Here is a 115,343-nt window from a genome sequence, read left to right as displayed (position 1 = left end):
AGCTGAAAACTTCATATTAAATAAGAATAGTTGTGTAAAGAACGGTATCTATTCAAAGCTTATAAAGTGATAGAAAATCTGGAAGAATAAAGATAACTTAATAAGTAGATGGCTCGCTTTTGTTAAAAAAATTTCTTTTTCAGTTTTCATCAATGTTGTAAAAAACTTATTATGAAAGGAACCGTTTTCTTTTGTTGGATAAATATGCCATACATTACTCATTTTTATAATATAGTGAAGAGCTGAAAAATGAGATCATTAAAATGATAGCGTTATCATAGGTGCAATTATTTTTACAGTAACGATAAGCCAGATAGAATAACACCTAAAAAAAATGGTCAATAAAAAATAATTTTTATTAAGTGTAAGAGTTTACAATTTTTTCTTTTTAGGATACTATTTGAGTATAGCAGAAAGGCAGGTGAAATGAAAATATGAAGATAGGATTTGTTGGACTTGGCAAAATGGGTTTGAACATGGCGTTAAATGTAAAGGACAAACAGTGGGACGTTATTGGATTTGATGCAAGCAACAGTGCACGGGAAAAGGCAGAAGCAGAAAACATTCAGACGGTTGATTCAATTGCAGCGTTGCTGGCAGCACTAGATGAACGTAAAGTTGTTTTCTTGAGTACGCCAGCAGGGAAGATTACTAACTCATTAGTGTTAGATTTAACGAAAGCGCTTAATGAAGGCGATGTCATTATTGATAGTGGGAATTCAAACTTCCATGATAGTCTTGCTAACTACAAAGTAGCAAAGGACCAAGGAATTTACTTTATTGATTGTGGAACTTCTGGCGGTATGGAAGGTGCTAGGAACGGCGCTTGCCTGATGGTAGGCGGTGATGAGGAAGCAGTAAAAGCAGTCGAACCTTTCTTCAAGGATCTGGCTTGTGAGGATGGGTATTTATATTCAGGTAAAGCAGGATCGGGTCATTATTTGAAAATGGTTCATAACGGTATTGAATATGCCATGATGCAAGCAATTGGAGAAGGGTTCCATCTATTAGAGGCTTCAGAGTATGACTTTGATTTAGAGAAAGTTGCTAAAGTTTGGAACCATGGTTCGGTAATCGAAGCAAAATTAATGGAATTAGCTGAACAATCATTTGCTAAAGATCCACATTTAGCTGAAATCAAAGGTGAAGTGGATGCCAGCGGTGAAGCCAAATGGACAATCGAAGAGGCGCTGTCCCGAAACATTCCAGTACCAACTATTGCATTATCCTTATTCGTTCGTAATGAAAGTAAAATTCCAGACAGCTTCTCTAACAAAGTTGTCGCATCATTAAGACATGGTTTTGGTGGTCACGCTGTCGTAAAGAGCAATTAAAGGGGCTTAAAAATGTCAAAGTATAAGATAGCAGTTGTTAACTCAAGTAGTTTTGGTCAAGTCTTCCCTGAGCACATTCAACGTTTGGAGAAAATTGGACCGGTTAAGCATTTTACAGTTGATGGTGAAATTCAAGGTCGGGAATTAGCAGAAATACTTCAGGGGTATAACATTATTATTGCCAGTGTCACGCCATTTTTTACTCAAGAATTTTTTGATCATAAGGATGAACTTATTTTAATTACCCGACATGGCATTGGTTATAACAATGTAGATACTCAAGCAGCTAAAAAACACAACACAATTGTCACAATTATTCCAGCTTTAGTCGAAAGAGATGCCGTGGCTGAGAACAATGTTACCAATCTGATGGCTATTTTACGAAAAACCGTAGAGGCCCATCAACGGGTAAAGGCTGATCGTTGGGAAGACCGAGCAGAATTTGTTGGTCGGACCTTATTCAACAAAACAGTCGGCGTAATTGGTGTTGGAAATACTGGAAGCTGTGTCGTAGAAATTTTGCGCAATGGTTTTCGTTGTAATGTATTAGCTTATGACCCTTACAAATCCGAACTGCACATTAAAAGTCACGGTGCTAAGAAAGTGGAGCTGGATGAATTGCTTCAATCATCCGATATCATCTGTCTATGTGCCAATTTAACCGAAGAAAATTATCATATGATTTCCGATAAAGAAATCAGCCAAATGAAGGATCATGTATACATCTCTAACAGTGCCCGAGGTGCCTTAGTAGACGAAAAGGCAATTGTAAACGGTTTAGAATCCGGCAAGATCGCAGGTTTTGCTACCGATGTGCTGGAAGAAGAACCGGGACGCAAGGATCATCCATATCTAGTATTTCCAAATGTGGTAATGACACCACATACGTCGGCTTATACGATGGAATGTTTGGAAGAAATGGGAAAGAAATGTGTGCGCGATGTTGAAGATATTGCCAAAGGTCAGTTGCCGGAACGAGCTGTTCAACCTATCAGTGACTATCTTAAGTAGACAGGGAGAAATGCACGATGTTAGAAGGTATGAAGGTTAAGGTTGGTCCTCAATTTTATCAGTATCAGGTAGGAGCCTTTGAAATGGTCCCTACTTTGTTGGATGAATATGGAGCCAAAAAGGTATTAATCGTACACGGGACGATCTCGTGGGAAAAGGCTCAGCCTAGACTGAATTTTTTGCAGGATGATCGTTATGAATTTACTTATCACCAGTACACAGGTGAGTGCAGTTATTATGGTGCTGATCTGATTGGTGAGATTGTTAAAAAAGAGCAAATTGATTTCGTTATTGGTGTTGGTGGCGGGAAGTTGACTGATTTAGTTGGTTATGCAGCCCATAAATACAATGTGAATTTTGGAGTCATTCCAACTCTGTCTAGTAACTGTGCGCCATGGACACCGCTTTCGGTTATGTACAAAGAAAGTGGTGAATCAGAAGGAAAGAGCGAACATTTCTTGCGTCAGGCTTGTTTTTTCATCACCGATCCTGAGTTGGTGATCGATTCACCAGTCAATTATTTTGTTGCTGGTTTAGCTGACACGTTGGCAAAATGGTATGAGTCAGAAGCAATTTTGGCACAAGATCATTTAAAGAACGAACCATTCTTGCAAATGGCAGGTTACACCGCCAAGTTGTGTGAAGAAGCAATTACTCGAGATTCGGCAAAAGCAATTCAAGACATGAAAAATCAGGAATTATCCGATGAATTTGTTCGTTTGTCAGAAATTATTTTTGCGGTCGCAGGTTTAGTTGGTGGTTTGGGTGATAAGTATGCCCGCAATGCCGCTGCTCACGCGATGCATGATGCTATGAGTAAATACATTCCAGAATGTCATCGTTATTTGCATGGCGAGAAGGTAGCTTACGGCATCTTCTATCAACTAGCAATTGAAGAAAAGTGGGATGTCATCGATCAGCTGATGCCATTTTATCAGGAACTAAATTTACCGATGTCATTGCATCAAATGGGTATTTATCCTGAAGATGAAGCAGTGATTGATCAGTTAGTGGAATTCATTGATTCCAAAGAGAAAGTTCACTTGATTCCTTTGCCGATCACCAAAGAAATGCTAAAAACATCCATTGAAAAGTTAGAAAACTATATTAATTAAAGCGTTAAAAGGAGGACATATGGAAACTTTAAGTGTAATGCAGAGCTTGTTAATTGCTTTATGGGTTGCTGCGGTTATGTCGAGATGGCTAGGAGGCGGGGCAACTTTAACCCTGCGATTCTCGCCATTAATGACTGGATTGTTTGTTGGGGTTGTAATGGGAAATGTACCCCAAGCAATGATCGTAACAGCTTCCTTACAAATGATTTACATGGGGGTATTCTCACCCGGTGGGTCAATGCCGGCAGAACCATCGATTGCTGCAGCAATTGCCGTACCGGTAGCGTTGTTGGGGAACCTACAACCAGAAGCAGCGATTGCTGTAGCCGTACCGGTTGGACTTTTAGGAAGTTATCTGTATCAATTTAGATTCTTTATCAACACATTCTTAGGTAAATATACCGATAAAGCGGTAGATGATCTAAATCCTAGAGCGATTGCTCGTTCTATTATTACCTATCCAACAATTGCATCATTCCTATTGTTTGTACCGTTAGTATTTGTTGCCTTATTCTTAGGTGCACCAGTTATTGCTGATGTCATCACTGCATTAGAAGGTACTGTTGTAATCCACGTATTAGAAGTTGTTGGTGGTGGTTTGGCAGCCATTGGGATTGCTACAACGGTTTATGTTATTGGTCGAAAAGATTACATGGTCTTCTTCTTCCTTGCTTACTTCATGAGTGTTGTCTTCAAATCATTGGAAATAACCATGGTTACTTACGCTGTCTTTGGGGTAATTATTGCGTTAATCTTTGTACAGTCACAAAAAGGCAAAGTTGTACAAGCCTCAGGTGACAGTGGCGGATCAGGAAGTACCGCGACATTTGATGATGACGACGATGACTATGACGATGGATTTTAATCGATAAGGAGGGAATACTATGACAGAGACAACTACTGCAAATAAATTAGCACCAGAAGAAATTACGAAAAAAGACGTTACGAAAGCATATCTTCGCTGGCATTTTGCCAATGAAATTCCGCATTCTTTCGAACGTTATTTGGCACCATCTTTGCTGTATGCCATGATGCCGATTTTACGCAAACTATACAAAGACGATGATAAACTAAAAGCCGCTTACAAACGGCAGCTGCTTTTCTTCAACACACAGCTTAGCTGGGGTGGTGGGGTCATCACAGGTTTGATGTCTTCCATGGAGCAACAGCGGGCTGAAGAAGAATACGAAGAAAAAGAAATTATGATGCAAGATGATCTGATGTACAATACGAAAGCCGGTCTGATGGGTGCCTTGGCAGGGATTGGGGATGCGATTGACTCTGGTACTGTTCAATATATCTTTATTGCGATTGCTATTCCTTGGGCTCAAGAAGGTAGTGCACTAGGTGCCTTGTTCCCATTCGTATGTTTTGCTTTATATCAAGTAATCTTAGGTGTGTTTTTCGCGCAACAAGCCTTCTCAATGGGACGCAATGCTACTGGTTTGATGCAAAGTACCGGGGTTCAGTCAGCGATTGAAACCTTGTCCGTACTTGGTTTATTTATGATGGGAATTCTAGCCGGAAACTATGTAAAAGTTGCTTCAACCCTGAAATTTAGTCTTTCTGGACGAGAGTTCGTCGTGCAGGAAATTTTGGATCAGATTGTTCCAGGAATCTTGCCATTGGCCGTTGTAATGGGCGTTTACTGGTTCTATACCAAGAAAGGCCTGAAGGTAACCCAAGCATTGCTTTGGTTAACCGCCATCTTAATTGTATTAGCAGCTGTAGGAATTTTATAAACTAGAAAAGGAAGTGACCCGTAATGGGAGTTGTAAACTTAGCACGTGTCGATGAGCGTTTGATTCATGGACAGGTAATGATGACATTATCACAAAAGAGCGGAGTAAATTCGATTTTCGTCGTGGATGAAGTCGTTGCCAAAGACAAATTTATGCGAGACTTGTACAAGAGTGCCGGCAGCCGTACCGGACAAAAAACGATTGTAATCACGCCAGAAAAAGCCAAATTTTACTGGGATGAATACAGCTTCAAAGACTATAACTGTATTTTAATTACTAAAACAGTCAGTGTTATCTATGATTTAGTGACACATGGACTACCAATGAAGGAATTAAACATTGGCGGGATTGCCCAAAAAGATCCAGAAAAAGATATTTTAGTAACCAAATCCGTTTATTTGAATAAAGAAGACGCTGTAAAACTAAAAGATCTGAATGAAAATTATGGTGTGGAAGATATTTACTTCCAAGCAACACCATCCGCACCAAAATCATCTTTAAAAGATGTTCTAGGTCAGTTCGGGTTGTAAATTTTCACAGAGTAAACAATGTGAGGCTTCACAAACTAGCTTTGTGCAGCCTTTCTAGTAGGACCAAAACGTGGGGAAGTGAAGCATAATGGAACAAAACATGGAACAAAATGAGAAGTTTAGCGATTGGCTGTTTCGCTATCAGTATGTTTATCGTGTACGGCGGACAACTAAACAAAAACGCCGCTTCATCACTGCTTTAGCAACTGATATTGCCAAAATGCGTGAAGATATTCAAATCATTGAATACAATCGCAATAAAAAATATGTTGCTAATAATGTATACGTGGGCGACATTAAAAAGGCCGATCGAATTATTTGTACCTATTATGATACACCGCCGCAAAGTTTTGGTCCTTATCATTTATTTGATCGTAAGAAACAAAGTAAAGGAACTACTGGTTTTATTCTAGTAAGTGCCTTAATTACTTTGTTGGCTGGACTGATCGCAACATTGGCTTATATGCGGATTGCACCGAATGCTTTTGATCTATCAGCACCCAGCACGATTATCGCTGCGCTTTTCTTTGGCGGATATTTCTTCTTATTAAGTAAGGTAGCGAAAGGCTTATCGAATCGCAATACACTGATTCGTAATACTTCCTCTATCTTGGCTTTGCTGCAACTAATTGATGAAGTGAAGAATAAAAAAGTGGTTTTTGCCTTTCTAGATGAAGGAGCTTATGGAGAAGTTGGACTGGATGTCATGCAGGAATCGACCAAGCCTTCCGCAAAAATCTTCTTTTTAGATTCAGTTGGTGCTCATACAGATCTTCATTTTATTGGTAAAGGGATTTCGTCAGAGAGACTGCAGCAGTTGGACATTCAGCCACATCTAGGGAAAAGTTCGATCAACTATTTATTTGGTGCAACTGTTTCCGAGGATACAGATTATGTGCTGGAAAAAGATGAATTGAAACAAAAAACGTTGAACTTGGCGAATGTAGAAAAAATCATTCAGCTATTTGACTAAGGCATTAAAAACGAGGAGGACAATTCATGTTAGGAATCGTCATTGCAACACATGGTAAATTAAGCGACGGACTCAAAGATTCAGCTGAAGTAATCATTGGCGCAACCAACAATATTGCTACAGTGAATTTGAATCAAGGAGACGACGTACAGGAATTAGGCACCAAAATCAAAACAGCAATTGAAGAAGTGAATCAAGGTGAAGGAGTCATTGTACTGGTGGACTTAGTAAGTGCCAGCCCGTATAACCAGTCAGTATTGACAGTTAACAGCTTAGATGCTGAGCTGCAAGAATCGATCTACATCATTGGCGGCGCTAATCTGCCAATGTTACTAGAAACGATTAACCATCAAATTTTGAGTACACCGGTGGAACAAACGGCCCAAGCAATCATTAATCAAGGTTCAGATAGCCTGAGCATGTGGCATGTATCGCAGGTAGATGTATCGGATGACGAAGACGAGGACGATTTTTAAGAAATGGGGGAAGGTATATAATGAAATGGGGCTTTAGATGGTATGGCGAGAAAGGTGATTCCATTCCATTAAACAACGTGCGACAAATTCCTGGTATGGATGGAATTATCGGCACATTGCTAAACAAACTACCGGGCGATGTCTGGGAAGTAAACGAAATACAAGAGTTGAAGGATTCGATTGAAAAAGAAAACTTAGCATTGCTGGGAATTGAGAGTGTCGCGATTCATGATGCAATCAAAGCTGGGACTGATGAGCGCGATAAATACATCGATAACTATATTCAAACGATCAAAAATTTATCCGCTTGTGATGTTCACATGATCTGTTACAGTTTCAAACCAATTTTTGGCTGGGCTAAAACTACTTTGAATTATGAAAATGAAGATGGCAGCTATTCGTTGGTTTATGATCAGTCAGTGGTAGACAATATGGAGCCTAGCGACATGTATAAACTAATCCATAGTCAGTCTAAAGGTTTCAAATTACCTGGCTGGGAAGAAGAACGCCTGAATAAATTCAAGAGCTTGATGGATACTTATGAAGGTGTCACAAAAGAAAAATTATTTGAAAATTTAGAATATTTCTTGAAAAAGATTATTCCGGTCTGTGAGGAAATGGACGTTAAGATGGCGATTCACCCGGATGATCCGCCTTGGGAAATCTTCGACCTGCCGCGGATTACTAAAAACTTGGATGACTTGAAAAAAATCCTGAACATTGTTGATTCACCTTATAATGGGCTAACATTTTGCACAGGGTCCCTCGGGGCTGACCCAAACAATGATCTTGTTGAAATGGTTCGTGAAATTGGTCACAGAATTAACTTCGTTCACTTCCGTAATGTTGGTTTTATGGGAGAACGTAAATTTAAAGAAACGGCTCATTTAAGTACAGAAGGTTCACTAGATATGTATGCCATCATGAAAGCATTAGTGGATGTTGGCTTTGACGGACCAATTCGACCTGACCACGGACGAACTGTATGGGGCGAAGTAGCAATGCCTGGTTATGGCTTATACGATCGGGCAATGGGTATTTCTTACATGCAAGGTCTTCACGAAGCGATCATCAAAGCAAAAGACGCAGAATAATTATTTTGCAGGAAAGTGAGATGGAATATGTTAGCAAATATGGAGCATGCGCTTTATCAACAAATTGCTGAAACAAAATTATTGCCGCTTTATACAGCGACGGATTTAACGTGCTTGCCACGCTTGGAAGAAGTTCTTGTGAAAAATGAAGTCCGTTTTATTGAAGTGACTTTCCGCAGCGAATTAGCAGCAGATGCGATCAAACAATTGGCAGCTTCGGGTGAATTAATCGTGGGAGCTGGGACTGTTCGAACCTTGGCAGAAGCCGAAATCGCCGTAGAAAATGGGGCAAAATTTATTGTCTCACCAGCGATTGTGCCTGAGGTAATTGACTACTGCATCAAAGGTGATATTCCAGTATTTCCGGGAACAGCAACCCCTGGAGATATTCAACGAGCGTTAGAATACGGGATTAAAGTCGTGAAGTTTTTCCCAGCGGATATCTATGGCGGCTTAAAGGCGATCAAAGCATTAAGTGGACCTTTCTATGACGTGAAGTTCTTGCCAACGGGTGGAATTAATGCCGAGAACTTTATAGAATATTTGGCCGACGAGCATGTGATCGGTGTGGGTGGTTCCTTCATCATCTCAGAGACAATCCTGAAAAAAGATGATGGAAAAAGTGCTGATGAAGCATTAAGTGCCTTGGTCGAAGCAATAAAAAAAGCATAAAATAGCTAGTTAGACGAACTTGGTCATAGGATCAGGTTCGTTTTTATTTGATACAAGTTGTTTTCTTCAATCTATGATTGCAAAATTACAGGAAAAGAGGCAGAATGTTAAGGAGTACGGTGAAGCAAAAGTTGATAGGAGGCGCTCGAATGAGCCAAAATAAACTGAAAATCGTTATCTTTGATATGGATGGCTTATTAGTAAATACAGAAGTTGTTTATCGCGATGGGTGGCAATATGCTACAAAGCAGCATGGCGTTGATTTACCGGAAGATATGTTCCAAGGATGGGTAGGAAAAGGCTATCATGAAACAACTGAAGCTTTAGTCGAGTTAACAAAAGATCGGCAATTAGTTCAAGCTATTCGCAAAACACGCGAAGAATACTTTCGCCAAGAGCTAGCGGAGGGGCGCGTTGTACCTAAGCCTTACGCTAAAGAAGCTCTGCAGGCCGCAAAAGAGAAATACACGGTTGCCTTAGCGACTTCTACCATGAAGGAAAGAGCGCAAAAAGTGATGAAAGCCTTAGAATTCTGGCAATACATCGATTATCCAGTTTTTGGCGATGAGGTTGAAAAGCTAAAGCCCGCCCCAGATTTATATTTGGAAGCTTTAAAAAGAGCGGGCTTTTCAGCAGCAGAAGGTGTAGCTGTTGAAGATTCGATCACTGGGAGTCAAGCCGCTGAAAATGCAGGTTTGCCTGTGCTAATGGTTCCTGATGCTAATTTTGATTTGGACGTAGAAAAAGTTCCAGCTGGTGTGGTTCAACGGGGAGAAGATTTACGAATTGTGCTGGATTATTTGGAAAAGCATTGACAGAAAGAGACAGTAATTATAAGATACTAGGTAATTACTAATCTTATTTTAATAGTGAGCGTTGAGAAGAAGAGTAATGCTAGCAAGAAATGTAGAGAGTCTCTGGTTGGTGAAAAGAGATATTCAAGCTAGCATGAAGATGGTCTTTGAGCATCAGACACTGTGGGAGCAATCTTTAAGTGCTGCGGGTTCGCCCGATATCGCGACAAGCTATCGATAACTCTATCCGTAGCTGTGAGGCTTGTTTTTACAAGTAAAAAAAGGTGGTACCACGATACTTAGTTTGTAATCGTCCTTGGTTTAGCATTTCATATGCAAATCAGGGGCGTTTTTTTTATTTAAAAAAGGGAGTGAAGTAAATGGTTTTGAAAGAAAATTTACCGCAAACAACAGTAGCTGTTTTAGGTGGAGGAGCAGCTGGGAAAGCGGTAGCGGCTGATTGCGTATTAGGTGGGAACAAAGTAAATATTTGTGATTTGCCAGGATTTTTTGCGACAACTTTGGCAACAGTTGAACGGACAGGAATTAACATAACCGGAAAACAAAACAGTAAATACGGTTTTAAACGCTCGGGCAATGCTAAGTTTGAAAAAATTACTGACAGTGTAGCTGAATGTGTCAAAGGCTGTCAGTTGATTATTGTAGCTGTACCTTCGATTGCCCACGATGCATTTTTTGAAGAACTAGTTCCTGTTTTGGAGGAGGGTATGATTATTCATATTATCCCTGACAATTTTGGATCCTTGAAATTACGTAAGAAAATGCGGGAAATGAATTGTACGAAGCAAGTGGTCATTGGTGGCTGGTCCAGTGCTCCTTATGGCGCGCGGGTAGTAAAAGAAGGCGGCGTAATGACTTCAGAAATCGGCTTGATCTACCGAGCGATTACTTTGCGGGGTGCCAGCTTGCCTTCGACGGATCAAGAAGTCTTTTTGGAAAGTACCAATCAATTAGGTTGTTTCGATGCAATTACTGAAGGCGATGGTCCCACTAGTGGAAAAACTGTTCTGGATGTTGGCTTTAGTAATGTGAATCCTGTTTTACATTGCCCAGGAACGATTCTAGGTGTCGGTGTGATGGAAAACTGGGGCCGAGTGTTTGGCGGTAATGATAAATCGACTTACTCGATCTACTCTCATGCTTATTGTGAATCGATTTCTGAAGTCCAATATGCCTTTTACTTGGAGGAGGTTGCTTTAGCTGAGGCCATTGGTGTAGATTTGCAGCGTTTCCCGAAAAAGAACTTCTTATCACGAACCAGCATTTTAGGACCTGAATACATGGGCGATGATTGTATCGTGCCTTTTGATGAGCAATACGAAATGGCGATTGGTACCGGCCCTTTTAGTATTCACGATCGCTACATCACCGAGGATATTCCGGTAGGATGCCATATTTATCATGAGTTAGGCAAGAAATTCGGAGTAGAAACCAAAGTGATCGACAGCATGATTACACTAGCATCAGTGATGACTGGTCGTGATTTCTTAAAAGAAGGACTGACCTTAGAAGATTTAGGAATCGGTCATTTGGAAAAAGCAGAATTATTGGATTATTTAGAAAGCGGTAAGCTATAAGGAGGTCTTGATAATGGATTGGAAAGGTACCTTGAACGGGCTTCAGGATTTACAGGGAATTCATCACGTTCCGGCTATTCCTTTTGCTGGCTATGGGATCGGGATTATTGCTGTGGATTTGAAGTATCCAAAGTTACCAGGAAATGTAGCGAATGCTACAACATTTTCGTTTCCAGTTTTGTATGAAGTAGTGGCATTTGAGATTGAACAGCTTTTTGCCGGAGCCGCTGAGATTGAAGCACAGATTGTTGCGGCGGCCAGGAAATTAGAAAAAGCTGGGGTTCGGGCGATCGTAGGGGCCTGTGGTTATTTCGGACATTTTCAACAAGTGGTGGCTGACTCAGTCGATATTCCAGTTTTTTTGTCTAGTATCAGTCAAGTTCCTTTGATTAAACTGAGCTTGAAAAAATCTCAGAAAATCTTGACACTGGTTGCTAGTGGTGAAGATGTCACATCAGAATTTTTCCAACAGTCAGGGGCTGATTTAGCGGATTGTGTGATTTGTGAGATTGGTTCATTGAAAAGTTTTGCACCGATACGCTGGGGAAAAACTGAACTGGATAATCAGCAGCTAATCAAAGATTTAGTGGGAACTGTTAACGAACAGTTGGCAGCAAATCCTGCGATTGGTGCCGTGCTGCTGGAATGCAGCGACTTGCCGCCTTATGCTTGTGGGATTCAACAAGCAACCGGTTTAGCCGTGTTTGACTTCATTACCCTGATTAATTGGGTTTACACAGCGGTGGTTCAGCGACCTTATTATGGATATTTTTAAGCCAAAGGAGGTTGTGACATAAAACGTCACAACCTCCTTTAGGTCGTTCTTCCTTGAATCAATTTAACCGGTAAGACATAATGCTGTTCTAGTTTTTTATCGGGACTGGTAATCCGCTGAATCAGCAAATCCACTAGTAAATCGGCAAAATCAGAAATTGGCTGAGCAATCGTAGACAGCTGTGGGAAATAATTTTGGACGAATTTGGTACCATCGTAGCCAATCAACTTCAAATCTTCTGGAATCGAAATCTGCATTTCCTGACAAATGTTATAAACCAAAACTGCTGTTAGGTCATCGGTACAAAAGAGGCTGTCCAAGTCCTCGTTTTCCAGAATCCGTTTGATTTCCAAGGTTTTTAACGCCATCGAACTAGCGCGCGAGTCAATTGTGAAGATTCGTGGCTCCAGTTGTTTTTCTTGCAGCAGCTTTTCGTAGCCTTCTAGACGACCATTGGTGGGTGAGCTTGATTTTAAACTACCAGTGAGAATGCCTATTTTCCGGCAGCCTCGTAAATAAAGATTCTCCGCTGCTAAATAGCCGCCGCGATAGTTATCGCTGCCGATAATGGGGATACTTTTTGCTAAATATCGGTCAAAAGAGACAATTGGCAGGCCGATATCTTCGTATTCCTTAATGCCTAAATTGTGGGCACCAGCAATGATACCGTCCACTCGATTGGCAGAAAGCATATTAATATAGGCCCGTTCTTTTTCTTTATTATTGGCACTATTACAGAGAATCGTCTTATAGCCTTGCTCAAATAAGGTAGTTTCAAGTTTATCTACTAATTCACCGAAAAATGGATTGGAAACAGTCGGGAAAATGACGCCGATCAGCTGTGTATTTTTTCCCTGCAGTGAGCGGGCCAAGGAATTGGGTTGGTAGTTCAATTCCTTCATGGCCGCATGAACCTTGTCAATCGTCTTTTGGCTAAGAGAGCCATAGTTATTAATGACTCTTGAGACAGTTGTAGGGGAAACCCCGGCTTTTTCGGCGACATCGGTTAATTTGATTGCCATCGTTTGTGCTCCTTAATCGTTTATCATTTTGCGCAAACGCCAACAGTTGCCTGAATAAGTACCGGAAGCTCCTTCAAGGAATAGACCATTTTCTCCTTCTTGTGGAAATACCCGCGCAGTTACGACTTTTTGACCATCGTTGATAAAGATCTCGCAGACAGAATGATCGACGAAAATCTGTAAATTCAAGGCTTGATGCTTTTCGATAGAAAAACTGCGGGTGGTTCCGTATTCTTGGGCGAAAGGGAGGCCAGCGTTTGAGCGATCTACCTTAATCATACCATTTTTTACATCAAAATCGATCACCAATGAGTGATTCAATTCTTGATCGGCAAATAGATGTAACTTGCCTTGGCTGTCTGCTGAAAGCTCTAGCATGATTTCGTAACTATTGTCTGTCTCATCAAGCAAAGCAGTAGGCTGCTGGGTCAAAGTCCCTGCTAAATCTTGTTGCTCTTGACGCAAATCGGCTTGTTCTGCCACTGGTGTTTGGTACAGTTGACCATTTTTGACGGTTAGTTCTTTGATGATACTTAGACAATGAGCCCAGCTTTCTTGATCACTAGGGTATTCAATTTCTGGCAAGCCCACCCAGCTGACTGCCAAAGCGCGACCATCAGGAGCATTGAAAGCTTGGGTTGCATAAACGTCAAAGCCTTCGTCTAGATTTTGCAACTGACTTGGATTGGTTAATGCTAGTTTCTCTGAGTCAAAGTTATCAGCCGTGATGTAAGAATTAGGGTAGATATTTTGGTAAGGACTGATTTTAGGATCTAAGCCTTGCGGACAAAATAGTAAAACTGGTGTATCGTCAATAAATACTAAGTTAGGACATTCCACCATGAAGCCCATCGACTGATCAGTAAAAGCTAACTCTCCTTTAAATTCCAACGTATCCAGACTTTCTCCAACGTAAGCCAAAACAGTACCTTCCAATTTTTCTCTTTGGGCACCAATTAACACCCAATATTTTTCTTCATAAATAAAAACCTGTGGATCACGAAATTCATGGGTATATCCTGTTGGCGGTGCTGGGATAAAAGGTTTCTCCGCCTTAGTGATTTCACCTTCTTGATTCATATATGCCAGCATTTGATAAGACTGCCGTTGCCATTGTTGGTCACGGACATTTCCCGTATAAGCTAAGACTAATTTATCATCCACCACAATTGCCGAACCCGAGTAAACTCCGTGGCTGTCATAAGACGCATCTGGTAAAAGCGCCAAACCCTCAGGCTGCCAATCCACCAAATTTTCCGAAGTTAACTGATACCAAGATTTGATGCCATGAACGGCGCCCATTGGATAAGCTTGATAGAACAAATGCCATTTCCCATTGTAATAAGAAAAGCCATTAGGATCATTTAGCAGCCCACTTTCTGGCTGAATGTGATAGTTCAATTGCCATTGAGAGTTGCGGACATTTTCGATTAATACTTGTTGATAGTGTTCATCCCACTGATGATAAGGTCGGTAGCGTAACTCATCCGTCCATTCTTTGATTATATCCATAATTGATTTCCCCTTTTAGAAAACGTATTCCTCGTTATAAAGATACTGCATAAAAACCAAAATGTCAAACGTTCGTCATGAATCGAAAGCTATATGTATGAAGTTTTATAGTGATTTTAAGAAAATAGGAAAATAAATTTGATAAACGTTTGACATTATGGGTAAATCTTTGTATGATAAGGATGGAAAAAGCGATTACATGGAGAGGAGCTTAAAAATGAATCACAAAAAAGTAGCAGAAGAAGTCAATAAAGCAGTCGGCGAGGGCAATATTCAGGCGGCCGCTCATTGTGCCACACGGTTACGATTGGTATTGAAAGATCCAAGTAAGGTAGACCATGCAGCCTTAGACAACAACGAGGATGTAAAAGGAACCTTCGAAGCTAACGGGCAGTTCCAAATTATTATTGGACCTGGTGATGTAAACAATGTTTATGCCGAGCTAGTCAAGATAACCAACGTAAAAGAAGCCTCGACCGAAGATTTGAAAGCGGTGGCGGCAGAAGGCAAGAAGCAAAATCCCGTGATGGCCTTCATTAAAGTGTTGTCAGATATTTTTGTTCCGATTGTCCCAGCTTTAGTTGCCGGCGGTTTGTTGATGGCTATCAACAATGTATTAACTTCACCTAATTTGTTTGGTCCGCAATCGGTTGTTGAAATGTTTCCTAACTTTGCCGATGTTGCCAGCATTATCAATCTGTTGTCATCTGCACCATTTGCTTTCTTGCCAATTTTAGTTGGGTTCTCAGCTACCAGAAGGTTTGGGGGAAATGCTTATTTAGGAGCTGCCATTGGAATGGTGATGGTTATGCCTGATTTAGTTAATGGATACGGCGTAGCTAATGCCATCACAGAAGGCACCATGCCTTACTGGAATATCTTTGGTTTGGAAGTTGCTCAAGCAGGTTACCAAGGATCAGTATTACCAGTATTAGTGGTTTCTTGGATTTTAGCGACATTAGAGAAGTTTTTCCACAAGAAAATTCCGGCAGCGTTTGATTATACCTTTACACCAATGTTAGCTATTATTATTACTGGATTTTTGACATTTATCATTGTCGGACCAATCATGCGCACTGTCTCAGACGGCTTAACGGATGGATTAGTTTGGTTGTATGAAACCACTGGAGCTGTCGGACTAGGGGTGTTCGGTCTGTTTTATTCACCAATTGTGATTACTGGGTTGCACCAAAGCTTCCCGGCAATTGAGACGACACTGTTAGCCGATGTTGCCCGAACCGGTGGATCATTTATCTTCCCAGTAGCTTCCATGGCCAATATTGCGCAAGGGGCCGCAACTTTAGCCATCTTTACCTTAACGAATAACAAAAAACAAAAAAGCTTAGCTTCATCTGCAAGTATTTCGGCGCTATTAGGTATTACTGAACCGGCAATTTTTGGGATTAACTTAAAAATGAAATTCCCGTTTGTCTGTGCCATGATCGCTTCCGGCGTTGCCTGTGTATCACTAGGAATCTTCCATGTATTATCAGTGGCAATGGGGCCTGCCAGTGTGATCGGCTTTATCTCGATTGCCCCCGCATCAATCCCTTACTTTATGATTAGTGCTGTAATCAGCTTTGTTTTAGGGTTTGGTTTAACTCTTGCTTATGGCAAAAAGAAAATGGAAGTTCCGGTTACAGAAGCCGAGGATGGACAAGCAGCGGTAGAAATTAATGAAAATCCAGATCAAGTAATTACCGCTAAGGATGAAGTGCTATCTGCAGTAATTTCAGGTAAAGTTGTTCCATTGAGCCAAGTGAATGATCCAGTCTTCTCTACTGAAATGATGGGTAAAGGTGTGGCAATCATCCCAGAGGATAACCAACTCTTTGCACCAGCGGATGGTGTATTGACGGTGATGTACGATTCAAAACATGCGTACGGTATTCAAACAGATGATGGAGCAGAAGTCTTGATTCATGTCGGTATTGATACAGTTAATTTGGCGGGTGAATTCTTTACGACGAATAAAAAGCGCGGTGAACGGGTGAAAAAGGGTGAATTATTAGGTACCTTTGATCGTGAAGCAATTAAGAAAGCTGGTTACGATGATACGGTGATGATCTTAATTACCAACTCAGCTGCTTATAGCGAAGTCAGTGTTTTAGACAAACTGACAGTTGCCGCGGGTGATGATTTAGTTGCCGTGAGTGAAGCCTATGCCTAATCCGTGGTGGCAAGAAGCAGTCATTTACCAAGTATATCCTCGCAGTTTTCAAGACAGCAATCAGGATGGTATTGGTGATTTACAGGGAATTATCCAGAGGCTAGATTATCTAGCCTTTTTGGGTATCGATGCGCTCTGGTTAAGTCCGGTTTATCGTTCACCGAATGATGATAATGGTTACGACATCAGTGATTACGAAGCGATCGGTCCTGAATATGGCACGATGGCTGATATGGATCAATTAATCAACGAAGCGAAAAAGCGCGAAATCAAAATTGTGATGGATCTGGTAGTTAATCATACGTCTGATGAGCATCCGTGGTTTCAAGCAGCTTTACAAGGAAAAGACAATCCTTACCACGATTTCTACGTGTGGCGTAAAGGAATAAATGGTCAGCCGCCGAATGAGTTGCAGTCGAATTTTAGTGGTTCGGCCTGGACTTACGTACCTGAGCTGGGTAAATATTATTTACATCTGCATTCTAAAAAGCAGCCAGATTTAAATTGGGAAAATCCTCGGATGAAACAAGCGATTTGGGATATGATGAATTTCTGGCTAGATAAGGGGATCGGTGGATTTCGTTTAGATGTGATTGATTTGATCGGTAAAGAACCTGATAAAGGTATTACTAAAAATGGTCCGAAGCTGCATCAGTTGTTGCAGAAAATGAACCAGCAAACTTTTGGGAATTATGATGTGGTTACTGTTGGGGAAACTTGGGGAGCAACACCAGAAATTGCTGAATTATATTCTGGAGCAGATCGTAATGAACTGTCGATGGTTTTCCAGTTTGAACCGATTAATTTAGACAAACAAGCGGGTAAAAGAAAATGGGATTTAAAGCCGCTGAATCCTCAAGAGCTTCACGAAGTTTTTTCTAAATGGCAAATTGAACTAGATCAAAAGGGTTGGAATTCCTTATTCTGGAATAATCATGATCTGCCGCGGATTATTTCGCGCTGGGGTGACGACTCACCAGAATTTCGTACTTTAAGTGGTAAGATGCTGGCAATCTATCTGCATTTCATGAAGGGGACGCCATACATCTATCAAGGAGAAGAGATCGGAATGATCAATTATCCGATTAAAGATATTCAAGAGGTCGATGATATTGAAAGCATCCGCATGTACAATCAGCGGCTGGCTGAGGGTTATCCAGTGGAAGAATTAATTGCTTCTATTAATGCAAAAGGCCGAGACAATGCTCGGCATCCGATGCAATGGAATCAAGAGAAAAATGCCGGTTTTTCCGAAGCTGAGCCTTGGCTTCCCGTCCATCCGGCTTCCGCGACAATTAACGTTGAAGCGGCATTAGCCGATAAAGAATCGCTTTTTTATACGTATCAAAAATTGATTCAGCAGCGGAAAAACAGTCCGCTGATCATTCACGGCGAGTACCAGGTGGTGGAAACCAACAACCCTTATGTCCTGGCTTATCAACGTTTCAATAAACAAGAAAAATTATTAGTTGTAGTGAATTTTTCTAAAGAAGAACAAGACTATTCACTGGCTGAAGACTGGTCGGATGGAGAACCACTGATTCAAAACTATTCTGAACAGTCTGAGCGATGGAGAAAGCTGGCTCCTTATGAAGCATTTGCTGTGAAGCGTAATAAATAAGAAAAGGGTCGTGACCGAAGTGTTCAGCTCCGAGAAATAAGCTGCTTCAGTTACACCGATTATGAGGGTTTCATTGGCTGTGACGTTTCATGTCACAGCCTCATCTTTATCCTCAAACCTTTTTCCAATGGAAGAGCAAGGTTGCGAAATCTTCTTTAATTCGTGGGATCGTAATACCGGCATGATTCAATTCCGCACCCGAAATTTTTTGACCAGTGGTTAGGTCTTGATAGATCGCTTGCTCTTCTAAATAGCGAGTTTTCAACTGATGAATGGGAACAGCCGGACGTGCCAAGCCATTAAAGTAAATTACCGCCGCTTCCTCTTCAGTTACAAACAACCACGCAGTCGCAAAGAAATCATTGGCTGGCTGCAGCCGGTAAAAACGACCAAATTGGAAAAGTGAACGGTGCGCTTTATAAAAAGCGATTTGTTCGGCAATATTCGTTTGTTCATCGGCTGGCAAATTGGTTAAATCTAGTTCATAGCCGAGGTTTCCGCTCATGGCAATCAGGCCACGTGTTTGTAACGGCGTAATCCGACCAACCTGATGATTAGGCACGGGCGAAACGTGAGCACCCATCATAACTGGAGGATACAAATAGCTGTAGCCATATTGAATTTGACTGCGGCATAAAGCATCTGAATTATCACTAGTCCAAGTTTGCGGCATGTAGTACATCATGCCTGGATCGAAGCGACCGCCACCGCTAGAGCAGTTTTCAAATAAACAAGCTGGAAACTGACTGGTGATGGTTTCTAAGATCCGATACAGTCCTAACACATAGCGATGGTGAATCTCTTTTTGTTGGGAAGCAGGAAAGGCCAGGCTGCCGACTTCAGTTAAATGTCGGTTCATGTCCCATTTAATATAATCAATTTTCCCAGTTGCTAAATAGCCGCTTAACATGTCAATTAAGTAATCCTGCACATCTCGGCGACTCAAATCTAAAACTAATTGGCGCCGGCCTTCTGTCATAGGATAAGCTGGAACTTGTAAGACCCAGTCAGGATGCGCTTCAAACAGCCGACTGTTTTTAGAGATCATCTCTGGCTCAAACCAAAGGCCAAATTGCAGCTCTTTTTGATGAATCTTATCCGCCAGCCCAGCAATTCCTTGAGGCAGTTTTTCAGTATTCTCCTGCCAATCGCCTAAAGAAGAGGCATCATCATTGCGTTGACCAAACCAGCCATCGTCTAAAACAAAAAGTTCAATACCAGTTTCTTTGGCTAAATCCGCTTGTGCCAATAACTCTTTTTCGTGGAAATCAAAATAGTTGGCTTCCCAAGTATTCAGTAAAACAGGTCGTTGCTTTTTTTGCCAGGTAGGAGGAACTAACTTGTTTTGATAAATCCGATGGAAGGTTTGGGACATGCCATTTAGTCCATCAGTTGAGTAATTCAATACGACTTCAGGTGTTTGAAAGATCTCTGTCGACTTGAGACACCATTCGAAGGTTTCTGGTTGAATCCCTAGCTGGACTCGGCTAGAACCATATTGCTCTACTTCTACTTGGGCAGTAAAATTCCCGCTATAGATTAAATGGAAAGCAAAGACTTCTCCGTGAAATTCAGTTGTAGAAGGTTCTACTAATGCTAGAAATGGTTGGTGCTGCGGACTGCTGGTGCCACGGGAGCTTTCAATTTTTTGGATGCCTGAATGCAGCGGCTGACGAGCGATGTTGGCCTCATTCGTGTGGGCCCCATTTAGGGTAATCAGGTCAAAATCCGTTCTTGGTAAATCCATCAGCATGGAGCCGGCGTTTTCTAAGTATACCGATTGTGTGCCGTGATTTAGGTAACGAACGCTGCGGGTAATAACCGGGTACTCTTCATAAAGAGAGTAGACCAGAATCATTTCCAGCGATTGTATTTCATCATATAAGGAAATTTCCAAAGTGGTTACTTGACCATTCCGTAAGCTAGGAAGACCGTTTAATGGTTTTTTTTCGGAAGTAATTTGGTGCTCACGATAAAAGAAATTTGTAAGATTGGCGCCATTTGTTGAACGAATTTGATAATTGCTGATGCGATGATCACCAGTTCCTTGGCTACTGGTTTCCATTGGCAATGAATTTAGCGAAAATTTGCGATCAGTCGGATCAGGATTCGTCGCAAAGCCGCGGTCAATTTCTTGAAGAGAATTGCTGCCGGCATAAAAGGGTAGTGACTTGCCAAAGTAGCGATGGGTAAGATATTTATCTTTTTCGATGCCAATGACATAACTGAGCTGATCATTTTTCAAGTGGAAACATTGTTTTTCTGAGTCGAATAAAATAGGCATGAAATCTGCTCCCTTCTTCTGTATACTGTAAGCATAAGCAATCAATCGCTTTCAAACAAGAAGAAATAATTTTAACGAAGAGGTAAAAAATTGCAAAACTACTTTTTTCGCAGCTACTATTATCTAGAGCACCACTCGTTACCTTATTTAAAGGGAATCGGTATCGGTCACGGCGGGAAAGACTATTATTGGGACGGCAAGAATCGTAAAGATGATCTGGTTATTTTGCAGTATACTTTGGCAGGCAAAGGAACCTTTGAAATTTCGGGACAAGCAACGATTCAACAGACCGATGACTTTTTTCTAGCTGAAATTCCCAGCGATTGCTGTTATTATGGACAAGAGGATTGGCAGTTTTTGTATGTGGAATTTTCCAAAGAGATCATTCCTTGGTTTTTTCCGGTTAATCAAAGTCATGCGAAGGCTTCAGCCTGTTTCAGACAGCAGCTAATGGCACTGGCTTCTCGGTTAAAAGAGCAGTCTGAGTTGGATTTTTTTGAAAATACACAGCTGGCTTATCAGTTAATTGTGGACTTAAAGCAGGAATTACTAACGAAAAAGCAAGAAAAGCATCCGACTGCTGAAAAAATCAAAAGTTACCTGGAAGCCCATTATCAGGAAGCGATCGGCTTAAGCAATATTGAAGAGCAATTTCAGTTTTCTAAATACAAATGCATTCGACTATTTGAAGAGGCGTATGATATACCACCAATGGCTTATTTAACAAGGTATCGTGTCATGTGCTCTTTATCTTTGTTAACAGAAGGGAAGCAGACGATTCACGAAATTGCTCAACAAGTAGGCTTTGCTAATGGCAATTATTTTGCTAAAGTATTTAAAAAGGAGCTGGGCCAATCTCCCAGTGAGTATCAAAAAAGCAAGCAGGTATTTAAAACAGAATAGTTTTTAATAGAAAAATTAATGCATAAAAAGGGAGCGATAACATGGTATATGGATCAATCGAAGCAGGCGGGACTAAATTTGTCTGTGCAATCGGCGACGCAGAGTTAAACATCAACAAACGGGTGAGTTTTCCAACCACTACACCAGAAGAAACGATGAAGTTAGTCATTGAGTTCTTCCAGGAGTACAAAGATGACTTGGAAAGCATCGGGATTGGTTCTTTTGGCCCGATTGATATTCATCGGGATTCACCGACTTATGGCTATATTACTTCTACGCCTAAATTGGCTTGGCAGAATTATGATTTTGTCGGCACATTGAAGAAAGTTTTTGATGTACCAATGGCTTGGACAACGGACGTAAACGCAGCTTGCTATGGAGAATATATTGCTGGAGCTGGACAAGGTTTTTCTAGTGTTGTTTACTATACTGTCGGCACTGGTGTTGGCGGCGGCGCATTGCAAGATGGCGTATTCGTGGAAGGCTTTAGTCATCCAGAAATGGGACATATGTTGGTACGTAATCATCCTGATGATTCATTTGAAGGGAATTGCCCATTCCATAAAACTTGCTTAGAAGGCATGGCAGCAGGACCTGCCATTCAAAAACGTGCCGGTAAAAAAGGGCAAGAATTAGCTGAGGATGATCCAAACTGGGATATCGAGGCTTACTATTTAGCTCAATGTGCCTATAACACTACTTTGATGCTTGCGCCAGACAAAATCATTTTGGGCGGCGGTGTGATGAAGCAAAAACAATTACTTGGTAAAGTCTATCAGGCTTTTGATCAATTAATGAATGGCTATGTCAAAACACCAAAACTGGAAGAATATATTGTAACTCCAGAACTTGGTGATAATGCCGGAACCATCGGCTGTTTGGCTTTGGCTAGAGAAAGTAAATTACATTCTTAAGATTATTTGGTCGATGGGCGTTGTTAATAGCAACGTCTATTGGCTTTTACTTCAAAAATGAGAGGGATGAACAAATGGATAAGCAGCAGGTCATTCAAGATGAAAAAGAAGTGGTTTTTAAAGAATTTACTCATGAACTTGGTTACAAAATCGCTCAACGAATTATTGAAAAGGTTCAAGCAAGCAAATTAAAACCAGTTGGTGTTCGGATTATTTTAGATGATCTAGTGATCTTCCAATATCTTATGGATGGAAAAAATGAAAGCAATTGGTTAAAACGGAAAGAAAAGACCGTTTTGGATAGTGGGCATTCGTCACTTTATGTATTTTTCCATCAAGATGACTATACTGGTTGGATTGATGATGAGCAGTACGCCGTTTGTGGTGGCGGTTTTCCTATCATTATTGAGGGGAAAGTTCGTGGCGTCATCGGTGTTTCCGGCTTGAAGCACGATGAGGATCATATGCTTTTGACAGAGACAGTTAGAGAGTTTATTTAGACAAAAAAAGGATCAAGCGCAGCTTCTTAACGGCTGGGGTTGATCCTTTTTTCTTAACGGTTGAGGTTTCGCAGACTAGCTTTGTGGGCACTAAGTAAAACCGTTCATGTATTAGTAGCACTTGGAACACGGGGTCAGCCCTCGTGCTTGTGCTTCTTCTAGTGTTGCCGGGGTGTAAGTACCATTGCCGCATTTGTGAGTATGGTACTTACTGCCTGTGGGAGTTACATAAACCGTTTCACTTTGAGCAGGTTGAGCGATCTGTTGCGCCTGAGCTTCAGCAGCGGCGGCAGCCTCTTGGGCAAGCCTGGCTTCCTCCGCTTTTCGCTGGGCTTCTGCCTGTTCAGCAGCGACCCGTTCCTCTTCGGCCTTTTTAGCCGCTTCTGCTTGTTCAGCAGCAATGCGTTCTTCTTCGGCTTTTTTTGCTTCCTCTTTTTCTTTTTCCTCTTTTTTAGCTACTTCTTCAGCTTCCTTAGATTTTTTAGTGGCCGCGGCTTTTTCTTTTTCAAAAGAATCGCCTGATTTTTCTAAGGAAGAAACAGTTTTCGAAAGTTCTTTGTTTGCTTTTTCCAATGATTCAATCGTATGGGATTGCTCGGTAATCGTTTCTTCACTGCTGCCAGTTCCACAACCGGCAAGACTTAAACCTAAAGATAAAACTAGAGCTAATTTCACTAACCTTTTCATTTTTCTCCCTCTTTTCTCCGAATTTTTTCTTGCTTTTGAATAGACTCTCCTTTTTTTGCGTATATTAAATAATATGGCTATTCCCCAATAGCGCTCTTACTAAAATAATACTATATATTTTGTCGCCAAGACAGAGGGTGTAACCTTCATTTTTAGGTATTACTCGTAACGGAAAGTGATTTTTTTAAAATTAATCACACAAATACCAATTAGACAGTTTAAGCTTTTTTTTGTATGATCATTTTAGAGAGATGGGGAAGAGGAACCAAAAATGAAAAAAAGCGCAAAGGAAAAAGTTTATGATTGTTTGATCCAGCTGAATCAAAGCTATGGCGCAGTTACCGCTGAAAAAGTAGCAGAACAGTTAAGTATTTCTCGGCAAAATGCTAGTCACTACTTATCTCGCTTATTGGAAGAGAAAGCGGTTGCTAAAATTCCGGGGAAGCCTGTTCGTTGGGAGGCCTATTTGACGGAGCACTCTGGGGTGGGTATCCAGCAGTCAAATGTTTTTCAACGAGTGATTGGGTATGATGGCAGTCTAAAGGAAGCCATTCAGCAATGTATTGCCGCTGTGAAGTATCCACCGAATGGGTTGAGCATTTTAATTACGGGCGATACTGGTGTCGGGAAAAGCTTTTTGGCAAAGTTGATTCATGAATATGCAGTGGAACAAAGTATTCTCAGGGAGGAAGCACCTTTTGTCGTCCTAAATTGTGCAGATTACGCAGATAATCCTGAGTTGCTGGCAGCTACATTATTTGGTTATAAAAAAGGGGCCTTTACCGGTGCCGAAAAAGATACGCAAGGCCTTTTGGCGGCTGCCGATACTGGTTACCTATTCTTGGATGAAGTTCATCGCTTATCAAAAGAGAATCAGGAAAAACTATTTTTGTTCATGGATTCCGGTAATTACCGCCCGATTGGTGAGAATCAGGTCTGGTCAACAGCCAAAGTCCGCTTTATTTTTGCTACTACTGAAAAAAAAGAAGAGTATTTGTTAGATACTTTCGCCCGTCGGATTCAGTTATTGGTGGAACTACCGCCTTTTTACAGCCGACCTTTGATGGAAAAGCTGTACATGATTGAAGCCTTCTTCTACCAAGAAGCGAAAATTATTCAGCGGGATATTTTATTGACTAAAGAAGCTTTGTCATTATTGATCCAGCATGACTTTACAGGGAATATTGGTGGGTTAAAAAATAGCATAAAAATCAGCTGTGCGAATGTCTTTAGTCGTGAGCTGGGTCCAATGTTGCGGATTTCAGAAAAAGAAATTGCTCAGCTGTTGGAGCTCCCTCATTTGAGCAACGAGCTGCTGTTTCATGAAGATATTGTGATTGATTGGCAAAAGGAATTAACCTATTCTGCTGAGGGCTTTACTTATGAGCAGCCACTTCGAAGAATTATTAAAAATATTAGCCAGAGCGTCGAACTGAATGAAGGACAACTGAAAAAAGATGTACAGGAGTTGTTATCACAAGTGAATCAAGCAGCCACGACTAAGTTACAAAAATTATTGTCTAATACCTACCTATATTTGTGGGAACAAATTATTATTAAGAAATATGGGTTAGTAAAAAGCGGAGCAGCCGGAAAAATCAGCAGCGGTTTTTTCACACAGCTTCTTTACTGGGAGGATGACTTGCAAGAGATAATCAAGCTTGTAATGAAACGCTATCCTAGGTCGTCTCATGTGGCTGAACAATTCATCGCGGAATTGCCCAAACAAACCTTTCAAGAGCGCCAACAACTATTGTTGATCCTAATTGTCATTTTAGCGGATTATGTAGATGAAAAAATCGAACTAAAAGGTTTGTTGCTGGCTCACGGTGAAAGTACCGCTAGTAGTATACAGTCTGTGGTAAATCAATTATGCGGCAACTATGTGTTCGAAGCTTTAGACATGCCAGTAGAAAGCAATGTTTCAGAAATTATCCAACGGACAAAAGAATTTGTTCATCGTCAAGTGAACACTGACAGTTTAGTATTAATTGTAGACATGGGTTCGTTGAATCAAATCTATACACAGATTAAGCATGACTTAAAAGGGGAACTTCTGCTAATAAATAATTTAACCACCTCGATTGCGTTGGATATTGGGTTGAAGATGTCTATAAATGCTCCGTTTGATCGAATTGCCGAAGACGCTACCGAAAAATACTCCATCAATGTGCAATACTTTGAAGGGTTTGCTCAAAAGAACAATATCATCATTTCGTGTATGTCTGGTTTAGGGATTTCAGATAAACTGAAAGAGATTTTTCGTGACCATCTTTCTGCTAGTAATTTGGAAGTTTTTACTAAGGAGTACAAAGAACTAAAAGCCTTGATAGACCAAAACGAGGAGAATTACTTCAGCAAAACTAAGCTGGTCATCACCACCTCAGACTTACCTAAGTCTTTTTCAATTGATAACATTAACATTTATAATGTACTTAGCGAAAAAGGCAGTAAGCAATTAGAAGAATTACTGAGTGAGGAAATGAACCCGCTAGAATTTCAACGCCTGATCGAGGAGCTAATTAAGTTTTTCTCCTTTGAAGGGATTGCTGACCGCTTAACCTTCTTGAATCCCACTTTGGTCATGGGGGAAGTAGAATCGGCAGTGGCTAAATATGAAAATTACTATCAGTTCAAGCTGCATGGGAAGGTGAAATTGAACTTGTACATGCATACTGCACTGATGATTGAGCGTTTGTTTTTGGCTAGGACCGAAAAAACTGAAGACACACTGCCGGAAATGTCTAAAGAGGCTGAGAAGTTCCATTATGTTTCCCACAGTATTTTTCAATCGATGGAGATGAAATTCAATTTTAAAGTAACAGCCTATGAAATCTCCTTGCTGTATGAGTTACTAGGACCATTTATTCAAAAGTAAGTGTCTAAAGATGTGTCTAATCGGATTTTTTGAGATTAGACACATCTTTTTTTGGTAGAAAAAGCCTATAAAATCAACGGGTTGAAAAGTTGGCACGCTAATTGCTTTATATAAAAGTGTAAAGTAGCGGAAAGGAAATAAGCAGATGAAAAAACTATTAATTGCCTCACATGGTGATTTAGCACAAGGGATGCTTAGCAGCATCCAGGTTATTACCGGTACTACTGCGGGTATTACAACAATTAATGCCTATAAAGAAGGTGTCGATTTAAATGAAGAATTGACAAATTTTATTAACAGCTTGGAAAAAGCAGATGAAGTCTTTGTCTTTACTGATTTATATGGCGGCAGCGTCAATCAAAAAATTACCGAACGTTTTTTGTTGGAAAATTTAGCCATTCGGATTATCAGCGGGTTTAATTTCCCAGTGATTTTAGAAATTCTGTTGGGACCTGATCAAGTGACGACAAGTATGTTAGAGGAAATGATTGAAAAATCCCGTCGAGAATTGCAGATAAACGTGTTGCATCCCCAGGTGATTGTAGAAGACAGTGATGAAGATTTTTTCAATTAAGAACAAAAGGAGGAAATAAAATGATTACAGCAGTACGAATAGATGAACGATTGATTCATGGACAGGTGGCAATGACTTGGACGAAGACCTTGAAATTAGATGGTTTGGTGGTAGCTAGTGACGAAGCGGCTGAAAATGATATCCAAAAGATGACGTTAAAAATGGCAGCTCCTGCCGATGTAAAAACGATTATTAAATCAGTTGATGGCGCGATTCAATTGTTGCAAAATCCACGTTCGCAGGAGATGCGGTTGATGGTTTTAGTTCCTACCGTAAAAGATGCTGTTAAGCTGGCCAAAGCCTTTCCTAATGAAATAGAACTCATGAATGTTGGGAATGCAGGAAAGATGACACCTCCTTCTCCAGATAAAAAGCTGCTGACTAAAGAAGTCATGCTGACACCGGAGGAAATTAGTGCATTAGAGGAATTAATTGCACTGTATCCAGAAACAGTTTTTCAAGGCACACCTGCAATGGAAAAACGCTTAGCTAGTGATGTTTTAGCAAATTAAAAAAGGAGAGATCGGATTATGTATGATGCTTTTGTAGTAGCACTCGCAGTTTTTGTTGGCGTTGCGGGGCATGAGATGTTTGGAATGTCCATGTTGAGTCGGCCAATTGTCGTAGCACCTTTAGTTGGCGCCTTAATGGGGGATGTTCAGACGGGGTTAATTGTCGGGGCGGCCTTAGAAGCAATTTTCATGGGTGTAGTAAATATCGGTATTTCCAGTACCGCCGAACCTTCATTAGCTGCAGGTCTAGCTACCGCTTTTGCTATCAAGATGGGTGGTAATGTAGATGCGGTTATTCCCTTAGTTTTCCCTTTGGCTGTTTTAGGATTACAACTAATGAATATGATTTTCTCTTTTGTCTGTGGTCCAATGGCCGCCAAATTCTTTACATTGGCTAAAGATAATAATCAAAAAGGGATTATCTCTCTCCACTACTTCATGTGGTTTGTTCATTACGCGTTATATGCTCTTATTCCCTTCTTTGCAGTATTATTTGGTGCTGATGTTGTGAAGGCTGTTTTAGATAATATTCCAGAAGTAATTATGAATGGTTTAACGGTTGCAGGTAACTTGTTACCTGCTGTAGGGATGGCGATGTTGCTACGGATGCTTTGGAGCAAATCAATCGCAGTTTGGTTCTTCCTTGGTGTGGTATTGATGGCATACTTTGAACTACCTTTAATCGCTATAGCTGTTATTGGAACTATTATCGCAATTGTTATTGCTCAAAGAGATATGCAAATGAAGAAGACACCAGTGGCACCTCAAGCGACCGCAGTTGGAGCAGCAGTAATTGATGAGGAAGAGGAGGAATTTTTCCAATGAAATTAGGACAAACGATTACTAAAGAAGAGAAAAAGCTTGTAAGAAAAATGTTTTGGCGCTCGATGACGATGTATGCTTCTGTAAATCCAGTTATCATGGGCGGTGGGGGTTTTGCCTACTCTATGATGCCTTTTATCAATCACTTTTACCATGACGAACAGGAAAAAACTGCAGCTTTAGAGCGGCATTCCCAGTATTTCTCTACAACAATCCCTTGTGCCTCTTTCATTATTGGCATTGCGGCATCGATGGAGAAGGAGAATTCAGAAAAAAGCGGGTTTGATGTGGAAAGTATTAATGCCATTAAGACCAGCTTGATGGGTCCACTGGCTGGAATTGGTGACTCGTTGTTCTGGGGAGTATGGCGAGTCGTTTCTGCGGGGCTAGCGATTAACTTAGCAAATGCTGGTAACATTTTCGCACCAATTATCTTTTTAATAATGTTCAACATTCCTAATTTTGGCATGCGGTACTATGGTGGTATTCTAGGCTATTCACTTGGATCAAAATATATCGAAAAAATGTATGCAAACGGCTTAATTGAGATTTTGACAAAGGCAGCCAGTATTTTAGGGTTGATTATGGTTGGGGCTATGACCATTAATATGGTAAATTTTACGACGATTTTGACCTTCTCCATGAAAGGAGAAGAAATCATGAATGTCCAAGAAGTATTGGACAGTATTTTTAAGGGGATTATTCCTTTGGCAGTTACACTGGGTTGCTTTAAGCTGCTAAACAATAAAGTGGGCGTAATCAAAATTATCTTCGGAATGGTTGTTTTAGGAATTGTGCTTTCTTTCCTAGGAATTGCTTAAAACTAATTGAGGTGGTGTGGCTGTGACATAAAACGTCACAGTCGCAGAAAACCGTATAATCGATGTAACTGAAGTAGTTATTCTCGAAGCTGAACACTTCTGTCATAACCACGTTTTTTCACTAAAGGAGAACTCTTTTATGCTTACAACAGAAACGAATCCTTACTTCCACTTGCGCATCGATAACGGACAATACACGACTAAAAATGAAGTAAGTTATTACCGCAACAAACTGCCAGATGAGGGGTTATCCTTTGATGTGTCCAACCAAAAAGTTCTGGCCAATTTGAATGTCTTCGGCAATTTGAAAGCCTTGACCTTTTACCAGCAAAACTTTTTAACGGAGGAGAAGCCGGGGGTTTGGGTGAATAAGCAGTTGACGCAAACGAGCAAGGTTTCATTTGAGCTGATGGTGAATGGACAGCCATATTCCTTAGAGAACGACGAACATCGTATCATTGCTGACGTTATGGACAATATCAATCCCCGCTTTGTCCATGAGTATTCGAAATTTCGCTTAACAGTCGTACCTTTTTGTCCAATTGTTAAGCAGGTACGCTTAAGCTGTCTGGTTTATTATTTCGTGTTGGAAAATACCTGCGGGGAGACCTTGAAGGTGCGCTTTCTGCCCCCTAAACTGTATCAAGAAAAATATTCTGACCAGCAAAATGTATTGATTTACAGCCAGCAATTAGCAGAGGTAGAAATTAAACCGCAAGAGAAAACCACCGCTGCTAGTGCCTTGTCTGATCCCAATTGCTATGAAGAAGGTGCTTGCTTTGAGAAGGCGAACATAGCTGACTGGCTTGAAGAAACCTTGGACTATTTCCGAAGTCGTTTTGGCAAGCTGACACTGCCGGATAAGTATATGGCTAGTTTATTTCAGCGGGCAATTTATCAAAGTTTTTCAGCTTTCGCTCTGAATAAAGAAAAGCAACTAGTAGGTAGTAATTGGGGCAGCTATCCAGCTACCAAGCGAATTTGGAATAAGGACATGTATTATACCTCTTTGCCTTTCTTATTTTTTGATCAGGAGTTAATGGAGCAGACGATTTTATGGTTTCAACAATATGCAATCAAATTCCCAGGATCAAAATTTCCCGGAGGGGTCATCCATTCAGCTAGTAATGCGTTGGCTCCCCTGTTGTTAGCTAGCTTGTATCTGGACTATTATGGTTCAGCTTTTTTTGAAGAAAATCCAGAAATTTTGGAAAAAGGTCAGCAGACAGTGGAAGCGTTGCTGGCTGCTCGGGAGGATCAAGAAAAATATCTGATTCATTCTGTTTGGCTCAGCGATGCCTATGCTTTGGGCCGGTATCATACAGGAACCAATATTTGTTTTTGGAAAGCTTGCGAAGGATTGGCAAAGCTTTATCAGTGTAAAGGGGACCTTAAATCATCTGCTGATTATTTAGCAATTGCCGAAAAAATCAAAGCTGATATTTTGAGTTTTTTGACCATTGAAGGGCCCTATGGTTGTCAATTTTTAGAAGGTGCTGACGTAAAGAATCAAATTTATACCTCTGTTGAGCAGTACCAGCAGCCAATTCTTGAGCAGGGATTGATTTTTTTGGATGCAGTAATTGAAGAAGGGAAAATTAATTTGATGATGCATGATGGAGAGGAATCAGATACGACTTTGGCAGCTTTTTATGGGTTTCAGCCGATTGATGATCCCTTGTATCAAAATAGTATGCGCTTTGCAGGGAGTAAAGAGAATCCCACTTATAGTGGAATTGTCGAAGGGATTACTTGGGGGCTGGAATCAGGTGCCACTTTTCCTGGGTATACCACGATGTTGATGAGTGGTTCTTTACAGGCTAGTTTGTTTGAAGAAAAACTAGACGTGCTGAAAAAGCTGGCAGACTTAGACGGCTCTTGGTGGTGGTGGCCTTATCCGTTAAAGCCACAACGAGGTCAAGTTGTGCGGGACTTTGGTTGCGGGAAGTGTGGCTGGGCCTCAGGTATTTTTGTTAGCTTGTTTGTGACTCATTATTTAGGGTTAAGCTTGAAAGAAGGTACCTTAATTTTTGCACCTATGGATGGGTTAACGGCATTTACTTGGGAAAACTTTAGGTTGGGAGACAAGTATCTGAGTATCTATTGGGAGAAAGAAGGGGTAACCTTAATCAACCACCGGAGTAAACCGCTGAAAGTCAGACTGCAGGGCAGCTATTTTGCAAAAGATGTGGAGTATGTGGTCAGTAATCAGCTGATAAGTGAAAGGATGAGATAAATGAGTCTATTAAATGAGATTACTCAGTATAAAAAAAGCCAAAGTCGAGCGATTACACCGGAAAATCCAACCGGCGAAAAAGGTAAGGCTGCGATGCAGTCAAGTTCGCTGGGGCCTAGCCGAAAAGGAAAAGGGGCAATTCCTTTAAAAAGTGGAGAAGAAACTGTAATTGCTCAAATCACTGGGCCTGGTATTATTCGTCATATGTGGATGACTATCCGCGATAGAACGGAATTTGGCAGCTTTGTTTTACGTGATTTGATTTTACGGATTTATTGGGATGATGAGGAATTTCCTGCGGTGGAAAGTCCTCTAGGGGATTTCTTTTGTAATGGGTTCGGGCAGCGCTGTGATGTGAATTCATTACCAATTGTGGTGAATCCAACCGGGGGATTTAACTCCTATTTTGAGATGCCTTTTCAGTCCTCAGCTAAAGTTACGATTGAAAATCAACATCCGAAAGACATGACCTCTTTCTTTTATACAATTAATTATGCTTTAGTTGATGAGCTGGTGGAAAATACCATGTACTTTCATGCCAATTGGCGCCGTGAGCGAATCACACAGTATCAACAGGACTATCAATTAATCAGCGGCTTGAAAGGATCGGGCTATTATGTGGGCACCTATTTAGCTTTGACTAGTTTGGAACGATATTGGTGGGGGGAAGGTGAATTCAAATTCTATATTGATGGCGATTCAGAATACCCCACGGTTACCTCTACGGGCACTGAAGATTATTTTGGCGGGGCTTGGGCTTTTCATGAGTTTGATGAATTTGGACGGCCCCATGCGAAAAACTATTGTACCCCATTTTTAGGTTATCCATATCAATCCAATCGAGACACTACCAGAGAACGCTTTGAGACGGGGAAGCTGAATGCCGTACATGCTTTTGGGGATGATGGGTTACCCTGTCACGGGTTGTATCGTTGGCATTTGCAAGATCCGATCGTGTTTAACCAAGAGTTAACTGTCACTTTGCAGCAGATCGGCAATGATGATGTTCAGTTGTTTGAACGACAAGATGATGTAGCCACGGTTGCTTATTGGTATTCAAAAGAACCGGCTGGGCAAGGTGTCCCTATGTTGAGTCGACGGGAGCGTTTGCCAAGGTAGCAGAGGAAATATTGTCTAGCTCTTACAAGAGTAGTAATAATCGTAAAATGAAGCCTAAGCTTAAAAATCAAAAATCGAAAAGACTAGCTTGAGGGCTAGTTTTTTCGATTTTTTTGCTGAATAGGTTAGAAAGTAGAAAGGTATGAATAACGTTAAAGTCGCCCAGCTTCAAAAAACTAGCTTTGCCAGCCTTGAAGGAGAATTTCAGGAAACTGGGGAAGCAATTTAGCCGACTGTCAGTTTTAGTCCGCCAAAGCTGAAGGCATCCGCAAAGCCTTTCTTACAATAGATGAATGAAAATTGTCTTTTATTGAAGATATTCACAAATTCTTCAATAAAAAGCCACAGTCAAAGGAAAAGCTTTAGATACTATTTTAGAAAGAAGGAATGAACGGAGCAAAAGAAAGGAAGTCGGGCAATGAGAGTCTTGATGATCGAAGATAATATTGAATTGGCAACTACAGTAAAGGCCGGACTGGAGCGAGAAAATGTTTCGGTGGATGTAGCCCATACAGGAGCGGTCGGTGAAGAGAAGGCCTTTGTGAATTTATATGATGCGATTTTATTGGATTTGAATTTGCCGGATAAGGATGGCTTGGCTATCTTGAATTTTCTTAGGGAATCAGCAGTGGAGACACCGATCATTATTATTACGGCTCGCGATGAGATTCAGGAACGGGCAAAAGGTTTAGACTTTGGAGCGGATGATTATTTAGTAAAGCCATTTGAGCTGCTTGAGCTAACGGCGAGATTGCGGGCAATTATTCGTCGATTTCATGGAAGGACAACACCGCAGATTACAATTGGTGAGCTTGTAGTGAACCCGGTGTGCCGTCAGGTGATCTATGGGACAAAGCCGATTGAACTGAAGCCGAAGGAATTTGATATTTTATTGTGTATTGCGGAGAATTATCCAGCGATTGTCTCGGTAGCTAAGATTGCGGAACTGGTTTATGACGAAGATTTTGATCCTTTTTCTTCAGTATTGCGGGTACATATGGCGCGTTTGAAGAAGAAGCTGGCGGATGCTGCAGGCAAAGAACTGTTGAAAAATATTCGGGCGAAGGGGTATCAATTATGCGATTGAACTTTAAGATGACCTTGACGATGCTGGTCTTTTCGTTGCTGGTGACAGGCGTTTTAATTGTCAGCTTTGTTTTAATGCGCAGTAATATTTTGCAAATGAATGTCGCAAGTTCTTTAGGCGACACTTTTTTTGTGCATAATATTCAGCAAGCTAATGTAGAAGTTTCTTCGGCAGCTGATTATGACATTATGGGTCAGGCGGTCACTAGTGAAACGCTGGATAATTTATATATGAATGAGTATTTTAAATATTTACCAACGGTGGCATTGGTCGTTTGCAGTATTATTTTGCTGCTGACTTTTTTTCTGTGGGCGGTGCTGAAGCGGATTTACCAAGGTCAGGTATTGGCGATTACTCATGATCTAAATTTTATTGAGCAGTTGAGTACCGGTAGTGTGAAGGATGAGGCGGTTTCTAGTGCGTTTACTAATTTGAAACAGAAATTTGACGGGCATCTTAGCGACTACAAGCGTTTGAACAGCTATTTAACCCATGAACAAAAAAATGCAATTGCGATTTTACGGACCAATCTTGAGCTGGAGGCAGCAGAGTCAGCGAATCTTCAGGTGTTGGATCGGCTGACTGATAGTATCGATGATATTTTGACCTTGTCTAATAATCAAGGAGATCTAACGGATGAACTGGTGGATGTAGCGATGATCGGGGCTGAGGTATGTGATTTGTACAAAAAGAATTATCCGAAGCTGTTTTTTACTTTTGACGAAGAAAAGCCGACCTTGATTTACGGCAAGGACCGCTGGATTTATCGGGCGATTTCTAACTTAGTAGATAATGCGATTAAGTATGGCGAAGGAAAGCCGATCGTTGTTTCAGTTGAAAATCACAATGGCAGTATTTTATTAAAAGTAGCGGACCAAGGTTCGGGTATTCCCCAAAAACGGCAGTCGGAAATTTTTTCTCATCGTTACCGGATTCAAGGATTAAAACAAGACGGTTATGGAATTGGATTGTCGGTTGTGATGCATGTCTGCAGCTTGTGTCAGGGTTTCGTTTATTTGGAAAGTGAGGAAAATCAGGGGTCAACTTTTTATTTGACCTTTCCTAGTGTGGAATAGTTAACACAGAGTTAACAATTGGTTTGCTAGTATACAGAAGTGGAGGAGAAAAAGTGAGAAGCATCATCAAACATGCATGGTTAAATCTTAAGCGGAACAAGCGAAATGATCTATTTGTCGGTTTGCTTTTCTTTTTCATTCTGGTGGGGTTCTTTTTCCTGCTGCAAGTGTACACTGCAACAAATTACTCACTAGCAGAATTGAAAAAGCAAACAGATGCCATCGTAACTATTGAGCCAGATTATAATGTCGAACAGCAGGCAGCAAATTTGAAAGAAGCGGATTACCAGCAATTGAAGCACTTGTCTTATGTCAAAAACAGTCAATTATCTGGTTATACAGCCGTAGCAATCGAGAATATTGATGCAGCCAATTCTCCAGAGCTGCAAGGGACGATCACCTACTCGGATCCAACCTTTGTCAGTCCGGCAGATAATGCCCGAACGAGTCTAACCGTCTTAGATGACGATTCATTGACGAAGCTTTTGGGGGATGGCGCTGTGGACAAGCTGGAAGGCGAGTTGCCTTTTGAAGAGGGAACTTGTCTGGTGACCCAACCATTTGCCGATGCCAATCAATTAAAGCTTGCAGATGAGCTGATCATTGGTGATAAAAAGCTGACGATTGTAGGTATTATAAAGTCAACGGAGGAAAAACAGCAAGGAATGTTTGCCGCAGTCTTTGTCAATCTGACGACCTTTGAGTATTTAGGTGACGTTGCTGAAGATGCCTTCTTGACGCTGACGCTTCAATTAGATCAGTCCAAAAATGTGACTGATTTGCGGCAGGAACTAAAGCAACTGTCCGCCTTCAATGGATACCAAGTACAAAGCGGTCAGCTTTTCCTACAAGGCTTTGAAACCTTTAGTAACCGCAATGAATTTTGGTTAAATGCAACAGTAGTGGGAAGTTTGATTACCTTGTTCTTGCTAGGGGCTGGCTATTGGCAGTTCTTCAAACAACGCAGATCCGATACGTATGCGCTACGTTTAATGGGGATTCAGCCAAAGCACTTATTGCTCAGTAATTTGCTGGAAATCACGTTAATTGCTTTGATTTGTTGGACGTTAGCACGTACAGCAGCCAGCTTTTTTAGTGGAGCGGTGGCGCAAAAATGGGTGAGTCGTTTGGCACAAGCGAGCAAGGAGCAGTTTCCGCTGTTGGACTTGAAGCAAGTGGCAATTGATACTGGTGAACTGCGGCGACTGGTGTGGGCAAGCAGCAGAGTCAAACTGTTGCTAGGTGTCTATCTGACTAGTTTTTTACTGGTTATTGTAACCTTAACGAGTCGTCTGTTGTATGTTTTTGGCCATTATTCTTTCCGCTTGGGGAGGTATTCAAGGAAATGAGACGACTATTCGTAGAAAATGCCAGTTATCAAATAAATAAGCCCAAGGTCTCCATTATCAATCAGGTGACAGCAACGTTTCTACCGGGTAGGGTCTATCATATTTTGGGTGGACCACAGTCTGGGAAAAGTACATGGTTGTCATTACTTGCCGGCCTTGAAGTCTGTACGTCTGGGGCAATTTATTTTGATGGAACGGATTTGGCTGCAATTGATCGGGAAATGTATCGGGCAAAAAAGGTAGTGTGCTTGTTTGAGAACGGTAATTTAGTCAATGATACACCGTTAGCAAATTTGGAGCTGGCAGCCTTACTGGCAGGATGCTCTGTGAAAAGCAGTGAGCTGGAGAACGTTCTTTTAGCTGTTGGACTCACACCGCAGCAAATCAAAATGCCCATCACACGGCTTTCGAAAAAGGTACAGCAACTAGTTTACTGCGCCAAAGTCATGTCTAGCCCAGCAAAGCTGGTCTTGATAGATGAGCCGGATCAATTATTTTCGGAATGGCTGGAGACCGACTTGCTGCAAAAGCTGACGAATTTTTGCCGAAAAAATGCGAAATGCCTGATCATCGCTTCGCAAGGGAAACAAACAATCAAATTTGCTGATGAACTCTGGGGGTTGAATGGGGGCAAACTATTATTTATCAAAGAACAGCAAATAGATTAGCAAGAACGGTTCTTTGATCGAAAGGACATAAAAAATGAATTATTGGAATCGAGCATGGTATAGTGTCAGCCGTCGAAAGGGCAAATCGTTGATTCTTTTTGCCGTAATTTTTGTTTTAGGAAATGTGATTGCCGGCGCCATCGCCATCCAACAATCCACTGGAAACGTCGAGAAAAAAATGAAGCAGCAATTAGGGGCAACCGTTACTGCTGAGGTTGATTTTGATAAGCTGATGGAAGAAAGCGACTCGATGGCGGCGATCCAAGCACCTGATCCTTTGAAGGAAGAAACAGTCAAAGAGATTGGCAAGTCTCGCTATGTAAAGGACTTTGACTATAGCTATTCTGGTTATCTAACCTTAGGTGATTTTAAAAGCTATCAGCTTGAAGCGAACGATAATGTTTCTTATAGTGTCAATGGCAGTATGAATGTGCTGACGCTAAAGGGGACTAATAAAGAAGAGCCCGCTGATTTCACTAACAAAAAAATCAAATTAGTCGATGGCAAGCTGCCTTCTAAGGAAGAATTAGACAGTGGTCTGCCAGTAGCGGTTATCTCAAAAAAAGTTGCTGATGAGAATGGCTTGAGTGTCGGTGATCAAATGGTTTTAGATACTACTGTGGTTTCCCAAAAAGAAGACGGTAGCTCAGAGTCTCAAGAAGCTTTGAAGCACTCGGTAAAGATTGTCGGCTTGTTTGAACCGGTGAAGTTAGAGGAAAAGAAAGAGGACGGCAAAGGTGGCGGGCTTGAGCAGCAATTCATGGAAATGGACCAATTCAATACGGTCTATATGTCGAATAAACTGGTTCAGTCAATTAATCAAGCGGAGTTTGAAAAAGGTAAAGAACTTGATCCTGCAGCTTTTGAAGATGCGGACGATCGAGAATTAATTACGCCGGTTTATAATTTGAAATCACCAGATGATGTAGACGCTTTTAAAGAAGAAATGAGCGCTTTATTGCCGGAAGGTTATAAAGCAACGGCTTCAACAGATGAGTTTGACAAGGTTGGGGGCAGTGTGAAGAAGCTCTCTACTATCTCAGGTTACGTAGTTGTTCTAGCTATTGCGGCTTCCTTATTGATTATATCCTTAGTCGTAGTACTGTTTTTACGAGATCGTAAGCACGAATGGGGCATCTATTTATCCTTAGGCGAAAAACGAAAGAAGATCATGAAACAGGTAGTGTTAGAACTATTGCTGATTAGCCTAGTCGCCATGTGCTTATCTTTAGTCACCGGTAATATTTTAGGGAAAATGATCTCCGAATCGCTGGTGTCCAGTGATGCGTTGGCTGAGGCACAAAATGCAGCGAATCAAATGCTGGTATTTGGCGGCCAAAGCTTAGGTCCGACTTTGACCACCGATGACATAATAAGTAATTATGAAGTCACTTTCTCCTTGACCTATATTGTTACGTTTTTAATCGCCGGATTAGCCACCGTACTTTTGGCAGCTGTTTTACCGTTGACGTATGTGATGCGCTTGAATCCCAAGAAAATTATGATGTAGGAGGAGAACAAGATGGCTATTTTACAAGCAAAAAATGTCAGCTACTTTTATCAAGATGGAGATCAAAAACGCATTATTCTTAAAAATACCTCGATTAATTTTGAACAAGGTCAATTTTATACGATTTTAGGCGAATCAGGTTCGGGTAAGACGACGTTTCTTTCCCTCATTAGTGCCTTAGACGAACCTAAAGAAGGTCAGATTCTTTACAAAGATCAAAATATTCGCAGTATCGGCTATGAAGAATACCGGCGAGACGATATTAGCATTATTTTCCAAAATTACAATTTAGTCCCGTATTTAACTGCCCTGGAAAATGTTTTGGTGGCGATGAATATTACCGATAATACCCTGCCTAGTGAGCAAAAGGAAGTTGCTTATAATTTGCTGGATTATATTGGGATTACTCAAACAAAGGCCGATCGCTTGGTCACGCAGCTTTCCGGCGGGGAACAGCAACGAGTGGCGATTGCACGCGCACTATCAACGAATGTGGATATTATCTTAGCCGATGAGCCCACCGGAAATTTGGACGAGGAAATGGAGCAGGAAATTGTTGATATTTTTAGTGACTTAGCGTTTACCCACAATAAGTGTGTGATTGTCGTGACACACTCGAAGGAAATTGCCAAGCAATCAGACAAAACCTTCTACCTAAAACAAGGCGAGCTGGTTGCCTATGAGTGATTTTCTATCTAATTTTAATCAGGACAATTACCAAAAAGACCCCAAAAAGCAGCGGGATAAGAAATCACCAGTAAAAAAAGAGCCACCTGAAGTTGAGCCTGAAACACTTAAGACTCCTCGGCAAGAAAGCCGCCGTCAAAAAACTGAGCTGACAGAGGTAGATGAATCCTATCAAGGAAAACAGCAGCGAAAAAAACGGCGGGTGATTTTCGGTGTGATTGCGTTAACGATTCTATGTTTGGTGGTTTATTATCAAATAAGCCATGTGAAGATGCCAAATTTTACAGATAAAGAATTGTCTGAAGCACGGGTGTGGGCGACTGAAAATAAGCTGCAGGTGGAGACAAAACAGGAATATTCATTGGAAAAGTCAGCTAATACAGTCTTAAAGCAGTCGGTTAAAGCCGGTAGTCGGGTAAAAAAAGGCGCTACAATCCGCCTAACCACCAGTAAAGGTCCTGATCCCGAGCAACAAATTAAATTGCCGGATTTTTCTGCCATGAGTAAACAGGAGGCAGAAAACTGGATAGATAAAAACCAAGCCACCAACCTTTCGTTAATTGAAGAATACAGTGACGAAGTGGAGAAGAATCATTACCTGCGTTTTGAAATTGCGAATGCAGAAGTCACCCAACAGAATTATCGCCGCAAGGATGCTGCCAAGGTGTTTTATTCAAAAGGCAAAGAGACTTATAAAAAGGATATTACAGTGCCAGATTTTGTGCGAAAAACTCGTGGTGAAGTGGAAACCTGGGCGCGCAATAATGAGATTGCAATGACTTATGAAGAGAGCACATCAAATGATATCCCCGCTGACGGTATTATTTCTCAAAGTATTGCAACCAACGAGAAAATTGCCAAAAAGGATGCCATGACGGTGGTTGTTTCATTGGGCAAAGGGTTCCCTGTTCCAAACTTTGCTGAATACAGTTTAGAGGATGCGGCAAATGCAGTAGAAGGTGTGCAAGTCCAAGCCAAAGGTGTATACACCAATGATTTACCTTATGGACAGTTAGTTTCACAAAGTGTAGCTGCCGGTACGGTTTTAAATGCCAAGGATGATTTAAGAGTACAGGTTCTTTATTCTTTGGGGCAACCTTATTTGAAGGACTTGAGAGGAACTACGGTGGAAGGGGATTTGCAAAAATATTTTTACGAGGAGTTTCAATCTAAAGGAGCCAATATCAACTATGTCATTCGTCACGTTGATTCTGATCAGCCCAAAGGAACAGTGATTGGCATGAGTACTCACAGTGTCTATTTACCACTGGAGTATACGGTTTCGATTGACATCAGCTTGGGTAATTTGGGTTCGGCACCTACGAGTTTTCCAACTAATCAGCAAGGTAGCGGAAATGATCTGTCCGATGCGCATGCTAATGAATAGAGGTCTGATTGCAGGTATTTATACCTGCAATTTTTTGTTTTAATAGTTAAAAATTGCTTGTTAAATTGTTGTATATTGCAGCAACAAAATTATTTCTTATGAAATTTTTTTGGTAATTATCAAGAGAGGGATCTTTTTGTCTTTTTATTGTTTTTTCTCTATTTTATAAGAATATTTTAGTTATAATGAAAGAAAACAAAGGAGGAAATCTTTGGGGAATAAGTATAAGATTTTTGAAAAGTGTATTAGTACAGTTATTGATATCTTGCTGGGGCTCTTAATTATTGTCGTTTTGATCGTAATGGGAGAAGCAATCTTTACAATCATTACTCATGTTATTCCACTGGCTACAATGGAAGAGTTGTCTGTATTAATTGAAGAGGTGGCTACTTTATTCATTTTGCTGGAAATTATTTTGATGCTGCTGCGCTATGTTAAGGAAGGGCATCATATTCCAGTACGTTATTTGATTTTAATCAGTATCACAGCTATTTTACGAGAATTACTTTTGGCTCAAGGAGATGGGGTCGAGTCGTTTTTCTTAGCAATTTCCATTTTGGTTTTGGTTATTGTTTTGTTTGTTTTAGAAAGAGTAAAAGCCTTCCACAAATCCGATGAAGAGGACTTGTAAAAGGCTAGTTAACTAGCTGTCAGACGCTTCTTTTATTAAAGGAATGGCAATAACAAAGGAAGTGCCGGCATTAGAGCTAGTAACTGAAAGCGGCCAATCGTTCTTTTTGACGATGGATGAGACAATAAACAGTCCTAAGCCAGTTCCGCCGCTAGCAGTTTTGGTCGTAAAGAAGGGTGTAAATATTTTGTCTTCGATTTCTTTAGAGATACCCGGGCCGTTATCGGTAATTTGAATTAAGGCAAACTGTTTATCCCGGTAGACAACCGATTGCTCTTGGAATTCTTTAGCCTCATGCTTATCTGCCAGTTTAACCAATACATTGATTTCAGTATTGATTTGTCGGGCTTGATAGGCATTGGTTAATAAGTTGTACAAAATGACATGAAGCTCCTCTTTTTCAAAGTAACCAAAGCCAGTATCTTGTCCTTCAAATCGTAGTTTCACCGTTCGTGGAATCAAGATACGCATAGTTTCAATTGCTTCAGAAACGGCTGCTGTAATATTTACTTTTTCTTTGGTATTTGATGCAACTTTAGAAAATCGCAAGACGTTGGAGGAAAGTTTTTGTCCTCGTTGTGCTGCGTGGTATACTTCATTCAGATCAGAAACTAATTCATCGTTGCCTTGGTGTTCTTCGATCATTAATTGTAAATTGCCAATCATTGGTGTTAAGAAATTATTCATATCATGAACAATCGAAGTTGTTAACAAGCCGATGGTTTCTAGTTTGGATTCCTGCAGCATGCTTTTTTCTAAGGAATGCCGTTCGTCCATTAGTTTCTGGCGTTCAAGTAGACGAAGGTTTTCCATATAGCTTTGATTGCGGCGGGCGTAATTACGCATGCTGACTGCCATCAACAAGACGATAGCTAACAACATGCAGAGCAAGCCGAGTATAATCATACTTTCTTGTAAGGCGGTGCCGTTACGTTCGTAAAAGTCTAAGTTAGTAGCAACAACCCATCTCGCTTCACCAACGGTAATCCATTTATAAGCAGCCAATTTGAGCACACGTGGCGGGGGATCTTGATCCCACCAATAGGAGTAATAGCTCATAGTGCCTTCTGAATTAGCCAATTGTGTTTCTTCTAAATGTTCTAGATCGGAGTAATCAAAATCAGGATATTCTCTTTGGCGGTCTTCAATAATGGACCAACTGATCTGTTCGCTGGAAGGATGCATGACTACCTTCATCGCCTGATCCTTAATCATCGTGTAGCCATTAAGCTGATCGTCAGAATCTAAGGTAGCCAGATAAAGCTTTTCAAGATCCAAAGGCAACACTAAAAGGGCAGTTGGTTGATTTTGGCTGTCGGTTATCAAGCGATAAAGATTTAAATAAGAGCGGTTTTCGTGAAAGTAGCTATCGCCATTTTGATTCACCGTGCCTTGAAGCGCCTCTTCAAAGGAGCTGTCTTTTTTTATAAAGCTGGGTAATTCAGGTTGTGAAACCATCTGGCGGTCTGCAAAAGCCATACCGCTCAGCATATTGCCCTCTAAATCCAATAAGTACACCCCAGCAACGGCTGAAGCCCGCTTGCTTAGACTCTTTTCTAGTTGTTGCGTCTGGGTTAAGGTTAAGGGCGCATCATCGTCAGTAAAAACATTGGAGGCATAATCTTCCAATGACAGGGAGTAAGTTTCAATTTCAAGTTTTAAAATATCGATGGCAAGATCGTTTATTTTTACTAGCTGATCAGACCCCATTTTTAATGCATGTTTTTGCGTACTACGATAGGTGGTCGCCGTCACGACAATGCCGATAATCGTTAAGACAAGTATGCTGATCAAGCTAATACTTAACCACTTATTTGAAGGTTTGTTCATAATGATCCTTTCCGTAAATAAGGTAATAAGTCAAGCAACAGGAGGAACGACTGTGAGAAACGAAAAGATTTTGGTTGTAGATGATGATCCAGCTATCCGGCGACTAATCTGGAAATCATTGCAAGCGACAGGTATTTTAATTTATCAAAGCGACTCAGTGGAAAAAACGATTGATATCATGAGTCGAGTAAAATTTGATCTCTTCATTTTAGACATTAGTCTAGAACACGAAAATGACGGCTATCACTTAGCTCAGTTGATTCGTGAAGAAGATCTGGTGGTACCGATCATTTTCCTTAGCGGTAAGAAAAAGGAAGAAGATATCATTACAGGCTTAGAAGTAGGTGCTGATCATTATATTACCAAACCATTTTCACCTAATTTATTAAAAGCCCAAGTAGTAGCTACTTTGGATCGGGGAAAAGTTCTTAGAAACCAAAAGATTGTCGAGGAAACCAATGAAATTGTCGAAGGTGATTTCCGTTATGACAAGGGTCGCTATCAATTATTTAAAAAAGACCAGCCGATTAAGCTGTCTTCCAAAGAAATTAAATTAATGCAATTTTTTATGGAAAATCCCGACCAAGTATTTACCAAGGAACAAATTTATCATAGCGTTTGGGGTGCTGGCGAGCTAGATGCTAACACCATCATGGTCTTCATCAATCATTTGCGTAACAAGATTGAAGATGACCCTAAAAATGCGAAATATATCAAAACGATCTGGGGCTTGGGTTATACATTTTTGCCTAAAGGGGAATGAATTAGACCTTCTAGCTCAGCAAAATAGATCCCTAATGCCAGCAGATCAGCCGCTCCACCAGGGCTAAGGTGGCGCTTTGTTAATAGTATATCATAAGAGATTAATTCATTGAGCAGGTCTTCTTCAGAAAGATTTGCTTGATGAATTTTTTTGCATTCTTTTTGCACGAGCTCCAGGGCTTCAAAGCCACCGCGATGAAGCAAGTTATTGTCTTCGATCTCACTCATTAAATAAACCAAACTACGCAAAAGCAAAAGCTGAGGTTCTTCTTCTTTATTGGCTCGTATAAAGGGCAACAGTTGTTCAGCTAAGCTAGGATACCCTTCGGCCGCTTCGCCACGAATCCCAGTAATACCTTTTTCTAAATACAAACGTTCCCCATAGGTTAAGTGCTCTTTCTCATGCAACCCGTCAAAATCCTTTTGAATCAGGTGTTTAGTCATCTCACCGGCTAACTGTAAAATGGACTGGGTGTCCGATTCACTAAAAGGCAGAGACAACTGAGGATTTTTTTTCGCATGTTTGCCAGTTGCGCCTAACAAAACAGCAAAGGAAAAATTAGCTCCTTTATGGGTGTTAACGCCATTGGTAGCCTCTAGCATGGCTTTTTCAGCTTGACTTCCCGCATGACGTAACTGATCAAAAAGGGTGATTAAGTCACCCGTATGCTGATAGCCCAATTCGAAATACTGTTGGAAATAAGGAGTTAAGCTATCGATACTTTTTATAAAGGTAGAAAAGTCCATATCATGATGGGCACCATTGGTCTTTTGATCAACTAGCCCCGGCTTAGGTGTCAATGAAACCTCCAGCCATAGCGCTTGTTTGGCATATTCAGTGATTGATGAAGCTAAATCAGTCAATTTTTCGCCGCTCCATTTCTTTTAAAATAAATTGCAATGAGCGTTCTAAATGCTCGTGGGTAATTAAGGTAATTTGTTCAATATTGTTGGTGCGCATACCACGGTAAATCAACCAATGCTCATCCAAGGCCAGTACTCGGCGATCAGAGGAACGAATGGCGATGTCGCGGAAATAAACGAGATAAGCTTGTAAATTTAGTACAATTGACTTCAGACGAGGCATTTGACTTTTTTCATAAATAAAGGCATTGAAGTCAGAAAAATTCTGCAGGACTTCATCCACCTTGTCTTCTTTGTTTAGTTGTTCACCGTGTTCCAGCAACGCTTTTAGCTCCGCAAAGTCTTCATCAGTCATACATTCCATGGCTTTAATGGTAGCCAAGGTATCCAGTGATTTACGAATGTCGTAGATTTCATAGGCATCCTTGATACTGATTCCTTTTACTACAACACCAACACGGGGAACATGCTCCACCAATTGCTCATTCACTAACTGTGTCATCGCATAACGAATCGGGGTACGGCTAATATTTAATACCTCAGAAAATTCTTTTTCGTTGATACGAGAACCAGCAGGAATTTCACCTAAAATAATTGTTTTTCTAAAGGCCTCATAGATTAGAACTTTTAGTGTCTTGTTCTGGGTCAGATCCAAATTTTTTCGTATTGCATCTACATAAGGGCTCATAGTGTTTTCTCCTTTTTCAGTACGGGTAAAAAATTAAAAGCAAGGCCAATAAATGGCCTTGCTAGCTTTTGTTTATTGAGGGATGTAAAGCGGCATGTAGCCAAATACCACAAGGGTAACAACGAAGATAATGAAAATACCTAGTGCATATTTAGCTGCTTCTTTTTGCCATTGACCCATGTCTAATCCAGTTAGACGTAATAGCAAGTAAATGAATGCTACTAATGGACTCAATAAGTGGAATGCTTGTCCCATCAATGAAGCTAAAGCCATTTGCATATTTGTAAAGCCGTAAGAACGACCTGCTTCTGCTAAGACTGGCAATACACCGAAGTAGAAGCCGTCATTAGAGATGAAGAAGGTACCTGGTGCTGAGATGATTGCGATAACAAGACCCCAGAAACCAGCAAGCTGTTTAGGAATAATAGTTGTAAAGCTGTTAGCTAAAGCAGTAGCCATACCAGAGCCTTGGAACAAGCCCATGAATACGCCGGCTGCGAATACTAAGATAACTACTTGTACTGCATCGCCGCCGTTTGCGCCGATACGTGCTGATTGATGTTTCAACACTGGGTAGTTTACCATTAAAGCGATACATGTGCCAACTAAGAACAACAATAATGGAGGAAGACCAATAGGCTCATAGAATGATCCGGCAACTAGCCAAGCAATCAAGCCGATTGTCAAGATTCCATTAAAGATGAAGTTTTTCGGACGACGAATTTCTAATGTTTCTGGGTCAGTAACAGTTGTCATTGCATCGATTTCAGCGTCAGATAATTCTGTCACACCTAAACGATCGCGTTCTTGTTTACCCATACGACGAGCAACGAAGAAGATGACATATAGTAATGAAAGAACCATACCTGGTGCTAAGTAGCTTAAGATGTCTGCGTCTACTTCCAATACAGCCATTGCCCGAGCAGTAGGTCCGCCCCATGGCAACAAGTTCATGATTGTGTTTTGCAAGATGATCAAGACACCCAAGTTCATCATTTTCATGTTTAACTTCTTATAAATAGGAATAAAAGCTGAACAACAAATTAACGTTGTTGTAGTTCCGTCACCATTTAATGAAACGGCGGCAGCAACAACTGAAGTTGCCATCAACACTTTCATTGGATCGCCTTTAGCGAAATGGATCATTTTCTTAGTGATCGGATCGAATAATCCAGCATCCAACATAATAGAGAAATATAAAATGGCAAAAAGCAACATAATCCCTGTAGTAGATGTGGTACTGATTCCTTCTAATACGAAGTCTCCGATATTTCCTTCTTCGGCAACTCCCGCCACCATAGCAATCAAAGTAAAGATCAATGGAACGATTACTAATGATGTAAATGGTGACATTTTCTTTTTCATGATTACGAACATAAATACGATAATCATTAAGTAAGATAGTACTGTTAATAACATAAATTCCCTTCCTTTCTCATAATGAAACGATAACCCTCTTTTTTTGAAAACGGTAACAAACTCTGTCGATAATAGTTGAAATAATTCTATTACAATATCCTGAACGTTATTTTTCGACAAATCTGTAATCGCTTTACGGGTCTAATGATAATCAAATCACAAGCAACAAAAAAGGGGCAAGTGGCGAAAAGAACAGAAAAAAAACAATTGAGGTCTAAATGTCTTAGCGATTACTTAACAAGATATTAACAGAATCTTAATTGCTCGGAAACGTTGATTTATCAAGGTTTCTGGAGGGTTTCTGTCATTTTCGGTCTTTTAGGAACAATGAAAGAACAATAATTTGGAAGTTTGCACTACCCAACAGGGCAAGAAATCATTTACTCTTAACTCAAGCAAAGAAATACCAGAAAGGAGATTGCCGTGTCTATATTCGATAAGTTTTTTAAAAGGACGCAAGACAGCCAAGAGAGCTCGGTGGATGTAAAACCTCCCATTAAAAGTGTTGAAATAAAAGATAACGCTAATTGGGAAGAATTACCAGCACATGTTGAAGCAGACGCTAAAGATTATGAATTAGTAAGTGTTATTGCTACAGCAATTGCAACAGGGGATCAGCCTGAAAGTCAATTTGTCGTCAAAAAGATTATGAAACGAAATCCAGAAGCACAACTGGTATCTGTAATTGCTGCAAGTCTTGCGGCTGGTAGTAGCGAAGATAGTCAGCTGAGCATACGAAAAATTTCTAAAAGACAATAATTAGGAGGAAAATCATGTTACGCAAGTTTAAGATCGCAATTGATGGAAACGAGTATTTAGTAGAAATGGAAGAAATCGGTGGCGTACCACAACCAGCAGCACCAGTTGCTCCGGCACCAGTTGCAGCACCGGTACAAGCAGAAGCACCCGCAGCAGCGCCTGCACCTGAAGCACCAGCCGCTCCGGCACCAGCTGCAGCAGCAGGAGCTGACGCATTAACTGCTCCAATGCCAGGAACTATTTTGAAGATTTTAGTAAACCAAGGTGATGCAGTGAAGCAAAACCAACCATTAATGATTTTAGAAGCAATGAAAATGGAAAATGAAATTGTTGCTAACAACGACGGAACAGTTACTGGTATCCACGTAACACAAGGTCAAGTAGTTAATCCAGGTGAAGCATTAATCACTGTTGGATAAAAAGACATTTTAAATAGTAGAAAGAGGAAGTGAAATTTTTTGGAAACATTGATTGAAGGAGTTATCGGCATGGGCCAAGAGCCCGGTCGTATTGTGATGATGATCATCGGAGGAATTCTGATGTATCTAGGGATCAAAAAAGAATACGAACCAACCTTGCTGGTACCGATGGGACTAGGAACAATTTTAGTAAACTTTCCTGACTCCGGTGTATTAAGCGCCGCAGGAGAGCCTGGACCGTTTCAGGTATTGTTCGACATGGGGATTAGTACAGAATTATTCCCGCTGCTATTGTTTATTGGGATTGGCGCAATGATCGACTTTGGTCCATTACTGCAAAATCCATTTCTATTGTTGTTCGGAGCTGCGGCTCAATTTGGGATTTTCTTTACTATCATCGTAGCTGTCTTGTTAGGCTTTGACATTAACGATGCAGCGTCAATCGGAATTATCGGTGCTGCCGATGGTCCGACATCAATCTTCGTTGCCAACACCCTGCAATCTAAATACATGGGGGCAATCATGGTAGCAGCTTACTCTTACATGGCTTTGGTTCCAATTATTCAGCCTATAGCAATTAAAGCTGTTACGACGAAGAAAGAACGTCAAATTAAAATGAGTTACCGTGCTGGTGAAATTTCACAAACAGCGAAAATCTTGTTCCCAGTAGTTATTTCAGTCGTAGCCGGTTTGATCGCACCTGTATCCTTACCGTTAGTTGGTTTCTTAATGTTCGGGAACCTACTAAGAGAATGTGGTGTGTTAGAACGTCTATCATTAACTGCGCAAAACGAATTGGTAAACATTATCAGTATCCTATTAGGTCTTTCAATTTCAGTTAAGATGCAATACGAAGAGTTCTTACAAGTTGACACATTGATGGTTATCGGACTAGGATTAGTTGCCTTCGTAATGGATTCAGTAGGTGGCGTATTGTTCGCTAAATTCTTGAACCTGTTCCGTAAAGAAAAAATCAATCCAATGATTGGTGCAGCTGGTATTTCAGCATTCCCAATGTCTAGTCGGGTAATTCAAAAGATGGCTACTGAAGAAGATCCTCAGAACTTTATCTTGATGCATGCTGCTGGAGCGAACGTTTCAGGACAGATTGCTTCAGTTATTGCCGGCGGTCTGTTGTTAGCCTTGTTAGTTTAGGAAGGAGAAAAAGATGTCAGCTGATTTATTAACGTCATTAGAATTATTAGTATTCGGTTGGGGCGGCGTATTTATCGTTATCTTGATCATTTACTTAGCCTCTCAATTATTAGCAAAGATGTTCCCAGTCAAAAAATAAAGAAGGGATCTTACAATGTTTGAATTAAAAAGAATCTGGTTAGATAAAGATAAAAAAATGTTTCAGCAGTGGGCAAAACTGATGGAACGTTCAGGACTAAGTTCTAAAGAGAACACCGAGTATACTGTGGGTGTTCTTAATGAAGGTGAATTAATTGCTTCGGGCTCTTATGAAAAGAACATTATCAAATGCTTAGCTGTAGACAAAGAATATCAGTCAGAAAACTTATTAACTCAAATAATGATCCATTTGATGGAACGGATGCGGGAAAAAGATGAAACCCATTATTTCTTGTATACCAAGCCTAGTGAATCGAAAATTTTTCATTCACTAGGGTTCCATACCATTGTTGAAAATGAGTCTGTGCTCTTTACTGAGCAGGGATCACCTAATATTTATGACTATCAGGAACTTTTGAAAGAGCATAAACATACGGGTGTTGCTAGCAGTATCGTAATGAATGCAAATCCGTTCACCAAAGGTCACCAGTATTTAGTAGAAACAGCCGCTAAAAAAAGTGACCATGTGTATGTCTTCGTTTTATCAGAAAATCGTTCAGAATTTTCTACCGAAGATCGCATGAACATGGTGAAACTAGGGGTTAGTCATTTACCGAATGTAACGGTGCTGCCAAGCCGAGATTACATGGTTTCAACCGCAACCTTTCCAACGTACTTTCTAAAAGAGCATGCACCATTAGATGTAGCAAAAACGCAAGCATCGATTGATGCGCAATTGTTCAAAGAAAAAATTGCTCCGATTTTAAATATCCGTTATCGTTTTGTAGGAGAAGAACCGTTTTCGCCTGTAACAGAAGTGTACAACCGATCATTGCAAACTGTTTTCGCTGACGACTTGAAACTAGAAATCGTTCCGCGAAAAGAAGTTGAAGAAGTTGCAATTAGTGCAACAAATGTTCGCAAGGCCTTGCAGGAAAAAGATGTCGAGTTACTAGCTCATCTTGTTCCTCAAACAACCTATGACTATTTGAAAAAATTAAAGAAAATAGAGGTGGAGTTAAGTGGAAATTACTAAGAGTGCTGTAGCAGGTACAGTTGAATCAAGCGATATTATGATTACATTGGACCCAAGCGATGGACAAACGATTGAGATTGAATTAGACAGCAGTGTCGAAAAACAATTTGGCGATCAAATCCGTAAAGTCATCAAAGAAACATTGGAAAAATTAGAAATTACTTCGGCTAAAGTAGTGGCTGTTGATAAAGGTGCATTGGATTGTACGGTTCAAGCCAGAACCGTTACTGCGGCTTATCGAGCTGCAGATCAAACAGACTACAATTGGAAGGAGATTGACTCATGGAACGTTTAAGAAGAACAATGATGTTTGTACCAGGTGCTAACGCAGCGATGCTGAGAGATGCGCCTTTATACGGAGCAGATTCAATTATGTTTGACTTGGAAGATGCTGTTTCTTTAAAAGAAAAAGATTCTTCACGGACCTTGGTCCATTTTGCTTTAAAAACTTTCGATTACAGTCAAGTAGAAACCGTAGTTCGTATTAACGGCTTGGATACTGTGGGCGCTTTAGATATTGAAGCAATGGTATTAGCTGGCGTAGATGTGATCCGTTTACCAAAAACAGAAACAGCTCAAGATATTGTTGATGTTGATGAAGTGATTACGCAAGTTGAAAAAGACAATGGGATTGAAGTAGGTACGACTAAAATGATGGCTGCCATCGAGTCTGCTGAAGGAACATTGAATGCTCGCGAGATCGCGATTGCCTCAGACCGTTTAATTGGTATCGCTTTAGGGGCGGAAGATTACGTAACAAACATGAAAACACGTCGTTATCCCGACGGACAAGAATTATTCTTTGCCCGCAGCATGATCTTACATGCCGCTCGTGCAGCTGGGATTGCAGCGATTGATACGGTTTATTCGGATGTAGAAAATACTGAAGGCTTCCAAAACGAAGTTCGTTTAATTAAACAATTAGGCTTCGATGGAAAATCGGTCATCAACCCGCGTCAAATTCCATTGGTGAATAATATCTATGCACCAACTGAAAAAGAAATTCAAAATGCCAAAGAAGTTATTTGGGCAATCCGCGAAGCTGAATCTAAAGGTTCTGGTGTTATTTCCTTGAATGGTAAAATGATTGATAAACCAATCGTTGAACGGGCAGAACGAGTAATTGCGTTAGCGAAAGCTGCGAAATTAATAACCGAGGAGGACATTTAATTATGGTAATGAATAAAGTTAATCGTGATATTCCTCAGGTCTATGCTGATCAATATGGCGTATACGAAGGCGAACTTGCTAACATCAATGCGTATCAAGAGGCTAGCCGACACATCCAGCCAAAACGTCCACGTGATCAAAAATTAGTGGGCAGCTTACGTGAAGCAATTGAAAAAACTGGTTTGAAAGACGGCATGACGATTTCTTTCCACCATCATTTCCGTGAAGGCGATCATGTAATGAACATGGTTATGCAAGAAATTGCTGATATGGGAATTAAAAATCTTTCTATCGCACCAAGCTCAATTGCCAATGTCCATGAACCGTTAATTAAACATATTAAAAACGGTGTAGTAACCAATATTACTTCTAGTGGTTTGCGTGACAAAGTTGGGGCAGCTATTTCTGAAGGCATTATGGAAAATCCAGTTGTTATCCGTTCTCATGGTGGACGTGCCCGTGCCGTTGCGGCTGGCGACATCCACATCGATGTAGCTTTCTTAGGCGCACCAAGTTCAGATTCTTATGGGAATGCGAACGGAACAGTTGGTAAGGCAACCTGTGGTTCTTTAGGTTATGCGATGGTTGATGCAAAATATGCGGATCAAGTCGTAATTATTACCGATACATTGGTGCCATTCCCGAATACACCAATCAGCATTCCACAAACCGATGTGGACTTTGTAGTAGAAGTGGATTCAATTGGAGATCCTAAAGGGATTGCCAAAGGGGCAACACGTTTTACTAAAAATCCAAAAGAATTATTGATTGCTGAATATGCAGCTAAAGTAATTACTGGCTCTCCTTATTATAAAGAAGGCTTCTCTTTCCAAACTGGTACAGGTGGTGCTTCCCTAGCTGTTTCGCGTTTCTTACGTGAAGCAATGATTAAAGATGGTATTAAAGCCAGCTTTGCGCTAGGCGGAATCACTAATGCTATGGTTGAGTTATTAGAAGAAGGCTTAGTTGAAAAGATTATCGATGTCCAAGATTTCGATCATCCATCAGCAATTTCTTTAGGCAAAAATGCTCAGCATTATGAAATTGATGCCAATATGTATGCTTCACCATTAAGCAAAGGATCATTTATCAATCAGCTGGATACCGCAATTTTATCCGCTTTGGAAATCGATACTAACTTCAATATTAACGTAATGACAGGTTCAGACGGCGTGATTCGTGGCGCTTCTGGTGGTCACTCTGATACAAGTATGGCCTGCAAGATGAGCTTAGTTATCTCACCTTTAGTTCGTGGAAGAATTCCAACAGTTGTTGAAGAAGTAAACACGGTGATCACACCTGGCGATAGTATTGATGTCGTTATTACCGAAGTAGGTATTGCAATCAATCCAAAACGTCAAGATCTAATTGATCATTTCAAAGAATTAGACGTGCCTCAATACACGATCGAAGAATTAAAAGAGAAAGCCTACAGTATCGTTGGGACTCCCGAACCTATCGAATACGGTGATAAAGTTGTAGCGCTGATCGAATACCGGGATGGGACGATTATTGATGTTGTCAAAAACGTCTAAAGAATTATTTGACGGACCAGAAATTACCTTAGAAGAAATGCTTGAAAGCCGTGAAGAACGAGCAGCGATGCAAAAGGAACTGCTTCACGCAGATAACCAAAGTGCGTTGCTTTGCGCTACGATGAATATACCTGGTTCAGTGAAAACCTCCATGAAGTTAGAGGAAGTATTTAGAACAATTACTGAAGCCATTGAACAAGAATTAACAGGCATTTCACCTAATGCAAATCTTTATTGGGAAAAGAATACTGGTCTTGAATACTATTTGCTGCTGCCGATGTCACCACAAGAACTAAAGGCGAAAATGGTTCAAATTGAAGAAACCCATCCCTTTGGACGATTGGTCGATTTAGATGTTCTTTGGCAGGAAGCAGAAGAAATGAAGAGTATCAGTCGGGAAGCGCTCGGTTTTGCACCGCGTCGCTGCTTCATTTGCGATAAAAACGCAAAAGAATGCGGTCGGGCAAGAACACACTCAATATCAGAGATGCACCAAGCAATCACCCAGATTGTTGAAAAGGAAGAGGAGCTGAACAATGGCTAAAAAGATCCAGTTTACAGAAACAGTTTTACGCGATGGTCAACAAAGCCAGATCGCCACTCGCATGCCGACTGCAGATATGCTGCCGATTTTAAAAACGTTAGACGAAGCAGGCTACCATGCACTAGAAATGTGGGGAGGAGCAACGTTTGACTCATGTATTCGTTTCTTAAACGAAGACCCTTGGGAAAGACTACGCTTAATCCGTAAAGAAGTTAAAAATACCAAATTACAAATGCTGTTACGTGGCCAAAACTTACTAGGCTATAAAAACTATGCTGATGATGTCGTTCGTGAATTTGTTGAAAAATCGATTCAAAATGGGATTGATATCATCCGGGTATTTGATGCCTTAAATGATACCCGTAACTTGAAAACAGCGGTTCTTGCAGCAAAAGAAGCGGGTGGACACTGTCAAACAGCGATTTCTTATACAACAAGTGATATCCATACAGTGGATTACTTTGTTAAATTAGCAAAAGAAATGGCAACTATGGGTGCAGATTCTATTTGTATCAAAGATATGGCGGGTGTTTTAACACCACAAACTGGTTTTGAACTAGTTACCCGTATCAAAGATAGTATTGACTTGCCTTTAGAAGTTCATACACATGCAACTAGCGGAATTTCTGAAATGACTTATTTGAAAGTCGCAGAAGCTGGAGCTGACATTATCGACACAGCAATTTCTTCTTTCTCAAGCGGTACGAGCCAACCAGCAACTGAATCAATGGCTTTAGCTTTAGAAGAAATGGGCTTTGATACAGGCTTGAAGATGGATAAAGTGAGTGAAATTGCTGATTACTTCAATCCAATTCGTGACCGTTTTAGAGAAGAAGGTATCTTGAATCCTAAGATTAAGGATATTGAACCTAAAACTTTGATCTATCAAGTACCTGGCGGAATGCTGTCAAACCTGCTTAGCCAATTAACGGAGCAAGGTATGCAAGACAAGTACGAAGAAGTACTTAGTGAAGTACCAAAAGTTCGGGCTGACTTAGGTTACCCGCCATTGGTAACACCGTTATCACAAATGGTAGGTACGCAGTCCTTAATGAACGTGATCTCAAAAGAACGCTACAAACTAGTACCTTCTGAAATCAAAGATTATGTTCGCGGGTTATATGGTCGCCCACCAGCACCAGTTGACGCAGCGATTCAAGAAAAAATTATCGGGGATGAAGAAGTTGTAACGGTACGTCCGGCTGATTTAATCGACCCTCAACTTCCTGGATTCAAAGAGGAAATTAAAGAGTACGCAAAATCAGATGAAGATGTATTGATGTACGCCTTATTCCCACAACAAGCAAAAGATTTCCTTGGCCGCAGAGAAGACAAGTTCTATGATGTTCCACTTCAAACGGTTCAAGTGGCAATCGATATTCCGTAAGACCAACCAAACTCCTTATACAAGAATTAGAATAAAAAAGAAGAAACAGCCCTCTGACAGCTGTTTCTTCTTTTTTTGTTGTTAGCAACATTTTCCGAAATGACCTTAATTAGGGCAAAGCTAAACAACAGATGGCGGGAACCTTCTGCTATAATAAAACTGAAAGCAGGGGAAGACGATGGACTTTAATGAACTAAAAAAGCAACTTTGGGAAGAAAATGAGATCGAGCAGGAACAACGAATTGAAGGCTACAATGTCAACGATCAACATCTGCCCTACGAAGAGGAAGCGATCCCTAAGATGCCAGGAGAGTCCTTTTTTAAGGAAGGCAACATCTTCATTAACAAGCACCATCGCTACTCTGAGATGCCAGCCCATACCCACGAATTTGTGGAGTTTAATTATATGTTGTCCGGCAGCTGTGTGCAGTATGTCAACGATAAGCGAATTGAATTACAGGAAGGCGAAATTTTGTTGATGGATAAGGATATCGTCCAGCGAATTGACGCATTAGATGAGAATGATATTCTGATCAATATTTTGCTGAAGGGGGATTCCATCACCACTGAGATTGTGGTGAACATGGTGAAATCCAATGGCTTGGTGAATGAATTCTTGATGAATGCCTCCAATGATTACGGTAGTCACGATGCCTTTATCCATTTTCATTGCGGCAATAATCAGGAGGTACAAGCAATTGTTCGGCGGATGATGCTGGAATATTTTAGTAAAGAAAATTATTACATGCGGGCGATGAATTTATGGCTCTCCTTACTGATGATCGAGTTAACTCGAGCCATTGAAGAAGATAGCTTGGAACAATCCAGTGAGCGGGATGAGGAAATTTTGAATATCCTGCGTTACATTGAAGCCAATTATGCCACGTTGACGCTAACAAAATTATCCCAGCACTTCGGGTATAACTCCAACTACATCAGCAATAAATTAAAGAAGGCAACCGGCCGTTCTTTTCAAGAATTAATCAACTCGCTGCGCTACCAAACTGCTCTTGAATTAATGGAGGAAACGGATAAAAGCATCGAGGAAATTTCCTATGAATTAGGCTTTGAAACCGTCCCTTCCTTGTATAAGTTGTTTGCTAAATATACAGATAAGACACCAAAAGAGCTGAAAATAAGCATTTTAGAAAAAAGAAAAAATTAGTAACAAATAGAAGGGCTCAATAGAGAGCGCTTCTATTTTTTTGTCTTGATCTGTGAAATGGATAAGAAACGTATGGGATTTTGCAATGGCTGAAAAGTGGTTATGCGCTTACAATTCAAGTAGTTAATAAATAGCTACTACGAAAAATAAGGAGAGTGTTAAACCGTGAGTAAAGCAAAAAGCTCAACATTAGTGAAGGAATATTCACCATTAGCAACAGCCGCGGGTATCGGTTCAATGTTAGGTTCAGGTTGTATTGTCGGATTATCGGCAACGATTCCCGTCTGGCAACGAGGGTTGGACTTGACCGCTGGGCAAGTCGGTATTATTTCAGGAGGCTTAACCTTTGCGATTGCCTTTGGATCATTATTTGCCGGCCAAATTTCAAAAGGCTTTGGTCTGATCAGATCATTTAACTGGTTGAATTTGTTTTATGCCATTGGTGCTGGTGTGTGTATTTTATCCAACAGTTTCGCGATGTTGTTAGCAGGTGTGATTGTGATGGGAATTGCTTCAGGGGCGGACTTGCCAATTAGTTTAACCGTCGTATCCCATGATGCACCCGATGAAAATACATCGGCTCAGCTAGTTTCATCCACTCAAATCTTTTGGCAAATTGGGGTATTTATTTCTTATATCTGTTCCTTCTTACTTTCAGGAATTGAAGGCGTCTTAGGCGCACGAATCGTCTTTGGTATTTTATTCGCATTTGCACTAATCACTTGGTTATGGCGTTCATTGTCACAAAAATTCAAACGATTCCACGAAGAAGGTGCGGCTCGTCAGTTGGCGCAAAAAGCAACGCAAAGTACCACGCAAGAAGTTTCCTTCAAAACCGTTTTGTTTGGTACTAATAAAAATAAATACTTAGGTTTCTTCGCAGCTATCCTCATCTTCTACGTATGTTGGAACCTTTTGGCAAACACCTGGGGTCAATTCCAGACGTATGCCTTAACTAACGCTGGCGCAAGCCAAACACAAGCAACTGGATTAGGAATTGTCTTGAACATTGTCTCATTAGCAACAACCATCGTCTTTGCCTCAGTTGCTGGTGGAAAATACCGTAACAAAGCCTTCTTCATTGGTGCCTTCGTCCAATTTGCAGCGATGATGGGAATGGCGTTAATCGGCGGCGGTGCTGGTTTTATTGCTCTAGCCATTACGATTGCTTTCTACAACTTCGGTAACCCGTTGGCAGGCGAAGCGATCTACAAAGTATGGACGCAAGAATCGTTTCCATCTGAGGTTCGTGCTTCATTGCAAGGTTTCATTAATGGCTTTTCTCGGATGTGCTGTGGCTTGTTCGCTTTCGTTACACCGTTTTTAGTCGCACCTGACCGGATTCAGACTTCGATGTACGGCTTTGCTGGAATTGTTTTACTGGCAACGATTGCCGGAGTGATCATGATGCGCTTGCAGAAAAAACATGGTGTCGGTGATCAACCTACTGAAGAACCAAAATTAAAAGACGCAACTGTTTAATAGACAATTGAAGAAATCTCCGGTCAGGAGATTTCTTCTCCACTAATGGAGGGAAAATAAATGGCATTCACATTTCAAATTAACGATGACGTGGTATGGAATCACGACGAAAAATTATTAGCTAAAGCGCAAAGTAATACACCAGATTTAATTCAAACAACTATTACACCGGCTGCAATTGCCGAAATTGTAGCTGACGAAAAAAGTGTCAACGGTTTCAAGTCAGTGGTTAGTGATAAGCATATCGCAAATTTAGCAGACTACACACTTGGTCGTGATGAAAGCATGGTCTTAGATTTAGGCGATCATTATGTTGGAAAATTTTCAGTCGATATTGATTCAGTCGGTTCACCGATGGATGCACCTTTATATATCCGGTTAAAATTTGCCGAAATTCCAGCCGAAATCTCAGCCGAATCGGCGGACTACGATGGTTGGTTATCGCGCTCATGGATTCAAGAAGAGTTCGTGCATATCGATGTCTTACCAATGACTTTGGAAATGCCTCGTCGCTATAGCTGCCGGTATATCGAATTAAGTGTCATTGATACTTCGCCTAAATGGAAAGCTAGCTTTAGTAATCCGAAATTTGTCGCTGAAAGCAGTGTCTCAATGGACCAGCTGCCAAAACCAGTAATCAAAGATAAAGAATTGGAAGCAATTTATAATATTTCAGTCAAGACGTTGCAAGATTGTATGCAGACGGTTTTTGAGGACGGTCCAAAGCGGGATCGTCGTTTATGGATTGGTGATTTACGCTTGCAGGCTTTGGCTAACTATTATACGTTTGATGATCTGGCATTAACTAAGCGCTGTTTGTATCTTTTCGGTGGGATGACTACTGAAGAAGGTAAAATTCCAGCGAATGTTTTTACTGCGCCTAAATTGACACCCGATGATACCTTCTTATTTGATTACAGTCTCTTCTTTGCAACAATTCTTTTTGATTATGTGGAACACACTCAAGATCAGGAAGTCTTACAGGATTTATATCCGGCTGCGAAAAAAGAAATTGATTTAGCGCTGCAGCAAGTCGATGAGCAGGGGCGTCTAGTTCTGACCGAAGATTGGCCAGTGTTTATTGATTGGTCCAATGAGTTTGATAAGGCGACTGCTGGTCAAGCAGTAATGATTTATGCCTTGAAACGATTCATTCAATTAGCTGAGAAGATGAACGATGCCAAATTAACTCACTATCAAGAAGTCTGTGATCAACTAGCCAGCTTTGCTAAAACCGCTTTATATAATGAAGAAAAACAACAATTCATCATTGAAACAAGTGGTGAAATGAATGTAGCCAGCCAAGTCTGGATGGTCTTAGCCGAAGTGATGGATGAGGACACCAACAAGAAAATTATGGAAACTACTGTTGCAGAACAGTTCCCAATTACAGGTATTGCTACACCATATATGTATCATCATGTAGTAGAAGCGTTGTTTGTGGCCGGCTTATCCGATGCCGCTGTTCAATTGATGAAGGATTACTGGGGCACCATGATTGAAATGGGGGCAGATACCTTCTGGGAAGCCTTCAAACCTGAAGAACCAAACTTCTCACCTTATGGCAGTCCCATCATCAGCAGCTACTGTCATGCTTGGAGCTGTACACCGGCTTACTTGATTAAAAAGTATTTAGCAGACTAAAAAAAAGCGATCAGTCATGTTCGGCTTCGCAAACGATTCAACAAGACGTACTTGTGAAGCCGATTTAACAGAAAAGGGGAAAGAGGATGGAATCTTTGAAAATGGAGACACAGGCAGATAAACCAATCTCAAAATGGCAGCAACGGATCGGCTATGGCGTTTCCGACTTAGCTTGTAATTTAATTTGGCAGATGATTTCTTTGTATTTGTTGTTTTTCTACACGGATATTATGCAGTTAAGTGCTTCAGCAATTAGCTTAATGTTTGTACTGACCCGTTTCATTGATGGCATCACCGATCTTTTGGTGGGTTATTTGATTGACCATACCCATACTCGTTGGGGGAAATCGCGTCCGTACTTTCTCTTCGGTGCGATTCCCTTCGCTCTGTTTGCCTTCTTGTGCTTTAGCGTACCGGATATTTCTGCCAACGGAAAATTGATTTATGCTTACATTACTTATTTTGGCTTATCCTTAGCTTACACGATCGTTAATGTACCGATGGCTTCGATTTTGCCAAGCTTGACTAACGATACGGAAGAACGGACGGCCTTATCAACCTCCAGAAAATTCTTTGGCTTCTTAGGAGCAACAGTGGTCAGTTCTACGGCTTTAGTTTTAGTCAACCATTTTGGGGGTGAGAATCAGGCACTAGGCTTTCGCATTGTTATGGCCATCTTTGGGGTGATCGGCTGTCTGTTGTTTTTCTTCACCTTCTTCAGTGTTCGGGAAACGACTACTTTGCAGTCGTCGAAGGCATCGGTGAAGGAAATTTTCTTCAGCTTAAAGCAAAACAAACCGTGGTTGATTTTCGCCGTAAATATTGTATTTATGTGGACCGGCTTCTTTATTCAAACGAGTGCATTGGTTTATTACTATACCGTAGTGGTGGGCAGTCAAGCGCTATCCATTTCGGTAGCTACGATCATGTCGATTGTGCCTATGGTAGCCAACTTCTTCGTCCCGTTTTTGGCTAGACGTTTAGGTAAGCGCAATCTTTATATCACGGCTTCGGTGGTTCAAGCAATTGGAATTGTTATTATCTTGATTGGAAATGTAACCCATTTCGTCATTTTAGCAGGGGCAGTTGTTTCGGCGATGGGGTATGGTGTGAAGGAAAGTATTTACTTCTCGATGCAGGCTGATCCAGTCGATTATGGTGAGTGGAAAACGGGGGTCAATGTGTCTGGTTCCCTTTCAGCAATTAACGGTTTCTTAGGAAAAGTCGCTCAAGCCTTTTCTGGCGGGATCGCAGGTGCTTTACTGGCTTGGGGAAATTATACACCAGGTGCGACTGTCCAAAGTCCGCAAGCAGAACTGGCGATTCGGGCAATGTATGGCTATATTCCTTTGCTGCTGATCATTGGTTCAATTATCACGATGCTTTTCTATCAATTGGATCGCATCTACCCGCAAATCAAACAGGAATTGGAAGCAAGAAAAGCATAAATAAACAAGGGCATTCTCTGATGAAAGTTTAGAGGATGCTCATTTTTTTCGTAAAAAGGGTCTTGCTTAGTTATAATAAAGCCAGAGTCAGAAATTTTTGTGAACGAAGGTGGTATCAAGATGTCACTGAAAGAAAAAGTTATCGCTGAAAGTCAGCGTTTAGGCATTGATAAAATTGGCTTTGCTTCGGCCGAGCCATTTACAGAATTAGCGGCGTCCTTACAGGAACAAAAGGCACGAGGCTATACCTCGGGCTTTGAACATCCTGTGATTGAAGAGCGGATTTATCCGGAAAGAACCTTTGAACATCCTCAAACCATTATTTCGATTGCCTTAGCTTATCCAACCAAAGCGAAAGAGTCGGTCCCAAAGGATGAAAAACGGGGAATGTTTGCCCGCGCATCTTGGGGGATTGATTACCACGATATTTTGCGGGACCGGCTGCAAAAGCTGATCGCCTTCATCCAAGCAGAAGCGGAGACTCTGCAGCAGCAGGAAAGCTGGCGCTTTGCTCCACAGGTCGATACTGGTGAATTAATCGATGTCTCGGTAGCTCAACGGGCTGGACTAGGTTTTATTGGACGTAATGGATTACTGATTACCGAGGAGTTTGGCTCGTTTGTCTATTTAGGGGAAATTATTACCAACATTGAATTTGAAGTGGATGAACCCGTTGCTTTTGGTTGTGGGGAGTGCATGCGGTGTATTAAAGGCTGTCCTACTAACGCTTTATTAGGTGATGGTCGGATGAATGCGCAGCGATGCCTATCCTATCAGACACAAACAAAAGGGATGATGCCCGAAGAATACCGTAAAAAGATGCGTAATGTCATCTACGGCTGTGATATTTGTCAGCTAGTTTGTCCCTATAATCAAGGCAAAGACGCCCACTTCCATGAAGAGATGGAACCGGAGATCGATACTGTCTATCCTAAATTAAAGCCAATGCTTAACCTATCAAATAAAGAATTTAACAATCAATTTGGTCATTTGGCTGGGTCATGGCGCGGTAAAAAACCGTTACAACGTAATGCTATCATCGCATTAGCCAATCTAGGTGATCGCTCAGCGTTGCCAGCATTATACGAAATCGCTCAAAAAGATGTTCGTCCCGTGATTCGCGGAACTGCTGCTTGGGCAATCGGTCGTTTAGGTAAAAAAGAAGCTGAAAAATGGTTGACACAATTAAAAGAATTACAAGATCTAGAGCAAGATGAAGAAGCTTTGTTGGAAATTAAAAAGGCGATCGAACAGTTGTCATAGGTAATAAGCACCTTGTTGAAAGTAGACTGCGCTCGATAATAGTCTTAAAATTAATGAGTTTTCTGAAGCTGCGTGCGTAAGCCTTTTTTAGGGCATATTCTATTTTTTTAGTCTGGTAAAGGCTTTTTTCAACCATGCAAAAAAAATTAAACGAGTGAAAGTCTAGTTCAATTAAAAAGGTTTTTATCTATAGATGTATTAGCGAGTCATCCTAGTCGACAAACCCTAAATAGAGGTGTTTGTAGGCTTTTTTTAGGGCTCCTTTATTTCCGCTTGTTCCTTTTCCGATCCTTTTTCTTGCCCGTCATCGGTGGTTGCTGTTTGCCATTGTTTTTCTTAGGTAACCTGCCAGTTAGTCGTTTCTTGACATCTTCTAAGGTGAGTCTCGGTTTCTTTTTCACCGGCTGTGTTCCAGTATCTGGCGGCGAAGACTTAGAGTGAACGGGATTATTGTCGCTAGCGGCATCGTCAATGATAGACACGGTTTCAGGCACAAGCTCAGTGGTTTCAGTTACGGCTTCCAGTTGAACCGACTCCTGCCAATCAGCGGCCGGATCTTCGTCATCTAAGGTGTTGAATCGTGGGTTGGTTTCCGTGATCTCCGCTTTGATTACTTGGGCAAAACGGCGCACGCCCTCTTTTTTAAATAAGGATAAAGAGGTCAAAATTTTCAACAGGTCATAGCATTGCTGGGAAGTCAGTGCTGGATCGACATTGCTTAAGGTCCAGCCGTGTCTTTTGCCATTTTCGTCAGTAAAGACGGAGACTAAACTTGCTTTTGTTTCCACTGGGCGACTTGTAGAATACAAAAATGGCTTCAATTTTTCGATATGTGTGCGGGTATTTTGGGTTAAACGCAGAAATTCAGCGTTGGTTTTAAACAGACGGGTAGTGACGGTTTGCCATTCTTCTGGCGTGAAATAGTCAGTGAAATAGACACACAAATGGCGTACCGGACGGAGCTGGTCAGGATGACTTGTCAAAAACAACGAGCAAATTAGTTCTTTGGCAAAGAAAGAAAAGTCAGCGGTGCATAGCGCATTTCTTACTAATACAGCTACGGCACACTGGATAATGTAGGGACTGTCTTGCGTTTGATCAAAAAAATGCTGAAAGCGGGCTGCAAGGGATTCGACACCCATCGTGTAAATCTGGCGCTGCGAAAGTGGTTTTATGGTCATAGTCAGGACTCCTTATAATTTATTTTATTGGTGAAGACTTGGCCATGAGTCCGCTTTTATTGTAAGGGGTCATACTAAGCCTTGAATTCTATGTAAACGTTTTACAAATAAATGATTAACGTTATTGTAATCTAAAGTTAATTGAGAATCAAGTGTACTTTTCATTTATTTTTCTTTTTCTCGTTAAAAAAACACTCGTTATTTATTTAATTCTTAGAGGGATATAGGGGAAATAATCAACATAATAACGTTTTGTGGTGGATGCCTTAAATGCATGGATATTTTATCTGTTATTTTAAAATGACAGATTGTTGTCATTGTAGCAATAACTAGCTTTGTTTACTTGATAGTTGCAGCATTGCGCATAATTCTTTGTACTCTTAACTAAGAGGACGCAGTACAAATGAGGGCCGGACAACGAAACTGCACAAAGAAAATAGGTGCGTATAGGAAAATGAATCAAGTGTAGTGATAATAATTAGCGGTAAATTAGATAGGGAAATATTCTCCCACAATTTTTCCCGCACCTTTCGCTAAACTTCTGGTATGATGATATTAAATCAACACCTTTATAGTTGAAGGCTGTGACAAACGATAAATAACAAGCTAAAATACAAGGAATTGGAGTAATCGTGATGGAGTCAATCGAAGACTTTTTACTACGTTATCAAAAGAAATGGACATGTGATTTTTTAGGAATAGCGTTGAATGTAGCATCTGGTGATACGCCAAAAGAAATCCGCTGGGTTCACGTGGTGGGCAACCGTAGTGAAGCTTACAAAAATATTCGCTTGCAGGTTGGTCGTGGGATCGCTGGAATGGTATGGAAAACAGCGCGTATGCAGTTAGATGAGCATATTTTCGATCAACCGGACAAGTTGATCGAATACCCGATCGCTCGAATCGAAAAGTTGCAGACTGCTTTGGCTGCTCCAGTGATGAATAATGCTGAAGTGTATGCTATTTTAATGAGTGGCTATCGCGACAATCATCAGTATACCCCACTAGAAAAAGCCCAATTGGGAGCGGCTGCCAGTGAGCTTAGTCAATTATTAAGGAAGTGATCAACCTTTGCTTCAAATGAATGAGGCGCTTTTTGTTCAACTACAAGAAGCGGTTTGGCTTTTGGATAGCGAGATCCAAGTGATGGCTAAAACAAGAAAAGCCCAAGAAATAGAAGAAAATTATCAATTAAATCTGCAAACGGTCATCGATATTAGTCGAGGACAAGGCTGTGCGTTGCATAGTACAAAAGCAGAGTGCTTAATGTGTCCTTTAGAAGGGAAATTATCTCCTTTAGGCTTCCCCTTTGTTTTGCTGACAAAAGATGGCAGCAGTGAGGAGTTTTGGGGAAGAGTCGACCATACTGCCGATCAGCTGATTCTGCAAATTCAAAATCAGACGGCTGCGGATACGCCGGAATCATTGTTTGAGTATATTAACAATGTCCGAGAGCTTGAACGTAAAAAAATTGCCCAAGATCTCCATGATGGAATCGCTCAGAGTATTTATGGCTTGATGTTAGAGACTCGAGGGTTAAAATGGGTTCCAGAGGCAGAAAAGCCTGCCAAAATGCGCGACTTGGATCGCCATTTCTCGGAAGTTTTAACCGAGGTGAAGAATTTAGCTGGAGAGCTGCGTCCGATGGCAATTGATGAGTTTGGGCTAGTTCAAGCCCTGGAACAGTTTATCGAACGAACCACCGAAATGACTGGCTTTGAAATCGAGCTGGTCGTGACCGGCGAAAAGCAGCCGTTAACTGAAGCAATTCGGATTGCTATTTATCGGATTATTCAAGAAGCAGTCACCAATGCGATGAAATATTCTGGTGAAAATACCATTTATCTGTCTTTGGATTTTACCGAGGAGTTGCTGGTAGTACGGATTCAAGACGAAGGAGCAGGATTTGATCTTGCCAAACAAAAAAGCGGGTTTGGCTTAGTGAACATGAAAGAACGAGCCCATGCTATCGGTAGTCAGTTAGTTATTCACTCACAGCGTGGACAAGGGACGGTCATTCAAATGCAAGTACCGCTAAAGAGAGGGCTGAAACATAAATGAATATTTTAATAGCTGACGACCATGCCATGATCAGAAATGCATTGGCCTTTTTGATTAATGCACAGTCAGATATGGAAGTTGTAGCGGATGCGGCTGACGGCCATGAAGTATTTATGACTGTAGAAAATCAGCCAATTGATCTGGTGCTGATTGACATTAGCATGCCTCCTGGCGAAAACGGCTTATTGACCACGAAGCGTTTGAAGGAAGCTTTTCCGACAGTGAAGGTACTTGTTTTAACGATGCATGACGAACGTTCTTATGTCCGGGAAGCTTTGGAGGCAGGAGCGGACGGTTTCTTATTGAAAACGGCAAATGATGAAACACTGATCGAAGCAATTCGCCAGGTGCATCAAGGGAAACGATTTTATGATGGCTACACTGAACAGGCATTAAGCGAGATTGCGTTGGAAAAAGAAGACCCATTGTATGCTAGTCTTTCAAAACGAGAAAAAGAGATTTTGCCATTGATTGCCCTTGGTTACAACAATAAGCAAATCGCCGAGCGGTTGTTTATCTCAGTAAAAACGGTGGAAGTCCACAAGGCCAATGTCCGAAAGAAATTACAGCTGGAAAGCTACGCCAGTCTGTTGCAATACAGTTTGAAACATCATTTGATTGATTTTTAGGAGGAGAAGGATGAAAGGAATCGTATTTGTTTTACACGGGCGAAAAAATAGACTGTCCACAACGAATATGTCGTTAATTGAAAAGCTGGCACCTCGCTTAATCGGTCCGTATGAGATTGGCTTATTAGAAGGCGAGCAGCAAACGTTAGAAGCTGCCATTCATGCTTTACTGAGTAAACAAGTGGAAGAGATTGTCTTTCTCCCCATTTTATTATTTCCAGCCACCCATGCGAAAGAAGACTTACCGCAACGTGCCGCAGCCTTGCTAAAAGACAAGCTTCCCTATCGAATTTTAGAAACGTTAGGGACTACCCAAGCAGTCAGCACCTTCCTTATTCAACAGGTAAAGCAAGCAAACCTTGCGACGAGGGAGATACTATTAATCGCTCACGGGACACCCCACTATGAAGTACCCTATCAGCAGCTTTGTGAGGTAGCTGAGAAAGTTAGCGTTGCGACAAATCAAAAGGTTTATCCTGCTCATTATCACGGAGAGCATCTCTACCAAGACATTTTAGCGCAGCATCCTGAGCCCTTGCTTATTCAGCGCTTATTTTTAACAGAGGGCTATCTGGCGAAGAAAATTACCGATGAAATTCAGACACTGCGGGGAACGATAGATGAACTATTACCGACTTTACAAGATCAGCCAGCGTTAGAAGAAGCAATCCTTGAACGCTTAGGAGCAGCGTCATGTATCCAATCTTAGTAAATCTTAGCCAATTGTCGGTAGTCGTCATAGGCGGCGGGAAAATAGCTACTAGAAAGGTCAAAGGCTTGGTAAAAGAAGGTGGCAAGCCGACAGTGATCGCACCAGAAATCAGTGAAGCGCTGAAACGGATGGCCAAAGCTGGGGAAGTTCGTTTGCAGCAACGGAACTTTCAAGCTGGGGATACGAAAGACGCGCAAATGGTCTTTATTTGTACCAATAACGAAGCCGTGAACCAACAGATTTTACAGGAAACGACGTCACAGCAATTAGTGAACGATACTACCAACCAAAGCCGCAGCAATTTTTTTAACATGGTGTTTGTGAAAGAAAAAGATCTCGGTCTGGCGATTACCACAGGGGGAAAATCACCCGAGACTGCCAAAAAAGTAAAGACCGCCGTTCAAGACTTTCTCAAGTCGTTAGTTAATAGCTAACGGCTTTTTCTTTGTGCAAAAAAGAACGAACCAGTAATACATGTTGTTTTTTCTTAGTTTTTTGCACAGCTTTCTTCACTTATAGGGGATTCCCTAATATAAAACAACAGGTAATTCCTTTATTGTGATGTCATGAACAAACAATAAGCAGGCCGAGGTGGAAGGAAATGAACGAACGTTTAGTTGTCATTGGTAATGGGATGGCGGGAATTCGAACCGTTGAAGAAATTTTAGAGCGTGATCCTGAGCGCTACGTAATTACGGTTATTGGAAATGAAGAATATCCGAATTATAACCGCATCATGCTATCCAATGTACTGCAAAAGAAAATGACCGTGGATGAAATCATCACAAATCCATTGGAATGGTATGCAGAAAATCAAATTGTTTTAATTAATAATAACCCAGCAGTAGGGATTGATACGGAGTTAAAGATCGTCACCACTGAATCTGGTGAGACCGTTCCTTACGACAAATTAATCATGGCAACTGGCTCACATCCTTTCATTTTACCGATCCCAGGAGCGGATAAAGAAGGAGTCGTGGCCTTCCGAACGATTGATGATACGGCAGAAATGCTAACTGCGGCTGCAACATACAAAAAAGCGGTCGTCATTGGTGGCGGGCTTTTAGGTCTGGAAGCAGCAAAAGGCTTGCAAGAGCAAGGCATGGATGTCACCGTGGTCCATTTAGCCAAGTGGCTGATGGAAACCCAATTAGATGAAAAAGCCGGCAAGCTTCTTCAGGCTGAATTAGAAGATCAAGGATTGAAATTCCTAATGGAACACAGTACCCAAGAAATCCTAGGGGATCAGCGAGTAACCGGCATGCGTTTTTCAAACGACACTGAGATTGACACCGACTTGATTGTCATGTCGATTGGGATTCGCCCAGCCGTTGAGTTGGCGCGGGAAATCGGGCTAACAGTTAATCGTGGGATTGTTGTTAATGACTACATGGAAACAAGCTTACCTGATATTTATGGTGTCGGGGAATGTGTGGAACATAACGGCGTCTGTTATGGACTGGTGGCACCCTTATTTGAGCAAGGCAAAATCTTAGCCGACGTCTTAACCGATCAAGCAGAAGTAAAGGCGTATCAAGGGTCCAAAACATTTACTTCCCTGAAAGTGTCCGGTGCAGACTTGTATTCGGCAGGAAACATTTTAAACACAGAAGGCATGGATAGTATCGAAGCCTTTGACAGTGCTTCTCGAAAATATAAAAAAATCTTCTTGAAGGATGGTAAAATTCAAGGGATCGTTTTATATGGCGACACCGATGACGGCAGCCGCTATTACAACATGATGAAAAAAGGACAAACGATTGAAGAGTTGCAATCGATTGCTGTCTTACAGGCAATTGGCGAAGGTGCCGGCATGGGACAAGACGTCATCGAGTGGGAAGATGATGAGACGGTCTGTGGTTGTAACGGCGTGGAAAAGGGCAAGATTTTACAAGCCATTCGTGAAAAAGGCTTGTCCAGTGTGGCAGAAGTAGGCAAAGTGACCAAAGCGGGAACTTCTTGTGGGAAGTGTAAGCCGCAGGTACAAACCTTGTTGGAATACGAACTAGGGGATGCAGTCACTACAGCTACGGGAATCTGTCCCTGTACCGATCTGAATCGTGACCAAGTCGTTACCCAAATTTACGCGAAACACTTAACCAGTACGTCAGAAGTCTTTGAAGCCTTAGACTGGCGTAATGCAGAAGGCTGCTCAAAATGTCGTCCAGCCGTTAATTTTTATCTGAATGTCGCTTGGCCCCAAGAACACGAGGATGAAAGAGATTCCCGAGTTGCCAACGAACGGATGCACGCCAACATTCAAAAAGATGGAACGTTCTCAGTCGTACCAAGAATGCGCGGCGGACAAACATCGCCTCAGCAATTAATGAAACTGGCTCAAGTAGCTGAACGTTATGATGTGCCATTAGTCAAAGTGACCGGCTCACAACGGATCGGACTATATGGTGTGAAAAAAGAGGATCTACCGAAAATCTGGGAAGAGCTGGACATGGTTGCAGCACAGGCTTATGGAAAAGTCTTTCGTTCGGTGAAAACCTGTGTCGGCCAAAGCTTCTGCCGTTTTGGTACCCAAAAAACAATGGAGCTAGGTGTGCGAATTGAAGAGAACTTTGAATATATCGATACGCCTCACAAGTTCAAAGTCGGTGTATCTGGGTGTCCCCGCAGCTGTGTAGAGTCTGCCGTAAAGGACTTCGGCATTATCGGCGTGGAAAATGGCTTCCAAATTATGATCGGCGGAAATGGCGGGACAGAATTGGTGGAAGCCCAGCATTTAGTGACGGTGGAGACCGAAGACGAAGTGATCGATTTGTGCGGAGCGATGTTGCAATATTATCGTGAAACCGGCATTTATGGCGAACGTACAGCACCGTGGGTAGAACGAATGGGCTTTGAAAATGTTAAAACCGTCTTGCTAGATGCAGATAAACGTAAAGAACTGTGGGATAGCTTGAACAAAGCAATTACTGCCAAAGGTCGCATGGATTCATGGGGACCAATTACGAAAGACGTTGATTTACGGGAAAAAATGTACACAATTGAAAAACCAGAACTAATAGGAGCGGGGAAATAATATGAAAGTACTAGCAACTAAACAATCAAAATTGATGCCAAGAGTTGGTCGCTCGGTGATGATTAATGATAAAAAAATTGCCATCTTTCAACTGACTGATGGTCGGATTTTCGCAATTGAAGACCATTGTCCGCTAACCAATGCACCTGTTCTAGAAGGTATTGTTTCTGGTGAATATTTGTATGAGCCGATGCGTGACTACAAAATATCGCTAGTCGATGGCATGATTCAAGAGCCAGACGAAGGACAACTGAAGGTTTATCCAGTTGAAGTGATCGACGATGACATATTTATTGAGGTGTAGCAATGATTTCATTTGTGGGTGCCGGTCCTGGTGATATGGAACTACTGACGGTCAAAGGCCAGCGTCGATTGCAGGAGGCGGATGCAGTAATTTATGATCGCTTGGTGAATCCTTTACTGCTGTTCCACTGTCAAAAGGATTGTCAGCTGATTTATGTAGGAAAAACTCCTTATCAGCCAACTATGAAGCAAGAAGCAATCAACCAATTATTGGTTGAAACGCACCAAAAATACCACCGGATTGTCCGCTTAAAAGGCGGCGATCCGGTGATCTTTGGCCGTTTGACGGAAGAACTAGCGGCAATCACTGCGGCAGGAATTGATTTTGAAATTGTCCCAGGGATTACTTCTGCCAGCGCAACAGCCGCTTACAATGGTATCTCACTAACCGAACGGGGAACGGCACGTTCGGTTACTTTTATGACCGGTCATCTCAAGAATAATGATCCCCAAGCTTTTCCAGTTTTGGAGCAAGAGCAAACGATCTGTTTGTATATGGGAATGGAAGATTTAGCCCAATTTGTTGCCCATTTGCTGCAACAGGGCTTTGATCCCAAAACCAAGGCAGCAGTAATTAGCTGGGGAACCTATGGGCGGCAACAAAAAGTCACAAGTACCTTAGCTGAACTAGCTGTGCAGGTAAAAGTAGCCGGAATCAAAAATCCGGCGATTGTGTTGATCGGAGCAGCCGTATTAGGACAGGAACAATTTAGCTGGTTTGATCAGCTGCCTAACTTCGGCAAGCGGCAGCTGTTAGTTGCCACAAGACCGCCAAACATTGAGGAGCTGGTCAGTTATACTAGCCAAGGGGCAGATATCTGGTGGCATCAAGTAGGCGAAGAAAGAGACCAGCGCTTTGATGAAATTAGCGAACGTTACTTATCAGAGCAATCATTTTGTCAAATTTTGTTCATGGATGAGCAGGCAAAAGATGTTTATAAACGGAATGACTGTCCGTTTGGCTAAAAATGCAGACGGTTAGATAAAAAGGAGTAATTCATATGTCATTATCACCTAAGGAATTAGTCGATGAAGCAATTGCTCGTGGGAAAGCCAAAGCGAATTACAGCTTTTTGACAACTGCAGTATTAGGAATCATGGCCGGTATATTTATCGGCTTAGCCGGTGTTGCGATGATCCGAACAATGGGTTCAATGCCCAAAGAATGGGGCACTTTCGTCAATTTAACGGGGGCTCTAATTTTTCCCTTTGGTTTGATCTGCTTACTGTTGGTTGGAGGAGAGTTGGTTACTGGAAATATGCTGTCAGTCAGCATGGCGCTGTATGCTAAGGAAATCACCCTGAAGCAATGGGGACGCAATATGTTTTTAGTCACCTTGTTCAATTTAGTCGGTGCGGTGGCAGTAGCGGTTTTCTTCGGGTATTTTTCCAATACCTTACAAGGTGCATTTGTAGAACGGACGATTGCCGTGGCTCAAGGCCGTACGGCAGATGCTCCGTTGCAAGCTTTTCTATCAGGAATCGCCTGTAACATTTTAGTTTGTACCGGTGTGTATATGAACATGGCCGCTCGCGATTTTGTCGGTAAAATGTTCGGCACGTTACTGCCGGTGGCAGGTTTTGTCATTGCAGGTTATCAGCACGTAGTAGCAAACATGTTTTTGATTGCTGCAGGTATTTTGGCTGGCGGAGCGACAATTGGTGAATTTGTGGAAAATATGGTGTTTGTTTGGTCGGGAAATCTGGTGGGCGGCGGCGTAATTTTAGCTGGCATGTATTTCCTAGCTTTTAAAGTAGGAATGAAGCCCGCCCCAAAAGAATTGGAAAAGACCGATAGCTCGACGATAATCGTAGAAGAATAAATAGATAGAGGAAAATCATGAAAACCTTAAGAGTAGGCACCCGCAAAAGTCCATTAGCCATGAAACAAACCCAACTAGTGGTGGAACAATTAAACCAGCTGTATCCCATCGAGATTGAAATTGTTGGCCTTTCCACCAAAGGGGACCGAATGCCTCATGCGCCTTTAACCCAGATCGGCGGCAAAGGTGTTTTCGTCAAAGAAGTCGAATACCATTTGCAGCAAAAAACGATTGATTTTGCGGTTCACAGCTTAAAGGATTTACCCGCTCGACTGCCAGAAGATCTTGTGCTGGCCGCAACGCCTAAACGGGCGATGCCCTATGATTGCCTGATTCTAAAAGAACCAGATACGTTGTCACAAGAGCGTCCATTAGTGATCGGCACGAGCAGTATTCGCCGCAGCAAGCAAATCAGCCAGCTCTATCCTCACGCAGAAATTGTACCGATTCGCGGTAAAATAGAAACACGGTTGAAAAAGATGGTCACCCAACAAATGGATGGAACCATCCTCGCTTGCGCTGGACTGGAACGAATGAACTACTTTGCGCAGTTGCCTTCTTACCGTATATTGACCCCAGAAGAATGTGTGCCAGCAGTCGGGCAAGGAATTCTAGGCATCGAATGTCGAAAAGAAGACCATGAACTGCAGCAGCTGTTGGCTTTACTAACAGATAAAGACACGTGGCTAGCGGCTCAAGCGGAGCGCTATTTTCTGCGGCAAATGAACGGAGATTGTGAGATTCCCATCGGTGCCTATGCCAACAAAATAGTTGACGGATGGGAATTTTACGGCTTTTTGGCTGAAGACTTAGAAGCAACAGGCCGCAAGCTTCGGCTGACAGGTGGCGATCCGCTATCGTTAGCCAAACAAGCGATCCAACAGCTAATGCCAGCAAGACAATATTGTTAACATTGCTTGCAATGCGCTTAACAATTGTGAAAAATCTGTACTTTCTGACCTATAAAAAAGCCGTGAAAAACGTCGGCTTTAAGGTAAAGTAATCATTCAAGCTATTGCTGTCATTAGGCAGTGATAGCTTTTTTTGAATAAAAAAAGAACCAGGAATAAACCTGATTCTGTCATAATTTATTGAATGCTTAGCTTAACGCAGCTTTTGCATTCATTTGTACTTTTTGTAAAACCATCCGTGAAAATGGTCCAACGATCAACAGCTGTAATGGTAATGCTGCGATGAAGTTCATTCTCCAAGCAGTTAAATAGTCAGATAAAACATGGCTAGTAATACCAATTTCCATAATGACACCGAACATTGACATGAAAGTAACCATTCCTAAAACCATCAAGCTTGAAATTGCAATAATTGCTTGCCATTTCTTCTCGCGATTGATTGGTAATTTGAAGGCCAATTTTTTAGCATAAACTCCTACGACAAATACATCCAAAATGAATGCAACGACAAATCCTGGAACCAAACCAACTAATAGGGCACTAAGAGTAAAGTGTTGGTGAATCAGCAAGTTGTACGCGCTCATCCCCAATACCATTAAAAAGCACATTAATGTAGTAAAGATCATTCCTTCTTTTTTGTTTGTTGGCAAATAAATCCACTCCTTTTTCTTGATACATTGGTTACCATACCACAGATAAATTTTTGGCGTAAGCATTATTTTCAGAAAGTTTCACTTTTTATTTTATTGTTTATGGATGGGCGCTTTAAAGCGGTATAATAGCTCTTTTTTTTTGAAACATGTTCGAAAATTCATGATAAACTGCAAGTAACAAACAAAAGTGAGGCGAAGAAAATGAATGTGATCGTAATAGGACCAAAAGGCAAGATGGGACGACTGATTACTCAAATAGCAGCACAGCGAGAAGAGATGACGTTAGTCGCTGGGGTAGGACCAGCAGGTAGAGACTATATTGGTGATGACTTGGGAAAAGTTGCCGGTGTGGGGTCGGATTTGGATGTTCCTGTTGTAGATGATTTATCTAAAGTTATTGACCAATGCGATGTGCTGATTGATTTTTCCACGCGAGAAATGAGCCTAGAGGTACTGAACTTAGCTCTGCAGCACAAAAAAGCACTGGTTTGCGGCACCACCGGTTTTTCTACCGAAGAAATGGCGCAGTTCCGTCAGGCTGGTCAAACGATTCCAATGCTGTATGCAGCTAATACTTCAAAATTGGTCAACGTGATGAGTCGGTTGCTGGAAATTGCTGCGACAGCTATTGGCAACGAAACAGATATTGAAATCGTGGAAATGCACGATCGCTGGAAAAAGGATGCTCCAAGTGGAACTTCAAAGGAATTAGGTGAGGTGATCGCCCAAGCACGCGGTCAAGAGTTAACAGATATGGCTGTGTTTGGTCGTGAAGGGGAGAGTTTACGGCAAGAAAATACGATTGGTTACCATTCAATGCGAATGGGCGACTATCCTAGCAGCCACATCGTCACTTTCGGTGGTTTTGGTGAACGGTTGGAAATTAGTCACCATAGCTACAACTTCAAATGCTTTGCCAGTGGTGCCTGTGATTGCGTTGCCTATGTGGTGAAGCAACCGCCCGGGTATTATTCAGTCAAAGAAGCCCTCACTTTTTAAAACAAAAAAGCGAGTCCTTTAATGGGCTAAAGGACCCGCTTATTTTTAATTATCTTGTTCCTGTTCTAATACATCACCCATTTGGGCATCGATTTTTATTTCAGTTTCATTGTTGCCGTCTTTTAGCTTCACTTCCCAATAGGTCGTACCTGAATCTTCTTTTAATTCAAATTCTTCGATAGAACCTTGAGCGTTAGACTGGGCAACGTCAGCAATTTGATCAACACTCAAAATACCATCTACTTGCAAAGTATCGTGTTGTTCATTTTGGTCGTCGTTGTCTAAGTCCTCATCTCTCTGCCGTACAACTTCATTGGATTGAGCATTGAGACTTAACTCATATTCCTTCGAATTATCCACGCCTTCGATTTTGTAGACAGGATCACCTTGTCTACGTTCCAAAGAGATACTCGTTATATCAGTATTCGGAAAAGTTTCCTGATAACGCTGGATCGCATCCTCAGTGGACATCGACAAACCAACTAGACTAGTAGCTGATTGGGACGAGCTGGACGTACTAGACGAACCGGAAGTACTGCTGCTGTCGCTGTTCTGAGAGGTTGAACTGCTAGTGGAACTACTGCTCGTTTCGACAGTAGACACCGAACTAGTGAAACTGGTTGATGCTGAGGGTTCTGAATTATCGGGATTGGAGCAGCCTGCTAAGGCCAAAGCAGATAGTAAAAATGTGGTCAATAGAACTTTTTTCATAATGAACCTCCTAATTTTTGACTTCTCATCAATTGATAAGGCTTACAAAAAGATTCTAGCAAAATTTGCCAGCATTGTTAATTTATATGCACTCTTAAGGAAGGATAGCGTTGATGCCGAATTTCTATTATACTATTTAAGTGAAAGTGGGTGGGGGTTATTAAAAGAAAAGGGATTATGTTTGCCTCGTTGGCAGCTTCATTTTGGGCAATCTCTGGAATGCAAGGGCAATCTTTGTTCACGAACTATCAATTTCAGGCAGATTGGCTAGTATCGGTACGTTTATTTTTTTCAGGAATTATTTTATTAGCTTTAGCCAAGTTATGGAAAAAGGAGAATATTTTCGCACCTTTTAAACGAAAAAAGGATTTAGCAGCCCTGCTGATCTTTTCCGTCTTTGGCATGTTTGCGGTGCAGTTGACCTATTTTAAGACAATTGAAGCCAGCAATGCCTCGTTTGGTACAATTATTCAATACACCGGTCCTTTTTTTGTGATCTTGTATGAGTCATTTAAGCGGCGAAAAGTACCATCACCGCTGACCATTGGCTTGCTTTTTACCACAGCTTTAGGCGTGGTATTTATTGCGACTAAAGGAGAATTTACTAATTTATCGATTTCTCCTGCGGCATTGGTATGGGGAATCGGTTCGGCGGTTTCATTGGCTTTTTACTCCTTGCAGCCCAGAGGACTATTGACAACCTATGGCAGCTTTGTAACGGTTGGCTGGGGAATGCTCTTTGGCAGTGTTTTTTCGAACTTATTACAGCCGATGTGGAAAACGGAAGGGATTATTACACCTGCTTCTGTGGTGTCGATCTTTTTCGTAGTGACAATTGGAACTGCTCTGGCTTTTCTCTTATATTTGTCTAGCTTACACTACATTAGTTCCAGCCTAGCTAGTACGCTTACGGCTTTTGAACCTTTGTTAGCAACGGTCTTTTCAATCATCATTTTTCAATTGCCCTTGACTCTGTTTGAAGTGGCAGGTTTTTTATTAGTGTTGGGATCAATTTTACTTATCCAAAAGAAATTATAACGGACAGCAGCTTGTCCGTTTTTTTGTCATGGTATAATTAAGTTATAAAAAATTGGAGGAGATGGGATGGAAAAACGGGGGTTTAGGGGCGGCATTGATCTACATCAGGATCAAGCGCTGCATCTAAGAGGGATCGATGATTACAAACGTGTAGAAAGAATTTATCCAAAAAGAGTTTATATTCCCGTCCAGCAGCATATTGGCGGTGTGCCGGAAGTAATTGTAGACGTAGGTGATGAAGTCTATCTAGGTCAAACAATTGCTAAAATGGATGGTGGTTTAGGGGCCAGGGCTCATGCTAGTGTTTCAGGAAAGGTCGTAGGAATTCGGGAAATTGACCAAGGACAAGGAAAAGAAATGTTGTGCGTGGTCATCGAAAATGATTTCGAAGAACGCCTCAAAGAAGAACACCACGAGCCAATTGAAGAATTGGATCGGGAAACGATTGTTCAGCGGGTGGAAGCCGCTGGCGTAGTGGGCTTGGGTGGTGCAACATTTCCTAGTCACGTAAAATTGAATCCACGAGAAGAAATCCATACTTGTATTTTTAACGGGGCCGAGTGCGAACCGCTATTGATGGCGGATGCTGCGTTGATGGCGACGCAAGGAGAAAAGCTTTTGAAAGGTTGCAAAGTCGTCATGAAGGCAGTGGATGCTAAAGAAGGGATTATTGCAATTGAGGACGATAAACAGGAAGCTATCCAAGTGATGCGGGAATGGTGCAAGGATGAACCTGATATTTCGGTGAGAGAGGTGCCTTCGATTTATCCTCAAGGCAGCACAGAAATGCTGTTCAAAACGATTACTGATCGAGAACACCCCTATGGCGGATCGACACGGGATGTAGGGTATTTAATTATTAATGTAGCGACTACCGTGGCGGTTTATGAAGCAATTGAACCAGGAATCCCTCTAAGTCATCGGATTTGTTCAGTGGTCGGCGACGTAATGAAGCAAAAAAATGTCTATTTTCCAATGGGGACGATCATTGAAGAAGTGATTGAATTTTGCGGTGGTTTCGATGGTCGTCCGTCGAAAATTCTCACTGGCGGTTTTATGATGGGAAAAACAGTGGATACCTTGAATGCTTCTCTGACCAAATCAGCCAATGGCTTGATTGTCATCAATGAAACCCATGATGAAGATAGGAAACCTAGTTCTTGTATTAAATGTGCTCGCTGTGTGGGGGTATGCCCAATTGGCTTGTTGCCTCTTCAATTGGAAAAGAACTATTTAAAAGAAAATTGGGCACGAATGGAAAAACTACATGTGGAAAGCTGTATTAATTGCGGCTGCTGTACCTACATTTGCCCAGCTAGACGTCATTTGGCAGAACACATTGTTGCTGGTCAGAAAGTGATAAAAGAGAGGAAGGCGAACTAATGGAGCAGAATCGTTCGTTTCAAGATTTTCGTAGTGAGCGCTATCCCATGATGGAAGCTTCGCCTCATTTGCTGTTCTGGGAGAAGACGGATCGTATCATGAAGCTCGTGGTGTTAGCTTTGTTACCGAGTGTACTTGCTTCGATCGTCTTTTTTGGTTGGCGTTCCTTATTGTTGTATGTCATTTCGATCGTGACGTGTGTGACCTGTGAAATCCTCTGGTGTAAAATTCGCCAACACGCTGTACCTAAAGATTTTTCAGCAGTAGTAACTGGGGTACTTTTAGCCATGAGTATACCAGCCAGTGTGCCGCTATGGTACCCAGCAGTTGGTGGGGCGATCGGGATTGTTTTAGCCAAGGAGCTGTTCGGCGGAATCGGACGGAATTTGCTAAATCCGGCTTTAACAGGACGAGCGGTTTTACGATTAGTCTTTGCCCAAGAAATGTCCGCCAATGTTCAGCCACAGCCCTTCTTTTCACCCAATGGACTCGATGTCGTTTCTTCTGCCACGCCGTTGATGACAGCCAATGCTGGGGAAAGCTTGTCCAGCAGCCAGATGATTGATAGTCTGACAGGACTAATTGCCGGTAAGAATGCGGAAACGACAGCAATTTTATTACTATTAGGTGGTTTGTTTTTACTTTATAAACGAGTGATAAGCTGGCATATCCCTTTATGTATGATCGCAACAGTAGCACTAGTAGCGTTTATTGCCAGTCAAGGGGATTTGACGATCGTCTTTGCTCATGTCTTCGGTGGGGCTACGATGCTAGGCGCCTTTTTTATGGCGACTGATTACAGTACTTCGCCAACTACACCAAGAGGTGAAATTATTTATGGTGTATGCTGCGGATTATTACTGATGGCTTGGCGTTTGTTTACATCGATGCCAGAAGGGATGACCTTCATTTTATTAATTATGAATTGCTTTGTGCCTTTGATTGATTACTTAATTATTCCAAAAGTCTATGGTGAGAAAACGAGAAACTAATATTTTTGCAGCGGTTTAGTTAGCTACTAAATTGCTGCAATTTTTTTGTAAGTTCAAATACCTATTACTCGCTTTTTTAGCAAAAAAACGGGTATGATAAGAAGAGAAGGATTGAGGGAGGAAGAAAATGGAAACGTATCAGTTAAGAGATGGATTAATTGTTCCAAAGGTTGGTTTTGGTACTTACAAGTTAAATGGATTAGCAGGGGTAAACACGATGGTGCAAGCCTTGTCTAATGGCTACCGTTTACTAGACTCAGCCTTTAACTATGAAAATGAAGGAGCTGTAGGAGAAGCAGTTCGCCGTTCCGAGGTTCCTCGTTCAGAAATTATCGTGACCTCGAAGCTTCCAGGGCGTCATCATGCCTACGATGAAGCGATTGTGACAATTCAAGAGTCCTTGTTGCGGGCTGGTCTAGATTATTACGATTTGTACTTGATTCATTGGCCGAATCCGATAGAAGATCGCTACGTGGAAGCTTGGCAGGCACTGATCGATGCGCAGCGATTTGGGTTAGTTCGCTCAATTGGTGTTTCTAACTTTTTACCAGAACACTTAGAACGTCTAGAGCAAGAAACCGGTGTATTGCCTGTGATTAACCAAGTGGAATTGCACCCTTTCTTTAACCAAGAAGAACAACGTGCTTACAATGCGCAACGAGGGATTTTAACCCAAGACTGGAGTCCTTTAGGTCGGGCCAGCGAAATTTTGAATAATGAAGTATTGTCAGAGATTGCCCATAAGTATAACCGCAATGTAGGTCAAATTATTTTACGCTGGGAAATTCAATTAGACACAATGCCAATTCCTAAAGCCTCCAGCACCATGCGACAATTAGGCAACTTAGATATTTTTGACTTTTCACTGACTGACGAAGAAATGACAACCATCAATCATTTGTCAAAACCAGAAGGTCGCCTAAAGAACCAAAATCCGGCAGAATATCAAGAATTCTAAAAAAGCCCTCGCAAGGAGGACTTTTAGCTAGCATACCAATCGACAAATAACTGAAGCAAGGAAAAAGCAAGACTGGCAAGAACAATTAGAATACTCATGATGATGTGGATTCGTTTCTTGATAACTAGTATGGCAACAAATTCCCGTAAAAAAGCGTTAGGTAAATAATACTTGGCGGTTTTCGCACCGATTCCATCTGCCTTCAAGCCAACCTGCTTGGCATACATGGCGGCTCGGAAGATATGGTAGTTGTTGGAGGTGAAGATCGCTCGGTAGCCATCCGGTTTTTCCCGCATCATAATGTCTTTACTAAAGCGCATGTTTTCCAAGGTTGTAGTAGAATGGGTTTCGATCAGAATTTCTTTTTCGGGAATGCCCTGATCCAGCGCATAGTTTTTCATAGCGACCGATTCAGGTACTTTCTCATCAGACCCTTGACCACCAGACATTAACAACTGCGGCGGCGACAAGGTTTTACGGCTTTGCATGTGGTAAAAGGCAATCGCTCGATCAATCCGTCTGGCTAACAACGGAGAAACACGTTCGCCATTGATAAGACCGGCGCCTAAGACAATTACGTAATCTTGATCTGGCTTCGGATCATTCAGTTGGTAAATCAAGGAGATCGATAAGAAGTTCCAAAACACCAGAAACAAATAAAGCAGGATCAGTGTAGGAATAAACAGTAACGGTCTGGACCAGTCGGGTACTAGGTCAAGGCCTACTCTTCGGATGACCGTAGCACCGATGACACCCATGGCTAAGATTAAGGTTAGTAAATTAGCCAGCGAATGCGATTCCCGCTTAAAAACCAAGTAGCTGTTCCAAAGCAGAAAAATAACCAACGCATAAATACCAAAGGCAAGCACCAGAAGGCCCAAAATACCCAGAACAACTAAAATACCAATGGTAATCAAGGAAATCGATGTATAAGATAAGACCCCTAGATAGACAAACAAGCTGACTAAGAACAGATTAAACAACCAGCCGTTACGCAACCGTGCTTTGTCTCTGAAATAAAAAAAATGAAACAAAAAGTAAAAGCCAAGAGGAATAACTAGATAAATGGTCTGCGCTTGAATTTCGATAATTAAACAATACAAAGACAAAAGACCACCGGTTAAAAATAGATTTTTACGAAGTCGTTCCTCCTGATCAGCTTTACTTATCCAAACGTTCAATAAAATGATACTTACTAAATAGACAATAAGTGCACTAACATCTCTGGCTATGAACATCCCACCACCTCTTTCATAGTCAGTATATCAAATTATGGTAGAAAAATTGCCAAAGAAGCATAGAAAGCCAAGAACAAATTAGGAGGAATATTTATGGATATTAAAGGAATCAATCGAATCCATTCACCAAATTTTTGCGTTATTGGGAAAGAAGGGCGCGGGCTTGCAGAAGAATCAAGTTCTTGGGTCCCCTTATTATGGGATCAAATGAACCAGCATTTTGAAGAAGTTGCCGGACTTATCAACGCAACTGATATGGATCAACTGCATTTATGGGGACTAATGAGTGATGGTGAAAACTGGTTAGAGCCGTGGCAAAAGGAAGGACGCTATTTAGCAGGGGTTCAAGTGCCAATTGATGCTGTACCCCCGATTGATTGGATTCGTTGGGAGATTCCAGCGATGACCTATTTAACGATCAAAGCGGACGCTGAACGCATTGATGAAGCTACTCAATTGATGCTGGGGCAGGTCTTTCCATTAGAAAAAGTCGAATTAGCAGGTGCTGTTCAGGAACATTATTTACCAAGTTTTTCCGAAGGTGAAGTTGAACTGTATTTTCCAATTCGAACGATTCAGTAAATAAGTAAGGACCGAGTAGATCAATTATTTTGATCTACTCGGTCCTTTTACACTTATTGAAACAATCCTAGAAATTTCCGCCAAGTAATTAAAAAAATATTAGCTTTCTCCACTGCTTGACTAGTGACTACATTGGCACTAGGCGCTTCGTTAGGATCTAGGTAGCCTAGATCGTCTTGGTTTAATCGTACAGAAGTCGTTCCAAGTTTTTCCCCTTTACGAACCGGGGCAATTAACTCGCCATTACTTAGCAACGTTTGATCTAGCTGTGTTTCCACTGTTACTTGGTTTATGTCCATGTCTTGGCGAACCCAGACCGGCACTTCACCGTTATTTTCCAAGCTGACTTGTTCTTCCTTCCCATCAACAACAGGCAATTCTGTAGTATCAGATAGGGGATAGTTTGCGAAATCAATTGTTTGTTGATGCCAGTTGTCAAAACAATAATCCATTAATCTGCTGGTTTCTGTAAAACGTGCACCAGCATCAGTTTCTTGGTTCGTCGCATTCAACACCACAGTAATGATTCGTCGACCGTCTCGTTCGATGGTTCCCGCAAAACAGGCGCCAGCTTTTTCAGTTGTTCCCGTCTTTAAGCCATCAACCCCTTCTTTGGTGTAAGGCATATCAGGAAGCATCAGATTAGAGTTTCTCATTTCTACTGGCGATTCAGAAGCTGCATCAAACTGTGCAGCTGGAACTTTCGATGTCTCTAAATATTCAGGAAAATCAGTAATTAGGTGACGGGCAATAATTGCCACGCTGCGGGCAGACATCATATTTTCGTCGTCTTCGCCAGAACCTGGATAACGTATATCTCCTAAGAAGTAATTATTTAATCCGGATGCATTTACAATCGTTGCATCTGTGATTCCCCAGTTAGCAACTAATTGGCGCATTTGATCCACAAAAGCATGTTCACTGCCAGCTAGAAATTCAGCCAAAGCCGTGGCTGCGGCATTTCCAGATTCGATAATCAAGGCATCGTATAATTCTTTGACAGAATACGTGCGATCCTGGCTTAACGGAACATTGGACAATTCTGGGTCTACACTATTTTGGGCTGCGAACTCAGAAATGGGTACTTGGGCTTCCCAAGTGGTTCGTTGCTGCCTCACCGCATCTAAGACCAAGTAAGCGGTCATCATTTTGGTGACAGAAGCTATTTCTAGCGGGGTGTCACCGTTTTGATTGTAGAAGATTTTTCCAGAATTGGCATCTATCGCAAAAGCTGCCTCAGCGTTAATCGAAAAATCATCGGCCGCCTGAGCGGGAATAGCTGTAAATATCTGTAGAAAAAAAGCTAAAACTATCAAAATTAAGGGGACTTTTCTTTTATTACGCATCAACATTCTCCTTTTTTCCTCTTAATCTTAAAATTCTAGCAAAGTATTCCACTTTATTCAAGGGTTCACAGACACTATAAAGGAAAATCTTTATTTTAGATTGTATAAAATGCCAGACAATGCATAAATAATAGGAACCAAGTTATACAACCTGATTCCTATCATTTATTTTTTTGAAATTAAAATGAAATGACTTAAAAGCTGCGACCACCGCCGCCAAAGGTTCCGCCACCGCTGGAATTGGTGGTACTGCCGCCACCACCCATACCGCCGCCGTTGTTAGAAGGTTTAGGAATTCGGCGGGTAGTGACAAAGGAATTCACTAGTTGGTCTTGACGTTCGTCCAATTCCAAATGGGATTGCTCACGATAAGGATAACGATAGGTACCAAGCTTCAACTGGTACCGCATCCTAGTAACAACGAAGAAAGCAATCCCGACAATCCCGGCAATTCCAAGCGCAATCGCTGCTTCTAAACCAGTAATTGCCCGATAGACGGTTACCTCACCGGTTTCGCCGTCCATGCGAAAATGCCCGCCTGGGACACCGGCATCGACAAATTCAGCAGCCTGCGTAAAGTAACCCGAGGCTGCTTGATAATAATCGCCCTCCTGCATAGCTGCTTCAACGGAATCCAAAATATTATCTCGCCGACGGTCGGTAATAAAATCAATCATGTTACCTGAATAGGTCAGATACAACTCCCGTTGCCCCATATCCAACAACAACAAAGCACCATTGCCGTCTTCTCCAACGCGGGCTTTTAATTGCTGATTAGCAAAAAGCTGCGGGTCCTCAGTGTTGGAATTGGTGGTTAATACAAAGGTTTCACCCTTAATTTTTTCATTCAAGGTATCGGCTAAACTTGCCAGTTCTGCCTGTTGATCAGAGGTAAAAAGTCCGGCTTCATCCACCACACTATCACTGGCTGCCAAAGCATTTATTGGCAGTAAAAACAATAAGAGGCCCAAAAACCAAAGCACTTTTCTCATAGGAAATACCCTCCTATCAATAAGAGAGCCGCAACAACAGCAAAGATACCAAATGAAACTAATCCCAATCGTTTATTACTAATTGGCAAAATGCCGCTGACCTTTCCCGTCCGACCATTCATGGCATAGTAGTAAACGTTACCGCCAGCATCATGGTAGGTGACTAGCCAGACTGGCAGCAGCATATAATGATTGCTTTGCCGATTAATCGTCGCCGTACTGCTGGTTTTATTAAACGTCGTATAACCAGAAACCGTGTCTCTTAAGAGATCATCAGTGTAGCCTTGCAGCTCATGATTCAAATCAGCGGCAATGTCCTTGATTTCAATGTCACGTTTTTCGGCCTGAAAGCCAGACAGATACTCGGTATGGAAATCCACCGCCTGATCAATGGGAAAAGGCTGGACGGCTTCCACCATTTTTTGCTGAATATTTTTAGTTAGGGCATTTTTCACAAGGTTGCTGATGGTGGCTTTTCCTTTGCGATAGACTTGGTAAACCTTGGTTTCGGTGTACTCAATGTCGCCCACAATCCATACCCGTAAGGAGGTCCCTTTGCCGCTGATTTCGCCGCGAGTTTGAGCATCCACTACCCAATAAGGGAAATAGACACCTGTTAGCTTTTCAATTTGCGATTGATCAAAAAAATCTTTCGGGATAAACCGTTTTTTTCTCGTCCAGGCCAAAAATTGCTCTTCGGCTTTTTTGCGATCGATTTGGAAAGGCAAGACTTTATTAGGCAAAAATTCTCCTGATAAGCGCCCTGCTAAAATCACCGGATTATGACAGAAGTAACAATAGGTTGCAGCAGTCGTAGCATCGGTCACGATTTCAGCACCACAGCTAGGACAGTTAAACAAATCCATCGCATCGGTTTTGGCTTTTTCTTCTGCTGAAATAGCGGATTCAGCCGGATGCTTGGCTTCGAATTCCTCGATGTCTTCTGTCGTAAAAATACTTAAACAGTAATCACAATGAAACTTTTGATCGTTGGGATCAAAGGTTAGTGGTCCGCCACAGTTAGGACAATGGTGGGTTAATACATCAGCCATATAATGTCCTCCTTAATCCAGCGGAATTCCTTTAAATGGCTTGCCGCAGTGGGGACAGAATTTGGGTACGCCATTACTTAGATCCACGACTTCACCACACTCGCTGCATTTCATTTGAATTTTCGGTCCGTTGGAAGCTGCTTGGGGTGCCGGCTTAGGTTCACCACAGTTGCTGCAGAAATTCCCTGTGTTTTCAGTTCCGCATTTTGGACAGGTCCAGGTAGCACTTTGCCCCTGTTTTTGCTGTGCTTGTTGCTGATTATTGGTTTCAGAAGCTTGCGATAGGTAAGAACCACCAGTATTCATGCCCATACCCATACCGAAAAAGGCATTGCCTGCACCGGAATCATTACTGCCGGCGGCTTCCATTCCACGAGCAACAGATCCTTGTACATACCCTTCACGAATGCCGGGGTCACCCAGCATCGCACCTTTATTGCGCATGTTGATTAATTCAGTGGAGTCATCGGTGTAGGAAATGCTGGCTACTGCGACTGCCACAATTTCCATTCCCCGTAATTCCCGCCAGCTGTCATCTAAAATATCAGACATGTACTTGCTAAGCTCCATGCTTTTCGAAGGAACATAAGAAATCCGTTCTCCATTGGCAGACAGCTGATTGATGGTTGCTTGCAGGGCAGTCAAGAATTCCTGCAAGTATTGTTCATTAATATCCGAAATATCCACCTGCTCTAAATTACGAGGTACCGCATTGGCAAAGAACAAAATCGGATCAGTGATCTTAATTGAGTAAGTCCCGTGTGCCCGCAGGAACAGCTCCGCATTGTAAAAATTATCAAAATAGTTCAAAGGCGTCGGGGTACCAAATTTAATCCCTTTGATTTCTTGTAGATTAATATAGTAGACTTGTTGCTTTTGCGGAGTTACACCGCCGTATTTAAACCGGTCGAAGGTCTCAGCAATCGCATCTTTCAAAGATCCGCGAAACATGGAAGGCGCCGAGTCATTTTTGACTGTATAATAACCTTCTTCGGCCGTAAAATCGATCACTTTGCCGCCATCAACTAACAGCATCATCATATTCGGATAGACGTGAACCACTGATCCATCAGTAATCACATCTTTGGTGCCCTTCTTATTGGAGCCGCGGCGATCCTCTTTACGAACGGCCACTCCTTTAGTCATAACCGTCGTTTGCCCCATATCGGCAGGTTCAATGACTTCTAGCCACTGATCCGCTAAACCGCCGCCGACAGTGCTTGTTGCTGCTTTAATTAGTCCCATAAAATAGCCTCCTTGAAATCTCTTTTTTCCATTATAGCATAGGCAACAGAAGGCGCAGAAATAAAGGTTTCAGCATGTTTAAGACTGAGTAAACAATCGGGATTGCGGTAGTATTTTCAGGGGAAATCACGTATAATAGAGAGCGGTGATTTTAAAAGTAAAGAAAGCATAAGCTTGTCGCAATTAGCAAGCTTATTGAACCAATAATAACGGTGTCCAGCTTCCCAAATTCGCTTTGGCAGCACTAAACCAAGCGAGTTTGCGCGGCCTTTCTTAGTAAGGCTTTAAAAAAGAAAAGAGGGTGACTATGGCATATCAAGCATTATATCGTGTCTGGCGTTCGCAGCGCTTTGATGATGTGGTGGGACAAGAAGCAATAACCAAGACGCTGAAGAATGCGATCAAACAAAAAAAGACTTCCCATGCCTATTTGTTTACCGGCCCTCGCGGAACCGGTAAAACCAGTGCTGCCAAAATCTTTGCCAAAGCCATTAACTGTCCCAATAGTGTTGACGGTGAGCCGTGCAATGAGTGCGAAATGTGCCGCTCAATCACTGAAGGAAGACAAGAAGATGTCATTGAAATTGATGCGGCCAGCAACAACGGGGTGGAAGAAATTCGCTTTATTCGTGACCGAGCGAACTACGCACCAACGACAGCCGAATACAAAGTATATATTATTGATGAAGTTCATATGCTTTCCACCGGCGCTTTCAATGCCTTATTGAAGACCTTAGAAGAACCTAAGGAACATGTGATTTTCATTTTAGCAACCACCGAACCCCACAAGATTCCAGCAACGATTATCTCAAGAACCCAGCGCTTTGATTTTAAACGTATTGGGGTCCAAGCGATTGTTGGCCGGATGCAGCACATTTTAGAAGCTAGCAATTTAACCTATGAAGACCAAGCGTTGCAGGTGATTGCCCGAGCAGCAGAAGGTGGGATGCGAGATGCGTTAAGTATTTTGGATCAGGCGATTTCCTTTAGTGAGGAGACGATTACTTTAGCGGATGCCTTAGCTGTCACTGGAAGCCTAACCACGGAAATGATGGATGCTTTTATCACAGCCTGTCTGAAACAAAATGTCAGTGCAGCCTTAGAGGTGCTGGAAAAGATTTTGGCAGAAGGCAAGGAAGCCCGTCGTTTAACAGAAGACTTGTTGCTGTATTGTCGCGATTTGTTAATGTATCAGCAAGCACCGCAGCTGTTAAACGATCGTGCCAACTTAACCGATACCTTCAAGGAATTGGCAGAAAAGACCCCAGCCGATCGTTTTTACTGGATGATTAAGTTATTAAGTGAAACGCAAAATGAGATTCGCTTTACCAATCATGCCAATGTCTATTTAGAAGTAGCCACAGTAAAACTAGCAGCCCCGCAAAGCACCAGTCAAGTACCAGCAACTGGTGTAATAACCGGCGAAGCGGCACCTGTGAATAACGATGAAATGATTGAGCTAAAGCGGCAAATTGTTCAATTGCAGACTGAAGTCAAACAGCTGAAGGAACGTCCAGTAGGAGCAGCTAAAGCAGAAGAAAACAAGCCAAGGGCACCAAAAAAGGCTGCCAGCACCTATCGGGTACCAACAGAACGCGTTTACCAAGTGCTCTCAGAAGCTACCAAAGAGCATCTACTGAACGTGCGCAGTGTCTGGGAAGATCTACTGATGGCTTTGCCAGTTACCCAACGGGCGCTGCTTAAAGCCAGTGAGCCGGTTGCAGCTGGACCAGGTATGCTGTTGATTGCCTTTGATTACGAGATAGTATGTCAAAGAGCCGATGGCAGTGAGGAATTGCGTACCAACATGCTTAACTCATTAGGTATGATGATCAAAGATTACGCTCCTGATTTTGTTTTCATTACACGAGAAAGTTGGCCACGTCTGCGCCAATCCTATGTCAGTCAGCACAAAGATGCAAAACCAGAAGTTAGCGACACTGATGACAGCGGTGAAATCGAACTAATTCCTGAAGAAAATCAAGTGGTGGAACAAGCTAAGAGTCTTTTTGGTGATTTGGTGAAAATACAGCAAGACTGACTGTTCCTCTTTTCGCAGTTAAAGCAACAACCAATTATTGATAGGAGTAATGATGCGCATGATGCCAACTATAAAGCTGCTAGTCTTTCCAGTTGCAGTTATGATGATTACTCTAATCAACTGGCGAGTTAAGAAAGATAAAAAAGCAAAGCAACAACTGTTGATGGGAATAACCATTGCTGTATTTTTGATTATTTACAACCTAGTCTGGAATTTCGCTGGCTAGGAATAAAAAAGCGAATAACTAAATATCGTCTATGCTTTATGTTAAGCTAGATATGAGCAATACGACTTGAAAAAATTAATCAATAAGAAATTGGAGTGACTAATAGTATGATGCGCGGAATGGGCAATATGCAAGGTATGATGAAACAAATGCAAAAAATGCAAAAAGAAATGGTAAAAGCACAAGAAGAATTAAATGCCAAAGAATTTTTCGGCAGTGCTACAAATGATTTAGTAAAAGTGATGTTTACTGGTGACAAAAAGATGAAAACAATCGAAGTTAATCCTGAATTGATCGATCCAGAAGATCCAGAAATGCTGCAAGACATGATTGTTTTAGCGGTCAATGATGCACTAACAAAAATAACTCAAGAAACCGAACAAACAATGGGTAAGTATACTAAAGGATTACCAGGTCTATAATTGCTTTTCGGTTGAAAGGATGAAGGCCATGCAATACCCAGAACCAATTGCAAAATTAATTGACAGCTACATGAAGTTACCGGGGATTGGTCAAAAAACAGCCACCCGTTTAGCTTTCTTTACAATTGATATGAAGGACGAAACCGTCAATGATTTTGCCCGCTCGTTGATTAGTGTCAAGCGGGATCTGCATTTTTGCAGTGTTTGCGGCAACATCACTGAAGAAGATCCTTGTGAAATTTGTCGGGACACTACTAGAGACCGCAGTACCATCTTAGTAGTGGAAGAACCAAAAGATGTAATGGCCCTAGAGAAAGTACGAGAATATCACGGTTTATATCATGTGCTTCATGGTGTATTATCACCTATGGAAGGCACCGGGCCTGAGGATATCAATATTGCACCATTGATTAAACGTCTGCACAACGACGAAGTAAACGAAGTGATTATCGCAACAAATGCTACCACTGAAGGGGAAGCAACAGCGATGTATTTGTCTCGTTTGATTAAACCAGCTGGGATTAAAGTCACTCGTTTGGCTCATGGTCTATCTGTCGGCAGTGACATCGAATACGCAGATGAAGTTACTTTATTAAAAGCAGTAGAAGGACGTCGTGAACTATAGGTTTTTCTTTCACGACGTTTTTGTGTACAATGAGAATAGAACTAATGGAGGCAAATGAAGAGTGAACGGCTTATTTATTACTATTGAAGGACCAGACGGCGCCGGCAAGACCAGCGTCATTGAGGAATTATTTCCTCTCTTGCAGCAAGTAGCAACCAAAAACATTGTGAAAACTAGAGAACCTGGTGGTATTCCAATCGCAGAAAAAATTCGTCAGGTCATTTTGGACCCTAAAAATGATCGGATGGACGATCGGACGGAAGCGCTGTTGTATGCAGCGGCCCGAAGACAGCATTTGATTGAAAAGATTTGGCCAGCTTTAGAAGATGGAAAAATTGTTTTATGTGACCGGTTTGTCGACAGTTCATTAGCCTATCAAGGAGCAGGTCGCGGTATTGGCATGAAAGAAGTTGCTCAGATTAATGAGTTTGCCATTGAAGGGACAACACCAGATGTCACACTTTATTTAGACGTTGATTCGGATACTGGCTTGCAGCGAATTATGCGTACCCGTACGAACCAGATCGACCGCTTAGATGCTGAAGGGTTGCAATTCCATCAACGCGTTCGCCATGCTTACCTAAAGCTTGCCGAAGAACACTCAGAACGAATCATTAAGATCGATGCGCGAAAACGTCTCGAATTAGTCGTAGAAGATTGTTTTTACGAATTAGTCTCCCGTTATCCCCAGTATTTTCAAAAATAGAAGAGGTGTAGAAAATGAAATTAATTATGGCCATTGTTCAAGATAAAGATTCGAATCGCTTAGCCAATGAATTTATCGATGCCAACATTCGTGCTACAAAGCTGTCATCTACAGGCGGCTTCCTAAAGGCAGGAAATAGTACCTTCATTATTGGGATTGAAGATGAACGAGTAGAAGAAGCCCTAGCATTAATCAAAGAAACCTGCCAATCACGTACACAATATGTGACTACTTCAGTAACGTTGGATATTTCGCTAGATGGACAAGTACCTTATCCAGTAGAAGTCGAAGTAGGCGGAGCCACCGTGTTTGTTATGCCGGTAGAAGGGTTCCACCAATATTAAGATGACCGTAGCAGAAAATCTCCAGCAACTTCAACCAGTTGTGTTTCGTCAACTGCAGAACAGCTTTAAGCATGGTCGTTTAGCCCATGCTTATCTTTTTGAAGGTGATCAAGGAACCGGCAAAGCAGACATGGCTATTTGGTTCACGCAACATCTGTTTTGCCAAGCGTTAACTGACGAAATGCCCTGTGAAGTATGCAATAATTGTGTGCGAATTAGCAACCATGAACACCCCGATGTAATCGAAGTAGCTCCTGATGGTCAAACCATTAAAGTTGAACAAATTCGACAATTACAAGTTGAATTAGGCAAAAGCGGATATGAATCAGCGAAGAAGGTTGTGTTGATCCAAGAGGCAGAGAAGATGAATACCAATTCTGCCAACAGCCTGTTAAAATTTCTGGAAGAGCCGCCGACGAATTTTATGATCATTTTACAAACGCAGGCTGTCGGAAAAATCCTTCCAACCATTCGTTCACGGTGCCAAATTATTCATTTTCAAGCATTATCTATGGAAAAGTTAATTCAACGTTTAGAAAATGAAGCACAAATCCCTCTCAAATCAGCGAAACTCTTAGTGAATTTAACAAATAGTTATACAAAAGCAGTTGAAATATCAAAGGATGAATGGTTTAATGAATCTAGGGACACTGTTATTCAATGGTATAGTTACCTAGAAAAACGGGACCCACAGGCCTTTATTTATGTACAAAAAAAACTAGTGAAAATCTTCAAGGACAAGATGCAGCAGCGAACAGCCTTTGAAATGCTGGCATTTTATGTAAAAGAAAAACGCAACCAAATGCTTCAGCAGAATCACCAGGCGGTCGCTTTCTACAACCATCTGTTAGAAGAGATTTTACTAGCCAATCAAAAACTAGAGGCCAATGTATCCTTTCAAAATATTGCCGAACAAATAACGTTGCACGTCGTTTTTGCTTAATGTTATTTTTTTAAAAGAGAGTAGGGAGACCAATGGTTGAAGTTGTCGGTGTCCGTTTTCGCGAAGCGGGGCATATTTATTACTATGCACCAGGCAAAAACGAGTACTATTACAATGACAAAGTATTAGTTGAATCACAACAAGCACATCAGATCGCTACCGTAGCTGTCCCTAAGCTGGACATGGACCAAAGTGATCTATCCGATGATTTAAAAACAATTTTGCATAAAGCGTCAGAAAAAGAACTAAAAAAAGCAATGGAGAATGAGCAAGACGCCCAAGCTGCCTTTAAAGTAGCGAAGGAAAAGATCCGTGCCCATGAGCTTGAAATGAAATTAATCCAAGTGGAATACACCTTTGACCGCAGCAAAATGATCTTCTATTTTACAGCGGATGGACGGGTGGATTTCCGTGAATTAGTCAAAGACCTAGCTTCGGTATTCCGAACACGAATCGAATTGCGTCAAATCGGTGTGCGGGATGAAGCCAAAATTTTAGGCGGTATCGGACCTTGTGGACGACCGTTGTGTTGCTCCACCTTCTTAGGAGATTTCATCCCCGTTTCCATTAAGATGGCGAAAGATCAAGGGTTATCCTTGAATCCAACGAAAATCTCAGGACTATGCGGCCGCTTAATGTGTTGTTTGAAGTACGAAAACAGTGAATATGAAGCAGCAAAACGTGAATTACCAGATTATGGCAAAGAAGTTGTAACGCCAGATGGAAAAGGTCGAGTGATCGGCTTGAATCTGTTAAGCCGGGTGATAAAAGTCCGCTTACCTGGTCGAGAAACAGCCGTTGAGTATGACTACAGTGAATTGCAGGCAGCCAAAGCAGGTGATCGCAATGATGGATAGACGTTCCCTGTATGATGGCTTAAATCATTTAGAGCAAGAAATGCAGCATAGCGTAACCGAGCTAGCTGAAATGAAAGAAGCGTTGCTAGAATTAATCGAGAAAAATGCGACGTTGGAGATGGAAAATGAGCGATTGCGGGAACGCGTTCGTGAGATGAACCAAAAGATGTCTCCTGTGGCAGATGAGCGCCAAGAGCTTTCTCTTTCTCGCATGAATTTGGAAAAAATTTATGAGGATGGTTTTCATGTTTGCAACCTGTTGTACGGTTCCAGACGTGAATATGATGAGCCTTGTGCCTTTTGTCTTGACGTTATTTACCGCGAAAGTAAACAAAGCAAGTAAAACCGGGACTGGGACGTTCCGGTTTTTTTATTAAAGGTAAATAAAGAATCGTCATTCACCGTTAGAAAACTGTCTAAATAATAGTAACGATATCTGGCTTTGCAAACTAGTTTTGTCGACATGAAGCGAAAATTGGCAGATTTGTAAGAAGCCGAGTATCCTAACTTTCGCCTAAATGCTCCAAAGCTGACGAGTTTTCGAAGCCTTTCTTGATGTTAAGGAGGAAAAAAGCAGTGAATATTCAAAGAAGCTATGGGAAGCGCGATAGCGGCATCTTGTATCTTGTACCTACCCCAATTGGAAATTTAGATGATATGACTTTTCGAGGGGTGAAAACTTTGCAGTCAGCTGATTTGATTGCCAGTGAGGACACACGTAATACCCAAAAATTATTGAACCACTTTGAGATCAAAGTTCCTCAAAAAAGTTTTCATGAGCATAATTATCGGGAACGAATTCCTGAATTGATCCGTCTTTTGCAGGATGGCCAGACTATTGCTCAAGTAAGTGATGCTGGTATGCCATCAATTAGTGATCCGGGGCAAGAGTTAGTGGCAGCCTGTATTGCAGAAAACATTCCAGTTGTCTCGTTGCCAGGAGCGACTGCTGGGATGACTGCCTTAATCGCTTCAGGACTATCTCCGCAGCCGTTTTACTTTTATGGATTTTTACAACGAAAGAAAAGCCAGCAGAAAAAAGAACTGGAGCAGTTAAAGAGCCAGACAGCAACTCTAATTTTTTATGAATCTCCACATCGAATCAAAGAAACGTTGAAAAATGCGGAACAAGTCTTAGGGGATCGCCAAGTAGTCATCTGCCGAGAACTGACCAAGCTATACGAAGAGTACATTCGTGGCAGCGTTCAAGAGGTAATCGATTATGTCAGCGAGCACCCCCTAAAAGGTGAATGCTGCCTACTGATATCCGGAGCTAATGAAGAAGTTGCTGAAGAAATTTTAGAAGGTACTTTAACCGAACAAGTAGAGCAGCTGATGGAGGAGGGCTTTTCTTCTAAAGAAGCCATTAAAGAAGTAGCCAAGCGAAATCAAATCAAGAAACAAGAAGTATATAAATTATTTCACGAGCTGTAGGCTGGAGCAATCCAGTCTTTTTTTGTATAGCAAAGCAAGTAGTTTTCTTTGATAATAAAGGATACTTTTCAAGATGAAAGATGAAATTGTTCTGTAAATTCCCGAAAACTATCCCGAACTAATGTCATAAAATCTTACACAAAAAGTCACTAAACAGCAAAAAAATGCAAAAAAAGTGAAAAAGCACTGGTAATTTTTCTGTATGATGTTAGTATATGTAACATATTAAAGAATGAGGTGTTGTTATGACAGGGAATATTGGATTTATTTTGGTTTGTGCGGCGATGGTGTTTTTAATGACCCCCGCGTTGGCTTTCTTCTATGGTGGATTAGAGCGACGCAAAAATATTTTAAACACAATGATGATGGTTATCTGTACAATGGGTCTAGCTTCATTAATCTGGATCGCCGTTGGCTACTCATTATCATTTAGCGGCGAAGGAAGTTTCATCGGGAATTTGGACAAAGCCTTTTTCACAGGTGTGTCCATGACTGAAGGTGACGGGATACCTGAAGGTCTGTTCGCATTTTTCCAAATGATGTTTGCCTTAATTACTACAGCTATTTTAACTGGCTCAGTTGCCGGCAGAATGCGTTTTTCAGCTATTTTCTTATTTATTGCTTTGTGGTTGCCAATCGTATACTTCCCAATGGCGCATATGGTCTGGGGCGGCGGCTTCTTAGATCAAATTGGTTCAATCGATTTTGCCGGCGGAAACGTTGTGCATATTAGTTCAGGAATTTCTGGCTTGGTACTAGCTATTGTATTAGGACGACGCAGAGAATACCACTTAACAGAGTATCGTCCACATAATGTTCCATTCGTTGTTTTAGGTGCAGGTTTATTATGGTTTGGTTGGTTTGGATTTAATGGAGGTTCAGCGTTAGCAGCTGACGGTTTAGCTATTCATGCGATGCTAACAACTAATACTGCAGCAGCTTGCGGGATGCTTTCGTGGATGTTAATTGAAAAATTGGTAAACGGCAAACCAACTGTTGTAGGTGCATGTACGGGCGCTGTCGTTGGTCTAGTAGCAATTACCCCAGGAGCTGGATTTGTTTCTCTGTGGTCTAGTATTCTAATCGGTGCATTGGTTAGCCCGTTTTGTTACTTCTTTATCGCAGTAGTTAAACAAAAACTTGGTTTAGATGATGCATTAGATGCATTTGGTTGTCATGGTGTGGGTGGAATCTTTGGCGGAATTGTAACAGGAATTTTCGCTGATCCAGCAGTAGGTGGAAGAACAGGACTCATCTACGGCTCAATGGATTTATTCTTAGCACAACTTGCAAGCATTGCAATTACGCTAGTTTTTGCTAGTGTGGCAAGCTTCTTGATTATCTCGTTTATCAAAGCAATTATGCCAATTCGCGTATCGGAACACGAAGAAGCGGTTGGTTTGGATCAAATTGAACATGATGAAAATGCCTACCCAACATTTATGGGATTAGATTCTTAAAACATGGAGGAAATGCAATGAAAAAAGTAGAAGCAATTATTCGACAAGAAAAATTAGAAGAGTTAAAAGCAGCAATTGATCGGGAAGTAGAAATCAGCGGTATGACAGTTACTCAAGTATTGGGTTGTGGCGCACAAAAAGGTCAAAAAACCCACGTCCGAGGACAGGAAGTAATTACTACCTTGTTACCTAAAGTGAATGTCAGCTTTGTCTTAGATGATGAAGCAGTGGAAAATGTAATTGACTTAATTATCGAGCTTTGTCATTCGGAGGACTACGGCAATGGGAAAATTTTTGTCTATCCAATTGAAGAAGTGATTCGTATTCGCACCAGAGAATCTGGTAAAGCGGCAATATAGAAAAAGAAGGTTCGCTGATAGCAGTCCAGCGAACCTTCTTTTTTGTCTAGAATCATCAAGCTAAGCGAGTTTGTAAGATCTTTCTTATTGTAAAATGTCTTTTTTTATTTGTTCAAATTCATCTTCTGAAAGTATTCCTATATCTAGTAGTTCCTTCATTTTTAGCAGCTGCTCAGCTTTGCTTAAGGAATTTGACTGTTTTTCAACCGGTGCAGGCTCTTCTTCTATGTTTTCTTTAATTGATTGGACGATATCTTCTGCTTCGTGTGACGTCAGCATAATTGTTACGGGATTATCTGAAGTGAAAATGGTTAAAGTCGCAGTTGTGGATTCCATCCGCAACTGGAGATCTTGTAGGCTGGTTAGAGGAATACTCTTCAAATCATCGCCAATTAAACGCTTTTGCCCCATGACAAAACGACGATTTGTCAACGCATAACCATAGAAACCATCATCTTTTGTGGGCGATTTTCGGTTGTGAACCCCAATAAAGCAAAGCTTAACCTCTTCATCTTGTCTCAAATGGTCAGCGATTACATTGAATAGTTTTAAAGTGAAATTGCGGTCAGACCCTGAGAAGTACCCCTTGTCCTTGCAATAGTCATACATTTCTTCTGCAGTTTTCATACGAACCTCCGATCTACCTTTATTGTAGCAAAACCGCCGTCTAGGAACAATCACAAAAAACCACCATAGCCGTCACTATGGTGGAAATGAAGGTTGTTATTTACTCTTGGTAGGAGTAAGTATGAAAAAACCAATTCGGGATAATTGGTATAAGACTATCATAAAGGAACCGCTTCAATAAATCATGAAACTAGCTTAGTTAATTGATAAGAAATTTATGAGAAAAAGCTAAGGCCAATTCCATCGTACTAAACAAGCTAGTTAGAAAGTCTAAATTTTTCTCAAATATAAATTATAATACGATATTTCAACAATATTTCACTTCTAAATCAATCTAATTTTAACACACTAAGGCAAAGCAAGGCTGCGAATCTTTGTATTTAAAAGATGGAAAAATTCTTATAATATCTAAAAAAAACTCTGATTTTGAGCGGTTTTGTCGATTGAATAGGAAAAAGTGTACATTCTTTTAGTAAATCTTCTGCTGTGTTACACTAAAGTTGTAAGATTTTATTAGGAGGGGTTCATTTATGGCAAACATCAGTAAAAAATTACTCACTGAATTGACTTCAGAAGAAGCAAACGGTCCGTTCATAACATTTATGTTAAACACCCATGTAGCACATCAAGAAGTTGAGAAAGATCAGCTGCTTTTCAAGAACTTTGCGAAAGAAGCAAAGAAACGTTTTGAAAAACGATATGCCGATCAAAGTTTTGCACCATTCCAAGAAAAAATCGAACGACTATTAGCCGATCAATCTTTCTGGCGCAGCGGAACCAAAAGTGTTGCGATTATTATGAATGCAGAAGATTTGTACATCCATCGGTTGAGCATAGAAGTAGATAATCAATATTATGTGAGCGACTTGCCTTATCTGTTGGCAATTATCAAAAATGCGCAATTTAACTATTCATACTATCTAATGGCTTTAAACCGAGATTCCATGAAGCTTTACTTAGTGAAGAATAAATTAGCGAAAGAAGTAGAACTGCCAGAAGGTGCACCAGTGGATGTGGTGACAGCACTAGGTGACGAACTAACTGGAGGCAACTTAAATTACTCTGCTCAAGGTAGTGGACAAGGTTCAAAAGAAGGCGTGGCTTATCACGGCGTAAACGCCAAAGATGAAGAAGTAGAAATCGACTGGGTAAACTATTACCAAGCGGTCGATAACTTCCTGCAAAACGACTTTGACAACCCAGAAAACTTGCCGGTTTATCTGTACGCTTTGCCAGAAAACCAAACGCAATTTAAAAAAGCAGCCAAAAATAAATTCTATTCCGATAAAGCGGCCGTTTCTGCATCACCAGCACAGGTCACTTTAAAGGATATTGAGCAAGGGGCAGAGAAAATTACGGCTGAGTTAACGGCTGAAGAAACGGACAGCTATCAATCGCTAATGAATAAGAAATTTATTGATCAATTAGTAGATATCGTTCAAGCAGCTAAAGAAGGTCGAATTTCTCACTTGTTCATCGCAACATCTAATTTAGTAACCGGTTTTGGTGATGATCCAGATACTGAATATGACCGTCGCCAAGTATTAAATGAAACAACTGACCATGTACTTAAAAACGGCGGGCAGGTCTTTGTCTTAGATCAAAAAGACGCACCAGACGAAAAAAGCTTGCTGGCAATTTTGCGCTTTTAAAAAAATAAAATGTTTTTGAGTGTTAATGGTAGAGTTTTCAAAATAAATGTGTTATAGTTATGAATGTAGTTTTTGTACGGTAATATATGGCAAGCTTGTTTCCAACAACATCTTCCTTATTCACCAATCAAGTAATTACAAATTAATTTTTATCCTAGGAGGATGTTTAACATGGAACAAGGTACAGTAAAATGGTTTAACGCAGAAAAAGGTTACGGATTTATTACAGCAGAAAACGGAAATGACGTATTCGTACATTTCTCAGCTATCCAAGGCGACGGATTTAAAACATTAGAAGAAGGCCAAGCGGTTACTTTTGATGTTGAAGACGGACAACGTGGACCTCAAGCTACAAACGTTGAAAAAGCTTAATTAAAACTAATAATCCTGTCGAGAGCTAACCAGCTCTCGACTTTTTTTGTTTTTATTTATTCTTGTGCTAGATCAATCATCTCTAGATACTTCTAAAATGTAGTGATAGCCATGTTTATGACATTGTCCGTGCTTCTCCACATTTTCTGCAATCATTTCAGCCAAATGATAATCTAAATTACTTAGTCGTTTTTCAGTGTTAGTGGTCTGCTATTTATTATAGTAGCAAACACTCTCCAGCTATAGTTTTCCGTTAGCACCAAACAGCAATACTGAATCGCTTCTAAACACGCTTTTTTAAAATCCTTCACCAATCAAGTTTTGTTGATTCCAAAACGCCATGTCAATGATTTTCCGCACAATTGGCCATATATAAGCATTCAACTCATCATTTTATATAGAATAAATAGACTCTCCAGCAAAATCAAACTTGAATTGAGTGAACAACTTATCTTTTTTACGAAGATTTACTCGCTTTCTTATTTGTAAAGTTGTTAAAAGGGATGAAATTCAGCTATAATGCTTAGGGAGGAGGGGCAGTATGACTAAAACTTATGCGGTTGTGGATATCGAAACCACCGGTACCGACCCAAAAACTGACCGGATCATTCAATTTGGCTGTGTTCTCGTGGAAGACGGCAAGATTGTCAGTCGTTTTGCGACAGATATAAACCCGGATCAGAAGATCTCTAAACAGATCCAGCATCTAACCGGCCTTACTAACCAGCGTGTTCGTAAAGCCCCTTATTTTGAAGATGTAGCATTAACAATTTATAATTTATTAGCTGATACAACGTTTGTAGCCCATAATATATTTTTCGATTACCCATTTTTAAGTAATGAATTGGAACGTTGTGGAATGCCTAAATTACGCATTCCGGGCATCGACACGGTAGAGTTGGCGCAAGTCTTTTTTCCAACGAATTTAAGTTTTCGTTTGAGTGATCTAGCAAATGAATTTCATTTATCCCATGATAATCCTCATCAAGCAGATAGCGATGCGGAAGTCACCGCCCAACTCTTGTTAAAAATCGAGGCAACCATTAAAAGCCTACCATTAGTGACTGTTGAAGAAATCATTCGTTTAGCAGATCATATGGCTTTTCAAACCCAGGACTATTTAATCGAGCTTGCTGAAGAAATGAAGAGTCAGCCAGATCGTTTATTGCCGGATTTGGAAGTAGTGCATGGTTTAGCTTTGAAGAAGAAGAGGGTTCCTTTATATGAAGAAGCTTATTATGAAAAGAAAGCCTATCCGCGCTCAAAGAAAGCCAAAGAAACCCTCTATCAAGGACAGTTAACGTTCCGTAAAGAGCAATCGCGACTAATGAATCTGGTGTATGATTTCTTCAATAAAAAGACTGAAAAAAATGTTCTTGTAGAAGCAGCGACTGGCTTAGGGAAGACAATGGGTTATTTACTACCTATGAGCTATTTAGCAACACCTGAAAAGCCCCTGATAGTCAGCACAGTGTCCTTGCTGTTGCAGGAACAGATGTTGGAGCATGATTTACCCGTATTAAATCAACTGCTTCACCAGCCTTTACAGGCAGTCGTGATGAAAAGCAGCAGTCACTACATTGATTTGGCTCGCTTTTACCAAACGTTGCGAAAGGAAACGGAACAAAAGCAATACGCCTTTTATCAAATGGCGGTTCTTGTTTGGTTGACCCAGACAGAAACCGGCGATTTTGATGAATTGAACATGACTAACTTGCGCCATACCTTTTGGCAAGAGGTGGGTCATCAAGGCTTGGATACTTTAGTTCAGCACAACCCGTTCTATCAAGTGGATTTCCTGCGTTATCGCCAGGCTAAGTTAGAACAAAGTAACGTGATTATTACCAATCACGCCTTTTTGGCACAAGAAAACCAGCGAAAAAACTTTCAGCTTCCAGCCAGTCCTTATTTGATTATTGATGAAGCGCACCATTTAAATAAGGTGTTGGAGCGTGTCAGCACGCAACAATTAAATGTGTTGACTATTCAAAAAGAAGTTCATCGATTGAAGGAGACAAATACCTTTCAACAATGGCAAACATTAGCCAAGCAGGATCAAGCAGTCCAGCATGCGATTGAGCTCTTAGAAGATGTTGCTGAAGAATTAGCGGAAGATTTGATCGACTTATATGCTGAATTAAGGCAGTTGACTACCAGGGAGTCAACGATTATTACCAAAGATCAGATGGATAGCCTTTCTTTAGTTGGTGAGCAGCTAATTCAGCGCATTGAACGACTGTATGAGGATGCCCTGAGCTTAGCGCAACAAAGTCAAAGCTATTTCATGGCTCATAAAGAAGCTTTTACGAGTCAGCAACAAAACTATTGGAATAATTTCATTGATTGGTTTGAAAATCTGCAGCAACAGCAAACTACCTTTGAAGCTTTCTTTGAACAATGGGAAGCTCGTTATGTACATTGGCTGGACGAACGAGGTCAAACCTTGCATTTCCAAGATTTAACGGCATCTTTGTTGCCGGAAACTAAATGGTATCAACGCTATGAGCAAATTTTATATATTGGAGGCACCTTGAAATCCGGCAGCGATCGCCAGTATTTTCCGAAGCGCTGGGGGATTCCTGATGTGTCACTGAAGGTGATTCCAAGTCCTTATGACTATGCTAAACAAGCACGGTTGTTCTTGCCAGATGATGGTATCGCAATTCAAGAAACATCAACAGAGCATTATGCGAAGTATTTAACTGATGTGATTCGCAAACTGGCAGAAGCTGAAAAACGACCGATCTTAGTCTTGTTTACTTCTCATGAGATCTTAAATCGAGTGTACCACCATTTAAAAGTACCTTTGCTAAATGAGGGACGTGAAGTGCTCGCTCAAGGAATCGGTGGCAGCCGTGAAAAGCTGCTAAAGCGTTTTTTACTCTCTGAAGATGCCTTGCTCTTTGGGGCAGATAGCTTTTGGGAAGGGGTCGACTTACCCGGTGAAGTGCTGCAAATCATGGTAGTTACCCGATTACCCTTTGAAAATCCACGGCGACCATTAGTCAAGATTCGCAATGACTATTTAGAAGAACAGGGGATGAATCCCTTCTTCCAAGAGGCAGTCCCCCATACCGCTTTACGTTTGCGTCAGGCTTTGGGACGTTTGATCCGATCAGAGACAGATAAAGGCGTCATGATCTTATTAGACCGCCGCTTCTTGACTGCCGGCTACGGAGAACGCCTAAGAAAAGCTTTGCCAAAAGAATTGCCAATTGAAGAAGCGAGTCTACCACAGATCGTTGAAAAGACACATGAATTTTTAAGTTCTAACAAAAATGCTGAGAATGAGTGAGTAACGGGCATTCTTTTGGTATAATGAGGCTTATCTGAAAGGAGTTATGCTTTTTGGATATATTGAAATCAAAAAAGAATAAGTGGATCATCGGTATTGTGGCTTTTTTGTTACTAATCCTTGTGTCGGGAACTATCCTTTTTATTCGTTCCAACCGTCCGATGCAGCAGGCAAAAAAAGAAGCCTATGACTTAGCCCAACAATATGCCAAACTTGAAACGATGGAGAACTTCTATTGGTTTAATCGCGAGCAAACTTATTTCACGGTGACCGGTGTCGACCAGTCTGGCAAAGACATCGTAGTGATTATTCCTAAATCTGGGGAGAACATTCAAGTGTTGAATGCCGCTGACGGACTCAGTGAAGATGCTGTGATTCAGCAGATGCAGGCAGCTTATCCCGAAATTACGGTGGAAAAAGCAGCACTAGGCAAATTTAGAGATCAGCCGGCCTGGGAAATTACTGGTAAGGATGGTCAAGGAACAATTAGTTACTACCTGTTTTCTTTTGAAAACGGTGAAGAAATACAAAATGTCAGTTAAAAAAACTTGGTAGGGGAGTAATGGTTGATGAAAATATCAAAACGAATTAAAAAACTAGAACCATCAGTAACACTAGCAGCAACAGCAAAAGTAAGAGAATTGAAAGCAAAGGGTGTTAATGTAATTGGTTTGACAGTCGGCGAACCGGACTTCACGACGCCTGATAACATCGAAAATGCCGCAATCGAAGCAATCAAAAGTGGGAAAGTCAGCTTTTACACAGCAGCTGCTGGAACTCCTGAGTTAAAGGATGCTATCATCCAAGTAACTAAAAGAGACTACGAGCTAGATGTAGAGCCGAATCAAGTTATCGTAACTAGTGGAGCGAAATTTGCTTTGTATGCCTTGTTCCAAACAATTTTGGATGAGGGTGATGAAGTAATTATCCCTACACCTTATTGGGTTAGCTATGGCGAGCAAGTGAGAATGGCTGAAGGTGTCCCAGTATTTGTAGAAGGAAAAGAAGAAACTGACTATAAGGTTACCGTAGATCAGTTGAACGCAGCGTTAACTGATAAAACACAAGCACTTATGCTGAATTCTCCATCGAATCCGACTGGGATGATCTATACGGAGGAAGAATTGAGAGCCATCGGTGAATGGGCGGTAGAAAATGATATCTTAGTCGTTTCAGATGATATTTACGCCCGCCTAGTTTATAATGGCAAACATGCGCCATATCTAGCATCGTTATCTGACGAAATTGCCCGTCAAACAATTATTATTAACGGCGTGTCGAAAACCTTTGCGATGACCGGCTGGCGAATCGGCTATGCCATTGGAAATGCTGAAATCATTAAAGGGATGACAGATATCGTTTCCCAATCTACTAGTAACCCTACTGCGGTCAGTCAAGCGGCGGCAGTCGAAGCGTTATTAGGCGATCAATCTACCGTTAGAGAAATGCGTATCGCCTTTGAAGAACGCTTGAATACGATCTATCCAAAAGTTGCAGCGTTGCCGGGTGTTACCTTGAAGAAACCACAAGGTGCCTTTTATCTATTCCCTAATGTTAAGGAAGCTATGAAAATGGGCGGTTATGACAATGTAACTACTTGGGTCAATGACCTGTTGGAACAAGAGCATGTAGCGCTAGTAACTGGTGAGGGCTTCGGTGCACCAGAAAACGTACGTATGAGTTACTCAAGCAGTATGGAAGATCTGGAAGAAGCAGTGGTTCGTATCCGACGTTTCATCGAAAATAGTCAAAAGTAAAAAGGGCAATTCGGGATAAAAGATAGGAGAGACAATTGTGAAACAGATTCAAATTATTGATGCCAAAAACCATGTTGGTGAGACGGTAAAAATTGGTGCTTGGGTAGCTAACAAACGCTCTAGTGGAAAGATTTCTTTCCTGCAGCTGCGAGATGGAACGGCCTATTTCCAAGCAGTCGTTGTTAAAAACGAAGTCGGCGAAGAAATTTTCCAACTTGCCAAAGACTTAACCCAAGAAACCTCTATTTGGGTAACTGGTGAAATCCGAGAAGATGCTCGCTCAAAATTTGGTTATGAGTTAGGTGTCAAAACAATTGAAGTCGTTGGCGAAAGTTATGACTATCCAATCACACCGAAAGAACACGGCGTTGATTTTCTAATGGATCACCGTCATTTATGGTTGCGTTCATCACAACAACACGCAATCATGCTGATCCGCAATGAAATCATTCGTGCAACCTATGAATTCTTTAACAACAATGGCTTTGTCAAAATCGATCCGCCTATTTTAACTGGCTCAGCTCCAGAAGGGACAACGGATTTATTTGAAACTAACTATTTTGATCAAAATGCTTACTTGTCTCAAAGTGGACAGTTATATATGGAAGCTGCGGCAATGGCATTAGGCAAAGTGTTCTCATTTGGTCCAACTTTCCGGGCTGAAAAATCGAAAACGCGTCGTCACTTGATCGAATTTTGGATGATTGAACCAGAAATGGCCTTCATGCATCAAGAAGAAAGTTTGGAAGTACAAGAGCAATATGTGGCTTATTTAGTTCAGAGTGTTTTAGATAATTGTGAGTACTCACTAGATGTTTTAGGTCGTGACAAAGAAGTCTTGAAACGATATACGCAATTGCCTTATCCACGAATTTCTTATGACGATGCGGTGACCTTGTTGAAGGACAATGGCTTTGAGGATATTGAATGGGGCGATGATTTTGGCTCACCTCATGAAACCTTTATCGCTAATTCCTTTGACCGTCCAGTCTTTATCTTGAACTATCCAAAAGCGATCAAGCCATTCTACATGAAGCCACATCCAACTCGTGACGATTTGGTAATCTGTGCAGACATGATTGCACCAGAAGGCTACGGAGAAATCATTGGTGGTTCAGAACGGGCAACTGATTATGAATACTTGCTAGAACAAATCCGTGAAGCAGGCCTAGACGAAGAAGAATATTCTTGGTACTTGGATTTGCGTAAATATGGCAGTGTTCCTCACTCTGGTTTCGGACTTGGTTTGGAACGTACGATCACTTTCCTTGCTGGGATCGAACATGTGCGGGAAGCAAGCCCATTCCCACGTTTGTTGAACCGTATTTATCCGTAAGACAATTGAATTTTTATTAGCAGCTAGATAAGAGTTTATCTAGCTGCTTTTTGCGGTGTTGTAGAAATAGGAAAAAGTGGCTGTGAATAAAACGTCACAACCACTAAAAACCGTATAATCGATGTAACCGAAGTAGTTCTTTTGAAAAACAAGCCGAATAATCGCAAATATGGGAGCAGCTATTTTCGACTTATTCTTCGGAGCTGAGCACTTCTGTTACAACCTCTTAATTGCAGTTACAATGCAATAGAATTCAATTCAGTCATTTCTCTGACGATACACAATAATGCGGCGTCTAAATGGTGCTCAATCTGAAGCTTCAGCTGCTTTTCATTTCTTTCCTTCATGCAATCATAAATTTTCTGATGATCATCAATCGCATTTTTTCTACGTTGACGGGAGTGAGCTGACAAGTCTCTAAAGTAAGATAAATAATTTTTGATATTTATCATCGTATCCTTTAGTCGAAATATCTGACTTTTCTCATAAATAAGCTCATTAAACTCAGTGAATAGAGCCGACAAGTGCTCGGTATTCCGGTAATGCTGGTTCATCAGGAGAAGAATTTGTTCTAGTTCATTGAAATCCTCATCGGTCATTTTGTACATAGCTGTAACGGCAGCTAAGCAATCCAGTGATTTTCGAATGGCAAAAATTTCGTAGGCATCTTTAATAGTGATTCCTTTGACGATCATCCCTTTACCTGGGGAATGCTCTAGCAAATGTTCATTATGCAGCTTTTGCAGCGCAAAACGAAGTGTGGTTCTGCTGATTCGGATCTTATCAGAAAGCAAGGATTCATTGATTCTGGTACCAGCCGGGATTTCTCCATTGAGAATCGTCGTTCGTAAAGCAGTATAAACGGCTGATTTCAATGAACTGGTTCCACTGAAATCTAAATTTAAGGCGACAGTTTCAGCAACATCAAGATCTAGTGGTTGTTTGACTAGTGTAAGTTCCATTCGTTGTCCTCCTTGTTATACTGAGATTTAGCGAATTTTATTGCGTAAAACCATTGGCAAAATCCCTTTATTACGGTAATAGTTTATTTCAGTTTGTGACTCGAAACGCGCTTTTACTTGGAATTCAGTGATGTTTCCTACTGGGCTGGTTGCTCGAACTTGAACCAATGAATTTGGTTGAATCGTATCATCGATGGCAAAGTCAAAACTTTCTTCGCCGGTCAATCCTAAACTTTCAGTATCTTGACCTTCTAAGAATTGCAGTGGAAGTACGCCCATCATCAATAAGTTAGAGCGGTGAATCCGTTCAAAGCTCTTAGCAATAACTGTTTTAACCCCTAATAAATGAACCCCTTTAGCTGCCCAGTCGCGAGAAGACCCCATTCCGTAATCTTCACCGGCAAGGATAAGCAGTCCTGTATTTGATTCAATATATTTATTGCTGGCGTCATAGATCGGCATAATTTCACCAGTCGGCAAGTATTTTGTATAACCACCTTCTTTGCCATCGGCTAACTCATTACGTAACCGAATATTATTCAAGGTTCCTCTTACCATTACTTCATGATTTCCTCGGCGACTGCCATAAGAATTAAAGGCTTGCGGACGAACGTTATGTTCAGCTAAGTAAAGACCAGCTGGTGATTTCATCGGAATCGCTCCTACTGGTGATAGGTGATCGGTTGTGATAGAATCGCCTAGTTTTGCCAGTACCCGTTGTCCCGTCAAACCTGGGATCGTTGTTGTTTCTGGATCAAAGCCATCAAAATAAGGTGGGTTAGCAATATAAGTTGATTCTGGATCCCACTCATACGTTGTTGTTGGGGTTACTTCGATCTCATTCCAATGCTGATTAGAAGTGAAGACTGAGCCATATTCTTCTTTATATAAGTCAGTTTTAACATACTGGCTAACCAATTGTTCTACTTCTTCATTGCTTGGCATAATGTCTTTTAGGTAAATCGGTTCATTCGATTCGTTGTAGCCTAATGGTTCAGTTGTTAGATCAACCTGTACATTTCCGGCTAACGCATACGCAATAACTAAATGAGGCGCTGCTAAATAGCCTGCTTTTACATCGGCATGAATTCGACCTTCAAAGTTCCGGTTTCCACTCAAGACAGCTGATACAAGCAAGTTTTCATCTTGGATCGTTTTGCTGATTGCTGGATCTAATGGACCTGAATTACCAACACAGGTCATACAACCATACCCGATAACATCAAAACCTAATTGTTCTAGATAAGGTAATAGACCAGCATCCTCAAAGTAACGAGTAGCTACCTTTGAACCAGGAGACAGCGAAGTTTTTACATAGCGTTTCACTTTTAAGCCTTTTTCAACTGCATTTTTAGCTAAAAGTCCGGCGCTTAACATGATGAAAGGGTTACTAGTATTTGTACAGCTGGTAATTGATGCAATTACGACAGCACCTGTTTCAATTGTTTCAGTTGTTCCATCTTCATACTCAATCGTTGCTTGCTTTTTCGCTTCTTCTGGCTGCAAGCCATAACCGCTGTTTCCGTTAGGTAGTGAAAGAGAATCAATAAAACCTTGTTTCACTTTAGAAAGCGGTACTAGATCCTGCGGACGTTTTGGTCCAGCTAGACTAGGCTCAATTTCTGATAAGTTTAGTTCGATAATATCGGTATAATCCGCTTCATTTTCTGGATCATAGTAAAATTGATTTTCTTTAACATAGGCTTCGATGACTGCTTGTTGATCCGTGTCGCGTCCGCTAAATGCTAGGTAGTTCAAAGCTTCCTGGTCAATCGGGAAGAAGCCGCAGGTAGCGCCGTATTCAGGTGCCATGTTTGCTACTACTGAACGGTCAGATACAGTAAGGTGAGCTAAGCCTTCACCAAAGTATTCAACAAATTTTCCTACTACATTTTTCTCCCGTAAAATCTTGGTTAAGGTTAAAGCTAGATCGGTTGCTGTAGCGCCATTTTTTAGCCGACCATTTAGTCGAACGCCGATTACATCAGGGGTAGTCAAGTAACAAGGTTGTCCCAGCATACCAGCTTCGGCTTCAATTCCACCAACACCCCAGCCTAATACACCAAGAGCATTGATCATGGTCGTATGAGAATCAGTTCCTACTAGAGTATCTGGGAATAATACTGTTTCTTCCCCAGCAGTTCGTTGAGTTACCACATCAGCCAAGTATTCTAGGTTTACTTGGTGGACAATCCCGGTAGCAGGAGGAACAACTCGGAAAGAATCAAAGGATTGCTCAGCCCATTTGAAGAAGCGATACCGTTCCATATTGCGTTTGAATTCTAACTCTTCATTTTTTTGAAAGGCTGCCGCAGAACCGGCGTAGTCTACCTGCACAGAGTGATCGATAACTAGATCAACTGGAATTTCTGGGTTGATGACATTGGGATCTTTGCCTAAATCTTTCACCGCTTTACGAAGAGAGGCTAAGTCAACGATGGCTGCTCCCCCTGTTAAATCTTGTAAAATGACCCGTCCAGGTTTAAAAGGAATTTCTGATTTTTCAGCTCCCGGCAGATTCCAGTTTAATAAGTGAGGGATCGCCGCTTCGCTTTCGGGTGTTTCTTGACGTAAAATATTTTCTAATAAGATTCTGATTGAATAAGGCAGACGAGAAATATCTGCGGCATTTTTTTGACTTAACTCTTTTAAGCTAAAATAGCTGTATTCCTTGTTTTCAATCGTTAATTTCTTTTTCATGTGAAAGCCTCCGTAAATTAGTGTTGTTTAAAAATGAAAATGCTTTATGATAGTAGTAGAAATTGTCAGAAAGGATGATCTATCCATGGAAATAAAGGATTTCGAATACATCCGTGCCATCGTCGAACATAAAAATCTTACAAAGGCCGCTGAGTTTCTATTCATTACTCAGCCGTCATTAAGCATGTACGTAAAAAATATGGAAGAACGACTAGGGTTTCAAGTCTTTCAGGTTATCGGTAAAAAATTTACACTAACAACACTGGGAGAAGTCTACCTAGATACAGGGATAAAAATCTTAGAATTAAAAGACAATTTTCAAAGTACACTGGAAACAATGCAAGAGAAACGGTATGGTAAAATTCGTCTGGCAATACCATTGTTAAGAAGCTCCTATCTATTGCCAGAGATTTTGCCTAAATTCAATCTTCTTTACCCCAATGTACAAATCGAACTATTTGAAGATGCTTCGGTTATTCTCGAGAAGAAAATTCAAGACGGTCAGGCTGATGTCATTATTATGAATAAGCCAGAGCGGGTTTTGAATATGGACTACGAAATTGTGCGCAAGGAAGAGATTTTATTAGCTGTTCCTCCAGCGGTTCTTAAAGACTATTCGCTCCCAGAAACAAAGCAAGAAAAATATCCTTTTTTTGACTTAAGAAAGCTAGAGGACCAGCGTTTTATTTTGCATTTTCCTAACCAGCGTACAGGCCAAATGGCTGAGAAAATCTTTCGTTATTACCAAATGAAGCCAAAAAATGTTTTCTATACCCGAAATATCGAAACCGCTTTAAACCTAACGGTAGCAGGATATGGGATTTCGTTTGTTTATGAGAACCACGTGGACCATTTAAATTTGAAGGAACAGCCGCTGTTTTTTTCTATTAGTCAGCCTAATACCAGTTTATTTGCCTCTGAAGTGCTAATTGGTTATCGAAAAAATCGAATCCTGCCACCGTATACCCGTGAATTTATTGAACTGTGCAAAACCTTAATTTAAAAACGGCAATGGAATGGCACCCGTTAAAATTGCGATAATTAATTGAATAAAGTAACTAGGAATGCCCCATTTCAGGTATTCCTTTTGATAATCGGCGAAGTTTACCTCGGTTCGATCTACCAATACATATAGGAAAGCAACCAAGGGACTTGCGAAACGAACAGCTTGTCCAATTAATGAAGCAACCCCGATATTGACAGGTGATGCACCAAAACTGTAAGCAATCGGTGCAATTACCGGTAAAATACCAAAGTAGAAGGCATCATTTGGCAGGAAGAATAACCCTGGAAGTGAAATCAGTGCAAGCAGTAATGGAATATAGCCGCCCATGTTTTCTGGTAAAAGTGATACGATATGTTCAGCGATACCAGCGCTCATGCCGCTGCCGTTTAACACACCCATGATGACCCCAGCACCAAATACTAAGCTAACAGGTCCAAGTGCTTCTGCACCGTTGGCAGTTAGCCGTTTTGCTTGAAGACCAGGATCTTTATAGTTCACAATAAGGGCAATACTAGTACCGACTAAGAACAGCATGCCGCCATTGACGATATCTAAGATCAATAGGACCATGATTAATACAGTTAATACGAAGTTAAATAGCAATAATTTTGGACGTTTTAAGTTCTCTGGATCATCATCTAAAGAGACCATGATGGCTTCCAAATCATTTTCGGTAATAATACTCTTACCATCAACACAACCTAAACGAACTCTTTCTTTCTTTCCGTAGTAGTAAGCCATGTATACAGTTAATGCCATAGCACCAATCATCCCTGGAATTAATGGAACAAAGAATTCTTTTGGTCCAATATTCAAGACCGGCATTGCTCGAGCCATCGGTCCACTCCAAGGTACAAGGTTCATAATGGAGTTAGGAATGGCAATTAACACAGCCAAGTATAGCTGACGCATTTTCATTTTCTTAAATAGTGATAGGACAGCAGCAGTGATGATCAAAACAGTCGTTGTTCCATCACCATCTAAAGAAACGATCATTGAAATAGCAGCTGTTGCAAGACAAAGTCTCAAGGGATCACCTTTTGCCCATTTGATCAATACTTTACTCAATGGATCGAACAGACCAACATCTAACATGATAGAGAAATACAAAATTGCAAACAATAGCAAAGTGATTGTCGGTGCGACCCCAGATTTAATCCCGTCACCAACCACCTGATAGTACAAACCTTCATAAATCCAATCAAATACATTTAAAAACGATTGCCCTGTATAACCTGCAACAATAAACCCAAATGCCAGTGGTACAAGTATTAATCCTGCAAAGGGTGAAATTTTCTTTGAAAGTAGTAAAATCATAAAAACAACAACCATTAAATACCCCAGTAATGCTAACATGTTTACTCATCTCCTTTTTTTTAGTTATCTTTTAAAAATACCGTTCCAGTTAAAATTTTTCGTGCTGTTCGATAAGAAGAAATAGAAAGAACGTTGACTTCTTTTTCTGATTTATCGTAGTTAATGGTTGTTTCAATCAAACCATCACTATGGCCAAATGTTAAATCAGCCTGTTGCTCTAATTGCTCTCTTTGCTTCAATAAACGATTAGGTATTGTATCAGGAACTACACAAGCAGCTGCTGTACAAAGTGCCCCAGTTAAAGCAATTGTTTTGTGTCCTTTTTGCATGCTCATCATACGGACTGCTAGATCGTAGTCGTTACCTTGAATTTTAGTGCCACTCACGGCTTTATAATCAACTGCTTCACTAATTAAGGTTAGTTTAGGAACTCCAGGAGATTCTTTCGCACTTTGACTCGCATCGCTGATAAAGCCTAACTTCACGGCAGCCTCGCCACGGATCTTTTCTAAAGTTTCCAACAATTCTGGACTGCTATCAATTTCTGAAGCACTCTCACTTCCTTTTAAGCCAACTTTTTTCGCTTCTATAAATACTAGTGGATTTGCGGCATCAACGATAGAAACCTCGATATCTCCAAAGCCATCTACTGATAACGTATCAACGGCATTCCCAGTTGGTAAAAGTTTGCCGGTCATAGAACCAGCCGGATCAATAAATTCTAATTCGATTTTTAGTCCAGTACCAGGAACGCCAGAAATTTGGAAGTCACCTTCATAAGTTAATTTGCCACCTGGTGTTGGAATGTGTTCAAAAATTACTTTTTTCGTATTTGTGTTGTATACCTTAACTGTTGTCACAGGATCTACAGCCGGGGTTAAACCGCTTTCAATTGCGAAAATACCTACCGCTGAAGAAATGTTCCCACAGTTACCAGCATATGAGACAACAGCTTTATCAATTGCTACTTGAGCAAATGTGTAGTTTACATCCCAAGCTTCTTTTCCCTCTTTAGAAATAATAGCAACCTTGCTAGTTGTAGAAACTGCACCGCCTAGACCATCAATTTGTCTCACGTCGGGGCTGCCCATAATGCTTAACAAAATATCGTCTTGATTCCCAGATAATTGCTCTAATTCTTCTTTGAATAAAAAAACACCTTTACTTGTACCGCCTCGATAAATACTACAGTTAAGTTTTTTCAAGTATATCATTCCTTTCTGGCTCAATTATAGGTCAGGAAGGTTCCAAAAGTACAATCAATGTTTTTTATAATAACTATCAGTGATAACTATTATCATTGCGGGTTGATTTTTTCTCGATGCTTACTTTTAAATAAAGGTTTCTGACAGGGCTTAAGAAAAGCCAAACAGAAAGCAATGAATTCTTTCTAATACTCTAACGTCTTTTTTTGTTTTTTTAAATGATGTTTAAAGTTATTTATATTGGAACGAAAAAGATGATGGATAAGAAAAATTAGAAGGAGTATGAAGAAAATAACGAATTGTTTACCATTAGTGGAGTTTCAATAGAAACACTTGAAGAAATATTTTATCTCTTTTATAAGTCGTTAAGATAAGATATGAGACCGTTTAAAGGAGAGAATGATGAGGTTGTTTAAACGTTAGTGATGGAAAAAGGAGTGAAATTGATGATTTGAAATTTGATATTTATACTATAGCTATATGATTTAAAATGATTATTAAATTGCACTTATACTATATAAACTACGTAAAATATTTGTTTTATTATTAAAATTTAGCAAAAAGAAAAAAGTGGTGCAAAAATTATTGAATAATAGTAAACTTGATGTTGCTGAATAGGAATGTTTAGATCGGTGTAAGCGTTGTTGTTATCTTTGATTAAATAAATCTAAGAAAAAAAGCCATGATAAATAAACATTTTATATCTAATCAAAGTATAATATATCGAATAATTCTCGTCAATATTCTTTTAAAAATATATTTTTTTGCTTAAAACGAATTTTTCGAACAAATTGATTTGTATTTTTATAATAATAATTGCAAATCCATATACTTGTATAAGGATTTTAATCGAATTATTCGCCGTCAAATAAGCCGTCAAATCAACTAGCAAACTGAAGGAGAGTCAAACATGAGTCGTCGAGGAGAAAATATCTACAAGCGCAATGATGGTCGCTGGGAAGGTCGTTATATTAAAGGCCGAAAGCCGAATGGGAAAATCCATTACGGTTATGTTTATCAGAAGACTTATAAAGAAACAAAAGAAAAATTATTAGAGATGAAATGGCGCTATAAACAAGTGCAAATTAGTCGAGGCATTTATACAGGAAGCGTTCACGAATGGATTGATTATTGTTTAGAACAGCAGAAAAATAAAGTGAAGTATTCTACTTTAATGACTTACAGATATAAAATGGAAAAATATCTATATCCTTTCCTAGGAGAAATTGAGTTGCGTACTGTCACTCAGGAAAATATTCAGGAATGGGTTAGTGAGCTAGAAAAATCTTCTTTAGCTAACACAACTATCCATACTGTAGTCCAAATAACCCGACGCTATTTTGAACAGGCAGTACAGGACTCCGCCATAGAAAAGAATCCTTTTAAGCATGTACTATTACCAAAGAAAGAAACAAAAAAAATTCACCCACTAACCCTTCAAGAACAACAAAAAATTGAAGAGATTGCTGCAAAAGAAAAGAATGGTCGTCCTATTCTATTTGCGTTGCAAACAGGTCTACGAATTGGTGAAGTGGCCGCTTTACGTTGGAGGGATATTGATTTTTATAATAATTTAATAACTGTACGGTATACATATCAACGCGTATTATCTGAAGGTTCCGGAACCGAATTACAATTAGGACGACCTAAAACAAGGGCATCGGAACGTATTTTACCATTGTCAGCTAATTTAAGAGATTGGTTGCTATCTTGGCGCCCAGAAGAGCAAACAGAATTTGTTTTCCAAGTGGGCAGTCGTCCAATGGAGCCACGGCTGATTACGTATCATTTCAATAAAATTTGTCAAAAAGCTGGTGTAACTAATTGTCACTTCCATCAGCTCCGTCATACATTCGCCACTCGATTACTGGAGAATCGTGGGACAATCACGGGTATTAGTGCACTTTTAGGCCATTCGTCTACAAAAATGACCTTAGATATATACACAGGAAGTGATTTAACTGAACGGCGTAAGATGATGGATGACTTGCTAACAAGTTGGGTGCCATAGTAGTCTGAAGAAAAAGCACCGTTTTTCAATCGTGAGAGTACACTTTAAAATAATTAAGCTTTAAAAGAGCTAATTCAGGTACACTGATTATATGTTTTTCAATGGCTGTGACATAAAACGTCACAGCTACTTTTTTGATTTTTATGACAATCGAATTTTTATAAACGCTTCTTTTCGCCGTCAATTCGCCGTCAATTAGATACCGGTATCGCTGATTTAATAATGTTTTTCTTAGATTTATTTAGTCTAAGAAAATGTATTAAACTTTATCTTACTATTATAATCATTTTTTTCAACGTGTTCTAGTCATAATGCTGTAAAAATAAGGTTTTAATTAGTGGGATTAAGTAAAAAGGGAAAAAGAAAGGGAGTTTTATCATGGAAAGAAGGAAAAGAAAAGTTGTTCGGTTTGCAATGATCGTCGCATTGTTGGCTTCTGTCGGATCCGGGTTGGGTAGTCTGTTGTTGGGAAATGGAATAACTGCTGATGCTGTACAAACGATTAGCGCAAATCCAGTCGCAGATGAAACGTCTGAACGGTCAATCACTCTTTGGAAGTACGAAGTAAAAGATCTTTCTGAGTTAGGTAATCGTGGAGATGGTAAAGAAACAACCGTTGATAAAGTGCCGCTATCAGGTATTACGTTTACTATTCAAAAAGTTATTCCCAATAAAGTTACGCCTGGTGGGGATGAGACAGTACCTCTAATTAATCCACTGGTTCAAAAAGAAGGAACTCATTATACTCTTGATTCAGCCGTGTGGACAGTTACTACAAAAGGTGATGGTAGCGCAACACAAGCATTAGGAAAAGGAACAGCAGTGATGGTATCTATCTAGTAACTGAACAGCCGGATGATCGTGTGGCTAAACCAGCCGATCCATTCTTTGTTTATGTGCCGCAAACGGATCGAACAGATCTTAGTTCACTGATTTACGATGTTCAAGTTCAACCAAAAAATATTTTGAACTCACTAATTGATCCTGTAAAGACAATTGAAGGCAATACTGGCTACTCTATTAAAGCAGGTCAGAAGTTTACTTGGGAAGCAACAGCGAATATTCCAAACGGGTTGTATACCGTGGCTAGTCAAACCTTCACACTTACCCCGATTTATGACGATAAAGGGGCTGTCATGGTAAATCCTGATGGGAGCAATGTAGAAATACCGATAGCTGCTGGGCAGGAAATCTATGCAAATTACTTCCGTATCAATGATACATTAGCAGCAGAATTACTTTTAGATGATGTAGTAGCACAAGTAAGGACTGGAACAGGCGATTGGACAAGTTTAATCTTGGGTACAGATTACAAAGTCTCTGTCAATGGTGTAGAAAAGACAACAGCGCCAGTCACAGATGATAGCACTGGTGAAAAACCGGTTAGAGTAGAGTTAACTCAGGCAGGAATGAAAAAGGTTGGAACCGCTAATAATACTGAAATCCGAGTTCTGTATGACACACACACAGCGATTGATTTCAATGGAATTATTTCCAACCACTTTGGCGTTGAGTTCTTATCTCCTGGTCTGAAACCATTAAAGCCAGAGAATGACAAAGATCCTGAATACTATACTGGTGGTTTTGATATTGAAAAAACCGCTAGCGACAAAACAGCACCAAACGATAAATTAGCAGGAGCAGAATTCCACCTTGCAGCCAGTGAAGCGGACGCGAAAGCTGGAAAATTCATTGCGACCAATGGTAATTCTTATGTAGCAGCAGATTTGCCAAATGGTGTCACGTTCTTAACAGCGACATCTAATGGTCAAGGACGTGCGGAATTCAACGGCTTAGCTTTAACTTGGTACCATGACGCAAACGAAAACGGTGAACAAGATGCGGATGAACCAACCTTCACAAGTAAAGCGGATATCAAACGTGATTACTGGGTAGTCGAAACGAAATCACCAAAAGACTACGAACTATTGAAAGCACCGCAAAAAGTAACTGTTGATTTAAGTACCGAAGATGATGTTTCGGTTGAATTAGAAGTAATTAATAAACCAACAACCGATCTTCCATTTACTGGGGGCGAAAATACAATGCTG

At 41.1% G+C, this 115,343-nt stretch carries 108 protein-coding genes and 1 other annotated feature (1 of these 109 cut by a window edge); of the genes, 87 read left to right on the top strand and 21 right to left on the bottom strand.

Annotation, left to right across the window (positions count from 1 at the left end):
• Nucleotides 1-434 precede the first annotated feature (434 nt).
• The 13 genes from gnd (at nt 435) to IGI42_RS06265 (ending at nt 12,114) form a co-directional block, all read left to right on the top strand.
• Nucleotides 435-1,334, top strand: coding sequence for a phosphogluconate dehydrogenase (NAD(+)-dependent, decarboxylating) (gene gnd / locus IGI42_RS06325; protein ID WP_438714982.1), 900 nt, complete (start codon nt 435-437; stop codon nt 1,332-1,334).
• Between the two features lie 12 nt (nt 1,335-1,346).
• Complete coding sequence (locus IGI42_RS06320; RefSeq protein WP_438714981.1) at nt 1,347-2,345, top strand: D-isomer specific 2-hydroxyacid dehydrogenase family protein; 999 nt, start codon at nt 1,347-1,349, stop codon at nt 2,343-2,345.
• 17 nt (nt 2,346-2,362) lie between these two features.
• Nucleotides 2,363-3,460: an iron-containing alcohol dehydrogenase family protein gene (locus IGI42_RS06315; RefSeq protein WP_438714980.1), complete on the top strand. Its 1,098-nt coding sequence runs from the start codon at nt 2,363-2,365 to the stop codon at nt 3,458-3,460.
• A 19-nt stretch (nt 3,461-3,479) separates the two neighbouring features.
• A complete protein-coding gene (locus IGI42_RS06310) occupies nt 3,480-4,325 on the top strand; it encodes a PTS mannose/fructose/sorbose/N-acetylgalactosamine transporter subunit IIC (RefSeq protein WP_438714979.1) in 846 nt (281 codons plus the stop codon).
• Between the two features lie 19 nt (nt 4,326-4,344).
• Nucleotides 4,345-5,202, top strand: coding sequence for a PTS system mannose/fructose/sorbose family transporter subunit IID (locus tag IGI42_RS06305; protein WP_438714978.1), 858 nt, complete (start codon nt 4,345-4,347; stop codon nt 5,200-5,202).
• Between the two features lie 23 nt (nt 5,203-5,225).
• The gene (locus IGI42_RS06300; RefSeq protein ID WP_438714977.1) at nt 5,226-5,732 is read left to right on the top strand and encodes a PTS system mannose/fructose/N-acetylgalactosamine-transporter subunit IIB; all 507 of its coding nucleotides are present in this window, start codon (nt 5,226-5,228) and stop codon (nt 5,730-5,732) included.
• An 88-nt stretch (nt 5,733-5,820) separates the two neighbouring features.
• Nucleotides 5,821-6,705, top strand: a complete 885-nt coding sequence (locus IGI42_RS06295) for a hypothetical protein (RefSeq protein WP_438714976.1) — start codon at nt 5,821-5,823, stop codon at nt 6,703-6,705.
• 26 nt (nt 6,706-6,731) lie between these two features.
• Nucleotides 6,732-7,181 (top strand): PTS sugar transporter subunit IIA, encoded by a 450-nt coding sequence (locus IGI42_RS06290; RefSeq protein WP_438714975.1) that lies wholly within the window; start codon nt 6,732-6,734, stop codon nt 7,179-7,181.
• 20 nt (nt 7,182-7,201) lie between these two features.
• Nucleotides 7,202-8,275, top strand: a complete 1,074-nt coding sequence (uxuA, locus tag IGI42_RS06285; RefSeq protein WP_438714974.1) for a mannonate dehydratase — start codon at nt 7,202-7,204, stop codon at nt 8,273-8,275.
• 27 nt (nt 8,276-8,302) lie between these two features.
• On the top strand, nt 8,303-8,947 hold the full coding sequence (locus tag IGI42_RS06280; RefSeq protein ID WP_438714973.1) for a bifunctional 4-hydroxy-2-oxoglutarate aldolase/2-dehydro-3-deoxy-phosphogluconate aldolase: 645 nt from the start codon (nt 8,303-8,305) through the stop codon (nt 8,945-8,947).
• 149 nt (nt 8,948-9,096) lie between these two features.
• Nucleotides 9,097-9,762 carry an HAD family hydrolase gene (locus IGI42_RS06275; protein ID WP_438714972.1) on the top strand — a complete coding sequence of 222 codons (666 nt, stop codon included), beginning with the start codon at nt 9,097-9,099 and terminating at the stop codon, nt 9,760-9,762.
• Nucleotides 9,763-9,814: 52 nt separating this feature from the next.
• Nucleotides 9,815-10,062, top strand: a binding site (T-box leader).
• 59 nt (nt 10,063-10,121) lie between these two features.
• On the top strand, nt 10,122-11,339 hold the full coding sequence (locus IGI42_RS06270; protein ID WP_438714971.1) for an NAD/NADP octopine/nopaline dehydrogenase family protein: 1,218 nt from the start codon (nt 10,122-10,124) through the stop codon (nt 11,337-11,339).
• Between the two features lie 13 nt (nt 11,340-11,352).
• The gene (locus IGI42_RS06265; protein WP_438714970.1) at nt 11,353-12,114 is read left to right on the top strand and encodes an aspartate/glutamate racemase family protein; all 762 of its coding nucleotides are present in this window, start codon (nt 11,353-11,355) and stop codon (nt 12,112-12,114) included.
• A 38-nt stretch (nt 12,115-12,152) separates the two neighbouring features.
• Here the strand turns inward: IGI42_RS06265 and IGI42_RS06260 are convergent, their stop codons facing one another.
• Nucleotides 12,153-13,136: a LacI family DNA-binding transcriptional regulator gene (locus IGI42_RS06260; protein ID WP_438714969.1), complete on the bottom strand. Its 984-nt coding sequence runs from the start codon at nt 13,134-13,136 to the stop codon at nt 12,153-12,155.
• A 12-nt stretch (nt 13,137-13,148) separates the two neighbouring features.
• A complete protein-coding gene (locus tag IGI42_RS06255) occupies nt 13,149-14,648 on the bottom strand; it encodes a sucrose-6-phosphate hydrolase (protein WP_438714968.1) in 1,500 nt (499 codons plus the stop codon).
• Nucleotides 14,649-14,865: 217 nt separating this feature from the next.
• On the opposite strand from IGI42_RS06255, the gene IGI42_RS06250 reads away from it, so the two are divergent.
• Together IGI42_RS06250 and IGI42_RS06245 are read left to right on the top strand one after the other, a co-directional pair.
• The gene (locus IGI42_RS06250; protein WP_438714967.1) at nt 14,866-16,818 is read left to right on the top strand and encodes a sucrose-specific PTS transporter subunit IIBC; all 1,953 of its coding nucleotides are present in this window, start codon (nt 14,866-14,868) and stop codon (nt 16,816-16,818) included.
• Entirely contained in the window at nt 16,811-18,439 is a 1,629-nt protein-coding gene (locus tag IGI42_RS06245; protein ID WP_438714966.1) for a glycoside hydrolase family 13 protein, read from the top strand. The genes IGI42_RS06250 and IGI42_RS06245 overlap by 8 nt, the downstream gene beginning before the upstream one ends.
• A gap of 112 nt (nt 18,440-18,551) precedes the next feature.
• On the opposite strand, the gene IGI42_RS06240 is transcribed toward IGI42_RS06245, so the two are convergent.
• Complete coding sequence (locus IGI42_RS06240) at nt 18,552-20,723, bottom strand: alpha-galactosidase (RefSeq protein WP_438714965.1); 2,172 nt, start codon at nt 20,721-20,723, stop codon at nt 18,552-18,554.
• Nucleotides 20,724-20,813: 90 nt separating this feature from the next.
• Here IGI42_RS06240 and IGI42_RS06235 point away from each other — a divergent pair, with 90 nt between their 5' ends.
• From IGI42_RS06235 to IGI42_RS06225, 3 genes are all read left to right on the top strand, one after another.
• Nucleotides 20,814-21,626 (top strand): AraC family transcriptional regulator, encoded by an 813-nt coding sequence (locus IGI42_RS06235; RefSeq protein ID WP_438714964.1) that lies wholly within the window; start codon nt 20,814-20,816, stop codon nt 21,624-21,626.
• A gap of 41 nt (nt 21,627-21,667) precedes the next feature.
• Complete coding sequence (gene scrK / locus IGI42_RS06230; protein ID WP_438714963.1) at nt 21,668-22,540, top strand: fructokinase ScrK; 873 nt, start codon at nt 21,668-21,670, stop codon at nt 22,538-22,540.
• A 74-nt stretch (nt 22,541-22,614) separates the two neighbouring features.
• Nucleotides 22,615-23,040 (top strand): heme-binding protein, encoded by a 426-nt coding sequence (locus tag IGI42_RS06225; RefSeq protein ID WP_438714962.1) that lies wholly within the window; start codon nt 22,615-22,617, stop codon nt 23,038-23,040.
• 111 nt (nt 23,041-23,151) lie between these two features.
• Here IGI42_RS06225 and IGI42_RS06220 read toward each other — a convergent pair whose 3' ends face one another.
• On the bottom strand, nt 23,152-23,727 hold the full coding sequence (locus IGI42_RS06220) for a hypothetical protein (protein WP_438714961.1): 576 nt from the start codon (nt 23,725-23,727) through the stop codon (nt 23,152-23,154).
• Nucleotides 23,728-23,998: 271 nt separating this feature from the next.
• On the opposite strand from IGI42_RS06220, the gene IGI42_RS06215 reads away from it, so the two are divergent.
• From IGI42_RS06215 to IGI42_RS06145, 15 genes are all read left to right on the top strand, one after another.
• Complete coding sequence (locus tag IGI42_RS06215; protein WP_438714960.1) at nt 23,999-26,605, top strand: sigma 54-interacting transcriptional regulator; 2,607 nt, start codon at nt 23,999-24,001, stop codon at nt 26,603-26,605.
• A 145-nt stretch (nt 26,606-26,750) separates the two neighbouring features.
• Complete coding sequence (locus IGI42_RS06210) at nt 26,751-27,179, top strand: PTS sugar transporter subunit IIA (RefSeq protein ID WP_438714959.1); 429 nt, start codon at nt 26,751-26,753, stop codon at nt 27,177-27,179.
• A gap of 20 nt (nt 27,180-27,199) precedes the next feature.
• Nucleotides 27,200-27,691, top strand: a complete 492-nt coding sequence (locus tag IGI42_RS06205) for a PTS sugar transporter subunit IIB (protein WP_438714958.1) — start codon at nt 27,200-27,202, stop codon at nt 27,689-27,691.
• 18 nt (nt 27,692-27,709) lie between these two features.
• Nucleotides 27,710-28,516 (top strand): PTS mannose/fructose/sorbose/N-acetylgalactosamine transporter subunit IIC, encoded by an 807-nt coding sequence (locus IGI42_RS06200; RefSeq protein WP_438714957.1) that lies wholly within the window; start codon nt 27,710-27,712, stop codon nt 28,514-28,516.
• Entirely contained in the window at nt 28,513-29,334 is an 822-nt protein-coding gene (locus IGI42_RS06195) for a PTS system mannose/fructose/sorbose family transporter subunit IID (RefSeq protein WP_438714956.1), read from the top strand. The genes IGI42_RS06200 and IGI42_RS06195 overlap by 4 nt, the downstream gene beginning before the upstream one ends.
• 139 nt (nt 29,335-29,473) lie before the next feature.
• Entirely contained in the window at nt 29,474-31,570 is a 2,097-nt protein-coding gene (locus IGI42_RS06190) for a glycoside hydrolase (RefSeq protein ID WP_438714955.1), read from the top strand.
• Nucleotides 31,571-32,689, top strand: coding sequence for a glycoside hydrolase family 172 protein (locus IGI42_RS06185; RefSeq protein ID WP_438714954.1), 1,119 nt, complete (start codon nt 31,571-31,573; stop codon nt 32,687-32,689).
• Between the two features lie 418 nt (nt 32,690-33,107).
• Complete coding sequence (locus IGI42_RS06180; RefSeq protein WP_438714953.1) at nt 33,108-33,776, top strand: response regulator transcription factor; 669 nt, start codon at nt 33,108-33,110, stop codon at nt 33,774-33,776.
• The gene (locus tag IGI42_RS06175) at nt 33,767-34,852 is read left to right on the top strand and encodes a sensor histidine kinase (protein WP_438714952.1); all 1,086 of its coding nucleotides are present in this window, start codon (nt 33,767-33,769) and stop codon (nt 34,850-34,852) included. The genes IGI42_RS06180 and IGI42_RS06175 overlap by 10 nt, the downstream gene beginning before the upstream one ends.
• A gap of 53 nt (nt 34,853-34,905) precedes the next feature.
• Entirely contained in the window at nt 34,906-36,201 is a 1,296-nt protein-coding gene (locus tag IGI42_RS06170) for an ABC transporter permease (protein WP_438714951.1), read from the top strand.
• Nucleotides 36,198-36,869, top strand: coding sequence for an ATP-binding cassette domain-containing protein (locus IGI42_RS06165; RefSeq protein WP_438714950.1), 672 nt, complete (start codon nt 36,198-36,200; stop codon nt 36,867-36,869). Before IGI42_RS06170 ends, IGI42_RS06165 begins: the two co-directional genes overlap by 4 nt.
• A 34-nt stretch (nt 36,870-36,903) precedes the next feature.
• Nucleotides 36,904-38,379, top strand: a complete 1,476-nt coding sequence (locus IGI42_RS06160) for an ABC transporter permease (protein ID WP_438714949.1) — start codon at nt 36,904-36,906, stop codon at nt 38,377-38,379.
• Between the two features lie 12 nt (nt 38,380-38,391).
• Nucleotides 38,392-39,066, top strand: coding sequence for an ABC transporter ATP-binding protein (locus IGI42_RS06155; protein WP_438714948.1), 675 nt, complete (start codon nt 38,392-38,394; stop codon nt 39,064-39,066).
• Nucleotides 39,059-40,453, top strand: a complete 1,395-nt coding sequence (locus IGI42_RS06150; RefSeq protein WP_438714947.1) for a PASTA domain-containing protein — start codon at nt 39,059-39,061, stop codon at nt 40,451-40,453. The genes IGI42_RS06155 and IGI42_RS06150 overlap by 8 nt, the downstream gene beginning before the upstream one ends.
• A gap of 211 nt (nt 40,454-40,664) precedes the next feature.
• Nucleotides 40,665-41,084, top strand: coding sequence for a phosphate-starvation-inducible PsiE family protein (locus tag IGI42_RS06145; protein WP_438714946.1), 420 nt, complete (start codon nt 40,665-40,667; stop codon nt 41,082-41,084).
• Nucleotides 41,085-41,096: 12 nt separating this feature from the next.
• Here IGI42_RS06145 and IGI42_RS06140 read toward each other — a convergent pair whose 3' ends face one another.
• Nucleotides 41,097-42,914: a sensor histidine kinase gene (locus IGI42_RS06140; RefSeq protein WP_438714945.1), complete on the bottom strand. Its 1,818-nt coding sequence runs from the start codon at nt 42,912-42,914 to the stop codon at nt 41,097-41,099.
• Between the two features lie 52 nt (nt 42,915-42,966).
• Here IGI42_RS06140 and IGI42_RS06135 point away from each other — a divergent pair, with 52 nt between their 5' ends.
• Nucleotides 42,967-43,677 (top strand): response regulator transcription factor, encoded by a 711-nt coding sequence (locus tag IGI42_RS06135; protein ID WP_438714944.1) that lies wholly within the window; start codon nt 42,967-42,969, stop codon nt 43,675-43,677.
• On the opposite strand, the gene citG is transcribed toward IGI42_RS06135, so the two are convergent.
• The 3 genes from citG to IGI42_RS06120 all read right to left on the bottom strand — a co-directional run bounded on the left by citG (nt 43,650) and on the right by IGI42_RS06120 (nt 46,647).
• A complete protein-coding gene (citG, locus tag IGI42_RS06130; protein ID WP_438714943.1) occupies nt 43,650-44,540 on the bottom strand; it encodes a triphosphoribosyl-dephospho-CoA synthase CitG in 891 nt (296 codons plus the stop codon). The genes IGI42_RS06135 and citG overlap by 28 nt on opposite strands.
• Entirely contained in the window at nt 44,533-45,228 is a 696-nt protein-coding gene (locus IGI42_RS06125) for a GntR family transcriptional regulator (protein ID WP_438714942.1), read from the bottom strand. The genes citG and IGI42_RS06125 overlap by 8 nt, the downstream gene beginning before the upstream one ends.
• A gap of 72 nt (nt 45,229-45,300) precedes the next feature.
• Nucleotides 45,301-46,647, bottom strand: coding sequence for a CitMHS family transporter (locus IGI42_RS06120; RefSeq protein WP_438714941.1), 1,347 nt, complete (start codon nt 46,645-46,647; stop codon nt 45,301-45,303).
• Nucleotides 46,648-47,070: 423 nt separating this feature from the next.
• Between IGI42_RS06120 and IGI42_RS06115 the strand changes: the two genes are divergently transcribed.
• The 15 genes from IGI42_RS06115 (at nt 47,071) to queG (ending at nt 61,792) form a co-directional block, all read left to right on the top strand.
• Nucleotides 47,071-47,406 carry a hypothetical protein gene (locus tag IGI42_RS06115; protein ID WP_438714940.1) on the top strand — a complete coding sequence of 112 codons (336 nt, stop codon included), beginning with the start codon at nt 47,071-47,073 and terminating at the stop codon, nt 47,404-47,406.
• 14 nt (nt 47,407-47,420) lie between these two features.
• Nucleotides 47,421-47,825 (top strand): acetyl-CoA carboxylase biotin carboxyl carrier protein subunit, encoded by a 405-nt coding sequence (locus tag IGI42_RS06110; RefSeq protein WP_438714939.1) that lies wholly within the window; start codon nt 47,421-47,423, stop codon nt 47,823-47,825.
• Nucleotides 47,826-47,864: 39 nt separating this feature from the next.
• Entirely contained in the window at nt 47,865-48,980 is a 1,116-nt protein-coding gene (locus IGI42_RS06105) for a sodium ion-translocating decarboxylase subunit beta (protein ID WP_438714938.1), read from the top strand.
• A gap of 13 nt (nt 48,981-48,993) precedes the next feature.
• The gene (locus IGI42_RS06100) at nt 48,994-49,119 is read left to right on the top strand and encodes an OadG-related small transporter subunit (RefSeq protein WP_438714937.1); all 126 of its coding nucleotides are present in this window, start codon (nt 48,994-48,996) and stop codon (nt 49,117-49,119) included.
• A 15-nt stretch (nt 49,120-49,134) separates the two neighbouring features.
• On the top strand, nt 49,135-50,154 hold the full coding sequence (gene citC / locus IGI42_RS06095) for a [citrate (pro-3S)-lyase] ligase (protein ID WP_438714936.1): 1,020 nt from the start codon (nt 49,135-49,137) through the stop codon (nt 50,152-50,154).
• A complete protein-coding gene (gene citD / locus IGI42_RS06090) occupies nt 50,141-50,449 on the top strand; it encodes a citrate lyase acyl carrier protein (RefSeq protein ID WP_438714935.1) in 309 nt (102 codons plus the stop codon). The genes citC and citD overlap by 14 nt, the downstream gene beginning before the upstream one ends.
• Entirely contained in the window at nt 50,437-51,324 is an 888-nt protein-coding gene (gene citE, locus IGI42_RS06085; RefSeq protein WP_438714934.1) for a citrate (pro-3S)-lyase subunit beta, read from the top strand. The genes citD and citE overlap by 13 nt, the downstream gene beginning before the upstream one ends.
• Nucleotides 51,325-51,326: 2 nt before the next feature.
• Nucleotides 51,327-52,859, top strand: a complete 1,533-nt coding sequence (gene citF, locus IGI42_RS06080; protein ID WP_438714933.1) for a citrate lyase subunit alpha — start codon at nt 51,327-51,329, stop codon at nt 52,857-52,859.
• Complete coding sequence (gene citX / locus IGI42_RS06075) at nt 52,840-53,403, top strand: citrate lyase holo-[acyl-carrier protein] synthase (protein ID WP_438714932.1); 564 nt, start codon at nt 52,840-52,842, stop codon at nt 53,401-53,403. Before citF ends, citX begins: the two co-directional genes overlap by 20 nt.
• Complete coding sequence (locus IGI42_RS06070) at nt 53,396-54,790, top strand: oxaloacetate decarboxylase subunit alpha (RefSeq protein ID WP_438714931.1); 1,395 nt, start codon at nt 53,396-53,398, stop codon at nt 54,788-54,790. The genes citX and IGI42_RS06070 overlap by 8 nt, the downstream gene beginning before the upstream one ends.
• A 178-nt stretch (nt 54,791-54,968) precedes the next feature.
• Complete coding sequence (locus IGI42_RS06065) at nt 54,969-55,955, top strand: AraC family transcriptional regulator (protein WP_438714930.1); 987 nt, start codon at nt 54,969-54,971, stop codon at nt 55,953-55,955.
• 165 nt (nt 55,956-56,120) lie between these two features.
• Complete coding sequence (locus tag IGI42_RS06060; RefSeq protein ID WP_438714929.1) at nt 56,121-57,437, top strand: MFS transporter; 1,317 nt, start codon at nt 56,121-56,123, stop codon at nt 57,435-57,437.
• A 60-nt stretch (nt 57,438-57,497) separates the two neighbouring features.
• Nucleotides 57,498-59,081, top strand: coding sequence for an alpha-L-rhamnosidase-related protein (locus IGI42_RS06055; protein WP_438714928.1), 1,584 nt, complete (start codon nt 57,498-57,500; stop codon nt 59,079-59,081).
• An 86-nt stretch (nt 59,082-59,167) separates the two neighbouring features.
• Entirely contained in the window at nt 59,168-60,529 is a 1,362-nt protein-coding gene (locus tag IGI42_RS06050; protein WP_438714927.1) for an MFS transporter, read from the top strand.
• 120 nt (nt 60,530-60,649) lie between these two features.
• On the top strand, nt 60,650-61,792 hold the full coding sequence (gene queG, locus IGI42_RS06045) for a tRNA epoxyqueuosine(34) reductase QueG (protein WP_438714926.1): 1,143 nt from the start codon (nt 60,650-60,652) through the stop codon (nt 61,790-61,792).
• A gap of 263 nt (nt 61,793-62,055) precedes the next feature.
• Here queG and IGI42_RS06040 read toward each other — a convergent pair whose 3' ends face one another.
• Nucleotides 62,056-62,973 (bottom strand): hypothetical protein, encoded by a 918-nt coding sequence (locus IGI42_RS06040; RefSeq protein WP_438714925.1) that lies wholly within the window; start codon nt 62,971-62,973, stop codon nt 62,056-62,058.
• Between the two features lie 635 nt (nt 62,974-63,608).
• On the opposite strand from IGI42_RS06040, the gene IGI42_RS06035 reads away from it, so the two are divergent.
• The 10 genes from IGI42_RS06035 (at nt 63,609) to hemC (ending at nt 72,446) form a co-directional block, all read left to right on the top strand.
• Complete coding sequence (locus IGI42_RS06035) at nt 63,609-64,037, top strand: GAF domain-containing protein (RefSeq protein WP_438714924.1); 429 nt, start codon at nt 63,609-63,611, stop codon at nt 64,035-64,037.
• A gap of 16 nt (nt 64,038-64,053) precedes the next feature.
• The gene (locus IGI42_RS06030) at nt 64,054-65,034 is read left to right on the top strand and encodes a sensor histidine kinase (RefSeq protein ID WP_438717017.1); all 981 of its coding nucleotides are present in this window, start codon (nt 64,054-64,056) and stop codon (nt 65,032-65,034) included.
• Complete coding sequence (locus tag IGI42_RS06025; protein WP_438714923.1) at nt 65,031-65,663, top strand: response regulator transcription factor; 633 nt, start codon at nt 65,031-65,033, stop codon at nt 65,661-65,663. Before IGI42_RS06030 ends, IGI42_RS06025 begins: the two co-directional genes overlap by 4 nt.
• A 10-nt stretch (nt 65,664-65,673) precedes the next feature.
• Nucleotides 65,674-66,372: a sirohydrochlorin chelatase gene (locus tag IGI42_RS06020; RefSeq protein WP_438714922.1), complete on the top strand. Its 699-nt coding sequence runs from the start codon at nt 65,674-65,676 to the stop codon at nt 66,370-66,372.
• Nucleotides 66,357-66,809 (top strand): precorrin-2 dehydrogenase/sirohydrochlorin ferrochelatase family protein, encoded by a 453-nt coding sequence (locus IGI42_RS06015; RefSeq protein ID WP_438714921.1) that lies wholly within the window; start codon nt 66,357-66,359, stop codon nt 66,807-66,809. Before IGI42_RS06020 ends, IGI42_RS06015 begins: the two co-directional genes overlap by 16 nt.
• 167 nt (nt 66,810-66,976) lie before the next feature.
• On the top strand, nt 66,977-69,409 hold the full coding sequence (gene nirB / locus IGI42_RS06010) for a nitrite reductase large subunit NirB (RefSeq protein ID WP_438714920.1): 2,433 nt from the start codon (nt 66,977-66,979) through the stop codon (nt 69,407-69,409).
• A 1-nt stretch (nt 69,410) separates the two neighbouring features.
• Nucleotides 69,411-69,713, top strand: a complete 303-nt coding sequence (locus tag IGI42_RS06005) for a nitrite reductase (NAD(P)H) small subunit (protein WP_438714919.1) — start codon at nt 69,411-69,413, stop codon at nt 69,711-69,713.
• Nucleotides 69,714-69,715: 2 nt separating this feature from the next.
• On the top strand, nt 69,716-70,678 hold the full coding sequence (gene cobA, locus IGI42_RS06000) for a uroporphyrinogen-III C-methyltransferase (RefSeq protein ID WP_438714918.1): 963 nt from the start codon (nt 69,716-69,718) through the stop codon (nt 70,676-70,678).
• Nucleotides 70,679-70,713: 35 nt separating this feature from the next.
• Nucleotides 70,714-71,535: a formate/nitrite transporter family protein gene (locus IGI42_RS05995; RefSeq protein WP_438714917.1), complete on the top strand. Its 822-nt coding sequence runs from the start codon at nt 70,714-70,716 to the stop codon at nt 71,533-71,535.
• A 17-nt stretch (nt 71,536-71,552) separates the two neighbouring features.
• Nucleotides 71,553-72,446: a hydroxymethylbilane synthase gene (gene hemC / locus IGI42_RS05990; protein WP_438714916.1), complete on the top strand. Its 894-nt coding sequence runs from the start codon at nt 71,553-71,555 to the stop codon at nt 72,444-72,446.
• A 188-nt stretch (nt 72,447-72,634) separates the two neighbouring features.
• On the opposite strand, the gene IGI42_RS05985 is transcribed toward hemC, so the two are convergent.
• Nucleotides 72,635-73,096, bottom strand: coding sequence for a DUF2798 domain-containing protein (locus tag IGI42_RS05985; RefSeq protein ID WP_438714915.1), 462 nt, complete (start codon nt 73,094-73,096; stop codon nt 72,635-72,637).
• A 204-nt stretch (nt 73,097-73,300) separates the two neighbouring features.
• Here IGI42_RS05985 and dapB point away from each other — a divergent pair, with 204 nt between their 5' ends.
• The gene (gene dapB / locus IGI42_RS05980) at nt 73,301-74,098 is read left to right on the top strand and encodes a 4-hydroxy-tetrahydrodipicolinate reductase (RefSeq protein ID WP_438714914.1); all 798 of its coding nucleotides are present in this window, start codon (nt 73,301-73,303) and stop codon (nt 74,096-74,098) included.
• Nucleotides 74,099-74,143: 45 nt separating this feature from the next.
• Here dapB and IGI42_RS05975 read toward each other — a convergent pair whose 3' ends face one another.
• Nucleotides 74,144-74,809 (bottom strand): PepSY domain-containing protein, encoded by a 666-nt coding sequence (locus IGI42_RS05975; RefSeq protein WP_438714913.1) that lies wholly within the window; start codon nt 74,807-74,809, stop codon nt 74,144-74,146.
• Nucleotides 74,810-74,959: 150 nt separating this feature from the next.
• On the opposite strand from IGI42_RS05975, the gene IGI42_RS05970 reads away from it, so the two are divergent.
• From IGI42_RS05970 to IGI42_RS05955, 4 genes are all read left to right on the top strand, one after another.
• Nucleotides 74,960-75,847 (top strand): DMT family transporter, encoded by an 888-nt coding sequence (locus IGI42_RS05970; protein ID WP_438714912.1) that lies wholly within the window; start codon nt 74,960-74,962, stop codon nt 75,845-75,847.
• A gap of 66 nt (nt 75,848-75,913) precedes the next feature.
• Nucleotides 75,914-77,230, top strand: coding sequence for an electron transport complex subunit RsxC (gene rsxC / locus IGI42_RS05965; RefSeq protein ID WP_438714911.1), 1,317 nt, complete (start codon nt 75,914-75,916; stop codon nt 77,228-77,230).
• Nucleotides 77,230-78,222 carry an RnfABCDGE type electron transport complex subunit D gene (locus IGI42_RS05960; protein ID WP_438714910.1) on the top strand — a complete coding sequence of 331 codons (993 nt, stop codon included), beginning with the start codon at nt 77,230-77,232 and terminating at the stop codon, nt 78,220-78,222. The genes rsxC and IGI42_RS05960 overlap by 1 nt, the downstream gene beginning before the upstream one ends.
• Nucleotides 78,223-78,349: 127 nt before the next feature.
• Entirely contained in the window at nt 78,350-79,180 is an 831-nt protein-coding gene (locus IGI42_RS05955) for an aldo/keto reductase (protein ID WP_438714909.1), read from the top strand.
• 23 nt (nt 79,181-79,203) lie between these two features.
• On the opposite strand, the gene IGI42_RS05950 is transcribed toward IGI42_RS05955, so the two are convergent.
• The gene (locus IGI42_RS05950) at nt 79,204-80,418 is read right to left on the bottom strand and encodes a YdcF family protein (RefSeq protein ID WP_438714908.1); all 1,215 of its coding nucleotides are present in this window, start codon (nt 80,416-80,418) and stop codon (nt 79,204-79,206) included.
• Nucleotides 80,419-80,511: 93 nt separating this feature from the next.
• On the opposite strand from IGI42_RS05950, the gene IGI42_RS05945 reads away from it, so the two are divergent.
• Entirely contained in the window at nt 80,512-81,000 is a 489-nt protein-coding gene (locus IGI42_RS05945) for a GyrI-like domain-containing protein (protein WP_438714907.1), read from the top strand.
• 53 nt (nt 81,001-81,053) lie between these two features.
• Here IGI42_RS05945 and IGI42_RS05940 read toward each other — a convergent pair whose 3' ends face one another.
• From IGI42_RS05940 to IGI42_RS05925, 4 genes are all read right to left on the bottom strand, one after another.
• Nucleotides 81,054-82,346 (bottom strand): serine hydrolase, encoded by a 1,293-nt coding sequence (locus IGI42_RS05940; protein ID WP_438714906.1) that lies wholly within the window; start codon nt 82,344-82,346, stop codon nt 81,054-81,056.
• A gap of 194 nt (nt 82,347-82,540) precedes the next feature.
• Nucleotides 82,541-83,338: a TPM domain-containing protein gene (locus IGI42_RS05935; RefSeq protein WP_438714905.1), complete on the bottom strand. Its 798-nt coding sequence runs from the start codon at nt 83,336-83,338 to the stop codon at nt 82,541-82,543.
• Entirely contained in the window at nt 83,335-84,390 is a 1,056-nt protein-coding gene (locus IGI42_RS05930; protein ID WP_438714904.1) for a TFIIB-type zinc ribbon-containing protein, read from the bottom strand. The genes IGI42_RS05935 and IGI42_RS05930 overlap by 4 nt, the downstream gene beginning before the upstream one ends.
• A 12-nt stretch (nt 84,391-84,402) precedes the next feature.
• Complete coding sequence (locus IGI42_RS05925; RefSeq protein WP_438714903.1) at nt 84,403-85,635, bottom strand: SPFH domain-containing protein; 1,233 nt, start codon at nt 85,633-85,635, stop codon at nt 84,403-84,405.
• Between the two features lie 307 nt (nt 85,636-85,942).
• Between IGI42_RS05925 and dnaX the strand changes: the two genes are divergently transcribed.
• The 12 genes from dnaX (at nt 85,943) to IGI42_RS05865 (ending at nt 95,052) form a co-directional block, all read left to right on the top strand.
• Nucleotides 85,943-87,676, top strand: a complete 1,734-nt coding sequence (dnaX, locus tag IGI42_RS05920) for a DNA polymerase III subunit gamma/tau (RefSeq protein WP_438714902.1) — start codon at nt 85,943-85,945, stop codon at nt 87,674-87,676.
• Between the two features lie 58 nt (nt 87,677-87,734).
• Nucleotides 87,735-87,902, top strand: coding sequence for a hypothetical protein (locus tag IGI42_RS05915; RefSeq protein ID WP_438714901.1), 168 nt, complete (start codon nt 87,735-87,737; stop codon nt 87,900-87,902).
• A gap of 107 nt (nt 87,903-88,009) precedes the next feature.
• Nucleotides 88,010-88,324 (top strand): YbaB/EbfC family nucleoid-associated protein, encoded by a 315-nt coding sequence (locus IGI42_RS05910; protein WP_438714900.1) that lies wholly within the window; start codon nt 88,010-88,012, stop codon nt 88,322-88,324.
• 28 nt (nt 88,325-88,352) lie between these two features.
• Nucleotides 88,353-88,949 carry a recombination mediator RecR gene (gene recR / locus IGI42_RS05905; RefSeq protein ID WP_438714899.1) on the top strand — a complete coding sequence of 199 codons (597 nt, stop codon included), beginning with the start codon at nt 88,353-88,355 and terminating at the stop codon, nt 88,947-88,949.
• Between the two features lie 61 nt (nt 88,950-89,010).
• On the top strand, nt 89,011-89,655 hold the full coding sequence (gene tmk, locus IGI42_RS05900; RefSeq protein ID WP_438714898.1) for a dTMP kinase: 645 nt from the start codon (nt 89,011-89,013) through the stop codon (nt 89,653-89,655).
• 14 nt (nt 89,656-89,669) lie between these two features.
• On the top strand, nt 89,670-89,999 hold the full coding sequence (locus IGI42_RS05895; protein WP_438714897.1) for a cyclic-di-AMP receptor: 330 nt from the start codon (nt 89,670-89,672) through the stop codon (nt 89,997-89,999).
• 1 nt (nt 90,000) lies between these two features.
• Nucleotides 90,001-90,942, top strand: a complete 942-nt coding sequence (gene holB / locus IGI42_RS05890; protein ID WP_438714896.1) for a DNA polymerase III subunit delta' — start codon at nt 90,001-90,003, stop codon at nt 90,940-90,942.
• A 32-nt stretch (nt 90,943-90,974) separates the two neighbouring features.
• Nucleotides 90,975-91,799: a PSP1 domain-containing protein gene (locus IGI42_RS05885; protein WP_438714895.1), complete on the top strand. Its 825-nt coding sequence runs from the start codon at nt 90,975-90,977 to the stop codon at nt 91,797-91,799.
• Entirely contained in the window at nt 91,792-92,142 is a 351-nt protein-coding gene (locus IGI42_RS05880) for a DNA replication initiation control protein YabA (protein WP_438717016.1), read from the top strand. Before IGI42_RS05885 ends, IGI42_RS05880 begins: the two co-directional genes overlap by 8 nt.
• 233 nt (nt 92,143-92,375) lie before the next feature.
• A complete protein-coding gene (rsmI, locus tag IGI42_RS05875) occupies nt 92,376-93,233 on the top strand; it encodes a 16S rRNA (cytidine(1402)-2'-O)-methyltransferase (RefSeq protein ID WP_438714894.1) in 858 nt (285 codons plus the stop codon).
• A 245-nt stretch (nt 93,234-93,478) separates the two neighbouring features.
• A complete protein-coding gene (locus IGI42_RS05870) occupies nt 93,479-94,693 on the top strand; it encodes an ammonium transporter (RefSeq protein ID WP_438714893.1) in 1,215 nt (404 codons plus the stop codon).
• A 17-nt stretch (nt 94,694-94,710) separates the two neighbouring features.
• On the top strand, nt 94,711-95,052 hold the full coding sequence (locus IGI42_RS05865) for a P-II family nitrogen regulator (protein WP_438714892.1): 342 nt from the start codon (nt 94,711-94,713) through the stop codon (nt 95,050-95,052).
• Between the two features lie 84 nt (nt 95,053-95,136).
• Here IGI42_RS05865 and IGI42_RS05860 read toward each other — a convergent pair whose 3' ends face one another.
• Nucleotides 95,137-95,679 carry a PH domain-containing protein gene (locus IGI42_RS05860; RefSeq protein WP_438714891.1) on the bottom strand — a complete coding sequence of 181 codons (543 nt, stop codon included), beginning with the start codon at nt 95,677-95,679 and terminating at the stop codon, nt 95,137-95,139.
• Nucleotides 95,680-96,209: 530 nt separating this feature from the next.
• On the opposite strand from IGI42_RS05860, the gene IGI42_RS05855 reads away from it, so the two are divergent.
• From IGI42_RS05855 to asnS, 6 genes are all read left to right on the top strand, one after another.
• The gene (locus tag IGI42_RS05855; protein WP_438714890.1) at nt 96,210-97,331 is read left to right on the top strand and encodes a baeRF6 domain-containing protein; all 1,122 of its coding nucleotides are present in this window, start codon (nt 96,210-96,212) and stop codon (nt 97,329-97,331) included.
• A gap of 171 nt (nt 97,332-97,502) precedes the next feature.
• Nucleotides 97,503-97,703 carry a cold-shock protein gene (locus IGI42_RS05850; RefSeq protein WP_010755600.1) on the top strand — a complete coding sequence of 67 codons (201 nt, stop codon included), beginning with the start codon at nt 97,503-97,505 and terminating at the stop codon, nt 97,701-97,703.
• A gap of 541 nt (nt 97,704-98,244) precedes the next feature.
• Nucleotides 98,245-100,998: a helicase C-terminal domain-containing protein gene (locus tag IGI42_RS05845; protein WP_438714889.1), complete on the top strand. Its 2,754-nt coding sequence runs from the start codon at nt 98,245-98,247 to the stop codon at nt 100,996-100,998.
• A 53-nt stretch (nt 100,999-101,051) separates the two neighbouring features.
• Nucleotides 101,052-101,540 carry a cell wall elongation regulator TseB-like domain-containing protein gene (locus tag IGI42_RS05840; RefSeq protein WP_438714888.1) on the top strand — a complete coding sequence of 163 codons (489 nt, stop codon included), beginning with the start codon at nt 101,052-101,054 and terminating at the stop codon, nt 101,538-101,540.
• A gap of 27 nt (nt 101,541-101,567) precedes the next feature.
• A complete protein-coding gene (locus tag IGI42_RS05835; protein WP_438714887.1) occupies nt 101,568-102,755 on the top strand; it encodes a pyridoxal phosphate-dependent aminotransferase in 1,188 nt (395 codons plus the stop codon).
• A 37-nt stretch (nt 102,756-102,792) separates the two neighbouring features.
• Nucleotides 102,793-104,091 (top strand): asparagine--tRNA ligase, encoded by a 1,299-nt coding sequence (gene asnS / locus IGI42_RS05830; protein WP_438714886.1) that lies wholly within the window; start codon nt 102,793-102,795, stop codon nt 104,089-104,091.
• 236 nt (nt 104,092-104,327) lie between these two features.
• Here the strand turns inward: asnS and IGI42_RS05825 are convergent, their stop codons facing one another.
• Nucleotides 104,328-105,053, bottom strand: a complete 726-nt coding sequence (locus IGI42_RS05825; protein ID WP_438714885.1) for a GntR family transcriptional regulator — start codon at nt 105,051-105,053, stop codon at nt 104,328-104,330.
• 27 nt (nt 105,054-105,080) lie between these two features.
• On the bottom strand, nt 105,081-107,753 hold the full coding sequence (gene acnA / locus IGI42_RS05820; RefSeq protein ID WP_438714884.1) for an aconitate hydratase AcnA: 2,673 nt from the start codon (nt 107,751-107,753) through the stop codon (nt 105,081-105,083).
• Between the two features lie 85 nt (nt 107,754-107,838).
• On the opposite strand from acnA, the gene IGI42_RS05815 reads away from it, so the two are divergent.
• Nucleotides 107,839-108,756 (top strand): LysR family transcriptional regulator, encoded by a 918-nt coding sequence (locus IGI42_RS05815; protein WP_438714883.1) that lies wholly within the window; start codon nt 107,839-107,841, stop codon nt 108,754-108,756.
• On the opposite strand, the gene IGI42_RS05810 is transcribed toward IGI42_RS05815, so the two are convergent.
• Together IGI42_RS05810 and IGI42_RS05805 are read right to left on the bottom strand one after the other, a co-directional pair.
• Nucleotides 108,748-110,115 (bottom strand): CitMHS family transporter, encoded by a 1,368-nt coding sequence (locus IGI42_RS05810; protein ID WP_438714882.1) that lies wholly within the window; start codon nt 110,113-110,115, stop codon nt 108,748-108,750. The genes IGI42_RS05815 and IGI42_RS05810 overlap by 9 nt on opposite strands.
• A 20-nt stretch (nt 110,116-110,135) precedes the next feature.
• A complete protein-coding gene (locus tag IGI42_RS05805) occupies nt 110,136-111,290 on the bottom strand; it encodes a 2-methylaconitate cis-trans isomerase PrpF family protein (protein WP_438714881.1) in 1,155 nt (384 codons plus the stop codon).
• A 901-nt stretch (nt 111,291-112,191) separates the two neighbouring features.
• Here IGI42_RS05805 and IGI42_RS05800 point away from each other — a divergent pair.
• The 3 genes from IGI42_RS05800 to IGI42_RS05790 all read left to right on the top strand — a co-directional run.
• Nucleotides 112,192-113,292 carry a tyrosine-type recombinase/integrase gene (locus IGI42_RS05800; RefSeq protein ID WP_438714880.1) on the top strand — a complete coding sequence of 367 codons (1,101 nt, stop codon included), beginning with the start codon at nt 112,192-112,194 and terminating at the stop codon, nt 113,290-113,292.
• A gap of 378 nt (nt 113,293-113,670) precedes the next feature.
• Nucleotides 113,671-114,132: a hypothetical protein gene (locus tag IGI42_RS05795; protein ID WP_438714879.1), complete on the top strand. Its 462-nt coding sequence runs from the start codon at nt 113,671-113,673 to the stop codon at nt 114,130-114,132.
• A gap of 23 nt (nt 114,133-114,155) precedes the next feature.
• Nucleotides 114,156-115,343, top strand: the 5' portion of a protein-coding gene (locus IGI42_RS05790) for a SpaH/EbpB family LPXTG-anchored major pilin (protein ID WP_438714878.1). 78 nt of this gene lie beyond the right edge of the window; the window shows 1,188 of its 1,266 coding nt (coding positions 1-1,188); it begins with the start codon at nt 114,156-114,158; the stop codon falls past the right edge of the window.

This window comes from Enterococcus sp. AZ109 (genome assembly GCF_051714625.1).
Lineage (GTDB): Bacteria > Bacillota > Bacilli > Lactobacillales > Enterococcaceae > Enterococcus_A.
Note: the sequence above shows the minus strand (reverse complement) of the source record. Positions and strands in the feature narration are given on the sequence as shown.

Bases quoted from the DNA above. Each gene is read 5' to 3' on its own strand.
- IGI42_RS05910 (WP_438714900.1), top strand. From the start codon at position 88,010: ATGATGCGCGGAATGGGCAATATGCAAGGTATGATGAAACAAATGCAA.
- IGI42_RS05885 (WP_438714895.1), top strand. From the start codon at position 90,975: ATGGTTGAAGTTGTCGGTGTCCGTTTTCGCGAAGCGGGGCATATTTAT.
- IGI42_RS05795 (WP_438714879.1), top strand. From the start codon at position 113,671: ATGGAAAGAAGGAAAAGAAAAGTTGTTCGGTTTGCAATGATCGTCGCA.
- IGI42_RS06315 (WP_438714980.1), top strand. From the start codon at position 2,363: ATGTTAGAAGGTATGAAGGTTAAGGTTGGTCCTCAATTTTATCAGTAT.
- IGI42_RS05945 (WP_438714907.1), top strand. From the start codon at position 80,512: ATGGATATTAAAGGAATCAATCGAATCCATTCACCAAATTTTTGCGTT.
- IGI42_RS05855 (WP_438714890.1), top strand. From the start codon at position 96,210: ATGGCAAACATCAGTAAAAAATTACTCACTGAATTGACTTCAGAAGAA.
- IGI42_RS06250 (WP_438714967.1), top strand. From the start codon at position 14,866: ATGAATCACAAAAAAGTAGCAGAAGAAGTCAATAAAGCAGTCGGCGAG.
- IGI42_RS05825 (WP_438714885.1), bottom strand. From the start codon at position 105,053: ATGGAACTTACACTAGTCAAACAACCACTAGATCTTGATGTTGCTGAA.
- rsxC (WP_438714911.1), top strand. From the start codon at position 75,914: ATGGAAAAACGGGGGTTTAGGGGCGGCATTGATCTACATCAGGATCAA.
- IGI42_RS05880 (WP_438717016.1), top strand. From the start codon at position 91,792: ATGGATAGACGTTCCCTGTATGATGGCTTAAATCATTTAGAGCAAGAA.
- IGI42_RS05975 (WP_438714913.1), bottom strand. From the start codon at position 74,809: ATGAAAAAAGTTCTATTGACCACATTTTTACTATCTGCTTTGGCCTTA.
- IGI42_RS06195 (WP_438714956.1), top strand. From the start codon at position 28,513: ATGAAATTAGGACAAACGATTACTAAAGAAGAGAAAAAGCTTGTAAGA.
- IGI42_RS06220 (WP_438714961.1), bottom strand. From the start codon at position 23,727: ATGAAAAGGTTAGTGAAATTAGCTCTAGTTTTATCTTTAGGTTTAAGT.
- IGI42_RS06025 (WP_438714923.1), top strand. From the start codon at position 65,031: ATGAATATTTTAATAGCTGACGACCATGCCATGATCAGAAATGCATTG.
- holB (WP_438714896.1), top strand. From the start codon at position 90,001: ATGACCGTAGCAGAAAATCTCCAGCAACTTCAACCAGTTGTGTTTCGT.
- IGI42_RS06265 (WP_438714970.1), top strand. From the start codon at position 11,353: ATGGATTGGAAAGGTACCTTGAACGGGCTTCAGGATTTACAGGGAATT.
- IGI42_RS05805 (WP_438714881.1), bottom strand. From the start codon at position 111,290: ATGATATACTTGAAAAAACTTAACTGTAGTATTTATCGAGGCGGTACA.
- IGI42_RS06190 (WP_438714955.1), top strand. From the start codon at position 29,474: ATGCTTACAACAGAAACGAATCCTTACTTCCACTTGCGCATCGATAAC.
- IGI42_RS06020 (WP_438714922.1), top strand. From the start codon at position 65,674: ATGAAAGGAATCGTATTTGTTTTACACGGGCGAAAAAATAGACTGTCC.
- IGI42_RS06180 (WP_438714953.1), top strand. From the start codon at position 33,108: ATGAGAGTCTTGATGATCGAAGATAATATTGAATTGGCAACTACAGTA.
- citF (WP_438714933.1), top strand. From the start codon at position 51,327: ATGGTAATGAATAAAGTTAATCGTGATATTCCTCAGGTCTATGCTGAT.
- IGI42_RS06065 (WP_438714930.1), top strand. From the start codon at position 54,969: ATGGACTTTAATGAACTAAAAAAGCAACTTTGGGAAGAAAATGAGATC.
- IGI42_RS06030 (WP_438717017.1), top strand. From the start codon at position 64,054: ATGAATGAGGCGCTTTTTGTTCAACTACAAGAAGCGGTTTGGCTTTTG.
- queG (WP_438714926.1), top strand. From the start codon at position 60,650: ATGTCACTGAAAGAAAAAGTTATCGCTGAAAGTCAGCGTTTAGGCATT.
- IGI42_RS05845 (WP_438714889.1), top strand. From the start codon at position 98,245: ATGACTAAAACTTATGCGGTTGTGGATATCGAAACCACCGGTACCGAC.
- IGI42_RS05955 (WP_438714909.1), top strand. From the start codon at position 78,350: ATGGAAACGTATCAGTTAAGAGATGGATTAATTGTTCCAAAGGTTGGT.
- IGI42_RS06270 (WP_438714971.1), top strand. From the start codon at position 10,122: ATGGTTTTGAAAGAAAATTTACCGCAAACAACAGTAGCTGTTTTAGGT.
- IGI42_RS06140 (WP_438714945.1), bottom strand. From the start codon at position 42,914: ATGAACAAACCTTCAAATAAGTGGTTAAGTATTAGCTTGATCAGCATA.
- dnaX (WP_438714902.1), top strand. From the start codon at position 85,943: ATGGCATATCAAGCATTATATCGTGTCTGGCGTTCGCAGCGCTTTGAT.
- IGI42_RS06295 (WP_438714976.1), top strand. From the start codon at position 5,821: ATGGAACAAAACATGGAACAAAATGAGAAGTTTAGCGATTGGCTGTTT.
- IGI42_RS06210 (WP_438714959.1), top strand. From the start codon at position 26,751: ATGAAAAAACTATTAATTGCCTCACATGGTGATTTAGCACAAGGGATG.
- IGI42_RS06015 (WP_438714921.1), top strand. From the start codon at position 66,357: ATGTATCCAATCTTAGTAAATCTTAGCCAATTGTCGGTAGTCGTCATA.
- IGI42_RS06055 (WP_438714928.1), top strand. From the start codon at position 57,498: ATGGCATTCACATTTCAAATTAACGATGACGTGGTATGGAATCACGAC.
- citX (WP_438714932.1), top strand. From the start codon at position 52,840: ATGTTGTCAAAAACGTCTAAAGAATTATTTGACGGACCAGAAATTACC.
- IGI42_RS06110 (WP_438714939.1), top strand. From the start codon at position 47,421: ATGTTACGCAAGTTTAAGATCGCAATTGATGGAAACGAGTATTTAGTA.
- IGI42_RS05960 (WP_438714910.1), top strand. From the start codon at position 77,230: ATGGAGCAGAATCGTTCGTTTCAAGATTTTCGTAGTGAGCGCTATCCC.
- IGI42_RS06175 (WP_438714952.1), top strand. From the start codon at position 33,767: ATGCGATTGAACTTTAAGATGACCTTGACGATGCTGGTCTTTTCGTTG.
- IGI42_RS06185 (WP_438714954.1), top strand. From the start codon at position 31,571: ATGAGTCTATTAAATGAGATTACTCAGTATAAAAAAAGCCAAAGTCGA.
- IGI42_RS05865 (WP_438714892.1), top strand. From the start codon at position 94,711: ATGAAAAAAGTAGAAGCAATTATTCGACAAGAAAAATTAGAAGAGTTA.
- hemC (WP_438714916.1), top strand. From the start codon at position 71,553: ATGAAAACCTTAAGAGTAGGCACCCGCAAAAGTCCATTAGCCATGAAA.
- IGI42_RS06050 (WP_438714927.1), top strand. From the start codon at position 59,168: ATGGAATCTTTGAAAATGGAGACACAGGCAGATAAACCAATCTCAAAA.
- IGI42_RS06225 (WP_438714962.1), top strand. From the start codon at position 22,615: ATGGATAAGCAGCAGGTCATTCAAGATGAAAAAGAAGTGGTTTTTAAA.
- scrK (WP_438714963.1), top strand. From the start codon at position 21,668: ATGGTATATGGATCAATCGAAGCAGGCGGGACTAAATTTGTCTGTGCA.
- IGI42_RS05995 (WP_438714917.1), top strand. From the start codon at position 70,714: ATGTCATTATCACCTAAGGAATTAGTCGATGAAGCAATTGCTCGTGGG.
- acnA (WP_438714884.1), bottom strand. From the start codon at position 107,753: ATGAAAAAGAAATTAACGATTGAAAACAAGGAATACAGCTATTTTAGC.
- IGI42_RS05935 (WP_438714905.1), bottom strand. From the start codon at position 83,338: ATGAGAAAAGTGCTTTGGTTTTTGGGCCTCTTATTGTTTTTACTGCCA.
- IGI42_RS06320 (WP_438714981.1), top strand. From the start codon at position 1,347: ATGTCAAAGTATAAGATAGCAGTTGTTAACTCAAGTAGTTTTGGTCAA.
- recR (WP_438714899.1), top strand. From the start codon at position 88,353: ATGCAATACCCAGAACCAATTGCAAAATTAATTGACAGCTACATGAAG.
- IGI42_RS06120 (WP_438714941.1), bottom strand. From the start codon at position 46,647: ATGTTATTAACAGTACTATCTTACTTAATGATTATCGTATTTATGTTC.
- IGI42_RS06200 (WP_438714957.1), top strand. From the start codon at position 27,710: ATGTATGATGCTTTTGTAGTAGCACTCGCAGTTTTTGTTGGCGTTGCG.
- IGI42_RS06300 (WP_438714977.1), top strand. From the start codon at position 5,226: ATGGGAGTTGTAAACTTAGCACGTGTCGATGAGCGTTTGATTCATGGA.
- IGI42_RS06100 (WP_438714937.1), top strand. From the start codon at position 48,994: ATGTCAGCTGATTTATTAACGTCATTAGAATTATTAGTATTCGGTTGG.
- IGI42_RS06260 (WP_438714969.1), bottom strand. From the start codon at position 13,136: ATGGCAATCAAATTAACCGATGTCGCCGAAAAAGCCGGGGTTTCCCCT.
- IGI42_RS06160 (WP_438714949.1), top strand. From the start codon at position 36,904: ATGAATTATTGGAATCGAGCATGGTATAGTGTCAGCCGTCGAAAGGGC.
- IGI42_RS06290 (WP_438714975.1), top strand. From the start codon at position 6,732: ATGTTAGGAATCGTCATTGCAACACATGGTAAATTAAGCGACGGACTC.
- IGI42_RS05860 (WP_438714891.1), bottom strand. From the start codon at position 95,679: ATGAAAACTGCAGAAGAAATGTATGACTATTGCAAGGACAAGGGGTAC.
- IGI42_RS06125 (WP_438714942.1), bottom strand. From the start codon at position 45,228: ATGAGCCCTTATGTAGATGCAATACGAAAAAATTTGGATCTGACCCAG.
- IGI42_RS06005 (WP_438714919.1), top strand. From the start codon at position 69,411: ATGAAAGTACTAGCAACTAAACAATCAAAATTGATGCCAAGAGTTGGT.
- IGI42_RS05810 (WP_438714882.1), bottom strand. From the start codon at position 110,115: ATGTTAGCATTACTGGGGTATTTAATGGTTGTTGTTTTTATGATTTTA.
- IGI42_RS06310 (WP_438714979.1), top strand. From the start codon at position 3,480: ATGGAAACTTTAAGTGTAATGCAGAGCTTGTTAATTGCTTTATGGGTT.
- cobA (WP_438714918.1), top strand. From the start codon at position 69,716: ATGATTTCATTTGTGGGTGCCGGTCCTGGTGATATGGAACTACTGACG.
- IGI42_RS06035 (WP_438714924.1), top strand. From the start codon at position 63,609: ATGGAGTCAATCGAAGACTTTTTACTACGTTATCAAAAGAAATGGACA.
- IGI42_RS06255 (WP_438714968.1), bottom strand. From the start codon at position 14,648: ATGGATATAATCAAAGAATGGACGGATGAGTTACGCTACCGACCTTAT.
- nirB (WP_438714920.1), top strand. From the start codon at position 66,977: ATGAACGAACGTTTAGTTGTCATTGGTAATGGGATGGCGGGAATTCGA.
- IGI42_RS05850 (WP_010755600.1), top strand. From the start codon at position 97,503: ATGGAACAAGGTACAGTAAAATGGTTTAACGCAGAAAAAGGTTACGGA.
- citE (WP_438714934.1), top strand. From the start codon at position 50,437: ATGGAACGTTTAAGAAGAACAATGATGTTTGTACCAGGTGCTAACGCA.
- IGI42_RS05870 (WP_438714893.1), top strand. From the start codon at position 93,479: ATGACAGGGAATATTGGATTTATTTTGGTTTGTGCGGCGATGGTGTTT.
- IGI42_RS05835 (WP_438714887.1), top strand. From the start codon at position 101,568: ATGAAAATATCAAAACGAATTAAAAAACTAGAACCATCAGTAACACTA.
- IGI42_RS05815 (WP_438714883.1), top strand. From the start codon at position 107,839: ATGGAAATAAAGGATTTCGAATACATCCGTGCCATCGTCGAACATAAA.
- IGI42_RS06245 (WP_438714966.1), top strand. From the start codon at position 16,811: ATGCCTAATCCGTGGTGGCAAGAAGCAGTCATTTACCAAGTATATCCT.
- IGI42_RS06155 (WP_438714948.1), top strand. From the start codon at position 38,392: ATGGCTATTTTACAAGCAAAAAATGTCAGCTACTTTTATCAAGATGGA.
- IGI42_RS06240 (WP_438714965.1), bottom strand. From the start codon at position 20,723: ATGCCTATTTTATTCGACTCAGAAAAACAATGTTTCCACTTGAAAAAT.
- IGI42_RS05930 (WP_438714904.1), bottom strand. From the start codon at position 84,390: ATGGCTGATGTATTAACCCACCATTGTCCTAACTGTGGCGGACCACTA.
- gnd (WP_438714982.1), top strand. From the start codon at position 435: ATGAAGATAGGATTTGTTGGACTTGGCAAAATGGGTTTGAACATGGCG.
- IGI42_RS05940 (WP_438714906.1), bottom strand. From the start codon at position 82,346: ATGCGTAATAAAAGAAAAGTCCCCTTAATTTTGATAGTTTTAGCTTTT.
- IGI42_RS05915 (WP_438714901.1), top strand. From the start codon at position 87,735: ATGATGCCAACTATAAAGCTGCTAGTCTTTCCAGTTGCAGTTATGATG.
- IGI42_RS05895 (WP_438714897.1), top strand. From the start codon at position 89,670: ATGAAATTAATTATGGCCATTGTTCAAGATAAAGATTCGAATCGCTTA.
- IGI42_RS05950 (WP_438714908.1), bottom strand. From the start codon at position 80,418: ATGTTCATAGCCAGAGATGTTAGTGCACTTATTGTCTATTTAGTAAGT.
- dapB (WP_438714914.1), top strand. From the start codon at position 73,301: ATGAATGTGATCGTAATAGGACCAAAAGGCAAGATGGGACGACTGATT.
- IGI42_RS06070 (WP_438714931.1), top strand. From the start codon at position 53,396: ATGGCTAAAAAGATCCAGTTTACAGAAACAGTTTTACGCGATGGTCAA.
- IGI42_RS06205 (WP_438714958.1), top strand. From the start codon at position 27,200: ATGATTACAGCAGTACGAATAGATGAACGATTGATTCATGGACAGGTG.
- IGI42_RS06280 (WP_438714973.1), top strand. From the start codon at position 8,303: ATGTTAGCAAATATGGAGCATGCGCTTTATCAACAAATTGCTGAAACA.
- IGI42_RS06040 (WP_438714925.1), bottom strand. From the start codon at position 62,973: ATGACCATAAAACCACTTTCGCAGCGCCAGATTTACACGATGGGTGTC.
- IGI42_RS05800 (WP_438714880.1), top strand. From the start codon at position 112,192: ATGAGTCGTCGAGGAGAAAATATCTACAAGCGCAATGATGGTCGCTGG.
- IGI42_RS06275 (WP_438714972.1), top strand. From the start codon at position 9,097: ATGAGCCAAAATAAACTGAAAATCGTTATCTTTGATATGGATGGCTTA.
- IGI42_RS06305 (WP_438714978.1), top strand. From the start codon at position 4,345: ATGACAGAGACAACTACTGCAAATAAATTAGCACCAGAAGAAATTACG.
- IGI42_RS06150 (WP_438714947.1), top strand. From the start codon at position 39,059: ATGAGTGATTTTCTATCTAATTTTAATCAGGACAATTACCAAAAAGAC.
- citC (WP_438714936.1), top strand. From the start codon at position 49,135: ATGTTTGAATTAAAAAGAATCTGGTTAGATAAAGATAAAAAAATGTTT.
- IGI42_RS06215 (WP_438714960.1), top strand. From the start codon at position 23,999: ATGAAAAAAAGCGCAAAGGAAAAAGTTTATGATTGTTTGATCCAGCTG.
- uxuA (WP_438714974.1), top strand. From the start codon at position 7,202: ATGAAATGGGGCTTTAGATGGTATGGCGAGAAAGGTGATTCCATTCCA.
- IGI42_RS06165 (WP_438714950.1), top strand. From the start codon at position 36,198: ATGAGACGACTATTCGTAGAAAATGCCAGTTATCAAATAAATAAGCCC.
- IGI42_RS05925 (WP_438714903.1), bottom strand. From the start codon at position 85,635: ATGGGACTAATTAAAGCAGCAACAAGCACTGTCGGCGGCGGTTTAGCG.